The 112,674-nt window shown below is 63.5% G+C and carries 110 protein-coding genes (1 of these 110 only partly in view); 65 read left to right on the forward strand and 45 right to left on the reverse strand.

Features of this window, described 5'->3' with window-relative positions:
* Nucleotides 1-147 carry the 3' portion of a tautomerase family protein gene (locus tag NKI31_RS18985; protein ID WP_023683852.1) on the forward strand. It extends 60 nt beyond the left edge of the window, so only the last 147 of its 207 coding nucleotides appear in the window; its start codon lies beyond the left edge, outside the window; it ends in the stop codon at nt 145-147.
* An 83-nt stretch (nt 148-230) separates the two neighbouring features.
* On the opposite strand, the gene NKI31_RS18990 is transcribed toward NKI31_RS18985, so the two are convergent.
* The 8 genes from NKI31_RS18990 to NKI31_RS19025 form a co-directional block, all read right to left on the reverse strand.
* Nucleotides 231-779 carry an NADPH-dependent FMN reductase gene (locus NKI31_RS18990; protein WP_023683853.1) on the reverse strand — a complete coding sequence of 183 codons (549 nt, stop codon included), beginning with the start codon at nt 777-779 and terminating at the stop codon, nt 231-233.
* A gap of 58 nt (nt 780-837) precedes the next feature.
* Nucleotides 838-1,458, reverse strand: a complete 621-nt coding sequence (locus tag NKI31_RS18995) for a pyridoxamine 5'-phosphate oxidase family protein (RefSeq protein WP_352652315.1) — start codon at nt 1,456-1,458, stop codon at nt 838-840.
* 60 nt (nt 1,459-1,518) lie between these two features.
* Nucleotides 1,519-2,190, reverse strand: coding sequence for a septation protein A (locus NKI31_RS19000; RefSeq protein ID WP_023687683.1), 672 nt, complete (start codon nt 2,188-2,190; stop codon nt 1,519-1,521).
* A 61-nt stretch (nt 2,191-2,251) separates the two neighbouring features.
* Nucleotides 2,252-4,237, reverse strand: coding sequence for a signal recognition particle-docking protein FtsY (gene ftsY / locus NKI31_RS19005; RefSeq protein WP_352652316.1), 1,986 nt, complete (start codon nt 4,235-4,237; stop codon nt 2,252-2,254).
* 3 nt (nt 4,238-4,240) lie between these two features.
* Entirely contained in the window at nt 4,241-5,569 is a 1,329-nt protein-coding gene (gene mtaB, locus NKI31_RS19010; RefSeq protein WP_352652317.1) for a tRNA (N(6)-L-threonylcarbamoyladenosine(37)-C(2))-methylthiotransferase MtaB, read from the reverse strand.
* The gene (gene dapF / locus NKI31_RS19015; RefSeq protein WP_023694521.1) at nt 5,569-6,453 is read right to left on the reverse strand and encodes a diaminopimelate epimerase; all 885 of its coding nucleotides are present in this window, start codon (nt 6,451-6,453) and stop codon (nt 5,569-5,571) included. Before dapF ends, mtaB begins: the two co-directional genes overlap by 1 nt.
* Before the next feature lie 73 nt (nt 6,454-6,526).
* Complete coding sequence (locus NKI31_RS19020; protein WP_023671746.1) at nt 6,527-6,688, reverse strand: DUF1328 family protein; 162 nt, start codon at nt 6,686-6,688, stop codon at nt 6,527-6,529.
* A gap of 98 nt (nt 6,689-6,786) precedes the next feature.
* Nucleotides 6,787-7,410: a hypothetical protein gene (locus NKI31_RS19025; RefSeq protein WP_352626044.1), complete on the reverse strand. Its 624-nt coding sequence runs from the start codon at nt 7,408-7,410 to the stop codon at nt 6,787-6,789.
* Nucleotides 7,411-7,787: 377 nt separating this feature from the next.
* Here NKI31_RS19025 and NKI31_RS19030 point away from each other — a divergent pair, with 377 nt between their 5' ends.
* Together NKI31_RS19030 and zapE are read left to right on the forward strand one after the other, a co-directional pair.
* Nucleotides 7,788-8,327 (forward strand): protease inhibitor Inh/omp19 family protein, encoded by a 540-nt coding sequence (locus NKI31_RS19030; protein ID WP_023687689.1) that lies wholly within the window; start codon nt 7,788-7,790, stop codon nt 8,325-8,327.
* Between the two features lie 184 nt (nt 8,328-8,511).
* Nucleotides 8,512-9,696, forward strand: coding sequence for a cell division protein ZapE (gene zapE / locus NKI31_RS19035; RefSeq protein ID WP_352652318.1), 1,185 nt, complete (start codon nt 8,512-8,514; stop codon nt 9,694-9,696).
* 268 nt (nt 9,697-9,964) lie between these two features.
* On the opposite strand, the gene NKI31_RS19040 is transcribed toward zapE, so the two are convergent.
* Nucleotides 9,965-10,333, reverse strand: a complete 369-nt coding sequence (locus NKI31_RS19040) for a GNAT family N-acetyltransferase (RefSeq protein WP_352652319.1) — start codon at nt 10,331-10,333, stop codon at nt 9,965-9,967.
* Between the two features lie 233 nt (nt 10,334-10,566).
* On the opposite strand from NKI31_RS19040, the gene mdh reads away from it, so the two are divergent.
* The 12 genes from mdh to lpdA are packed head-to-tail and all read left to right on the forward strand — an operon-like array spanning nt 10,567 to nt 23,205.
* On the forward strand, nt 10,567-11,535 hold the full coding sequence (gene mdh, locus NKI31_RS19045) for a malate dehydrogenase (protein ID WP_023670541.1): 969 nt from the start codon (nt 10,567-10,569) through the stop codon (nt 11,533-11,535).
* Between the two features lie 33 nt (nt 11,536-11,568).
* Entirely contained in the window at nt 11,569-12,762 is a 1,194-nt protein-coding gene (sucC, locus tag NKI31_RS19050) for an ADP-forming succinate--CoA ligase subunit beta (RefSeq protein WP_023687692.1), read from the forward strand.
* A 6-nt stretch (nt 12,763-12,768) separates the two neighbouring features.
* Nucleotides 12,769-13,140, forward strand: a complete 372-nt coding sequence (locus tag NKI31_RS19055; RefSeq protein WP_352652320.1) for a cupin domain-containing protein — start codon at nt 12,769-12,771, stop codon at nt 13,138-13,140.
* 2 nt (nt 13,141-13,142) lie between these two features.
* Nucleotides 13,143-13,640, forward strand: coding sequence for a DUF1579 family protein (locus NKI31_RS19060; RefSeq protein ID WP_352652321.1), 498 nt, complete (start codon nt 13,143-13,145; stop codon nt 13,638-13,640).
* A gap of 11 nt (nt 13,641-13,651) precedes the next feature.
* Nucleotides 13,652-14,554 (forward strand): succinate--CoA ligase subunit alpha, encoded by a 903-nt coding sequence (gene sucD, locus NKI31_RS19065; protein WP_352652322.1) that lies wholly within the window; start codon nt 13,652-13,654, stop codon nt 14,552-14,554.
* 17 nt (nt 14,555-14,571) lie between these two features.
* On the forward strand, nt 14,572-15,402 hold the full coding sequence (locus NKI31_RS19070) for a hypothetical protein (RefSeq protein WP_352652323.1): 831 nt from the start codon (nt 14,572-14,574) through the stop codon (nt 15,400-15,402).
* Nucleotides 15,403-15,438: 36 nt separating this feature from the next.
* Nucleotides 15,439-18,426, forward strand: a complete 2,988-nt coding sequence (locus NKI31_RS19075) for a 2-oxoglutarate dehydrogenase E1 component (RefSeq protein ID WP_352652324.1) — start codon at nt 15,439-15,441, stop codon at nt 18,424-18,426.
* A gap of 47 nt (nt 18,427-18,473) precedes the next feature.
* Nucleotides 18,474-19,766, forward strand: a complete 1,293-nt coding sequence (odhB, locus tag NKI31_RS19080; protein WP_352500504.1) for a 2-oxoglutarate dehydrogenase complex dihydrolipoyllysine-residue succinyltransferase — start codon at nt 18,474-18,476, stop codon at nt 19,764-19,766.
* A gap of 16 nt (nt 19,767-19,782) precedes the next feature.
* On the forward strand, nt 19,783-20,520 hold the full coding sequence (locus NKI31_RS19085; RefSeq protein WP_031195599.1) for a DUF4241 domain-containing protein: 738 nt from the start codon (nt 19,783-19,785) through the stop codon (nt 20,518-20,520).
* Nucleotides 20,517-21,023, forward strand: coding sequence for a hypothetical protein (locus NKI31_RS19090; RefSeq protein WP_023828733.1), 507 nt, complete (start codon nt 20,517-20,519; stop codon nt 21,021-21,023). Before NKI31_RS19085 ends, NKI31_RS19090 begins: the two co-directional genes overlap by 4 nt.
* On the forward strand, nt 21,020-21,775 hold the full coding sequence (locus NKI31_RS19095; protein WP_023826883.1) for an SDR family oxidoreductase: 756 nt from the start codon (nt 21,020-21,022) through the stop codon (nt 21,773-21,775). Before NKI31_RS19090 ends, NKI31_RS19095 begins: the two co-directional genes overlap by 4 nt.
* Before the next feature lie 23 nt (nt 21,776-21,798).
* Nucleotides 21,799-23,205 carry a dihydrolipoyl dehydrogenase gene (lpdA, locus tag NKI31_RS19100; protein ID WP_352652325.1) on the forward strand — a complete coding sequence of 469 codons (1,407 nt, stop codon included), beginning with the start codon at nt 21,799-21,801 and terminating at the stop codon, nt 23,203-23,205.
* Nucleotides 23,206-24,030: 825 nt separating this feature from the next.
* Here the strand turns inward: lpdA and NKI31_RS19105 are convergent.
* Together NKI31_RS19105 and NKI31_RS19110 are read right to left on the reverse strand one after the other, a co-directional pair.
* On the reverse strand, nt 24,031-25,095 hold the full coding sequence (locus tag NKI31_RS19105; protein WP_352652326.1) for a TraB/GumN family protein: 1,065 nt from the start codon (nt 25,093-25,095) through the stop codon (nt 24,031-24,033).
* A gap of 73 nt (nt 25,096-25,168) precedes the next feature.
* Nucleotides 25,169-26,107, reverse strand: coding sequence for a tyrosine recombinase XerC (locus tag NKI31_RS19110; protein ID WP_352652327.1), 939 nt, complete (start codon nt 26,105-26,107; stop codon nt 25,169-25,171).
* A gap of 118 nt (nt 26,108-26,225) precedes the next feature.
* Here NKI31_RS19110 and rimM point away from each other — a divergent pair, with 118 nt between their 5' ends.
* Both rimM and trmD read left to right on the forward strand, forming a co-directional pair.
* Nucleotides 26,226-26,825 carry a ribosome maturation factor RimM gene (rimM, locus tag NKI31_RS19115; protein WP_023818319.1) on the forward strand — a complete coding sequence of 200 codons (600 nt, stop codon included), beginning with the start codon at nt 26,226-26,228 and terminating at the stop codon, nt 26,823-26,825.
* A complete protein-coding gene (gene trmD, locus NKI31_RS19120; RefSeq protein ID WP_023726048.1) occupies nt 26,822-27,520 on the forward strand; it encodes a tRNA (guanosine(37)-N1)-methyltransferase TrmD in 699 nt (232 codons plus the stop codon). The genes rimM and trmD overlap by 4 nt, the downstream gene beginning before the upstream one ends.
* Here trmD and NKI31_RS19125 read toward each other — a convergent pair.
* The gene (locus NKI31_RS19125) at nt 27,502-28,254 is read right to left on the reverse strand and encodes a sulfite exporter TauE/SafE family protein (protein ID WP_352652328.1); all 753 of its coding nucleotides are present in this window, start codon (nt 28,252-28,254) and stop codon (nt 27,502-27,504) included. The genes trmD and NKI31_RS19125 overlap by 19 nt on opposite strands.
* A 326-nt stretch (nt 28,255-28,580) precedes the next feature.
* Here NKI31_RS19125 and rplS point away from each other — a divergent pair, with 326 nt between their 5' ends.
* The 7 genes from rplS (at nt 28,581) to leuC (ending at nt 34,624) form a co-directional block, all read left to right on the forward strand.
* The gene (gene rplS / locus NKI31_RS19130) at nt 28,581-29,141 is read left to right on the forward strand and encodes a 50S ribosomal protein L19 (RefSeq protein WP_023687704.1); all 561 of its coding nucleotides are present in this window, start codon (nt 28,581-28,583) and stop codon (nt 29,139-29,141) included.
* A 153-nt stretch (nt 29,142-29,294) separates the two neighbouring features.
* Nucleotides 29,295-29,723, forward strand: a complete 429-nt coding sequence (locus NKI31_RS19135; RefSeq protein WP_023670524.1) for an organic hydroperoxide resistance protein — start codon at nt 29,295-29,297, stop codon at nt 29,721-29,723.
* Nucleotides 29,720-30,217: a MarR family winged helix-turn-helix transcriptional regulator gene (locus tag NKI31_RS19140; RefSeq protein ID WP_023683877.1), complete on the forward strand. Its 498-nt coding sequence runs from the start codon at nt 29,720-29,722 to the stop codon at nt 30,215-30,217. Before NKI31_RS19135 ends, NKI31_RS19140 begins: the two co-directional genes overlap by 4 nt.
* A gap of 237 nt (nt 30,218-30,454) precedes the next feature.
* Nucleotides 30,455-31,255, forward strand: coding sequence for a transporter substrate-binding domain-containing protein (locus NKI31_RS19145; protein ID WP_023687705.1), 801 nt, complete (start codon nt 30,455-30,457; stop codon nt 31,253-31,255).
* A 169-nt stretch (nt 31,256-31,424) separates the two neighbouring features.
* Nucleotides 31,425-32,240 (forward strand): amino acid ABC transporter permease, encoded by an 816-nt coding sequence (locus NKI31_RS19150; protein WP_023745410.1) that lies wholly within the window; start codon nt 31,425-31,427, stop codon nt 32,238-32,240.
* Nucleotides 32,241-32,298: 58 nt separating this feature from the next.
* The gene (locus NKI31_RS19155; protein WP_352652329.1) at nt 32,299-32,934 is read left to right on the forward strand and encodes a class I SAM-dependent DNA methyltransferase; all 636 of its coding nucleotides are present in this window, start codon (nt 32,299-32,301) and stop codon (nt 32,932-32,934) included.
* Nucleotides 32,935-33,214: 280 nt separating this feature from the next.
* The gene (leuC, locus tag NKI31_RS19160) at nt 33,215-34,624 is read left to right on the forward strand and encodes a 3-isopropylmalate dehydratase large subunit (RefSeq protein ID WP_023670518.1); all 1,410 of its coding nucleotides are present in this window, start codon (nt 33,215-33,217) and stop codon (nt 34,622-34,624) included.
* A gap of 107 nt (nt 34,625-34,731) precedes the next feature.
* On the opposite strand, the gene NKI31_RS19165 is transcribed toward leuC, so the two are convergent.
* Nucleotides 34,732-35,043 (reverse strand): hypothetical protein, encoded by a 312-nt coding sequence (locus NKI31_RS19165; RefSeq protein WP_023670517.1) that lies wholly within the window; start codon nt 35,041-35,043, stop codon nt 34,732-34,734.
* 163 nt (nt 35,044-35,206) lie between these two features.
* On the opposite strand from NKI31_RS19165, the gene NKI31_RS19170 reads away from it, so the two are divergent.
* Nucleotides 35,207-36,403, forward strand: a complete 1,197-nt coding sequence (locus tag NKI31_RS19170; protein WP_352652330.1) for a GGDEF domain-containing protein — start codon at nt 35,207-35,209, stop codon at nt 36,401-36,403.
* Between the two features lie 37 nt (nt 36,404-36,440).
* Here the strand turns inward: NKI31_RS19170 and NKI31_RS19175 are convergent, their stop codons facing one another.
* Nucleotides 36,441-36,812 (reverse strand): hypothetical protein, encoded by a 372-nt coding sequence (locus NKI31_RS19175; protein ID WP_023687709.1) that lies wholly within the window; start codon nt 36,810-36,812, stop codon nt 36,441-36,443.
* 253 nt (nt 36,813-37,065) lie between these two features.
* Here NKI31_RS19175 and NKI31_RS19180 point away from each other — a divergent pair, with 253 nt between their 5' ends.
* The 6 genes from NKI31_RS19180 (at nt 37,066) to NKI31_RS19205 (ending at nt 42,092) form a co-directional block, all read left to right on the forward strand.
* The gene (locus tag NKI31_RS19180) at nt 37,066-37,536 is read left to right on the forward strand and encodes a hypothetical protein (RefSeq protein ID WP_023709350.1); all 471 of its coding nucleotides are present in this window, start codon (nt 37,066-37,068) and stop codon (nt 37,534-37,536) included.
* 240 nt (nt 37,537-37,776) lie between these two features.
* Nucleotides 37,777-38,196 carry a succinate dehydrogenase, cytochrome b556 subunit gene (gene sdhC / locus NKI31_RS19185; protein WP_352652331.1) on the forward strand — a complete coding sequence of 140 codons (420 nt, stop codon included), beginning with the start codon at nt 37,777-37,779 and terminating at the stop codon, nt 38,194-38,196.
* Nucleotides 38,196-38,594, forward strand: a complete 399-nt coding sequence (gene sdhD / locus NKI31_RS19190) for a succinate dehydrogenase, hydrophobic membrane anchor protein (RefSeq protein WP_352652332.1) — start codon at nt 38,196-38,198, stop codon at nt 38,592-38,594. The genes sdhC and sdhD overlap by 1 nt, the downstream gene beginning before the upstream one ends.
* 1 nt (nt 38,595) lies before the next feature.
* A complete protein-coding gene (gene sdhA, locus NKI31_RS19195) occupies nt 38,596-40,425 on the forward strand; it encodes a succinate dehydrogenase flavoprotein subunit (protein ID WP_352652333.1) in 1,830 nt (609 codons plus the stop codon).
* A gap of 40 nt (nt 40,426-40,465) precedes the next feature.
* A complete protein-coding gene (locus NKI31_RS19200) occupies nt 40,466-41,245 on the forward strand; it encodes a succinate dehydrogenase iron-sulfur subunit (protein WP_352652334.1) in 780 nt (259 codons plus the stop codon).
* A 217-nt stretch (nt 41,246-41,462) separates the two neighbouring features.
* Nucleotides 41,463-42,092 (forward strand): YceH family protein, encoded by a 630-nt coding sequence (locus tag NKI31_RS19205; protein ID WP_352652335.1) that lies wholly within the window; start codon nt 41,463-41,465, stop codon nt 42,090-42,092.
* Between the two features lie 92 nt (nt 42,093-42,184).
* Here NKI31_RS19205 and NKI31_RS19210 read toward each other — a convergent pair whose 3' ends face one another.
* Nucleotides 42,185-42,610, reverse strand: coding sequence for an OsmC family protein (locus NKI31_RS19210; protein ID WP_023807689.1), 426 nt, complete (start codon nt 42,608-42,610; stop codon nt 42,185-42,187).
* 219 nt (nt 42,611-42,829) lie between these two features.
* Here NKI31_RS19210 and NKI31_RS19215 point away from each other — a divergent pair, with 219 nt between their 5' ends.
* Both NKI31_RS19215 and NKI31_RS19220 read left to right on the forward strand, forming a co-directional pair.
* Entirely contained in the window at nt 42,830-43,045 is a 216-nt protein-coding gene (locus NKI31_RS19215) for a hypothetical protein (RefSeq protein WP_023834681.1), read from the forward strand.
* Nucleotides 43,042-43,398 carry a YciI family protein gene (locus tag NKI31_RS19220; protein WP_023670506.1) on the forward strand — a complete coding sequence of 119 codons (357 nt, stop codon included), beginning with the start codon at nt 43,042-43,044 and terminating at the stop codon, nt 43,396-43,398. Before NKI31_RS19215 ends, NKI31_RS19220 begins: the two co-directional genes overlap by 4 nt.
* A 24-nt stretch (nt 43,399-43,422) precedes the next feature.
* Here the strand turns inward: NKI31_RS19220 and NKI31_RS19225 are convergent, their stop codons facing one another.
* The 9 genes from NKI31_RS19225 to NKI31_RS19265 form a co-directional block, all read right to left on the reverse strand.
* Entirely contained in the window at nt 43,423-45,030 is a 1,608-nt protein-coding gene (locus tag NKI31_RS19225; protein WP_352652336.1) for a GMC family oxidoreductase, read from the reverse strand.
* Entirely contained in the window at nt 45,027-46,565 is a 1,539-nt protein-coding gene (locus tag NKI31_RS19230) for an FGGY-family carbohydrate kinase (RefSeq protein ID WP_352652337.1), read from the reverse strand. Before NKI31_RS19230 ends, NKI31_RS19225 begins: the two co-directional genes overlap by 4 nt.
* A complete protein-coding gene (locus tag NKI31_RS19235) occupies nt 46,558-47,400 on the reverse strand; it encodes a class I fructose-bisphosphate aldolase (protein ID WP_352652338.1) in 843 nt (280 codons plus the stop codon). The genes NKI31_RS19230 and NKI31_RS19235 overlap by 8 nt, the downstream gene beginning before the upstream one ends.
* Entirely contained in the window at nt 47,312-49,120 is a 1,809-nt protein-coding gene (locus NKI31_RS19240; RefSeq protein WP_352652339.1) for a glycerol-3-phosphate dehydrogenase/oxidase, read from the reverse strand. The genes NKI31_RS19235 and NKI31_RS19240 overlap by 89 nt, the downstream gene beginning before the upstream one ends.
* 77 nt (nt 49,121-49,197) lie before the next feature.
* Nucleotides 49,198-50,193, reverse strand: a complete 996-nt coding sequence (locus NKI31_RS19245; RefSeq protein ID WP_352652340.1) for an aldo/keto reductase — start codon at nt 50,191-50,193, stop codon at nt 49,198-49,200.
* A complete protein-coding gene (locus NKI31_RS19250; RefSeq protein ID WP_023742132.1) occupies nt 50,183-51,163 on the reverse strand; it encodes a sugar-binding transcriptional regulator in 981 nt (326 codons plus the stop codon). The genes NKI31_RS19245 and NKI31_RS19250 overlap by 11 nt, the downstream gene beginning before the upstream one ends.
* 1 nt (nt 51,164) lies before the next feature.
* Nucleotides 51,165-52,151, reverse strand: coding sequence for an ABC transporter permease (locus NKI31_RS19255; RefSeq protein ID WP_352652364.1), 987 nt, complete (start codon nt 52,149-52,151; stop codon nt 51,165-51,167).
* 17 nt (nt 52,152-52,168) lie between these two features.
* The gene (locus tag NKI31_RS19260; protein WP_352652342.1) at nt 52,169-53,695 is read right to left on the reverse strand and encodes a sugar ABC transporter ATP-binding protein; all 1,527 of its coding nucleotides are present in this window, start codon (nt 53,693-53,695) and stop codon (nt 52,169-52,171) included.
* Nucleotides 53,696-53,765: 70 nt separating this feature from the next.
* A complete protein-coding gene (locus tag NKI31_RS19265) occupies nt 53,766-54,737 on the reverse strand; it encodes a substrate-binding domain-containing protein (protein WP_352652365.1) in 972 nt (323 codons plus the stop codon).
* 402 nt (nt 54,738-55,139) lie between these two features.
* Here NKI31_RS19265 and NKI31_RS19270 point away from each other — a divergent pair, with 402 nt between their 5' ends.
* Both NKI31_RS19270 and NKI31_RS19275 read left to right on the forward strand, forming a co-directional pair.
* On the forward strand, nt 55,140-55,670 hold the full coding sequence (locus tag NKI31_RS19270) for a hypothetical protein (protein ID WP_352652343.1): 531 nt from the start codon (nt 55,140-55,142) through the stop codon (nt 55,668-55,670).
* Nucleotides 55,671-55,750: 80 nt separating this feature from the next.
* Complete coding sequence (locus tag NKI31_RS19275; protein ID WP_352652344.1) at nt 55,751-55,897, forward strand: hypothetical protein; 147 nt, start codon at nt 55,751-55,753, stop codon at nt 55,895-55,897.
* On the opposite strand, the gene NKI31_RS19280 is transcribed toward NKI31_RS19275, so the two are convergent.
* Nucleotides 55,894-57,150, reverse strand: coding sequence for a ubiquinone biosynthesis hydroxylase (locus tag NKI31_RS19280; RefSeq protein WP_352652345.1), 1,257 nt, complete (start codon nt 57,148-57,150; stop codon nt 55,894-55,896). The genes NKI31_RS19275 and NKI31_RS19280 overlap by 4 nt on opposite strands.
* 112 nt (nt 57,151-57,262) lie before the next feature.
* On the opposite strand from NKI31_RS19280, the gene tesB reads away from it, so the two are divergent.
* The 6 genes from tesB to xth all read left to right on the forward strand — a co-directional run bounded on the left by tesB (nt 57,263) and on the right by xth (nt 64,997).
* Complete coding sequence (tesB, locus tag NKI31_RS19285; RefSeq protein ID WP_023687727.1) at nt 57,263-58,138, forward strand: acyl-CoA thioesterase II; 876 nt, start codon at nt 57,263-57,265, stop codon at nt 58,136-58,138.
* A 218-nt stretch (nt 58,139-58,356) separates the two neighbouring features.
* Nucleotides 58,357-58,695, forward strand: a complete 339-nt coding sequence (locus NKI31_RS19290) for a P-II family nitrogen regulator (protein ID WP_112396146.1) — start codon at nt 58,357-58,359, stop codon at nt 58,693-58,695.
* Between the two features lie 13 nt (nt 58,696-58,708).
* Nucleotides 58,709-60,157: an ammonium transporter gene (locus tag NKI31_RS19295; RefSeq protein ID WP_373420142.1), complete on the forward strand. Its 1,449-nt coding sequence runs from the start codon at nt 58,709-58,711 to the stop codon at nt 60,155-60,157.
* A 345-nt stretch (nt 60,158-60,502) separates the two neighbouring features.
* Complete coding sequence (locus NKI31_RS19300) at nt 60,503-63,172, forward strand: DNA translocase FtsK (RefSeq protein WP_352512776.1); 2,670 nt, start codon at nt 60,503-60,505, stop codon at nt 63,170-63,172.
* Nucleotides 63,173-63,310: 138 nt separating this feature from the next.
* Nucleotides 63,311-63,991, forward strand: a complete 681-nt coding sequence (locus NKI31_RS19305) for an outer-membrane lipoprotein carrier protein LolA (RefSeq protein ID WP_023683897.1) — start codon at nt 63,311-63,313, stop codon at nt 63,989-63,991.
* Between the two features lie 199 nt (nt 63,992-64,190).
* Nucleotides 64,191-64,997, forward strand: a complete 807-nt coding sequence (xth, locus tag NKI31_RS19310; protein ID WP_023670495.1) for an exodeoxyribonuclease III — start codon at nt 64,191-64,193, stop codon at nt 64,995-64,997.
* A 159-nt stretch (nt 64,998-65,156) separates the two neighbouring features.
* On the opposite strand, the gene NKI31_RS19315 is transcribed toward xth, so the two are convergent.
* Nucleotides 65,157-65,612, reverse strand: coding sequence for a cyclic nucleotide-binding domain-containing protein (locus tag NKI31_RS19315; protein ID WP_023670494.1), 456 nt, complete (start codon nt 65,610-65,612; stop codon nt 65,157-65,159).
* Between the two features lie 177 nt (nt 65,613-65,789).
* Nucleotides 65,790-66,473 (reverse strand): response regulator transcription factor, encoded by a 684-nt coding sequence (locus NKI31_RS19320; protein WP_023670493.1) that lies wholly within the window; start codon nt 66,471-66,473, stop codon nt 65,790-65,792.
* Between the two features lie 145 nt (nt 66,474-66,618).
* Here NKI31_RS19320 and NKI31_RS19325 point away from each other — a divergent pair, with 145 nt between their 5' ends.
* Nucleotides 66,619-67,155 (forward strand): L,D-transpeptidase family protein, encoded by a 537-nt coding sequence (locus NKI31_RS19325; RefSeq protein WP_196813612.1) that lies wholly within the window; start codon nt 66,619-66,621, stop codon nt 67,153-67,155.
* A 134-nt stretch (nt 67,156-67,289) separates the two neighbouring features.
* On the opposite strand, the gene NKI31_RS19330 is transcribed toward NKI31_RS19325, so the two are convergent.
* Nucleotides 67,290-67,529 (reverse strand): hypothetical protein, encoded by a 240-nt coding sequence (locus tag NKI31_RS19330; protein WP_023670491.1) that lies wholly within the window; start codon nt 67,527-67,529, stop codon nt 67,290-67,292.
* Between the two features lie 134 nt (nt 67,530-67,663).
* On the opposite strand from NKI31_RS19330, the gene gcvA reads away from it, so the two are divergent.
* A complete protein-coding gene (gene gcvA / locus NKI31_RS19335) occupies nt 67,664-68,584 on the forward strand; it encodes a transcriptional regulator GcvA (protein WP_023683901.1) in 921 nt (306 codons plus the stop codon).
* Nucleotides 68,585-68,599: 15 nt separating this feature from the next.
* Here gcvA and NKI31_RS19340 read toward each other — a convergent pair whose 3' ends face one another.
* The 4 genes from NKI31_RS19340 to NKI31_RS19355 form a co-directional block, all read right to left on the reverse strand.
* Nucleotides 68,600-69,019 (reverse strand): DUF1761 domain-containing protein, encoded by a 420-nt coding sequence (locus NKI31_RS19340; RefSeq protein ID WP_023698384.1) that lies wholly within the window; start codon nt 69,017-69,019, stop codon nt 68,600-68,602.
* Between the two features lie 102 nt (nt 69,020-69,121).
* Nucleotides 69,122-69,820, reverse strand: coding sequence for a class I SAM-dependent methyltransferase (locus tag NKI31_RS19345; RefSeq protein ID WP_352652346.1), 699 nt, complete (start codon nt 69,818-69,820; stop codon nt 69,122-69,124).
* Nucleotides 69,775-70,200, reverse strand: a complete 426-nt coding sequence (locus tag NKI31_RS19350) for an EVE domain-containing protein (RefSeq protein ID WP_023683904.1) — start codon at nt 70,198-70,200, stop codon at nt 69,775-69,777. Before NKI31_RS19350 ends, NKI31_RS19345 begins: the two co-directional genes overlap by 46 nt.
* Before the next feature lie 83 nt (nt 70,201-70,283).
* Nucleotides 70,284-70,580: a YciI-like protein gene (locus tag NKI31_RS19355; protein WP_023670486.1), complete on the reverse strand. Its 297-nt coding sequence runs from the start codon at nt 70,578-70,580 to the stop codon at nt 70,284-70,286.
* Between the two features lie 375 nt (nt 70,581-70,955).
* Between NKI31_RS19355 and NKI31_RS19360 the strand changes: the two genes are divergently transcribed.
* From NKI31_RS19360 to NKI31_RS19370, 3 genes are read left to right on the forward strand one after another with little or no spacing between them, the layout of a single operon-like run.
* A complete protein-coding gene (locus NKI31_RS19360) occupies nt 70,956-73,178 on the forward strand; it encodes a glycosyltransferase family 2 protein (protein ID WP_352652347.1) in 2,223 nt (740 codons plus the stop codon).
* A gap of 4 nt (nt 73,179-73,182) precedes the next feature.
* On the forward strand, nt 73,183-73,677 hold the full coding sequence (locus tag NKI31_RS19365; RefSeq protein ID WP_352652348.1) for a GtrA family protein: 495 nt from the start codon (nt 73,183-73,185) through the stop codon (nt 73,675-73,677).
* A 2-nt stretch (nt 73,678-73,679) separates the two neighbouring features.
* On the forward strand, nt 73,680-74,303 hold the full coding sequence (locus NKI31_RS19370) for a class I SAM-dependent methyltransferase (RefSeq protein WP_352652349.1): 624 nt from the start codon (nt 73,680-73,682) through the stop codon (nt 74,301-74,303).
* Between the two features lie 54 nt (nt 74,304-74,357).
* Here the strand turns inward: NKI31_RS19370 and NKI31_RS19375 are convergent, their stop codons facing one another.
* Nucleotides 74,358-75,206 carry a methyltransferase domain-containing protein gene (locus NKI31_RS19375; protein ID WP_352512763.1) on the reverse strand — a complete coding sequence of 283 codons (849 nt, stop codon included), beginning with the start codon at nt 75,204-75,206 and terminating at the stop codon, nt 74,358-74,360.
* A 241-nt stretch (nt 75,207-75,447) separates the two neighbouring features.
* On the opposite strand from NKI31_RS19375, the gene NKI31_RS19380 reads away from it, so the two are divergent.
* On the forward strand, nt 75,448-77,214 hold the full coding sequence (locus tag NKI31_RS19380; protein ID WP_023742146.1) for a DUF7056 domain-containing protein: 1,767 nt from the start codon (nt 75,448-75,450) through the stop codon (nt 77,212-77,214).
* Here the strand turns inward: NKI31_RS19380 and NKI31_RS19385 are convergent.
* Together NKI31_RS19385 and tsaD are read right to left on the reverse strand one after the other, a co-directional pair.
* Nucleotides 77,211-78,227, reverse strand: coding sequence for an NAD(P)H-dependent glycerol-3-phosphate dehydrogenase (locus NKI31_RS19385; protein ID WP_352652350.1), 1,017 nt, complete (start codon nt 78,225-78,227; stop codon nt 77,211-77,213). The two genes, NKI31_RS19380 and NKI31_RS19385, sit on opposite strands and share 4 nt — an antisense overlap.
* Nucleotides 78,224-79,309, reverse strand: a complete 1,086-nt coding sequence (gene tsaD, locus NKI31_RS19390) for a tRNA (adenosine(37)-N6)-threonylcarbamoyltransferase complex transferase subunit TsaD (RefSeq protein WP_196813717.1) — start codon at nt 79,307-79,309, stop codon at nt 78,224-78,226. The genes NKI31_RS19385 and tsaD overlap by 4 nt, the downstream gene beginning before the upstream one ends.
* Nucleotides 79,310-79,429: 120 nt before the next feature.
* On the opposite strand from tsaD, the gene hemC reads away from it, so the two are divergent.
* The 8 genes from hemC to NKI31_RS19430 all read left to right on the forward strand — a co-directional run bounded on the left by hemC (nt 79,430) and on the right by NKI31_RS19430 (nt 86,714).
* Complete coding sequence (hemC, locus tag NKI31_RS19395) at nt 79,430-80,353, forward strand: hydroxymethylbilane synthase (protein ID WP_023736796.1); 924 nt, start codon at nt 79,430-79,432, stop codon at nt 80,351-80,353.
* A gap of 1 nt (nt 80,354) precedes the next feature.
* Nucleotides 80,355-81,068 (forward strand): uroporphyrinogen-III synthase, encoded by a 714-nt coding sequence (locus tag NKI31_RS19400; protein ID WP_352652351.1) that lies wholly within the window; start codon nt 80,355-80,357, stop codon nt 81,066-81,068.
* A gap of 112 nt (nt 81,069-81,180) precedes the next feature.
* The gene (locus NKI31_RS19405; protein WP_352652352.1) at nt 81,181-82,671 is read left to right on the forward strand and encodes a COG4223 family protein; all 1,491 of its coding nucleotides are present in this window, start codon (nt 81,181-81,183) and stop codon (nt 82,669-82,671) included.
* A gap of 10 nt (nt 82,672-82,681) precedes the next feature.
* Entirely contained in the window at nt 82,682-84,283 is a 1,602-nt protein-coding gene (locus NKI31_RS19410) for a heme biosynthesis protein HemY (RefSeq protein ID WP_023806421.1), read from the forward strand.
* 76 nt (nt 84,284-84,359) lie between these two features.
* Nucleotides 84,360-84,839 carry a tellurite resistance TerB family protein gene (locus NKI31_RS19415; protein WP_023687738.1) on the forward strand — a complete coding sequence of 160 codons (480 nt, stop codon included), beginning with the start codon at nt 84,360-84,362 and terminating at the stop codon, nt 84,837-84,839.
* A gap of 14 nt (nt 84,840-84,853) precedes the next feature.
* On the forward strand, nt 84,854-85,570 hold the full coding sequence (locus tag NKI31_RS19420) for a glutamine amidotransferase (RefSeq protein ID WP_023752685.1): 717 nt from the start codon (nt 84,854-84,856) through the stop codon (nt 85,568-85,570).
* Nucleotides 85,571-85,758: 188 nt separating this feature from the next.
* Nucleotides 85,759-86,022 (forward strand): YMGG-like glycine zipper-containing protein, encoded by a 264-nt coding sequence (locus NKI31_RS19425; protein WP_023670477.1) that lies wholly within the window; start codon nt 85,759-85,761, stop codon nt 86,020-86,022.
* 56 nt (nt 86,023-86,078) lie between these two features.
* Nucleotides 86,079-86,714: a LolA family protein gene (locus tag NKI31_RS19430; protein ID WP_352652353.1), complete on the forward strand. Its 636-nt coding sequence runs from the start codon at nt 86,079-86,081 to the stop codon at nt 86,712-86,714.
* 30 nt (nt 86,715-86,744) lie between these two features.
* On the opposite strand, the gene NKI31_RS19435 is transcribed toward NKI31_RS19430, so the two are convergent.
* The 9 genes from NKI31_RS19435 to NKI31_RS19475 all read right to left on the reverse strand — a co-directional run bounded on the left by NKI31_RS19435 (nt 86,745) and on the right by NKI31_RS19475 (nt 100,422).
* On the reverse strand, nt 86,745-89,948 hold the full coding sequence (locus NKI31_RS19435; RefSeq protein WP_352652355.1) for an efflux RND transporter permease subunit: 3,204 nt from the start codon (nt 89,946-89,948) through the stop codon (nt 86,745-86,747).
* Entirely contained in the window at nt 89,945-91,051 is a 1,107-nt protein-coding gene (locus NKI31_RS19440; RefSeq protein ID WP_023694469.1) for an efflux RND transporter periplasmic adaptor subunit, read from the reverse strand. Before NKI31_RS19440 ends, NKI31_RS19435 begins: the two co-directional genes overlap by 4 nt.
* Nucleotides 91,052-91,412: 361 nt before the next feature.
* The gene (locus tag NKI31_RS19445; RefSeq protein ID WP_023670472.1) at nt 91,413-92,654 is read right to left on the reverse strand and encodes an MFS transporter; all 1,242 of its coding nucleotides are present in this window, start codon (nt 92,652-92,654) and stop codon (nt 91,413-91,415) included.
* A 158-nt stretch (nt 92,655-92,812) separates the two neighbouring features.
* The gene (locus NKI31_RS19450; RefSeq protein WP_352652356.1) at nt 92,813-93,913 is read right to left on the reverse strand and encodes an aminotransferase class I/II-fold pyridoxal phosphate-dependent enzyme; all 1,101 of its coding nucleotides are present in this window, start codon (nt 93,911-93,913) and stop codon (nt 92,813-92,815) included.
* A gap of 133 nt (nt 93,914-94,046) precedes the next feature.
* A complete protein-coding gene (locus tag NKI31_RS19455; protein WP_023730212.1) occupies nt 94,047-94,511 on the reverse strand; it encodes a Ros/MucR family transcriptional regulator in 465 nt (154 codons plus the stop codon).
* Nucleotides 94,512-94,725: 214 nt separating this feature from the next.
* The gene (locus NKI31_RS19460; protein ID WP_023730211.1) at nt 94,726-95,430 is read right to left on the reverse strand and encodes an ROK family protein; all 705 of its coding nucleotides are present in this window, start codon (nt 95,428-95,430) and stop codon (nt 94,726-94,728) included.
* 118 nt (nt 95,431-95,548) lie between these two features.
* On the reverse strand, nt 95,549-96,922 hold the full coding sequence (zwf, locus tag NKI31_RS19465; protein ID WP_023687745.1) for a glucose-6-phosphate dehydrogenase: 1,374 nt from the start codon (nt 96,920-96,922) through the stop codon (nt 95,549-95,551).
* A 23-nt stretch (nt 96,923-96,945) separates the two neighbouring features.
* A complete protein-coding gene (gnd, locus tag NKI31_RS19470; protein WP_031355699.1) occupies nt 96,946-97,959 on the reverse strand; it encodes a phosphogluconate dehydrogenase (NAD(+)-dependent, decarboxylating) in 1,014 nt (337 codons plus the stop codon).
* Between the two features lie 42 nt (nt 97,960-98,001).
* Complete coding sequence (locus NKI31_RS19475; RefSeq protein WP_352652357.1) at nt 98,002-100,422, reverse strand: glucan 1,4-alpha-glucosidase; 2,421 nt, start codon at nt 100,420-100,422, stop codon at nt 98,002-98,004.
* 204 nt (nt 100,423-100,626) lie between these two features.
* Between NKI31_RS19475 and NKI31_RS19480 the strand changes: the two genes are divergently transcribed.
* The 8 genes from NKI31_RS19480 to NKI31_RS19515 all read left to right on the forward strand — a co-directional run bounded on the left by NKI31_RS19480 (nt 100,627) and on the right by NKI31_RS19515 (nt 110,245).
* Entirely contained in the window at nt 100,627-101,640 is a 1,014-nt protein-coding gene (locus NKI31_RS19480; RefSeq protein ID WP_023683930.1) for an ABC transporter substrate-binding protein, read from the forward strand.
* 48 nt (nt 101,641-101,688) lie between these two features.
* Nucleotides 101,689-103,206, forward strand: a complete 1,518-nt coding sequence (locus NKI31_RS19485; RefSeq protein WP_352652358.1) for a sugar ABC transporter ATP-binding protein — start codon at nt 101,689-101,691, stop codon at nt 103,204-103,206.
* Between the two features lies 1 nt (nt 103,207).
* Nucleotides 103,208-104,179 (forward strand): ABC transporter permease, encoded by a 972-nt coding sequence (locus tag NKI31_RS19490; protein WP_023694460.1) that lies wholly within the window; start codon nt 103,208-103,210, stop codon nt 104,177-104,179.
* A gap of 2 nt (nt 104,180-104,181) precedes the next feature.
* Nucleotides 104,182-105,129 carry an ABC transporter permease gene (locus tag NKI31_RS19495; protein ID WP_352652359.1) on the forward strand — a complete coding sequence of 316 codons (948 nt, stop codon included), beginning with the start codon at nt 104,182-104,184 and terminating at the stop codon, nt 105,127-105,129.
* Nucleotides 105,130-105,255: 126 nt separating this feature from the next.
* Nucleotides 105,256-106,281 (forward strand): BMP family protein, encoded by a 1,026-nt coding sequence (locus tag NKI31_RS19500; protein WP_023694458.1) that lies wholly within the window; start codon nt 105,256-105,258, stop codon nt 106,279-106,281.
* Nucleotides 106,282-106,455: 174 nt separating this feature from the next.
* Nucleotides 106,456-107,967 (forward strand): ABC transporter ATP-binding protein, encoded by a 1,512-nt coding sequence (locus tag NKI31_RS19505; protein ID WP_352652360.1) that lies wholly within the window; start codon nt 106,456-106,458, stop codon nt 107,965-107,967.
* A gap of 281 nt (nt 107,968-108,248) precedes the next feature.
* A complete protein-coding gene (locus tag NKI31_RS19510) occupies nt 108,249-109,304 on the forward strand; it encodes an ABC transporter permease (protein ID WP_352652361.1) in 1,056 nt (351 codons plus the stop codon).
* Nucleotides 109,301-110,245 carry an ABC transporter permease gene (locus tag NKI31_RS19515; protein WP_352652362.1) on the forward strand — a complete coding sequence of 315 codons (945 nt, stop codon included), beginning with the start codon at nt 109,301-109,303 and terminating at the stop codon, nt 110,243-110,245. The genes NKI31_RS19510 and NKI31_RS19515 overlap by 4 nt, the downstream gene beginning before the upstream one ends.
* Before the next feature lie 19 nt (nt 110,246-110,264).
* On the opposite strand, the gene NKI31_RS19520 is transcribed toward NKI31_RS19515, so the two are convergent.
* The gene (locus NKI31_RS19520) at nt 110,265-111,032 is read right to left on the reverse strand and encodes an SDR family NAD(P)-dependent oxidoreductase (protein ID WP_023686096.1); all 768 of its coding nucleotides are present in this window, start codon (nt 111,030-111,032) and stop codon (nt 110,265-110,267) included.
* 232 nt (nt 111,033-111,264) lie between these two features.
* On the opposite strand from NKI31_RS19520, the gene NKI31_RS19525 reads away from it, so the two are divergent.
* Both NKI31_RS19525 and NKI31_RS19530 read left to right on the forward strand, forming a co-directional pair.
* Entirely contained in the window at nt 111,265-111,420 is a 156-nt protein-coding gene (locus NKI31_RS19525) for a hypothetical protein (RefSeq protein ID WP_023670454.1), read from the forward strand.
* 158 nt (nt 111,421-111,578) lie between these two features.
* Nucleotides 111,579-112,535, forward strand: coding sequence for an LLM class flavin-dependent oxidoreductase (locus tag NKI31_RS19530; RefSeq protein ID WP_023726079.1), 957 nt, complete (start codon nt 111,579-111,581; stop codon nt 112,533-112,535).
* Nucleotides 112,536-112,674 lie beyond the last annotated feature (139 nt).

Below are 112,674 nucleotides of genomic sequence, written 5' to 3' on the forward strand. Positions count from 1 at the left end.
AAGGCCGACATTGCCAAAAAGGTCACGGCGGCCATCATGGACGCCACCGGGCTTAGCAATGACGACGTCTGGGTGGTGTTCGAAGAGGTCAACGCGCGCGACTGGTATGTCGGTGTGACCGATGTCGAGACGTTGCGGAAGGGGTAGCACTGCGGCACGTTGGGGTGCGCCGCACCCTTTCGTTCGTCATCCTAGGGTCTGCGCCGCGTCGCTTCGCTCCTTGCTCCGCCCTAGGATGACGAGGCAACGTTTGCGCGTATAAAACTCGCGAAAACCTGCACCGCTTCGCGCATGGCCCGCAGGTTCTCGTCCTCTCCCAGGATCGCTTCTATCTCCGGCGGTTTCTTGCCGAGCAAGGCAATCTCCAGAACCGCATTCTCACAAAGCGCGAACGACATGGTGCGCATGATCTCGGCCAGCGCGGCGCGGGCATAGAGCGAGCGCGCGGAGGCGTGGGCCAGCATGGCGGGCTTGCCGACTGCGGCGTCGCGCGAGACCAGCCAGTCGAGAGCGTTTTTCATGCCGCCGGGCACGCCATGGGCATATTCGGGGCAGGAGACGATGATGCCATCGGCGCTGGTGACGGCCTCGATCAGCCGCATGGCCTCGGCCGGTGTGCGCTCGCCTTCGTCATCCGGGTTGAAGATCGGCAGCAGGCCGAGCCCGTCATAGACAGTTACGCGGCAATCCGAAGGCGCGTTCGCGGACAGCGCCGCCAGCAGCGCCGAATTGGTCGAGGCGGCGCGCAGGCTGCCGGAGATGGCGAGGAGTTCGATCACGGGGAAACAGGGCTAGGGAAACCGGCAAAGGACTGCAATGGCGAATCGTACGCGAAATTTACCACAGGGTCTTGCTGTAGGCCTCGTCCAGCGAGCGGTCGAAATCGTCGGCAGTTTCGGCATGCGCCATCTGATCGGACAGGATCTGACCGAGCGTCGGCAACGTCGCGCGGTCGTGCCAGCTGTCCGGCTTCCACAATTCGGAGCGCATGAAGGCCTTGGCGCAGTGCATGTAAGCGGCCTTGACGCTCACCACGACGACGCTTTGCGGTTGCTTGCCGTCGACGGTGAGGCGCTCGCGCAAACCGGCATCGACGGTTATGCGGGCGTCGCCATTGATGCGCAGCGTCTCGTTCATGCCGGGGATGAGAAAAAGCAGCCCGACCGAAGGGTTGAGCAGGATGTTTTCCAGCGTGTCCAGCCGGTTGTTGCCGGACCGGTCGGGAATGGCGATGGTCGTGTCGTCGAGGACAAGGGCAAAGCCCGGTCTGTCGCCTTTCGGCGTCACGTCGGCATTGCCGGCGCCGTCGGAAGAACCGATCAGCACGAAAGGGCTCTTGCCGATGAAGGAGCGGCAGTGGCCGTCAAGCGCCTTGAGCTCCTTGCGCATCGATGCGTCGGTCGGCCGCGGCGTCTTGTAGATCGCCCTCAGTTCATCGCGCGTGGTGACGAATTCCATGGCCGTCTCCGTTTATTCTGACGCAATTCCGGACGGCTTCACACTTTTCCTGGAATTGCTCTACTTGCCGGCTTCTTCCACCTTCTCGGCCTTATCCTCGATCGAATGGTGCAGGATCAGCGGCATCTGGCTGAAGGTGAACAACAGGGTGATCGGCATGATGCCCCAGACCTTGAAGGTAACCCAGAAGTCGGTGGAAAAATTCCGCCACACCACTTCATTGGCAAGAGCCAGGAACAGGAAGAACAGGCCCCAGCGGAAAGTCAGCTTGCGCCAGCCTTCGGCATCGAGGCGAAAGGCCGAATCGAAGACATAGCCGAGCAGCGATCGGCCGAAATACAGACCGCCGAGCAGCACGCCGCCGAACAGGGTGTTGACGATGGTAGGCTTCATTTTGATGAACACGTCGTCCTGCAGATAGAGCGTCAGCGCGCCGAAGATGAAGACGACGACGCCCGAGACCATCGGCATGATCGGCAAGGTGCGCAGCAGCAGCCAGGAGGCGATCAGCGCGATCGCGGTCGCCGCCATGAACAGGCCGGTGGCGACGAAGATCGGCCCGCCGAATTCGGCCAGGACAGGAAATTTCTGCACCAGCCAGGCGCCGCGTGCATTGGCGAAGAAGAACACCATCAGCGGCCCGAGTTCCAGCACCAGCTTGAGCAGCGGATTGACGCTTTCTTTCTTCTTTCGCGGGTCGGACGGGTCGCGTTCGAGGATGGGTGGGTTCATGACTTCCTTCTGACGCATGATCTTGTCCAAAAAGCCGTCAGCTCTTCGGGATCATTGCCTGTTACGCTACGCCGGCGATCGCCCTGGCGAATTCGCCGGCCGAGAATGGTTCGAGGTCGTCGACCTGTTCGCCGACGCCGATGAAATAGACCGGCAGTTTGTGCTTTGCCGCGATCGCGACCAGAATACCGCCGCGCGCCGTGCCGTCCAGCTTGGTCATCACCAGGCCGTTGACGCCGGCGACATTGCGGAAGATCTCGACCTGATTGAGCGCATTCTGGCCGGTGGTGGCGTCGACCGTCTGCAGCACGGTATGCGGCGCTTCCGGATCGAGCTTGCCCAGCACGCGCACGATCTTTTCCAGCTCCGCCATCAGTTCGGTCTTGTTTTGCAGCCGGCCGGCGGTGTCGATGATCAGTACGTCGGAGCCGGCCTCCTTGGCGCGTTCGAAAGCGTCGTAGGCAAGGCCGGCGGCATCCGCGCCGATCTTCGAGGCGATGACCGGAGACTTCGTCCTCTCGCCCCAGATCTTCAGCTGCTCGATGGCTGCAGCGCGAAAGGTATCGCCGGCGGCCAGCATCACCGACAGGCCACCATCGGTCAGTTTGGCGGCGAGCTTGCCGATGGTCGTGGTCTTGCCGGTGCCGTTGACGCCGACCACCAGAATGACATGCGGCTTGTGCGACAGGTCGAGCTCCAGCGGCATGGCGACATGGGCCAGCACCTTCTCCACCTCGGCCGCCATGATGGTGCGGACATCCGCGTCGGAGACATCCTTGCCGTAGCGGCTGGCAGCGAGGGCATCGGTGACGCGCAAGGCTGTTTCCATGCCCAGATCGGCACGGATCAGCACGTCCTCCAGATCCTGCAGCGTCTCCTCGTCGAGCTTGCGCTTGGTGAAGACGCCGGCGATGTTGCCGGTGAGTTCTTTCGAGGAGCGGGCAAGCCCGTCGCGCATGCGCTGGAACCAGGAGCGTCGCGGCGCCGGTTCGGGCGCCTTTTGCGGCTCGGCTTTCTGCTCGACCTTTTTGGTGACGGTGACTTTGCCGGGAGCTGGTTTTGACTGTGGCGAAGGTTGCGGGGCCGGCGCGGGCGCTAGCTCGGCAACGATGGTCTTGGCTTCGACCGGCGCGGGTACAGCTTCAACCGACGTGCGCTTTACCTCCCCCTTGATGGGGGAGGTCCCAAGCGAAGCTTGGGGGTGGGGGTGATTTGCGCTGGCGTCGGCGCCATCACCCCACTCCGCCGCTTCGCGTCGACCCTCCCCATCGAGGGGAGGGTGGGTCGCCTCGTCCTTCTCCCCGTGGCTATACGGGGAGAAGGTGCCGGCAGGCGGATGAGGGGCGGCGCTGACCTCTGAGGTAGGCTGTGCGGGAGGCGCGGACGGTTGCGGCACTTCGATCGGGGCGGCCGGTTCTGCGGGAGTCTCGGCAGGCGTCGGCACTTCGACGGGAGCGGGCTCCAGCTGCGGTTCCGGACGCGATGGTTCGATCTCCGGCTCGGCCGGCGCCGGCGGCACTTCTTGGGGCTGCGGCTCGGGAGCCGGCTCCGGAACGGCTGGCGGCGCAGGAACTTCTTCCGGTGCAGGCGGCTCGGGTATCTCCGGCTCAGGCTGCGGTTCTTCTACCGGCGCGGGCTCCGGCAACGGTTCCGGCTCGGATGGGACGACCGGTTCCGGCGCGGGCGGGATGGTCGGCGTGGGTTCGGGCTTCGGTTCTTCTGGCGCCGACTGCGGCGCAGGCTTTACCTCCCCCTCGATGGGGGAGGCCCCAAGCGAAGCTTGGGGGTGGGGGTGAGTGGCGTCGGCGTCGGCGCTCTCACCCCTCCCCGCCACTTCGTGGCGACCCTCCCCATCGAGGGGAGGGTGGGGCGTCGGCGGCTCGGGCTCCTCGCGCTTCAAGAACTCCGGAACGACCTGCTCGGCCGCCGGCTTCAGCGCCTCAAGCGCATCCCATTTGATCGGCGGCAGGGGAGCGGTTTCGTCGATGCGCTCCTCGACGACTTCCTTCTTGCCGAACGAAAATATGTTCTTGAAAAAACCGGCCATGCTTCAATCGTCGCAGGCGGCGCGGGCAGTGAGCGGGGCCGCTATCAGGCGCACGCCGTCATGGCCGGTGATGTCTGCCTCGACGATCTCGCCCGGCGCGCCTGTGCCGAGCCCGGCAAGCGTGAACCCTTCGGTGCGGCCGACGCCGTCGCGCTCGATAAGGATCGTTTGGCGCGTTCCGGGAAGCGACGACAGATGGCGGCGATACGCAGCCTCACCAGCGGCGCGCAGCTGGGCCGCGCGCTGCTTGACCAATTCGCGGCGGACCTGCGGCATGCGCGCGGCGGGCGTGCCTTCGCGCGGCGAAAACGGGAAGACATGCAGGTGCGTCAGCCCACATTCCTCGACGATCTTTATCGAATTCTGAAACATTTCCTCGGTCTCGGTCGGGAAGCCGGCGATGATGTCGGCGCCGAAGACGATTGCCGGGCGCAATTTGCGCACATCCTCGCAGAAGCGGATCGACTGGTCGCGCAAATGCCTGCGCTTCATGCGCTTCAGGATCATGTCGTCACCTGATTGCAGCGACAGATGCAGATGCGGCATCAGCCTGGGCTCGGTGGCGATGGCGTCCAGCAGATCGTCGTCGGCCTCGATCGAATCGATGGAGGACAGCCGCAGCCGCCTCACATCAGGCACCTGCTTCAGGATGGTCTTCACCAGCTTTCCCAGCTTCGGCGCGCCCGGCAGGTCGGCGCCGAAAGAGGTCATGTCGACGCCGGTCAGCACGATCTCGGCATAGCCGTTGCCGGCCAGACGCTTGACCTGCTCGACCACGGCGCCCATCGGCACCGACCGTGAATTGCCGCGCCCATATGGGATGATGCAGAAGGTGCAGCGGTGGTCGCAGCCGTTCTGCACCTGCACGAAAGCGCGCGCCCGGCCCTCGATGGCGTCGACCATATGGCCGGCGGTCTCGCGCACCGAGAAAATGTCGTTGACGCGCGCCTTCTCGCTGTCGTTGACGCCGAAATCCGGCAGCGCGCGGTAGGAGTTGGCCTTCAGCTTCTCTTCGTTGCCAAGCACGAGGTCGACCTCGTCCATGGCGGCAAAATTCTGCGGTTCGGTTTGCGCGGCGCAGCCGGTGACGATGATGCGCGCCGCCGGATTTTCGCGGCGGGCCTTTCTGATCGACTGCCTGGCCTGGCGCACCGCTTCGGCGGTGACGGCGCAGGTGTTGAAGATAATGGCGCCGCCTTTGAGCGCGCCGAGGCCGGCACTTTCGGCCTCGCGGCGCATCACTTGGGATTCATAGGTGTTGAGACGGCAGCCAAAGGTGACGACGTCTATGCCTTGGGAGTTGGGGCCCTTGGTATCGGCAAGTGCAGACATCAGGCCGCGCTTTCGGTGTCGCGGGCCCAGGTGCCGGTCGACGGATCGAAATTGCCGGAAAACTCCCATTCGGCAGCGCCGGTCAGGATGACGTGGTCGTCGTCGCGCCATTCCACATGCAGCGAGCCGCCGCCGGGCGTCATCAGCGTAACGCTGCGGCCGGTGCGCCGGGTGCGGGCAGCGGCGACGACGGAAGCGCAAGCGGCCGAGCCGCAAGCCTTGGTCAGGCCGGCGCCGCGCTCCCAGGTGCGGATGATCATCGTCTCCGGCGACGTTACCTGGGCGATGGTGATGTTGGCGCGCTCGGGGAAGATCGGATGGTTTTCGAGCAGCGGGCCGAAACGCTCGAGTTCGTAGGACCAGACATCGTTGTCGACCCAGAAGATAGCGTGAGGGTTGCCCATCGAGAGAGCCGAAGGCGAATGCAGCACCGGCGCGTCGATGGGGCCGATCTGCAACTCGATCATGCGGGTGTCGCGGAATTCCTCGGCCAGCGGAATGTCCTGCCAGCCAAAGCGCGGAGTGCCCATGTCGACCGAGATGGTGCCGTCGGCATGTTCGACGGCGTTGAGGATGCCGGCGCGGGTCTCGAAGGTGAAAGTCTTCTGGCCGGTTTCGGCGGCCAGCGCCTGGACGACACAGCGCATGCCGTTGCCGCAGGCCTGCGCGCCCGAGCCGTCGGAATTCAAGATGTCGATGTAAAAGGCGGTGCCCGGCGTGCGCGAATCGTGGATCGCCATGATCTGGTCGAACCTGGTCGCCGCATCGGCGTTCAGCGCGACAGCCGACGCCGCCGTGACCCTATCGGCACGGCCACGCATGTCGGCGACGATGATTTCGTTGCCGATGCCGTTCATCTTGGCGAAGGGGGCAGTGCCTGCCATGATCTGAGGTAATTCCTGTACGTTTCGCCGCTATATGGCGGAAACGGGCGGGAATTACCAGTGTGGGCTGCGTCTAGGTTACCGCGAAAACGCCGAGTACGATCAGCAGGAAGATGACGAGAACGATGCCGATCAGCAGGCGCGCGCCGGTGGCGGCGGCACCGGCCAGCGCCGGCATGCCGAGCAGGCTGGCGGCGGCAGCAACGATCAGAAGAATGATGATCCATTTGATCATGGACAATGCCTCGCAAATTGACTGGCCTGCAGCCGGCTTAAGAACGCATCTGCGGCGCTCTGGTTCCGTTGCCGCGAGGCTCTTTCCGACTGGGCGCGCTATTCGGCAATCTCGAAGTCGGTCGTGAAAGGCGCCGTCTTTGGCGAGTTCTCGTCGTGCATTAGGAAATCCGCGCGGTATTTGCCCGGGGGAACGCCATCCAGGGAGACGTTTAATTTGAAGAACATCTCTCGGTTATGCGAGCGCGAGGCGAGCTGGACCCGACCAAGCTTTTCGACGGTTCCCAGCTTCTCGCCCGACTGGGAAAGCACGGTAAGGTCAACGTAAAGCGCGATCTGGTTGTTGCCGAGCCCATCCGAGCCGTAGCCGTAACCGACCGGCTCCATATAAAGCACAATCTCTTCGCCCGGCTTGTAGACATGGTTCGGGCGCTCGGCGTAGGCGCCGAACCCGCTGGCCGACATGATATGCTTCACATTTTGCACGCCAAGCGGCATCGCTTGCCACAGAGCGTCCTCGGCGCTGCGGAATTTGTCCAGCGCGCCGGCGCCATCACCCGCCTGCAGTGCCTTTTCGGCTTCAGCGGCGCGATCGGTGATTTCACCCGCGAAAGCGGCCGGCGTCGAAATTACCAGCGCGATCAAAACTGCCAAGATTGATTTCATCTGTTCCCCCTGTTGCGATAGACCATCGGCTAAAATGGCAGTGCCGTAAACGGCCAAATGCAGACTCCAGCCGCGCTCGATCTCGGGAACGTCCCAAACCTCGCCCGGACGCAAGGCGCGAAACCGCTCACGCGCCAGGCCTTGCGCCTCAAGCGCTTCAGTCAGTTTTGCGCCGGCAGTTGCGCTCGACCGCCGATGCGCCGACCTGCTGCGGGCTCCGGTGCCGCTTTTGCAACCAATGTACCGGTTGGAACCGCGCTAGAGCGAAGACATGCCTTTTGTCCGCCAGCCATTTTGCGACAAATTTACAACAATTCGTGGTGCAAACCCTATTTTAACCATATCGGGTTGAAATTTCGCCACCTTCTCCATCTTGGTGAGGGGTGAGATTGTGCGGACGGCTTCCCCCCCAGCCGGATCCGACGGAGGTTTGAATGATTTTTTCGAGAAGCGGGCTGATGGCCGTATCGCTGGCAGCGCTCGTTGCGAGCGGCTGTTCGACCTCGCGTTTTTCATCGATGGATGACCAGCAGCCCGCCCCGCTGCAGCCCGCGCCCGCCGGCACGGTGAGCGGAAGCCAACTGCCGCCCCCGGCAGCGCCGGGCACCACCGACCCATCGCAATTCCCGACCGCGCCGGCAGGCGCGCAGGTCGCCTCGCTGCCGCCGGACGGATCGGCGCCGGCCGGAGCCTCCGACCTTACCGCTGCGAGCGTTGCCGGCGTCTGGAACGCCAGCGTGTCCGGACAGAGCTGCAAGGTGGCGACGCCGCAGACCAAATTCGGCGCCGGCTTCCGCGCCGGGCCGCTGCATTGCCCGCCGCCCATCGACGGCATCAAATCGTGGAACGTCGCCGGCAAGCAGCTGACGCTCTATGACGAGAATGGCGGCACGCTGGCGCGGCTCTATTCCTCGGGCGGTTCGAAATTCGACGGCCAGACTACCAACGGCTTGCCGATATCGCTTACAAGGTAGGCAGGGTATGCTGATATTCAGGTGAGGCCGGCCTGCGAACGGCGGCTTCCTGCGCTTCCGGTGCGTACTTAAGTACGCTCCGCTCCGGTTCTCAGGAGCCACCATTCTCGGCTCGGCCTGACCTGAACCGCAACACACCCTGATCTTTCCTGGAGCAATCCGCTCAAAGTAAGTGACGTGACCGATGCATCTGCGTGACGGCCTCCAGACCCATGCGACCGTCAGGCAGCGCTACGACCATCTGGTCGCAACCGGCGCCATCGAGCGCGATCCTGCGCAGGAGCGCATCGCCGCCGCGCTCGACCGGCTGACCGACGAGATCTCGGTCAAGCGGCTGGCGCACAAGTCGAGCGCGCTCGGCTGGCTGTTTGCCCGCAAGCGCGAGACGCGCGAGGTCGTCAAGGGCCTCTACATTCATGGCGGCGTCGGTCGCGGCAAGACCATGCTGATGGATATGTTCTTCGAGCTGTTGCCGGTCAGGCGCAAGCGCCGCGTTCATTTCAACGACTTCATGGCCGATGTGCAGGACCGCATCCAGAAGCACCGGCAGGCGCGCAAGAACGGCGACGTCAAGGAGGACGACCCGATCCCGCCGGTCGCGCTTCAGCTTGCCGAACAGGCCTGGGTGCTGTGCTTCGATGAGTTTTCGGTCACCGACATTGCCGATGCGATGGTCCTGTCGCGGCTGTTTTCGGCGCTGTTCGCCAATGGCGTGGTTCTGGTCGCCACCTCGAATGTCGCGCCGCAGGACCTTTATCGCGACGGGCTGAACCGCCAGCTCTTCCTGCCCTTCATCAGCATTCTCGAGCGCCACGCCCATGTGCTGACGCTTGATGCCGACAAGGACTACAGGCTGGAAAAGCTCGCCCGCACGCCGGTTTATGTCACGCCGGGGGATGCCGAAGCCGACCGTGTGCTCGACGAGGCCTGGCAGGCGATGACGCGTGGAGCGCTGACGGCCGAGACCTCGCTGACGCTCAAGGGGCGGCAAGTGAGGATACCGGCTGCCGCCGGGGATGCAGCGCGGTTTTCCTTCGCCGACCTCTGCGAAAAGCCGCTCGGCGCACGCGATTTCCTGGCGATTGCCGGCCGCTTCTCGACCGTCTTCATCGATCACGTGCCGGTGCTGGGCGAAGGCAAGCGCAACGAGGCCAAGCGCTTCATCCTCCTGATAGACACGCTCTACGATCATCACACGCGGCTGGTGGTAAGCGCCGATGCCTCGCCCCCTGAGCTCTATACGGCCAGGCGCGGCAACGAGGTGTTCGAATTCGAGCGCACGGCCTCGCGGCTGATCGAAATGCAGAGCCGGGATTGGCTGGAGGACTGGGCGGAACGGCAAAAGGCGAAGGCGGAAGTGCAGGTCTGAGGGTTCGAAGAGGTCATTATGTAGTGATCCTTCGCGCCCCCCTCTGTCCTGCCGGACATCTCCCCACACGGGGGGAGATTGGCGGTTTCGGCGCTCCGCTCATTCCTGCGGCCATTGGAGATTGGCGAAAGGTCGCGTGACGTCCGATCTCCCCCCTCGTGGGGGAGATGCCTCGCAAGGCAGAGGGGGGCGCTGTCCCGCCGACGCCTAAAGGTCATACGCATACATTACAAACGCCTCCGCCTGCCCATGCTCCTCCCTGCGTTTTTCATAAAGCCCGCGCGATGGAACATTGTCCGGCTCGGTTCCAACACAGGCTTGGCCGCAACCTTTGCTCGCGGCCGAGCGCGAACATCGCGTCGAGCATTTTTCGCGCGATGCCTTGGCGCTGGTAGGCGGGTGAGACGCCGACTTCGTCGATGTAGAGTCCGTTGACCTTGTCGGGATGGCGGTGGATGATTGTGGGGCATTGGTCGACGACGCCGTCGGCCAATGCCACGATCATGAGATGACCTGATGATGAGGCGAGGTAGGCAGCAAGCCTGTCTGCCCGGACCGGCTCGTCGAACACGTCCTCGGCGATGCGCTTCACAAGGGCGTCATCGCCTGGATATAGTCTTCTGATTTCCACGCTCATTGTGTAAAATCTCCCAAGCTGGCCTACAAACTTTGACGTTTACGTAAATCCCAATGTTTCTAACCGATTGAAATCATTCACTCGAAAATAATCGATTGAATATATTTTCCACCGGGGCTACTGGATGCGGCGAAATCTCGCTGAGACCATAGCATTCCGGCCTCTTCCTCGACGCCGTCAACAGATCGCCAGGGATTTGGGCGTCGTCACAGACAAAGGGAAAATTTCCTCACATGGCACGCAACAAGATAGCGCTCATCGGCTCCGGCATGATCGGCGGCACGCTCGCTCACATGATCGGCCTCAAGGACCTCGGCGACGTGGTGCTGTTCGATATTGCCGAGGGCATCCCGCAAGGCAAGGGGCTCGATATCGCGCAGTCGTCGCCGGTCGACGGTTTTGACTCCCGGCTGACCGGCGTCAATGATTATGCCGGGATCGAGGGCGCCGATGTCTGCATCGTCACTGCCGGCGTGCCGCGCAAGCCGGGTATGAGCCGCGACGATCTGCTGGGCATCAACCTCAAGGTCATGGAACAGGTCGGCGCCGGGCTGAAGAAATATGCGCCGAAGGCTTTCGTCATCTGCATCACCAACCCGCTCGATGCCATGGTCTGGGCGCTGCAGAAGTTTTCGGGCCTGCCCAAGACCCATGTCGTCGGCATGGCCGGCGTGCTCGATAGCGCGCGCTTCCGCTATTTCCTCGCCGAGGAGTTCAAGGTCTCGGTCGAGGACGTCACCGCCTTCGTGCTGGGTGGCCATGGCGATTCCATGGTGCCGATGATCCGCTATTCCACGGTGTCAGGCATTCCGTTGCCCGATCTCATCAAGATGGGCTGGACCTCGAAGGAAAAGCTCGACCAGATCGTCCAGCGCACCCGCGACGGCGGCGCCGAGATCGTCGGTCTGCTCAAGACCGGCTCGGCCTTCTACGCGCCAGCCGCCTCGGCGATCTCGATGGCCGAATCCTACCTCAAGGACAAGAAGCGCGTGCTGCCTTGCGCGGCGCATCTCTCGGGCCAGTATGGCGTCAAGGGCACCTATGTCGGCGTTCCCGTTGTGATCGGCGCCGGCGGCGTCGAGCGCATCATCGAGATCGACCTCAACAAGGCCGAGCAGAAGATGTTCGACGCCTCGGTGGCGACGGTGCAGGGCCTGACCGAGGCCTGCGTCAAGATCGCCCCGCACCTCGCCTCGAAGTGATCCCCCCAAGCAGCCGATCCGGAGACCATCCAGATGAACATCCATGAATATCAGGGCAAGGCGCTGCTGAAGAGCTTTGGCGCGCCGGTGGCCGAGGGCGTGCCGGTGTTCAAGGCAAGCGAGGCGGAAGCCGCGGCACAAGCGCTGCCCGGTCCGCTCTATGTGGTGAAGAGCCAGATCCATGCCGGCGGCCGCGGCAAGGGCAAGTTCAAGGAACTGTCGCCCGACGCCAAGGGGGGCGTGCGGCTGGCGAAGTCGGTGGCCGAAGTCGTTGCCAACGCCAATGAGATGCTCGGCCACACGCTGGTCACCAAGCAGACCGGCCCGGCCGGCAAGCAGGTCAACCGCCTTTATATCGAGGACGGCGCCGACATCGATCGCGAGCTTTATCTGTCGATCCTGGTCGACCGCTCGGTCGGCCGCATCGCTTTCGTCGTCTCGACCGAGGGCGGCATGGACATTGAAGGCGTCGCCCACGACACGCCGGAAAAGATCATCACCCGCGCCATCGACCCGCTGGCCGGCGTGACGACCATCGACGTCGACATATTGGTGGAAGCGCTGGGCCTCACCGGCGATGCCGCCAAGGATGCCGGCACGCTGTTCCCGATCCTCTACAAGGCCTTTGTCGAGAAGGACATGAGCCTGCTCGAGGTCAACCCGCTGATCGTGATGAAAAACGGCCGCCTGCGCGTGCTGGACGCCAAGGTGTCGTTCGACAACAACGCGCTGTTTCGCCACCCCGAACTGATGGAATTGCGCGACACCACCGAAGAGGACGAGAAGGAGATCGAGGCGTCGAAATACGACCTCGCCTATGTCGCGCTCGACGGCAATATCGGCTGCATGGTCAACGGCGCCGGCCTTGCCATGGCGACGATGGACATCATCAAGCTCTACGGCGCCGAACCCGCCAACTTCCTCGATGTCGGCGGTGGCGCGTCGAAGGAGAAGGTGACGGCGGCGTTCAAGATCATCACCCGGGATCCGGCGGTCAAAGGCATTTTGATCAACATCTTCGGCGGCATCATGAAGTGCGACATCATCGCCGAGGGCGTGATTGCCGCGGTCAAGGAAGTCGGCCTGGAAGTGCCGTTGGTGGTGCGCCTCGAAGGCACAAACGCCGAACTCGGCAAGAAGATCATCAACGACAGCGGCCTCAACGTCGTGTCGGCCGACGATCTCGACGACGCAGCCAAGAAGATCGTGGCGGCGGTGAAGGGCTGAAGGCGAATGCCTCCGCGCAAGATAAACCTGGTCGAGGCGGCGGATCGAACGATCACCAAGGTCTTCGATCCGCATATCGCCGGCGACGTCAATGACAGCCAGGCGAAGGCCGCCAAGTTCGGCGAGACCTTCGACTGGCATGCACATGAGCATGAGGACGAGGCCTTTCTCGTGCTGCGCGGACGCATCGCCATCGATTTTCGCGACGGTCCGGTCGAGCTCGGCGAGGGCGACTTCATCGTCGTGCCAAGGGGTGTCGAGCACCGGCCGCGGTCGCTGACCGCCGAGCCCGTGGTGCTGATGTTCGAGCCGGCAACGACGCTCAACACCGGCAATGCCAAGAGCGACCTCACCGTCACCGACCTGAAGCGGCTCTGACCATGAACGCGGCTTCCTTTTCCTCGCTCTCGGCCGATCACCAGCGCCTGCAGGCGCTGGTCGGCGCGTGGCGCGGCGAGGAAGAGGTGGCGGAAACGCAATGGGCCGATGGCGGCACGGCGACGTCGGAGGTGCTGGCGGAGGCGCAGTTCGGCGGCCTCTTCGTGGTGCAGCGCTATCGCCAGCGCCGCGACGGCACGGTCTCGTTCGGGTCGCACTCAGTGTTCGGCTTCGACCAGCCAAACAGCCTCGTCACCATGCATCAGTTCGATTCCATGGGTTTTATGCCGGCCTCGCCGGCCACAGGTGCATGGAACGGCGCAGAACTGATTCTGGAGCGGTCATCGCCGCGCGGCTCAGCGCGCGTGACGTATATTTTCGACACTCCCGATGCCTACCGGATGCGACTGCATTTCAAACCTGCCGGCAGCGACAGCTGGCAAGACATGGTGAGCGGCGTCTACCGGCGCGCCTCGCCTTCCTCGATCAACGGTTTTTAGAAAGGGCTCCGATGTCCATTCTCATCGACAAGAACACCAAGGTGCTGGTGCAGGGCCTGACCGGCAAGACCGGCACGTTCCACACCGAACAGGCGCTGGCCTATCACGGCACCAGGATGGTGGGCGGTATCCATCCAAAGAAGGGTGGCGAGACCTGGACCGGCGCCAAGGGCGAAAACCTGCCGATCTTCGCCTCGGTCGCCGAGGGCAAGGAAAAGACCGGCGCCAACGCCTCGGTCGTCTATGTGCCGCCGGCGGGCGCCGCCGAAGCCATCCTCGAAGCCATCGAAGCCGAGATCCCGCTGATCGTCTGCATCACCGAAGGCATTCCGGTGATGGACATGGTCAGGGTCAAGGCGCGGCTCGACCGCTCGACCTCGCGGCTGATCGGCCCGAACTGCCCTGGTGTGCTCACCCCCGACGAATGCAAGATCGGCATCATGCCCGGCAACATCTTCCGCAAAGGCTCGGTCGGCGTTGTTTCGCGCTCGGGAACGCTTACCTATGAGGCAGTGTTCCAGACCACAAATGTCGGCCTCGGCCAGACGACCGCCGTCGGTATCGGCGGCGACCCCGTCAAAGGCACCGAGTTCATCGACGTGCTCGAGATGTTCCTCGCCGACGACGAGACCAAGTCGATCATCATGATCGGCGAGATCGGCGGTTCGGCCGAGGAAGACGCCGCGCAGTTCCTCAAGGACGAGGCCAAACGCGGCCGCAAAAAGCCGATGGCGGGCTTCATCGCCGGGCGCACCGCGCCGGCCGGCCGCACCATGGGCCATGCGGGCGCGGTTATCTCCGGCGGCAAGGGCGGCGCGGAAGACAAGATCGCGGCGATGGAATCAGCCGGCATCAAGGTTTCGCCATCGCCGGCACGGCTGGGCACGACCCTGGTCGAGGCGATCAAGGGTTAGGGTCAAGGGATAAGAAGGTGAGCTTTTTCCGAAAAGCGGTCCAGAATGTGATTGGGGCTAACCAGCCCGATTCGATCAAGCTCTCCAATGCCGAGCAGGGCATGGAGGACGAGCATCGCATCATTCTGTGCATACCCGGCCCTTGGGAAAGCAGGTCGGCCTTCGTGCGCGCCGTTGCAGAGGCGTCCACGCCTTCAGCCGACTATGTGGCCGCCGGGACGATCATGACGCATGGCCTGAGCAACGCTGCGTTCGACTTTGACTTCTCCGACCGCGATGTGGATATGACGAGAGCCTTCGCCAGCGCCGGCCTCGTCAACAAGCTTGGCAAGGATGTCATCGACAAGATCGGTTCGCACAAGAGCGTCGTCTATCTGCTTTCAACGGCCCCGCAGGCGAAGGAAACATCGATTTCCATCGCAAAGGCGGCAGCTCATCTGATCAAGGCCGGTGGTCTTGGGGTAAAGATCGAAACGGCCGGAAAGGCATTCTCAGCGGATCAATGGCTTGAAGAGACAAGCGGCGATTTTGTTGAAATCTACAGGCTGATGGTTCTGGATTCCGTCACGGACGGCACGACGACCTACAGCTGTGGCATGCGCAATCTGGGGCTTTGGGATTCCATCGTTTCAGGTGACGAGTTTCAGTCTGCCGTCAAGCTGCTTCGCGGCTTCAACATGTATCAACTTTACGAAAGCCCCGAGCTTTTGGCCGGGCAGACGTTTGGACTGGAAGCAGGCGCGCCGCGATATCGGCTGAGCGTGGAAACGCACCAGCCTGACGGAGATCGCAATCTTTATGCAAACCCTTTTGGCATGTGGCGGCTTAGCCCTGTGACAGCGCATTAGGGATAGGGAGAACGGAGCAACGCTCCGCTGGATAAAATGGCACGACAAGACCAAGCTAACGACCAGTTTTCGCTCACCTCTTTCCTCTATGGCGGCAATGCCGACTACATCGACGCGCTTTACGCGTCCTATGAGGACGATCCGGCGTCGGTAAACCCCGAATGGCAGGACTTCTTCGCCGGGCTGAAGGACGACGCCGGCGATGTGCGCAAGAACGCCAAGGGCGCTTCCTGGGCAAAGCCGTCCTGGCCGCTGCAGGCCAATGGCGAACTGGTGTCGGCGCTGGACGGCAATTGGGGCATCGTCGAGAAGCATCTGGAAAAGAAGGTCAAGGACAAGGCGGTCACCAATGGCGTCGTGCTGTCGGATGCCGACGTGCATCAGGCGACGCGCGATTCGGTGCGCGCCATCATGATGATCCGCGCCTTCCGCATGCGCGGCCATCTGCATGCCAATCTCGACCCGCTCGGCATCGCCAAGCCGCTTGAGGACTATAACGAGCTGTCCCCGGAGAATTACGGTTTCACCGCAGCCGACTACGACCGGCCGATCTTCCTCGACAATGTGCTCGGCCTCGAATTCGGCACCATCCGGCAGATGCTGGAGATCCTGACCCGCACCTATTGCTCGACGCTCGGTGTCGAGTTCATGCACATTTCCGACCCCGAGGAGAAGGCCTGGATCCAGGCGCGCATCGAGGGTGCCGACAAGGAGATTTCCTTCACCGCTACGGGAAAAAAGGCGATCCTGCAGAAGCTGGTCGAGGCCGAAGGCTTCGAGCAGTTCATCGACGTCAAGTACAAGGGCACCAAGCGCTTCGGCCTCGATGGCAGCGAAGGGCTGATCCCGGCGCTGGAGCAGATCATCAAGCGCGGCGGCCAGCTCGGCATGAAGGAGATCGTGCTCGGCATGGCGCATCGCGGCCGGCTGAACGTGCTGTCCCAGGTGATGGCCAAACCGCATCGCGCCATCTTCCACGAATTCAAGGGCGGCTCGGCCGCTCCTGACGAGGTCGAGGGCTCGGGCGACGTCAAGTACCATCTCGGCGCCTCGTCGGACCGCGAATTCGACGGCAACAAGGTGCATCTGTCGCTGACCGCCAATCCCTCGCATCTGGAAATCGTCGATCCGGTTGTGATGGGCAAGGCGCGCGCCAAGCAGGACTATCTGTTCGGCCGCAGCCGCGAGGAGATCGTGCCGCTGGAAGAGCGCGCCAAGGTGCTGCCGCTGCTTCTGCATGGCGACGCCGCCTTTGCTGGCCAGGGCGTAATCGCCGAAATCCTCGGCCTGTCGGGCCTGCGCGGCCACCGCGTCGCCGGCACGCTGCATTTCATCATCAACAACCAGATCGGCTTCACCACCAATCCGCGCTTCTCGCGCTCGTCGCCCTATCCGTCCGACGTCGCCAAGATGATCGAGGCGCCGATCTTCCACGTCAATGGCGACGACCCGGAAGCGGTGGTGCATGCCACGAAGGTGGCGATCGAATTTCGCATGAAGTTCCACAAGCCGGTGGTGGTGGACATGTTCTGCTATCGCCGCTTCGGCCACAATGAGGGTGACGAGCCGGCTTTCACCCAGCCGATCATGTACGCCAACATCCGCAACCACAAGACGACGGTGCAGATCTATGGCGAGCGGCTGATCGCCGAGGGCCATATCAGCCAGGCCGAACTCGACAAGATGAAGGCCGACTGGCGCGCCCATCTGGAGTCCGAATGGGAAGTCGGCCAGCACTACAAGCCCAACAAGGCCGACTGGCTGGACGGCGCCTGGTCTGGTCTGCGCACCGCCGACAACCAGGACGAACAGCGCCGCGGCAAGACCGCCGTGCCGGTCAAGGTGCTGAAGGACATCGGCAAGAAACTGACCGAGGTGCCGAAAGGTTTCGAGGCGCACAAGACCATCATCCGCTTCCTCGAAAACCGCCGCCAGGCGATCGACTCCGGCGAAGGCATCGACTGGTCGACGGCCGAGGCGCTGGCCTTCGGCGCCATCCTGCTCGACGGCAATCCGATCCGGCTCTCCGGCCAGGATTCAGAACGCGGCACCTTCTCGCAGCGCCATTCCGTGCTCTACGACCAGAAGGACGAGACCCGCTACATCCCGCTCAACAATCTGTCGGCGGCACAGGCCGGCTACGAAGTCATCAACTCGATGCTGTCGGAAGAGGCGGTGCTTGGCTTCGAATATGGCTACAGCCTGGCCGAGCCGAAGGCGCTGACGCTCTGGGAAGCGCAGTTCGGCGATTTCGCCAACGGCGCCCAGGTGGTGTTCGACCAGTTCATCTCGTCGGGCGAGCGCAAGTGGCTCAGAATGTCAGGCCTGGTCTGCCTGCTGCCGCATGGCTATGAGGGCCAGGGTCCAGAGCATTCTTCGGCCCGGCTCGAGCGCTTTCTGCAGCTTTGCGCCGAAGACAATATGCAAGTCGCCAACTGCACCACGCCGGCCAACTACTTCCACATATTGCGCCGGCAGCTGAAGCGCGACTTCCGCAAGCCGCTGATCCTGATGACGCCGAAGTCGCTGCTGCGCCACAAGCGGGCAGTGTCGACGCTGCCGGAGATTTCGGGCGAAAGCTCGTTCCACCGGCTGTTGTGGGACGATGCCCAGCTGTTGCAGAACCAGGCGATCAAGCTCACCAAGGATTCCAAAATCCGCCGCGTCGTGCTGTGCTCGGGCAAAGTCTATTACGACCTGTACGAGGAACGCGAGAAGCGCGGCATCAACGACATCTATCTCTTGCGCGTCGAACAGCTCTACCCGTTCCCGGCCAAGGCGCTGATCACCGAGCTGTCGCGCTTCCGCAATGCGGAGATGGTGTGGTGCCAGGAGGAACCCAAGAATATGGGCGCCTGGTCGTTCATCGATCCGTATCTGGAATGGGTGCTGGCTCATATCGACGCCAAGCATCAGCGGGTGCGCTATACCGGACGTCCGGCGGCGGCATCGCCGGCGACCGGTCTGATGTCGAAGCATTTGGCGCAGCTCGCTGCCCTGCTCGAAGACGCGCTCGGCGAATAGAACAAACCCGGCGAATAGAACAGACAGAGAAGAAACGGACAGGCACAATGGCTACCGAAATCCGCGTTCCCACTCTCGGCGAATCCGTCACCGAGGCGACCATCGGCAAGTGGTTCAAGAGGGTCGGCGATGCCATTGCCGTCGACGAGCCGCTGGTCGAGCTCGAAACCGACAAGGTGACGGTGGAGGTGCCTGCCGCCGCCGCCGGCACGCTGGGCGAGATCACCGCCAAGGAAGGCGAGACCGTTGGCGTCGGCGCGTTGCTGGGTTCGATCTCGGCAGGCGTCGCCACGGCCGCCCCGGCGTCCAAGCAGGAGACCAAGCCGCAAGCGGTGTCGCAGGCTTCGAGCCCGGACGCAGCGCACACGACCAGGCAGGCTGCGGCTGAGACCGCCAAGATAGCCGGCGATGCCGGGCCGGTCGAGCCGCGCACCATGCCGCCGGCGCCAGCTGCCGCAAAGCTGATCGCCGAGAACAATCTGTCGGTCGACCAGGTTTCTGGCTCGGGCAAGCGCGGCCAGGTGCTGAAGGGCGACGTGCTCGACGCGATTTCCAAGGGCGCGCCGTCGCAGCCGGCCGAAATTCCGAAGGCCGCACCGGCTCCGGTCGCTGTGCGTGCGCCGTCTTCGGGCGACGATGCGTCGCGCGAGGAGCGCGTGCGCATGACCAAGCTGCGCCAGACCATTGCGCGCCGGCTGAAGGAAGCGCAGTCGACCGCCGCCATGCTGACCACCTTCAACGAGGTCGACATGTCGGCGGTGATGGCGCTCAGGACCAAGTACAAGGACATCTTCGAGAAGAAGCATGGCGTGAAGCTCGGCTTCATGGGCTTCTTCACCAAGGCGGTTACGCACGCATTGAAGGAAATCCCCTCGGTCAATGCCGAGATCGACGGCACCGACATCATCTTCAAGAACTATGCCCATATCGGCGTTGCCGTCGGCACCGAAAAGGGTCTCGTCGTGCCGGTGGTGCGCAATGCCGACCAAATGTCGATTGCCGAGATCGAGAAGGATATCGGCCGGCTGGGCATCGCCGCGCGGGACGGCAAGCTGTCGGTCGCCGACATGCAGGGTGGTACGTTCACGATTTCCAACGGTGGCGTCTACGGTTCGCTGATGTCGACGCCGATCCTCAATGCGCCGCAGTCGGGCATTCTTGGCATGCACAAGATCCAGGACCGGCCCGTCGTGGTCGGCGGCCAGATCGTGATTCGGCCGATGATGTACCTGGCGCTCAGCTACGATCACCGTATCGTCGACGGCAAGGAAGCCGTGACCTTCCTGGTCCGCGTCAAGGATAGCCTGGAGGATCCCGAACGGCTGGTGCTTGATTTGTGATCGGAGCTGATCCGTCATGAGCGGCTGGCTGGCGCGGTTTGGGTTCAAGCTGGGTCGAGTAGCGGGTAGCGTATTGAGGCGTTCCCGGCCGGCGGCTTCCGCCGCCATCTCTCCGCCGGCGACATCGACTGAATGGGATTCGGCGCCGGCGAGCAGCAATCTCGGTGTCTTCGCTCTCAGCGAAGCCGAAATGGCGGAGCGGAAGATCATCGTCACCGCGATCGGTGAGCTTGAGCTACCGACCGGCGAAATCATCGCTTGCGATCCACTGATTACCGGGCTGGAACGGCCTGTGTTTAGCCGTAAGGTCAGGCCGGGATGCTATCCAGTCACGTTGCTTGAGGCGCAAGGCCGTGTTGCTGCAGCGGTATTGCGGTTTGGCACTGGCTTGCCGGTGCGGTGGGAGTTGGCTGCCTTCGTCCGCGACGTCGGCACATCGTCCTGGAAGTCTGGATTTATTGTCGATGATAATGTTGCTTCGTTCATGGACAAGTCGGTTCTGACGCTGATGTCCGACCAGGAGGAACTCGACAGCTATCTTGCTGACGTTGCATGCTCGTTCGACAAGTTCCGCATGGATAATCCGGTTGATGGAAATCCGCTTAATATAGCCATGTTCGACACTGGCTTCGGTGATGGGAACTATTATTCCTTCTGGGGACTGGATGCGGCCGGCGAGCCGCTGGTCTTGATGACCGATTTCGAGGTGCTCGAAAACGCCGACGGCCGCGAGAGCAGCCAGAGCAATTCATGACAAACATCGCTTCGCCAATGATCGGATTTATGGCCGGGCTGGCTGTTCTCGCAGCGGGTTACGAGGCGCATGCCGCCTGCCCGCTGGCGCTTGCTGTCTATGGCGATGCCGAAAGCGAGGCCGGCATTGATTTCCGGCCGACGACGGATGCGGTCACCGTCACCAACTCGTTCAAGATGGTGCTCGACAAGGGCATCGTGCTCGACGGCATTGTGATGTGGACCTCCGGTGTTTCGCGACCGCAAGGGTCGCTGATGTACAAATGCCCGACCGGCGACGTCACCGGTGACGAGCTTGCCGCCTGCACGGTCTGGCATGGCGTCATCTACAGCGCCGACGATAAGGGCAACATCGCGCTCCTGGCGGCGGAAGGCACGGACGCGCCGCAGAGCCTGATCTTCCCCGATCTGGGTCCATCGTTGCAGATGTCGTCCGCCTTTGGCTCCATCGGTTTTTCGAAACTGCCGTGGGATGTGTTTTTGCTGAAAGGTTGCCAGGAATGAGCGCGGCGAAGAAAGTTCTTCTGGTCACCGGCGGCGGCCGCGGCATTGGTGCGGCCACTTGCCGGCTTGCGGCGAAGGCCGGCTACCGCGTCGCGGTCAACTATGCCGCAAACGAGGCCGCGGCCCAGGCGCTGGTCGCCGAGATCGAGGCCGGTGGCGGTGAAGCGATAGCGGTCAAGGGCGATGTCGGCGTCGAGGCTGACATCGTCGCCGTGTTCGAAGCCGTCGATAGCGCCTATGGCCGGCTCGACGCCCTGGTCAACAATGCCGGAATCGTCGACGTCAAGGCGCGTGTCGACGAGATGAGCCTGGCGCGGCTGGAGCGCATGATGCGCATCAATGTCATCGGCTCGTTTCTGTGCGCCCGCGAAGCGGTGCGGCGCATGTCGAGCAAGCATGGCGGCCAGGGCGGCGCCATCGTCAACATCTCGTCGGCTGCGTCGCTACACGGCTCGCCCGGCGAATATGTCGACTATGCCGCGTCCAAGGCGGCGATCGACACCTTCACGCTCGGACTGGCGCGCGAAGTCGCGACCGAAGGCGTGCGGGTCAATGCGATACGGCCGGGCATCATCGACACCGAGATCCACGCTTCGGGCGGCCAGCCGGACCGGGTCGAGCGGTTCCGCGACATGCTGCCGATGAAACGAGCCGGCACGGCGGATGAAGTCGCGCATGCCGTTCTCTATCTTTTGTCGGATGAAGCGTCCTACACGACGGGCGCAATCCTGAATGTAAGCGGCGGCCGCTGAGCCCCAAGCTAAGGGAAACGAACATGGCTTATGATGTCGTTATCATCGGGTCGGGACCGGGCGGCTATGTCTGTGCCATCAAGGCGGCACAGCTCGGGCTCAAGGTCGCGGTGGTCGAGAAGAACGCCACTTTCGGCGGCACCTGCCTGAACATCGGCTGCATCCCATCCAAGGCGCTGCTTTATGCCTCGGAGATGTTCGCCGAGGCCGGCCATTCCTTCGATGCGCTGGGCGTCGAGATACCGGCGCCGAAACTCAATCTGAACAAGATGATGGCGCACAAGGACGCGACCGTTTCGGCCAACGTCAGTGGCGTCGCCTTCCTGTTCAAGAAAAACAAGATCGATAGTTTCCGTGGCACCGGGAAGGTGGTTGCGGCCGGCAAGGTGTTGGTGACGGCTGAGGACGGCAAGGTCGAGGAGATCGAGACGAAAAATATCGTTATTGCCACGGGCTCCGATGTCGCCGGCATTCCCGGCGTCAAGGTCGACATCGACGAGAAGGTGATCGTATCGTCGACCGGCGCGCTATCGCTGGAGAAAGTGCCGGGACATCTGGTGGTGGTCGGCGGTGGGGTCATCGGTCTGGAGCTCGGCTCGGTCTGGGCACGGCTCGGCGCCAAGGTCACCGTGGTCGAATTCCTCGACACCATCCTGGGCGGCATGGACGGCGAGGTCTCCAAGCAGTTCCAGCGCCTGCTTTCCAAGCAGGGTTTCGAGTTCAAGCTCGGCGCCAAGGTGACAGGGGTGACCAAGGCCAAAAAGGGCGCCGCCGTTACCTTCGAGCCGGTCAAGGGTGGTGCGGCCGAGACCATCGAGGCCGACGCGGTGCTGATCTCGACCGGACGCCGGGCCTATTCCGACAGCCTCGGGTTGAAAGAAGCCGGCGTCGAGGTCGACGAGCGCGGCCGGGTCAAGACCGACGGGCATCTCAGGACCAACGTGGCCGGCATCTACGCCATTGGCGACGTCATCGCCGGGCCGATGCTGGCGCACAAGGCCGAGGATGAAGGCGTGGCGGTGGCCGAGACCATTGCCGGCCAGGCCGGCCATGTGAATTACGACGTCATTCCGAGCGTCGTCTACACCAGCCCGGAAATCGCTTCGGTCGGCAAGACAGAGGAAGAGCTGAGGAAGGCCGGCATCGACTACAAGATGGGCAAATTCCCGTTCACCGCCAACGGCCGCGCGCGCGCCATGCTGCACACGGACGGCTTCGTGAAGATCCTCGCCGACAAAGCCAGCGACCGCGTGCTCGGCGTCCACATTGTCGGCTTCGGCGCAGGCGAGATGATCCATGAGGCGGCGGTGCTGATGGAATTCGGCGGCTCATCCGAAGACCTCGCCCGCACCTGCCACGCGCATCCGACAATGTCGGAAGCGGTGAAGGAAGCGGCGCTGGCGACGTTCTTCAAGCCGATCCATATTTGATTCCGGCAGGAAGTTGCGACACGCCGACTGGACAGCACCACCCTCTGGCCGGCACCCACGCTCCGCCAACCTTCGAGATTATGCGTTCCCATTGGGCGCTGTTCGTGAACTGCCGATCTCCCCTCTCGAGGGGGAGATGTCCGGCAGGACAGCGGGGGCGGTGAAGAATCGCGACGCTCGCGACAGGGGCCCAAAATAAAACGGCCCGCTTTTCAGCGGGCCGTTCTTGGTTGGAATCAAGATGCCAGATCAGTTGGCCAGATTACGGGCTCGGCGCCGGAGCAGGCGCGGGTGCCGGAGCTGGCGCAGGAGCCGGTGCGGGCGCAGGGGCTGGTGCGGGAGCCGGTTCGGCGGGCTTCATCGGCTCAGCCGGTGCAGGTGCGGGCGCCGGTGTGCTGGCTGCCGGCGGCTCTGCGGGTGCAGGATGTTCGCCGCTTCTGCCGAAAACATAGTACGCGACAATCGCAAGGATGACGACGACCAGCGCAATCAGCCAGCCGCTGCCACCACCCGACCTGGGCGCTGGATCGTTAGGGTTCGCCATAAAAGTGTCCTCCGTGGATGAAAAGCATCAATCAACACCCCTCAACGCGCAACCGTTGAACGGGTTCATACTAGGCCTTCAAATTGACGAACGCAGGAAAATTCTGATTCGCAACCGCTTGTTGGCCTGTATTTCCCCCGTAAAATCAATCACGAACGAGGTAGAACGAGCTTAGCTGGCCTTTTCCGCCAAAAATAGGGCCAACCGCCTCCGCTTTGCGAATCAGTTGCGCACCGCACAGAGCCGGGCTTACGTGATTCGGTATTCAAGACGGGCGCTGCTCAGTCGACGGCGGTGACGGTATAGCCGGCCTTGCGAAAGTCCTCGACCAGGCCTTCGGGGCCGGGAAGATGCATGGCGCCGACGGCCATGAAGGCATTGCCCTTGGCCAGGATCGGTGCGGCATGGTCGGCCATGACCTTGTTGCGGCCGGTGATCATCGTCCGGTCGAATTCGGCGTAACCTGCGTCGTCGTCTTCGTCGGGCGAGATCGAACGCAACAGCGGCCAGAAGGTGCCGGTGTCGCCGCGCTGGTAAAGCACGATCATGGTTTCGTTGATGTCGTTTATCTTGTCGCCGAGCTTCAGGGTCTCGACCAGCCCCTTGATGTGGAACGCAATCGGCAGCGAGGCCATGGCGCGCAGCTGGCTGGCAGCGGTCTCCAACCCTTCCACCGGCTTCCCCAAGGCCTTGGCGTCCTGCGCCAGCTTGACGTCCAGAACCGGTGCGCCGCCTGCCTGACGGGCGACCTCACAGACCGGCAGCGCGACCATGGCCGACAGCAGCCACGGCTTCATCTTGGAGACGCTCGCCGGCGGAATGCCGCGCGCATCGAGCCCTTTGTTCACCACCGCCGCATCCTCCGGCGACAACAGCGACGACAACGTCGTGTTGTCGGTGAACATCATCAGCTCGGGTTCCTTGAGCATGGCCTCCATCATCTTCTGCTTGTCGAGCACGTCGGTGGTCTCGATGATGATGGTGCCGGCAGCGTCATAGGCTTTCCTGGCTGCCGGCGGCAGAGTGGTCACGCGCGGGTCGGTCATGTGCATGGTGCCGAACAGGAAGGATGGCTTTTCGCCTGATTTCTCCAGCTTCCACAACAGGCCCTTGCCGTTCAGCGTCGTTGCTGCTTCCGTCTCGATCCTGGCATAGGTGGCGGGGTCTTCCTTCTGCAGGGCCGGCAGCAGATCGGCGCCGGCGCAGGCCGGGGCTTCGGCATGCGCCCTGCCCATGGCAAGCAGCAGCACGATGAGGAAAGACAGGAAAAACAGGGCGTTGAGCGCGACGAGCAGCTTCAGCGACACAAGGGCGGCGCGGTCGGCGATGGCGAGGGCGCGTTTCATGGTGCGGTTCTAGGACTGAAAAGCGGCGAAACGGTTAACCGACGTGGGGAAATTGTCCTGGACTTATACAGTGTCACGCGCGGGGATGGGCGGATTCGTAAATCTCGAGCAGTCTTGCGGTGTCGACGCCGGTATAGACCTGCGTCGTCGACAGGCTGGCGTGGCCGAGCAGTTCCTGGATGGTGCGCAGGTCGCCGCCGCGCCCGAGCAGATGGGTGGCGAAGGAATGGCGCAACGCGTGCGGCGTCGCGGTGTCGGGCAGGTTCAGCGCCGAGCGCAGCCTGGCCATGTCGCGCTGGACGATGGCCGGGTTGAGCGGCCCGCCGCGGGCGCCGCGAAACAGCAGGCCCTTGGGGTCGAGATGATAGGGGCAAAGTTTTCGGTATTCGGCGATTGCCCGCAGCGCCACCGGCAGCACCGGCACCAGCCGTGTCTTGCCACCCTTGCCGGTGACGCGCAGCACGGTGTCGGCTTCCGCTGCCAGGTCGGCGGCGCTGAGGCCCAGCGCTTCGGAAATGCGCAGGCCCGATCCATAAAGCAGCGTCAGCACGGCGGCGTTGCGGGCGGCGATCCAGGGCTCTTCAGCCAGCTGGCCTTCCACCGACACGACATGTTTGGCATCGCTGGCGGTCAGCGGCTTGGGCAGCGATTTCGGCTGGCGCGGCGCGCGCAACGCCGCGGCACCGGCGGCATTGGCGAGACCCCGCCGTTCGAGGAAGCGCAGCAGCGAGCGGATGCCGGCGAGGCCGCGTCCGAGCGTGCGGGCGCCGGCGCCGGCGTTGCGCCGCGCGGCAAGAAAGCCGCGCAGATCGGCCGGGCGGAGAGTCGCGATGTCGGAAAGACCAGGCGAGTCGCCGCGATGCCCTGTGAGGAAATGCAGGAACTGGCGCGTGTCGCGCTCATAGGCTTCGACGGTCGCCGGCGACAGCCGGCGCTCGCGCGCCAGCATCTTCAGCCAGCTTTCGCGCGCTGCCTGGAGGTCGGGCTTTGCCGGGATGAGAAATTCCTGCATGCCGCCATTGTCAGGCAGCCGGGTTAGGAAGCGGTGAAGAACCTGTCATTGAAATGGCCACGGGCGATCATTGAAATGACGCCGGTAGGGCGCTAGAGCAGGGCAAAGGATATCAGCCATGTCGAAGCCCCAGAACTCCGTGCAAATGGCCGTGATCGGCGCCGCCCACGGCATCAAGGGCGAATTGCGGGTGAAGACCTTCACTGGCGAGCCGATGGCGCTGGCCGATTATGGGCCGCTCTATGCCAAGGACGGCCGCGTTTTCCAGATCACCGACATAAGGCCGGCCAACACCGTCGTGGTGGTGCGCTTCAAGGGCATTGCCGATCGCAATGCCGCCGAGGCGCTGGCCGGAACCGAGCTGTTCGTGGACCGCTCGATGCTGCCCGACGATGGCGAGGAGGACGAATTCTACCACGCCGATCTCGTCGGACTTGAAGTCCGCGACGATAAGGGCGCGGTCATCGGCAAGGTGGTGGCGGTGCATAATTTCGGCGGCGGCGACATTCTCGACGTTACCCTCGGCGGGCGCAAAGGCGTGCTGATCCCGTTCACCCAGGCCGCCGTGCCTCAGGTTTCGATTGCCGAAGGTTTTCTCCGCGTCGACCCGGCAGCCGCCGGCCTTGTCGAGGATGAGGATGGCGACGCGCCGCGCGAAGAAGATTTCGGCGCGAAGGGCCGACCGCGCGGGCCGCGCGAAGCCGGAGGCAACCGGTGACGTTCAAGGCGTCGGTGCTGACGCTCTATCCCGAGATGTTTCCGGGCGGGCTAGGCCTGTCGCTGGCCGGACGGGCGCTCGAAGTCGGGACATGGTCGCTGGAAGCTATCCAGATCCGCGACTTCGCCAGCGATCGCCATCACACCGTCGACGACACGCCGGCCGGCGGTGGCGCCGGCATGGTGATGCGCGCCGATGTGCTGGCCAAGGCGATCGACCACACGTCGCCGGCGGGCGATCCGCGGCCGCGTTTGCTGATGAGCCCGCGTGGAAAGCCGCTGACGCAGGCGCACGTGCGCGAACTGGCTGGCGGGCCAGGCGCCGTCATCGTTTGCGGCCGGTTCGAGGGCGTCGACCAGCGGCTGATCGAGGCGCGTGGACTGGAAGAGGTCTCCATCGGCGATTTCATCCTGTCGGGCGGCGAGCCGGCGGCGCTCGTACTGCTCGACGCCGTTGTGCGGCTGTTGCCCGGCGTCATGGGCAATGCGGTGTCGGGCGAGGAAGAAAGTTTCGAGAACGGCCTGCTCGAACACCCGCATTACACGCGGCCACAGGAGTTCGAAGGCCGCCCCATCCCCGACGTGCTGGTCTCCGGTAATCACAAGAAGATCGCCGCGTGGCGGCGCGCCGAGTCCGAGAAGCTGACCAGGGAGCGCCGGCCGGATTTGCTCGCCGCTCAGCCCTTGGCAAAATAGTAGACGGCCAGAAACAGGCCGACGGCGATGACGAAGCCGCGCACGGCGTTCTGCGGCACGCGCTTGGCGATCCAGACACCGGCATAGCCGCCGAGCGCGCCGCCGGGGATCATGACAATCGCCTGCGGCCAGGCGACGACGCCGCCGGAAACGAAGACCAGTATGGCAACGGCGGCGATGACCACGGCCAGCATGTTCTTCAGCGCGTTCAGCCGGTGATAGTCGCCGGATTGCGTCAGGCCGAGCGTCGCCAGCATCATGACGCCCATGCCGGCGCCGAAGAAGCCGCCATAGATGGCGGTAGCGAACTGCGCCAGCGAACCGGCCAGCGAGCCGACCGTGGCTTCATGCCCAGGCTTCGGCGTTGGTTTCAGCCACGGCCCGGCGGCGAACAAGGCGGTTGCGGCCAGCAGCAGCCACGGCACGAGGGCGCGGAACGACGGATTTGAGAGCGCCAGCAGGATGAGCGCACCAGCCAGCGCGCCCAAAGCCGAGATCAGGCAAAGCAGCAGCGCGCCGCGCCAGAAATGCTTGATGTCGGTCCAGTAAGCCAGCGTCGAGGTGATGTAACCGGGAAACTGCGTTACCGAGGACGTGGCGTTGGCGACGATCGGCGGCAGGCCGGCCAGCGTCATGGCGCCGAAGGTTATGAAGGTGCCGCCGCCGGCAACGGCGTTGACGGCGCCTGACAGAAAACCCGCGAGGAAGAGCAGGACTGCGTCGAAAGCAGACATTGTGAGGCCGCCGGACAAGAGTGCTGCCCCCGGATTAGGAAGCTTGAAGGGTCGGCGCAACCCCGCACTGGACGATTGCGTGGTGGCATGCGACCAAAAAAGACAGGGCCAAGGCGTGACAAGTCAGTGAAATAGCTGTATGTGCCCGCCCGTACTGGCGAGAAAAATCTCCCGGACCCGTCAACAATGACGGTGTAGTCGCCCCTGCCCAATGTTTCGAAGACAAGATGTCTCGGGGACAAAGGGCATAGCCAAGCGGTCATAGGAACTGCAAGGCGAGTGTCGGACGCTCTGACTGTCGGAAGAACAAGAAGTGGACTTTTGAGATGGATATCATCCGTCAGCTCGAGGCCGAACAGGCCGCCAAGATCGAAGCCAAGCGCAAGCTTCCCGAGTTTCAGCCCGGCGACACCGTGCGCGTCCAGGTCCGCGTGACCGAAGGCACCCGCACCCGCGTCCAGGCCTATGAGGGCGTCGTCATCGCCCGCGCCGGCGCCGGCTTCCAGGAAAATTTCACCGTCCGCAAGATCTCCTACGGCGAAGGCGTCGAGCGCGTTTTCCCGGTCTACTCGCCGATGGTCGAAGGCGTCGAGATCGTGCGCCGCGGCAAGGTGCGCCGCGCCAAGCTCTATTATTTGCGCGACCGTCGCGGCAAGTCGGCCCGTATTTCGGAAAACACCGGCGTGCGCGCCCGCAAGCTGAACGATGAGGAACGCGACGCGCTGAACGCCGAGAAGGCCCGCATCGAAGCTGAGAAGGTTGCCGCTGCCCAGGCGCTGGCCGCCGAGACGGCCGCCAAGGAAGCCGCCGAGAAGAAGGCCGTCGACGAAGCCGCCAAGGCCGCCGACGAGGCTGCAAAGGCGGCGGAAGCGACCCCGGCCGAATAAACCTGGTCCAAGGATTTTGAAAAGGCGGCTTCGGCCGCCTTTTTTCGTTTCACCAGACTGTGAACGATTGCCGGCCGAGAGTTTGGCCATGGCTGTTGACTCGAATTATCTTGTACACTAAATGATAGTGTACAAATAAAATGGAGAACTGACATGGCACTCTACACCACACAGGCTCGCGTCACCGGCGGCCGCGCCGGCCACGGCGAGACCAGCGACGGCCTGCTGAAGGTCGACCTCGCTTTGCCGAAGGAGCTCGGCGGACAGGGTGGCGCCACCAATCCCGAGCAGCTGTTCGCGGTCGGCTATGCCGCCTGCTTCGAAAGCGCCATCCGCTTCGTCGCACGCAAGCAGAAGCTGCCGCTGGACGATGCGGCGGTGAGCGCCACCGTCAGCCTGCTTCCCAATGGTGAAGGCTTCAAACTTGGTGTCGCACTGGCCGCCGAGACCAAAGGCCTTGATCAGGCGGCGGCGGAAGCGCTTGTATCGGCCGCGCATCAGATTTGCCCCTATTCCAATGCGATCAAAGGCAATGTCGAGGTGGCGCTTTCGACCGTGGCGCTTCCGGCAAAGGCAGCATGACGACGAAGACCGAAACCAGGGCCAGCGAAGTCCCGGCGGACACCGCCGGGAGGATCGCCGTTCCGCGCCTCGACCAGCAGCTCTGCTTCGCGCTCTATTCGGCGAGCGGGCTGATGACCAAGCTCTATCGGCCGCTGCTTGACCCGCTCGGCCTGACCTATCCGCAATATTTGGCGATGCTGGCGCTGTGGCAGCATGCGCCGAGCACGGTCGGCGAACTCGGCGAGGCGCTGGGGCTGGATTCGGCGACATTGACGCCTCTGCTCAAGCGGATGGAAGCGGCTGGTCTCGTCACCCGCCGTCGCGATCCGGCCGACGAGCGCCGCGTGCTGGTCGAACCGACTGCCAAGGGCCAGGCGCTGCGCGCCCGCATCAAGGACGTATCCGCAGGCCTTGCCTGCGCCATGCCGCTGGAAGTCGAGGAGCTGAAGTCGCTGCACCGGACCTTGACCGGATTTGTCGCCAAGCTGCGTGAGGCGACGTCACCATCCTGATCCGTCATCTGACGGGTTCCCGTGTCCAGGAGGGGCCTGGTTTGCCGGCGGCGCAATCACGGAATAAATTCCGACCACGGGGCGTTCTAAAACCGCGTTGGTTGAAGGCATTGGAATCCGCTTTCACCGGACGCTGAGCACCGGACCGGCTTGCAAGCCGTCTGCGGACGGCTAAAGTCGCGCCTGGATTTTCATGCGAGCCCGGCTGCAAGCGGGCTTCTCATCCTGGAGCGTGTCATGACCAAATCGAAGCTGCTGCTGGCCGCCCTCGCGGCCTGTTTCCTCGCGCCCGTCGCTGCATGGGCGGCCGATGCGCTGCCCGATCTCGGCGGCAAGAAGGTCGTGGTGGTGACGGAAAACGCCTATCCGCCGCTGCAGTTCATCGACGCCAAGACCGGCAAGCAGATCGGCTGGGAGTATGACGCGATGGACGAAATCGCCAAGCGGCTGAACTTCAAGGTGGAGTACCAGAACACCTCCTGGGACGCGATGATCCAGGCGGTTTCCGACAACCAGTACAACATTGGCATGACCGGCATCACCATCAAGGACGACCGAAAGGAGAAGGTCGATTTCTCCGACCCCTATATGCGTTCGGAGCAGTTCATGCTGGTGCGCGCCGATGAAAGCCGCTTCACCGACGCCAAGACCTTCGCCGCCTTCAAGGACGGGTTGATCGGCGCGCAGGCCGGAACGACGCCGTTCTACACCGCCGTCTACAGCGTGCTCGACGGCAATGAGCAGAACCCGCGCATCAAGCAGTTCGAGACCTTCGGCGCTTCGGTGCAGGCACTGAAATCCGGCGACGTCGATGTCGTCCTGACCGACGGCACCGCCGGCAAAGGCTATGTCGATGCCTCCGGCGGCAAGCTCAAGCTGATCGGCGGCCCGCTCGGCACCGAGGATTTTGGCTTCATCTTCCCGAAGGGCTCGGATCTGGTGAAGCCGGTCAACGCGGCGATCGCGGCGCTGAAGGCCGACGGCACGATCGAGGCGCTGAACAAGAAGTGGTTTCTCGACTACAAGATGGGGCAGTGATGTCCGACTCCTTACCCTCCCCCTTGTGGGGAGGGTCGATCCGCGAAGCGGAGCGGGGTGGGGGTGCCAGCGCCGGCGCTTTGTCACGACCCCCACCCCGGCTCACCAGCTTTGCGATGCAAAGCTTGTTCGCCGACCCTCCCCACAAGGGGGAGGGTGAAGCGCCCTGATGGCCACGCCCCCCGCTTCGACTCTCAAATCCGATTTCCCCTGGTGGCTTGCCGCCGCGATCGCGCTCGCCGTCGTCGCTGCGCTCTCCATTGCCGCCAGCGATCTCTACGCCCAGGTTTTTGCCACCGTCGCCAAAGGCATCGGCATCACCATTCTTGTCACCGTGGTCGCCTTCGCGCTGGCTTCCGCCACCGGGCTCGGCGTTGCGCTGATGGGGTTGTCGGGGTCGCGTTGGCTCAGGCAGATCGCTCGTTTCTATGTCGAAATCATCCGCGGCGTGCCGATCCTGGTGCTGTTGTTCTGGATCGCCTTCGCCGGCGCGCCGGCCTTCGTGGCTGCGTGGAATGCGCTGACCGCGCCGCTGCAAAACGCCGGCTATCTCGGCGAGCTTTTGGTGCGCGACGTGTCGCTGTTGTGGCGTGCAATCATGGCGCTGACCATCGGTTATTCCGCCTTCATCTCCGAGGTTTTTCGCGCGGGCATCCAGTCGGTCGAGAAAGGCCAGATCGAGGCTGCCAAGGCGCTCGGGCTGACGCGCACGCAGCGCTTCCGGCTGATCGTCTTCCCACAGGCGATCCGCACCATCCTGCCGCCGCTCGGCAATGACTTCGTCGCCATGGTCAAGGATTCCTCGCTGGTCTCGGTGCTCGGCGTCGCCGACATCACGCAGATGGGCAAGATCTACGCCGCCGGCTCGTTCCGCTTCTTCGAGACCTATACGATCGTCGCCTATATCTATCTCATCCTCACCGTCAGCCTGTCGCTGGCGCTGCGGGGGCTGGAGCAACGACTGCGGCGGGCGCAGCAGGAATAGAAGTCCGACGCGGGCACGGCTACGATCGCGGAGGACAGGATTCCGGAGGATGCAGGCGATGACGATCGACAAGGCCAATGCGGCGCTGGGTACCGTCTATTCGGCCGACACGCCGGAAGGGCTGGCCAAGGCCTATGCAGACTGGGCCGCGACCTATGACGGCGAGACCGCTTCGCTCGGCTATCTGCTGCCGTTCCTGATCACCGCCTGGGTGGCGCGCCATGTGAAGGTGGGTGAAGGCCCGCTGCTCGACGCCGGCTGCGGCACCGGCCTGTCGGGCCCGTCATTGAAGGCGCTGGGTTATCACGACATTGCCGGGCTCGACCTCTCCGACGACATGCTGAAGATCGCCGGCAGCCGCAATGCCTATGGCGATCTGAAGCAGGCAATGCTCGGCGGGCCGCTGCCCTGGCCAGACGGGCATTTCCGCGCCTTCTTCTCGACTGGCGTGTTCACCATCAGCCATGCGCCGGCGTCCGGCCTGCACGAGCTTGTCCGCATCACCAGGAAAGGCGGCCACGCTATCTTCACCGTGCGCGACCAGGTGTTCGACAGCGGTGGCTTCCAGGCCGTGTTCGACGGGTTGGAACGGGCCGGGAAATGGCAGCCGGTCGAGCAAAGCCCATGGTTCCGCTGCTATGCGATCGCCGAGCCGGACGCGCTGGTGAAGACTTTCGTATTCGAGGTGGTTTGAGCGCCGCCCTCTTCGCCTTCTCCCACAACAAGGGGAGAAGGGAAAACACGCCGCAATTGCCGAAAAGCCAAAACATTGGTATGAGCCACGCCATGGAAGAGCTTTTTGGCGATCCGGCCTATAAGGGTTTCGTGCTGCAGGACAGAAAACGCCTGCCGTCGCGTTTCTCTTCGCGCATTTCCGGCGCGCTCACCAGCCGACTTAGCTAAGCCGCTTTCGCCGCGCCGAAGGCTTCGCGCGTCTGCCCTTCCCCTTTTTGCAAATCGACGGATTTACGCACATGAGCGCACCGCGCACCCTCTACGACAAGATTTTCGACGACCATGTCGTCGACCGCCAGGATGATGGCACCTGTCTGCTCTACATCGACCGCCATCTCGTCCATGAAGTGACCAGCCCGCAGGCCTTCGAAGGTCTGCGCATGACCGGCAGAAAAGTCCGGCATCCGGAAAAGACGCTGGCCGTGGTCGATCACAATGTCTCGACCTCGCCCGAGCGCAAGTTCGGCATCAAGAACGAGGAAAGCCGCATCCAGGTCGAGGCCTTGGCCAAGAACGCTAGGGATTTCGGCGTCGAATATTACTCCGAAAACGATATCCGCCAGGGCATCGTCCACATCATCGGGCCGGAGCAGGGCTTCACGCTGCCTGGCATGACCATTGTCTGCGGCGACAGCCACACCTCGACGCATGGCGCCTTCGGCGCATTGGCACATGGCATCGGCACCTCCGAGGTCGAGCATGTGCTGGCGACCCAGACGCTGATCCAGCGCAAGGCCAAGAACATGCTGGTGCGTGTCGATGGCCAGTTACCGGAAGGCGTCACCGCCAAGGACATCATCTTGGCCATCATCGGCGAGATCGGCACCGCCGGCGGCACCGGCTATGTCATCGAATATGCCGGCGAGGCGATCCGCGCGCTGTCGATGGAAGGCCGCATGACAATCTGCAACATGTCGATCGAGGGCGGCGCGCGCGCCGGCCTGATCGCGGCCGACGAAACCACCTTCGCCTATGTCAAGGGCAAGCCGCGCGCGCCGAAGGGCGCGTCGTGGGACGCCGCGCTCGAATACTGGAAGACGCTGCAGTCCGACGAGGGCGCGCATTTCGACAAGGTGATCGTGCTCGACGCGGCCAAGCTGCCGCCGATCGTCTCCTGGGGTTCCTCGCCCGAGGACGTCGTTTCGGTGCAGGGCGTCGTTCCCAATCCGGAAGAGATCACGGACGAGAACAAGCGGACGTCAAAGATCCGCGCGCTCGACTATATGGGGCTGACGCCGGGCACGAAGATCACCGACATCACGCTCGACCGCGTCTTCATCGGCTCCTGCACCAATGGCCGCATCGAGGATCTGCGTGCGGTGGCCAAGGTGGTCGAAGGCAAGACGGTGAGTGCGCATGTCGATGCGATGATCGTGCCGGGCTCCGGTCTGGTCAAGGAACAGGCGGAGGCCGAGGGTCTCGACAAGATCTTCATTGCCGCCGGTTTCGACTGGCGCGAGCCGGGCTGCTCGATGTGCCTGGCCATGAACGACGACCGGCTGAAGCCGCATGAGCGCTGCGCCTCGACCTCGAACCGCAATTTCGAAGGCCGGCAGGGCTTCAAGGGCCGCACCCATCTGGTATCGCCGGCCATGGCGGCGGCGGCGGCGATCGCCGGCCATTTCGTCGACATCCGCGACTGGAAATAGCGCAGACTGGTTCAAGCCTGATCTGAGCGTATGCAAAACCCCGAACGGCAAAACCGTTCGGGGTTTTGTTTAAAGCGCGCCGCTCTAAGACCCTTGGGGTATATGCCCTAGCCGGCACGCCGGATGATTTCATGAAATTCCTCCCGGCTGCCGGGTTCGTCGGCCGCGACCACCAGCGCCAGTTCGCGCTCGTCGAAGATCTTGAACCACTCGTCCCATTCGACCAGCTCGTAGCCGCCTGCGTTGACCGGGCGTTCAGGCTGATCCTGGTCCTGATAGGCGTGCTGGCCGAAGACGAGCCTCAGCAACGGCTGCGTTCCGGTTTCGGGCGATACATCGACGATCGCCGGAAATCCGGCGCGCCCTGCGGCCCATGAGCGAATTGCTTCGTGGTCGGTCAGCGTGATCGTGTCGGCCATGAATAACTTCTCCTTGATTGCTGTCACGAAACGCCTGCCTCAGGTCCCGGTTCCGTGCAGCAGCTTCATGAGTGGCGACTTGCATATTCGTCCCGGCTTAACCGCTTGTTGGGGCTTGCGCTCTAAGGTCTTCCCTGACGTCAAGCGGGGAAGTCACCGTCCTTTGGACACCGGCCTGTTCATAGCGCTGCTCAATCCGACGATCGCGCTGGCGCTCGGCGCGGCGTTCCTCGTGCTGTGGTTCTACCAGCGCCACCGGCCCTATCTGGCTGTGCTCGGCACGAGCTATTGCGTGTCCGCGCCCGGCTTCCTGCTGCAGTATTTCACGCTGCCCGGCGGCATGGTGCTGACCAAGCTGGTCTCCAACCTCTGCTTCACGCTCGCCGCCTGCTGCCTCGTCGGTGCGATCATCTCGCGCTACGGCAGGCGCGTGCCCTATATCGCGATCGGCATTCTGGCGGGTGGCGGGATAGTCGCATTCTGCTGGTTCCTGTTCGTCCAGCCGGACTTAACTTGGCGCATCCTGTCGATCAATTTCGGCTTTGGCGGCCTCAGCCTGCTGGTCGCCGCCGAGCTGCGCGCCGTGCGCAAGAACGGCCCGACGGAAAAAATCCTGTTCGTACTGTCGCTGCTGTCCGGGCTGAACTTCATCGGCCGCACGCTGCTCGTCGTCATCTCGCACGGGCCGTTCACCAGCTATGACGGGTTTTATGGCTCGTCCTACTGGACGACGGCGCTTTTGACGCACGCGCTGCTGTCGTTGCTGATCGCGCTCTGCCTGTTCTCGGCAGCTGCGCTCGACGTGATGAAGGCGCTGAAGACCGAGACGCACACCGACCCGCTGTCTGGCCTGCTCAACCGCAGGGGTTTCGAGGAGCGCGCCTTGCTGGTGCTGCAACACTGCGCCGCCGCCAAGGTGCCGGTCGCGCTGGTGCTGGCCGATCTCGATCACTTCAAGGCGCTCAACGACAAATATGGACATGCCGCGGGCGACCAGGTGATCGCCGACTTCGCCGCCAAGCTTCGCGCGGCCGCCGGCACGCGTGCGGTTGCCGGCCGCATCGGCGGCGAGGAGTTCGCCGTGCTTCTGTCGCTGAGCGATCTTGCCACGGCGCGGCTGTTTGCCGAAGCCGTGCGCACGCACTATTCGGCCGGCAGTGTCGACGGGTTGCCGCCGGGCACCAGGGTGACCGCGAGCTTCGGCGTCGCGGCGCGCACCGGCGACGAAGGGCTGGAGCCGCTGATGCGGCGCGCCGACGAAGCGCTCTACAAGGCCAAGAAGAACGGCCGCGACAGCGTGCGGCTTTCCTATGAGCGGGCCGAAACGGTGTTCATCCCGGATACAGGCAGCGTCGGTTAGCGTCTCGCTTAAACGGCCTCTCGGCCGTGCCGGATCATCAGCGGCAAGGGCTGAGGTTGGGCATTTCGCCGTCGGAGAGGCCGTACATATAGGAGCGGCCCTTCACGAACACCGGCGGCTGGTAGCAGCCACGCCTGGAGATGTGATCCGCCTCGTCTTCATAAAGGACTTCCGGTTCCGCTTCCGGCTGACCGGCGCTGGTGTAGTCGGACAATTTCTTGGCCAGCCTGCCTTGGCCGACAATGATGCGCTTGTAGCCGGCGGCGCTGTCGATGACGAGATTGCCCAGGGAATCGGCATAGACACGGTCATGATGGCGCGACCAGGCCATTGCCGGGGCGGCGAAGCCGAGACTGGCTGTCGCCAGCACAAGCGCCGCAAGGCGCGCTCTTCCTGAATTCGAAAGCATGGTGTCCTCTCAGCTGTGGACCCGATCGAATCGGAAATTAACCTTTTCTTAACCTTTGTTAAGAGGGCAGGCGCATCCGGCGGCGATCTCTCGCCAAACATGGTTAATATCCGACGGGATGGAAAACCCGGGCGTCATCATTCGGCCATGCTTGCCCGCACCATCGGCCGCGACGCACACAACTACGCTGACGTCGGGTGAGCTTGATCTTGGTGGAACATCGCGGCTAGTTAGCCGCGCAGGAGGACAGCATATGGCGTTACGCCGGACGTTTCGGGTGACGCTGTTGTCGATCCCCTTGCTGACTGCCGCAGCCTGCGTGCCGCAGAACGGCGCGCCGACGGCGGTGAATACCGTACCACCCACTGTCGCGCCCGTGCCGGCTCAGCAGTCCGCCGCACCTGTGGCGCCCCCGGCTTCCGCAACGGCTCCGACAGCGCCTGCCGCACCTTCAGCCAAGATCGTCACCGACCTTACCGCGCCGCGGTCTGCTGTCGGCACGGCAACTTACAGATGCGGCAATGGCGGCATGATCACCATCCAGAACCTCGGCACGGCGTTGCGCGTTGTCAGGCCCGATGGCACGACCGAGGAGTTTGCCGCATCACCCGCCAACCAGTCCAGCCGCTACCAGGAAGCCGCGTCGCATGACGCAATCGTGATCGACGCGCGCGAGGCGCTGGTGATGAAGAGGGGCTCGACACCACAGACCTGCAAACGATAGCCTAGCGTCGATTGCAAAGGAAATGCCGCACTGCAGCGAACGGTGCGCCGGCTTTCGACGGTGGCCAAATCGATTGAAGCGAAACAGCAGCCTTTTGTCAGACTAAATGACGTTTTCAAAACGATTTTCCGGCTTTGACGCGGTGCAAAAAGAGCATTAGAAACCGGCTGTCTGAAGTCATATATCGAGGCGGTAAGTGCCGCTTTCCACCGCGGCTCCGGACATCGAACTGGGGCAGCCATGAGCAAATCACCAGCCACCCGAACCGCCAGACGTGAACGGCCGCTCTCGCCGCACCTGACGATTTACCGCCCACCGATCACCATGACGATGTCGATCATTCATCGCATCACTGGCGGGGCGCTGTATTTCGGCACGCTGCTGGTCGCCGCGTGGCTGATGGCGGCGGCGAGTTCGCAAGGCGCTTTCGATTGGATCAACTGGGCCTTCGGCACCTGGCTCGGCCGGCTCATCCTGTTCGGCTACACCTGGGCGCTGATGCACCACATGCTGGGCGGCGTGCGCCATCTCGTCTGGGACACCGGCGCCGGGCTGGAGAAACACACGGCATCGAAGATCGCCTGGGCGACCCTCGCCGGTTCCATCCTGCTCACGCTGCTGATCTGGGTCGCCGGCTACGTGGCGCGGGGAACCTTGTGATGAGCGGCACGAACAACAACGATATGCGCACGCCGCTGGCCAAGGTCCGCGGTCTGGGCTCGGTCCGCGAAGGCACCGGGCATTTCTGGCGACAGCGGCTGACGGCCATTGCCAACATCCCCCTGATACTGTTCTTCGTCGGGTTCCTGATCGCGCTCAATGGCGCCGGCTTCGCCGAGGTGCGGGCGGCGCTCGCCAGTCCGTTCGTGGCGCTGGTGTTGGCGCTGGTGCTCGTTTCCGGTCTCACCCATATGCGTGTCGGCATGCAGGTCATTATCGAGGATTACGTGCATGCCGAAGGCATGAAGCTGGCGCTGATCGCACTCAGCACGTTTTTCACCATAGCGGTCGGCGTCGCCTCGATCTTCGCCCTGCTCAAACTGGCATTCGGAGGCTGATTTGGCCAAGGACGCGAAATCGGCCACCGGCTATACCTTTGTCGACCACAAGTTCGACGTGGTCGTCGTCGGCGCCGGCGGCGCCGGCCTGCGCGCCACGCTCGGCATGGCCGAGCAGGGCCTGCGCACGGCCTGCATCACCAAAGTGTTCCCGACCCGCTCGCACACGGTAGCGGCACAAGGCGGCATTGCCGCGTCGCTGTCCAACATGGGTCCGGACTCCTGGCAGTGGCACATGTACGACACCGTCAAGGGTTCGGACTGGCTGGGCGACGTCGACGCCATGGAATATCTGGTGCGCGAGGCACCGGCGGCGGTCTACGAGCTCGAGCATTACGGCGTGCCGTTCTCGCGCACCGAAGAGGGCAAGATCTACCAGCGGCCGTTCGGCGGCCACATGATGAATTATGGCGACGGCCCGCCGGTGCAGCGCACCTGTGCCGCCGCCGACCGCACCGGTCACGCCATCCTGCACACGCTCTACGGCCAGTCGCTGAAGAACAATGCGCAGTTCTTCATCGAGTATTTTGCGCTCGACCTGATCATGGAGCCGGACGGCACCTGCACCGGCGTCGTCGCCTGGAACCTCGACGACGGCACCATCCATCGCTTCTCCGCCAAGATGGTGGTGCTGGCGACCGGCGGATATGGCCGCGCCTATTTCTCGGCGACGTCGGCGCACACCTGTACAGGCGACGGCGGCGGCATGGCGGCACGGGCGGGCTTCCCGCTGCAGGACATGGAGTTCGTGCAGTTCCATCCGACAGGCATATACGGCGCCGGCTGCCTGATCACCGAAGGCGCGCGGGGCGAGGGCGGCTATCTCGTCAATTCCGAGGGCGAGCGCTTCATGGAACGCTACGCGCCGTCGGCCAAGGACCTGGCCTCGCGCGACGTCGTCTCGCGTTGCATGACGCTGGAGATCCGCGAAGGCCGCGGGGTCGGCAAGAACAAGGACCATATTTTCCTGCATCTCGACCATCTCGATCCGGCCGTGCTGCATGAGCGGCTGCCGGGCATTTCGGAATCGGCCAGGATTTTCGCCGGCGTCGACCTGACCAAGGAGCCGATCCCGGTGCTGCCGACGGTGCACTACAATATGGGCGGCGTGCCGACCAATTACTGGGGCGAGGTGCTGAACCCGACGGTCGAGAATCCTGACCGGGTGTCACCCGGGCTGATGGCGGTCGGCGAGGCCGGCTGTGCCTCCGTGCACGGCGCCAACCGGCTGGGCTCGAACTCGTTGATCGATCTGGTGGTGTTCGGCCGCGCCGCCGCAATCCGCGCCGGCCAGGTCATCGACCGTAATTCGGCTATCCCTTCGCCCAACGAAGCCTCGGTCGAAAACATCATGGACCGCTTCGACCGGCTGCGCCACGCCAATGGCTCGACGCCAACCGCTGTTCTGCGTGAGAAAATGCAGAAGGCGATGCAGGAAGACGCCGCCGTGTTCCGCACACAGGAGTCGCTCGAAAACGGCTGCAAGCGCATTTCGCAGATATGGACCGAGCTCAAGGACCTGAAAGTCTCCGACCGTTCGATGATCTGGAATTCCGATCTGGTCGAGACGCTGGAGCTGGAAAATCTGATGGCCAACGCCATCACCACGGTCTACGGCGCCGAGGCGCGCAAGGAGAGCCGCGGCGCGCATGCGCGCGAAGATTTCTCGGCCCGCGACGACATTGTCTGGCGCAAGCATACGCTGGCCCGGCTAAGCGAGGACGGCCAGGTGAGCCTCAGCTATCGTCCCGTGCACACCGAGCCGCTGTTGGCGGAAAAGGATGGCGGCATCAGCCTTGCCAAGATCGCGCCGAAGGCCAGGGTGTACTGACCATGGTGCCGAAGCTCGTCATCCGAAAGGACCAGAGGTAATGGTCGAACTCACGCTTCCCAAGAACTCAAAGGTGCAGCCGGGCAAGACCTGGCCGAAGCCGCAGGGCGCCACCAACCTCAGGGAATACCGCATCTACCGCTGGTCGCCCGACGATGACGAGAACCCGCGCATCGACACCTATTTCGTCGACATGGACGATTGTGGGCCGATGGTGCTCGATGCGCTGCTCTGGATCAAGAACAAGATCGACCCGGCGCTGGCGTTGCGCCGCTCCTGCCGCGAAGGCATTTGCGGCTCCTGCGCCATGAACATCGATGGCTCCAACACGCTGGCCTGCACCAAGGGCTGCGACGATATTTCCGGCGCCGTCAAGGTCTACCCGCTGCCGCATATGCAGGTGGTCAAGGACCTGGTGCCCGACCTCACCAATTTCTACGCCCAGCACGCCTCGATCCAGCCTTGGCTGAAGACAGTGTCGCCGGAGCCGGCCAAGGAATGGCTGCAGAGCCATGAGGACCGCGAGAAGCTCGACGGGCTCTACGAGTGCATCCTGTGCGCCTGCTGCTCGACCTCGTGCCCGAGCTATTGGTGGAACGGCGACCGCTATCTCGGCCCGGCGACGCTGCTGCAGGCCTATCGCTGGCTGATCGACAGCCGCGACGAAGCCACGGGCGAACGGCTCGACGATCTCGAAGACCCGTTCCGGCTCTACCGCTGCCACACCATCATGAACTGCGCCCAGACCTGCCCGAAGGGGCTCAACCCGGCCAAGGCGATTGCCGAGATCAAGAAGATGATGGTGGAGCGGCGGGTTTAGTTGAGGCGAGTTCGCTCGCGGCAATCTCGAACGCGGCGATCCTTCGCGCCCCCCTTTGTCCTACCGGACATCTCCCCCACGGGTGGGGAGATTGGCCGTCAAGGTTGAAGGATGGCGCGCTGTCGGCGAAGCTGCCGATCTCCCCCCGCGTGGGGAGATGTCCGGTAGGACAAAGGGGGGCGCTGTCTCGCCGGCGCTAGAAAGGATACTCAAACCAATGAGCGAAGACCTTCCAATCCTCAATCCCGTCGAAGCCCGTGTGCTCGGCTGCCTGATCGAGAAGAAGGAGCTGACGCCGGATGTCTATCCGCTGACGCTGAATGCAGCACTTGCAGCCGCCAACCAGAAGACGGCGCGCGAGCCTGTCATGGCGCTCGAGCCGACAGAGGTGCATCGGACGCTGAAGTTGCTCGAGCAGAAGGGGCTGGTGCGGCAGATGTTCGGCTCGCGCGTCGAGCGCTATGAGCATCAGATGGCGCAGCGCTTCTCGCTGACGAGGCCGCAGACCGCGGTGATCGGCCTGCTTTTGCTGCGCGGTCCGCAGACGGTGCATGAGCTGCTGGCGCGAGCTGAGCGCATGGCGCGGTTTTCGTCGATCGAAGACCTGCGCGCTGAACTCGACATGCTGATCGGCCGCCGCCCACCGCTCGTCCAGGAAATACCGCGCGGGCCGGGGCAGCGCGAGGACCGTTTTGTGCATCTGCTCGCAGGACCGGTGGACGTCGCGGCGCTATCGGTGCAGCGGAGTGCGCCGGCCTTGCCTGCTTCCGACCTAGAAGCGAGATTGGAGGCTCTGGAGCAGGAAGTCGCAGCCCTTCGTGCCCGGCTTGATGCGCTGGGGGCTTAACTATCACCGGAGCGTTGGCGCGACGGATCGCTGGCCTCGGAAAATGCAAACGCCGGCGTTAAGCCGGCGTTTCTCACTTCGAATCCTTCATTTCACCCCAGCTTCGCGTCGAGCGACACTGCGATGGCCCCCAGCGCCTTCGAAACCGGGCACTCCGCCTTGGCCTTCTCGGCCAGTTCCTTGAACTTCGCCGCATCAATGCCCGGCACCTTGCCGATCAGGGTGATGGCGCTGCCGGTGATGCCGGTGCCGGGCACCAGCGTCACCACCGCCTTGGCGTCGAGCTCGGTGGCGGGCGTGCCGTTCTCGGCCAGGAAATGCGACAGCTGCATGGCGTAGCAGCCGGCGTGTGCCGCCGCGATCAACTCTTCGGGATTGGTGCCGGATTTGCCGCTCTCGTCCTCGAAGCGAGCCTTGAACGAATAGGGCGTGCCCTTCAAGGTGCCGCTCTGGCTGTCGAGCGTGCCCGTGCCCTCCTTCAGATTGCCTTTCCAGACGGCGTTTGCGGTGCGGTCCATAAGATTCTCCTTGATTACAGCGACAGCGCCGGCCACGCGGCGTTCCCTCCAACTATAGCGCGTCGGCAGGGGAAGACCACCGCGCTGTTTCGGCCTGATGCGACGCCGGCGTGCCCTGCAAATTCTTCTGAAAAAATGTGCGTGCAAAAATGTCGACTTGCATCGGCGCCGGCCGTCCTGCGAGCGTCCACGGATTCTCGTGGCGGATGGAGATCCAAGATGAACAATCTGTTTTCTGCCCATTGGAACGACGCCGACAAAAGCGCGCGTCTACACGAGATCGAGTGCTCGCGACCTTCCGGCTTCGGCCGGCTGCTTGCTGCGGTCGCCGTGATCGGCATTGCGGTCTGCGTGCTCGACCACGCTGCTGCCGGCAGGGATGCCGCCGGCGCCGTGATCGCATATGCTTCGTCACAGCAAGGGAGCTGGAAATGAAATATGTCTGTCTGGTCTACGGCGAGGAAAAGGACCTCCATGCCATGACGCCGGAGCGTTTGGCCAAGCTCGACGCCGATTCGATGGCCTATGATCGGTCATTGGACCAGCAAGGCAAGCTGATCATCGCGCAGGCGCTGCAATCGGTGAAGACGTCGAAGACGGTGCGGCGGCGCCAAGGCAAGCGGCTGATCACTGACGGTCCGTTTGCCGAAACCAAGGAGCAGTTGCTTGGTTTCGTCATGATCGAAGCCGACACTCTCGAACAGGCGCTGGAGATCGCCGGCAAAATTCCGCTGGCCGAAATCGGCACCGTCGAAGTCAGGGCGATCTACGACGTGCCGGGGTCTTAAACTAGCCCCCGCTCCCCCACACATCTATGCAGGCCGGCGGATCATATCCGCCGCCTTCTCGGCGATCATCACCACTGGCGAGGCGGTGTTGCCGGAGACGATGCGCGGCATGATCGAGGCGTCGACGACGCGCAGGCCCTCGACACCGGTCACGCGCAGGTCCGGGCTGACGACGGCGCGGTCGTCGACACCCATCCGGCAGGTGCCGACCGGGTGGAAGATGGTCGTGGCGATCGAGCCGATCTGGTGCAGCAGGTCCTCGTCCGACTGGTGGGCGAGACCAGGCAGGATTTCTTCCGGATGGAAGCCGGCAAGAGCCTTGGCGGTCATGATGCTGCGCGCCTGGCGCACCGAACGCAGCGCGATCTCGCGGTCGCGCGCCGTAGAGAGGTAGTTCAGCCGGATCTCCGGCTGCACGGCCAGCTCGCGCGTCGTAGCGTGCACCGAGCCGACGCTCTCGGGCCGCAGATTGCAGACCGACATGGTGATTGCCGGGAACGGGTGCAGCGGGTCGCCCAGCCGGTCGGTAGACAAGGGCTGGACGTGGTACTCCAGGTCCGGCGTCGCCATCGACGGATCGGATTTCGAGAACATGCCGAACTGGCTCGGCGCCATCGACATCGGTCCCGAGCGGCCAAAGGCATATTGCAGCGCGATCTTCGCCTTGCCGCTCAGGCTGTTGGCTAGCGTGTTGAGCGTCAGCGCCGACGACACTTTGTAGACAGTGCGGATCTGCAGATGGTCCTGAAGGTTCTCGCCGACATCGGGGCTGGCGTGAACCACATCGATGCCGAGCGCGGCGAGGCGATCCGGCTCGCCGACCCCGGAAAGCTCCAGCAGTTTCGGCGTGTTGATCGAGCCGGCGGTCAGCAGCACCTCGCTCCTGGCCTTTGCCTCGATGGTTTGGCCGCCGACGCGATAACAAACGCCGATAGCACGCTTGCCCTCGAACAACACCGTCTCGACATGCGCGTTGACGACCAGCCTGAGGTTCGGCCGTCGCAGCGCCGGGCGCAAGAATGCCTTGGCTGTGTTCCAGCGCACGCCCTTGCTCTGGTTGACTTCGAAGAAGCCGGACCCCTCATTGTCGCCGTCGTTAAAATCCTCGCGCGGCATGATGCCGAATTCCTTGGCCGCCTCCTGCACGGTGTTCAGGATCGGCCACGACAGGCGTTGCCGCGCCACTTTCCATTCGCCGCGGGAGCCATGCAGCTCGGTCTTGCCGCCATGATGGTCCTCGGATTTGAGGAAGTAGGGCAGCACATCGTCCCAGCCCCAGCCGACATTGCCCATCTGCCGCCAGCCATCGTAGTCCGCCGCCTGGCCGCGCATGTAGATCATGCCGTTGACCGAGGTGCAGCCGCCCAGCACCTTGCCGCGGGGATAGACCAGCGAGCGGCCGTTCAGGCCGGCTTCGGGGGCAGTCTTCATCATCCAGTCGGTGCGCGGATTGCCGATGCAATAGAGATAGCCGACCGGGATATGCACCCAGTGATAATTGTCGCTGCCGCCGGCCTCGAGCAGCAGCACGCGCGTCGCCGGGTTTTCGCTCAGGCGATTGGCCAGCACGCAGCCGGCGGTGCCTGCGCCGACAATGATGTAGTCGTAGTCGCCATCGAGCCGTTGGGTCATTGCGGTGGTTTACTCGGCGGTGTTCTACTCGGTTCTGCGGCGTGTTCGGCCCAGAACGATCGCAGCGTATCGGCAAGGCCGCAATAGGCGCGATAACGCCTGTTGTAATGGTCCTGCATGGCCGGGTTCGGACGGTAGGCGGCGCTTGACCGGGTCATGGCGTCGACGCCGGCCTCATAGTCGGCGAACAGGCCGGCCGCGACCCCGGCGCCGATCGCCGCACCAAGTGCGCCGGTCTCGCGTGCTTCAGGGACGGTGATCGGCACGCCAAGCCCGTCGGCGAAGATCTGCGGCCAGTGCTCGCTGCGCGAACCGCCGCCGGACAGGACCGCTTTGTCGAAGCTGACACCGGCGTCCTTCAGAACATTGATGTGGCGCCGGTGCTCGAACATCACGCCCTCGAACAGCGCGCGCAGCATATGGCCTTCCCTATGCCAGCCGGCGAGGCCGTAGAAGCCGGCGCGGAACTCCGCCCCTTGTCCCGACCCGTAGAGAAACGGGTGGAACATCGGATCGTCCCAGGTTGGCGTCACCGCGCCGACAGCCGCGTTGCAGTGGCCGAACGGATCGTCATAATGGGCACCGCGCTCGACGAGTTCGCGTACATACCATTCGAGATTGGCGGCCGATGTAGCGCTGGATTCGATGTTGACGAAACGGCCGGGACCGAAGCGCGCCACCATGAAAACATCTGGGTCGACGACCGGCGCGGTGGAGAAGACCTGATTGACCGACCAGGTGCCGGCGATAACAGAGGCTTCGCCGGGACGCACGACGCCGGCTCCCATGGCGCTGGCGACGACGTCGAAATAGCCGGCGATGACCGGCGTGCCTTCCGCCAGTCCGGTCTCTTCAGCCGCTTGCGCGGTGACCGCGCCGGCGATGTCGGCGCTCTCGCGCAATCGAGGCAGTTTGGCCTGCGCGTCCTCGATGCCGTAGAGCGCGAGAAGCTCGGAATCATAGACGCCTTCGGGCATGCGGACGAGGCCGCAACCGGACATGTCGGAGACGTCGCTCCCCCGCTCCCCTGTCAGGCGGTAGGTGATGAAATCCTTGCACAGCATCGCTGTGCCGGCCGCGGCATAAAGGTCGGGCGCATGCTGCTTGACCCAGGCCAGCAAGGTCGGCGTCTGCGCCGGCCATGGCTTTTGCAAGCAGATGGCGTGCAGCGCTTCGGCATTTCGCGCCGCCAAGGCCGCCGCCATGCCGGCGGCGCGGGTGTCGAGCGACTGGATGCCGATCAGCGGTTCGCCGGCACGGTCGACCAGATAAAGGCCGTTGCCATGGCCGGCGCAACCGATGGCGGCGATTCCGCGGGCATCGATGCCGGCCTGCGCGATGCAGGCGCGGATAGCGTCGCGCGCATCGGCCCACATGCCGCCGAGGTCGCGCTCGACATAGCCCGGCTCCGGCGTGTGCGAACGGCCGGCGACCGCATGCATGGCGAGCTGCCGTCCGGTATGATCGAACAGCACAGCCTTGATGATGGTGTTGCCGGCGTCGAGGCCGAGCAGATAGGCGGCTTGATCAGCCATTGTTGTAGATGTCCCAAGCCTCTTCGCCGCCGGCGTCGTTGTGGATCATCGCCATCAACGCACTCACTACCGCCTTCGGATTGGCATGCTGATAGATGTTGCGGCCATAGACCAGCCCCTTGGCGCCTTGTCTGAGCAGGGCTGACGATTTTGCCAGCACCGTCTTGAGATCGTCCTTGCCGCCGCCACGCACCAGCACCGGCACGCGTGCCGCCTCGACGACGCGGTGGAAATCTTCCGCGTGCTCGGTCGGGTCGGCCTTGATGATGTCGGCGCCCATTTCGGCGGCGAAACGCACCAGCGTCACGATCTTTTCCGCATCGCCGTCGACCTGGTAGCCGCCCCTGATATCGTTGGGCAGCATGACCAGCGGCTCGATCATCAACGGCATGCCGTAGCGATGGCAGGCGGCGCGGACCTTGCTGATGTTTTCGACGCATTGGCGAAACAGTTCCGGCTCGTCGGGCAGCATGAACAGATTGACGACGACGCAGGCGGCATCCATTTCCAGCGCGCCGATGATCGGCTCGTCATGGTTCTGCAGCATCGACCACATCACCCGGTGGCGCTGTGCATTGTAAGGGTTGCCCATGTCGATGCGCATGACCAGCGCCGGCTTGCCCTTGTCCGGTCGCGATTGCAGCAGATCGGCCTGGCCATAGGCGAGCTGCAGCGCATCGGGCCCTGCCGCGATCAGCGTGTCGATGACACGTGGCATGTCCTCCAGGCCGATGAGAAACCCCGGTTCATTGCAGACGCCGTGATCGAGCGCCACGTCGAGGCAATTGCCGTTGGTGAACATCCGGTTCATCCGGGCCTTGGTGCTGACTTTCATGTTCTGCTCCTGGGATCGTGCGTTGGTCGAGCATCTCTTGCGAGACGCCGTGATAGGTGTCGAGTTCGGCGATGAGACTTTTTATCTCCTCGTCGCGGTGCGGATCGCTCCAGCCGCGTTCGGCGGCCAGTGCATCCGCGATGCGCTCGATTGATACCGTCGAGATGTCGCCGGCAATGGCAAGCGACGTGCGGCGCAAGACAACATCCGAGAGGCAGGTCACGAACTCATGCCGGGCGAGATAGACGATCTCGGCCGTCGTGGTTTCGGTCCTGTCGTCGAGCCTGGTGTCGTCGGGACGACCGAGGCAGAACAGGATGATGTCGCGCGCGCCGCTGCCGTAGCGATCGATGAGATAGGCGGCGCGGTTGGCACTGATCGCGAACTCACCCGCCAGCTCGGTTGCCAGCGATGCCGGATTCTCGGGGAACCCGAGGCCGCCGCCGATCGGCAGGGCCAGCGTACTGCAAACGCGCTCGCGGCCAAGTTCGGCCAGCACGTCGTCGGCCGCCTGTTCGGCGAAGGCGCGGAAGGTCGTCCACTTGCCGCCGATCATGCAGAACTGCGGGATGTCGCCGGCTATGCGATGCACGGAATGGCCGCGCGATATCCTGCCGGTGAAGGCATGGTCGCTCTTCGGCAGCGGCCGGATGCCGCTATAGGTGAAGACGACGTCGGCGGCACGGACCGGAATGGACGGGAATACCAACCGCGCCGCCGCCAATATGTAGTCGGTCTCGGCCGGTTCGCAGGGCACGCGCCCGGCCTCGCTGACGCGGATGTCCGTCGAGCCGACCAGCACCTTGCCGAGATAGGGAAACATGATGCAGACGCGGCCGTCGGCATTCTCGAAGAAAATCATGTGGCCACTGAGCGCCTGGTACAGCGGCTCATTGTCGAGGATGAGGTGCGAGCCCTTGGTGCCCTCGACCAGGGGCGCCGCGGGCTTTTCGGAGGAGTCGAGCCGGGCGATCGCCGAATCGAGCCAGGCGCCAGTCGCGTTTACGATCGCCTTGGCGGTCACGATGAAGCCTTCACCACCCACCGTCTCGGTGAGCTCGAAGGCCGATCCCGCCCGCGCAATCTCGGCGCGGTTCAGCGCGAGGCTGTCGGGCAGCAGGCGTGCGGTATCGAGCAGCAATTCGATGCCGAGCCGTTCGGGGTAGCTGATCCAGGCGTCGTAATAGGTGGCGGAAAAGCGCAGTTTGGGGTCGAGCGCCGGCCATTGCGCGAAGGTCGCCCTGGCGCCACGGAAATTGTGGCGCGGCAGCACCCGGCGCTTGCGCGTCGTCCAGTCGTAGAGCGCCAAGCCCGCCTTGATCGCCAGCGCGCCGCGGCTGGAAGGCGTTTCCGAAAGCCCGAGAAAGCCTGCCGCGCCGTTCATCAGCCCGGAGAAGACGGAGCGGATCGGAATTGTCGTCGGCAGCGGCCGCACCATATGCGGCGCATTGGCCAGCAGCGCGTCGCGTTCGCGCAGCGATTCCTGCACCAGGCCGAACTCGCCATTCTCGAGATAGCGCAGGCCGCCATGGATCATGCGCGAAGGGGCGGCACTGCAGCCCGAACAGAAATCATTGCGTTCGACTAAGAGCACCCTCAGACCCTGCAGCGCCAGTTCGCGGAAAACGCCGATGCCGTTTATGCCGCCGCCCATGACGACGACATCGAACGCGCCGTTGCGGCGGATCGTGTCGAGGATGACGGTTCTCTGATCAGGCATGGCTTTGCCGGGCAAGGTTGGGCCGTTCTGCCGTCCGGTGGACGGCAGCTCAACTTGGTTCGGGTTACTGGTGGCGGTCAGGCGTCGAGATTGGTCAGATGGCGGCTGGCGGCCTCACTGATCTGGTTGATCTCCTGTCCCGACAATTTGATGCGGCCGGCCTGCGCGTTTTCCCTGGCTTGCTGCGGGCTGCGCGCGCCGCAGAGTGAGAAGGTGATGCCGGGCTGCTGCAGCGTCCAGGCGATGACCACCTGCGCCTCGCTGGCGCCGTGCGCCTCGGCACTCGGCTTGATCGCTTCCATCAGCGCTGCCACCTTGCGGCGGTTGGGCTGCGAGAAGCGCGGATTGTCCTTGCGCTGGTCGTCGCCGGTAAAGACGCGGTCGGGACCGATCTTGCCCGAGAGCAGACCGAGCGCCAGCGACGAATAGCTGAGCACCGACACGTTGTTCCCGGCGCAGAAGGGTAAGAGATCCTGTTCCATGTCACGCGCAACCATGCTGTATTCCTGCTGGACCGCATCGAGTTGGCCGGCCGCGAGATAGGCCTTCACATCGGCGACGCTGACATTGCTGGCGCCGATGGAGCGGATCTTGCCCTGGGTCTTGAGGCGGTCGAGCGCTTCCATTGTTTCAGTGACCGGCGTGGTCGGATCCTGCCAGTGGGTGATGTAGTGGTCGATATGGTCGGTGCCGAGGCGGCGCAGGCTCTGCTCGACTTCGTAGACGACAGAGTCGGCACCGAGATAGCGATGCACCGGCGCGCCGTCATAGTCGAAGAAGTGGTTGCCCTTCTTGGTATGCCAAACCAGCCCAAGCTTGGTGGCAAGGACGACCTTGTCACGGCGACCCTTTATCGCCTTGCCGACGATTTCCTCGGACAGCCCCTTGCCGTAGGCCGGCGCGGTGTCGATCAGCGAAACGCCTTCGTCGATCGAGGCGCGGATGGTGTCGATCGACTGCGCCTCATCGGTGCCGCCCCACATCCAGCCGCCAATGGCCCAGGTGCCGAGGCCAATCGCGGAGGCGGATATTCCCGACGCGCCAATGGTGCGCGTCAACATTTCAGGCGACATTGCGTATGCTCCCCGCATTGCTCAGGACTGCATTGGCCGTCTCTTCGTCGACGACCAGTGATTTGAGATAGTTGCCGCGAAGCGCGGCACGGATCGGCCAGATCTTTTCGGCGCCGCTGGCCACCCCCATCACCGACCGGCAGCGGCCAAGTTCCGAAGGCGCCAGCGCCACCAGGCGGTCATTGGGCGGGTAGTCGGCCAGCGTGCCGTCGTCGCGGATCAGATGCGCAAGAAACTCGCCGACCGCGCCGCTGGCGGCGAGTTTTTCGCGGTCGGGATCGAGGCCTGGGTGGAGGTCGTAGTAGCTCGATCCCGGCGTCTGAATCGACCCGACGCCGACCAGCGCGATCGCCGCCTTGCGCGCCAGGTCGAAGATCTCGCGCACCGAGGCCATGTCCAGCAGGAGATCGCGCTGCTCGCGGCTTTCGGCAAAGAGTGGCGCATGCAAGAGCATGCTGGTGCCGCCGAGGCGTTCGGCCAGCCGCGTCGCCAGATGGTTGACGTCGGTATAGTGCTTGCCCTGGACGCCGCCGGTCAGCGGCACGACGGTGACGTCGAAGGCGCGCTCGGGCTGCAGGTTTTCGACCAGCGCGCTGATCGCCTTGCCGCCGGTAATGGCGATGACGTCGCCGTCGCGCAAGGTCTCGAGCAACTGGTTGGCCGCCGCGCGCCCCACCTGCTGCAGCGTGCTGTCGGGACTGCCGGCCACGGTCGGCGTCACGATCGCGGCTGCCAGTTGCGCGACCTCGATCAGCTGCTTTTCGATGTCGACGAGGCGCTGGAACGGGCTCTCGACCGCGATCCTCAGCATGCCGAGCTTGCGCCCTTGCGCGATCAGCCGATTGACTTTCGACGCCGAAAGGTTGAGCGCCGCCGCAATGTCGTTCTGCTTCATGCCGTCGACGAAGTGCAGCACCAGAACGGTGTGGATCTGCCGGATCGCCTCGAAATCTTCCCTGCCGTCCGCCATCTCAGCCCCGCCGCTTGTTGAAGTAGTAATCGGCGGTGACCGCCGTCAGCAGAATGGACCCGCGGATGATGTCCTGCCAATAGACGGACACGTCGAGCAGAGCGAGCGAGCTTGAAACGACGGAGAGCAGGATGGTGCCGAGGATGGCGCCGAGAATGGTGCCGGAGCCGCCGGTCAGGCTGGCGCCGCCGATCACCGCGGCGGCGATGACGTTCAGCTCCATGCCGGCGCCGAAAGTCGGCTGGGCCGAGCCGAAGCGGGCCATGTAGATCACTCCGGCAAAGCCGCACAGTGTCGAGCAGAGCGTCGTCGTCAGTAACACGACCTTCTTGGTGCGGATGCCGGAATAGGCGGCCGCCTTCTCATTGCTGCCGGTGTAGAAGACTTTGCGGAACATCGTCGTGCGGCGCAGCATGAAGTCGGACAGGATGACGAAGACGATGAAGATGATGATGACGACCGGAATGCCGCCAATGGCGCCCTGGCCGATGAATTTGAACTCGGGCGGCAGGGTATAGAGCCCGAGCGGGCGGCCGCCGGTGCCGAGCAGGCAGAGCCCGCGCGCAATCACCATCAGGGCCAGAGAGACGATGAAGTGGTGCAATCCCACCCTGGTGACGAAGAAGCCCATAAAGGCGCCGATGCCTGCACAGGCCGCTATTGCAATCAATGATGCCAGCCAGGGGTCGACGCCGCCGAGGAAGAGCAGGCCGGCAATGACCATGGCGAGTGCGGTGACCGAACCGACCGAAAGGTCGATGCCGCCTGAGATCAGAAGGATCGTCATGCCGACGACGACGATGCCTTCGACCGCGAAGGCCATCGCCATCGCCCGCATGTTGTCCCAGGTCAGGAAGTACGGCGATGTGACCGACATGACCGCAAAGAGCACGGCGATGATGAGGATCAGACCGGTCTCGCGCATCCTGATCAGGCCGCCAAGCCTTTCACCGAACCCGATGCGGGCCGGCGGCGTCACGCTGTCCATGCTTTCCCCCACGATGCTCATGCGGCACTCCGTTGCCGGCCGTCATCGGCAAGCGATGCCAGGACCATGATGTTTTCTTCGGTCATTTCCGCGCCGGTGACCTCGCCGGTGATGCGTCCCTCGCGTACGATCAGCACCCGGTCGCAGACACCGATCAGTTCCGGCAGTTCCGACGAGATGACCACGATGCCGACGCCGTCGCGCGCCAGCTTGCGCAGGATCCGGTGGATTTCGGCCTTGGCGCCGACATCGACGCCGCGCGTCGGCTCGTCGAGGAAGATCACTTTCGGGTCGACCGACAGCATCTTGGCGATCGCCACCTTCTGCTGGTTGCCACCCGAGAGCGTCGAAACCGGCTGGCCGACATGGCCGCATTTCAGCGATAGCTGCTTGCCGATCGTCTCCGCCCGCTGCTTCTCGCGCCGATCGTTGATGAGGCCGAAGCGCGTCGAGATCCGGTCCACCGCCAGCGCCGAGATGTTGGCGGCGATCGACATATCGAGGAACAGCCCGTCACCCTTGCGGTCTTCGGAGAGGTAGACGATGCCGGCGGCGATGCTATCGCCATAATGGGTCAGCGACAGCGGCTTGCCATGCAGGCTGGCATTGCCGGTCACCTGACCCTCCAGCCGGCAGATACCCCGAACGATCTCGCTGCGACCGGCGCCGATCAGGCCGCCAATGCCGAGGATTTCGCCCTTGCGCAACTGGAAGCTGATGTCGCGGAAGGTGGTTGCTTCCGAGAGCTTGTTAACCTCGAGCAGGATCTCCTCAGACCGCTCGTCGTCGCGCAGCTTCTCGGGATAGAGGCTGTCGATGACGCGGCCGACCATGGACGCCACCACCTGTTCGGGCGTCGTCGCCGATATGTCGAGCGTGGTGATGTACCGGCCGTCGCGCAGCACCGTGACGCGATCGCAGTATTCGAAGATTTCGGCCATGCGGTGCGAGATGTAGATGACGCCGATGCCTTCGCCGGCAAGCTGGTGGATGATCTCGAACAGTTTCTTGGCCTCGCGCTCGGTCAGCGCTGCCGTCGGCTCGTCGAAGATGAGGATGCGGCAATCGAGCGTCAGCGCCTTGGCGATTTCGACCAGCTGCTGGTGGGAGATCGACAGGCTCCGCGCCATCGCGGTCGGATCGATGTTGCCAAGTCGCGCCAGGATGGCTGTCGCGCGTTTCTCGAGGTCACGGTAATTCATCAGCAAAGCCTTGCTGGCGTTGGTGATCGACATGAAGATGTTTTCCGCCACCGAGACATCGGGGCAGAGCGCGATCTCCTGATGCACGAAGCCGATGCCGAGCTTTTGCGCCGCCAGCGGCGAGGGGATCGAAACGGAGCGGCCGTCGATCTGGATGTCGCCGCTGTCGGGCGGCAGTATGCCGTCGATCACCTTCATCAACGTCGACTTGCCGGCGCCGTTCTCGCCGGCAATGGCGTGGATTTCGCCGGCGCGCAGTTCGAACCCGACATCGCGCAACGCACGGACAGGGCCGAACGATTTGCTGAGGCCGGATATTTTGAGGAGGGCCGGGATTTCCACTTGTGTGCTCACCTGCTCAGGGAGGGATAAGGCAACCGCGCCGGATGGCGCGATTGCCTGATGGACGCGATTAGCTGGGATCGCGGCCCTGCATGTACTTGTTCAGGTCGAACGAGTCGGCATTCTCCTTGGTGATGACGGCAAAGCCGTTATCGGCGAAGGGGATGCTCATCGGGTTGTGGCCCGACGTCTTGTAGTCGTTGAACGGGTCGATCAGCTCCGGATGCGCCGCCATGAAGGTGGCGACGAAGCCGAGATAACCCTGCATGCCCTGGTTCGGGCTCAGCGCCATGTGGATGTTGCCGGCCTTGATCTGCTCCAGCGTCGCCGGGGTGATGTCGGCGTGCATGATCAGCACCTTGGCCTTGGCTTCGAGAACGGCCGCGACCGCGCCTTCGGCCGAACCGGCTTCCGGAATCCACAGCGCCTTGAGGTTCGGGTTGGCTTGCAGCATCGAGGCCACCGCCTTGTTGGCGACATTGGCGTCCTGATTGGAGGCCTGGCGTCCGACCAGCTTCATCTTCGGATAGTTCTTGGCGAGATAGTCGATGAAGGCGGTGACGCGCAGATCGTGGTTGCTCTGGCCGGGGTTCTCAAGCACGCCATATTCGGCGTCGTCGCCGACCTGCTTGACGATCTCCTCGGCGGCAAACTTGGCTTCCGCCAGATTGTCCGAGGTGATGTAGGAGACGCGCTTGGATTTTGGCGAGTCGGCGGCGAAGGTGACGACGGTGGTGCCGTTCTCGATGGCGCGGTTGATCGGCTCGATGAACGGATCGGCCTGCATCGGGTGCAGCAGCACGCCGGCCGGCTTCTTGATCAGATCCTGTTCGAAGGAAGCGATCTGCTTGGCGATGTCATAGTCCGGCGTGCCCGAAAACACTGTCTTGCAGCCCATCGCCGCAGCCGCCTGCTTGAAGCCCTGATAGACCGGCACCCAATAGGGATGCGAGGAGACCATGACGTTCATCACGTAGGTCTCATCCGGCTTGCACTGAAACTTGCTCTCTGCCGACGCTGGCATCGCCAGGGTCAACGTCATCACAGCGGCGCTCAGCGCGCCCACCAGCCCAATCCTGTTCATTCTCTCCTCCGGGTTCCCCGACGATGAAAGCCTCGTCGCATCAGCTTTGCAAGAAATTTCATCAGATGAAATCTCTGGCGAGATTGAATACGGCGGGATTTATGGCATGTCAATGATGGCGAACGAAATATCAGTATGTGAAATATCTTGCAGGTGGGGTGGGGTGGATGCGAAGTCGGCGTTATCGCCAAGCGGTTGCATCATTAGTGCCCGTGACGAGCGACCTGAACCCAGGACGTCCGATCTCGGCGTCTGGATAATTAGGGGGCCAGCTCTGTTTTCTCATCAGATACAATTCTTGCGTGTTGAAGCAACGCCGGAGTTCTCCTATCGTCGCCGCAATTTTCGGGGGAATTCGACATGCCTTTCCTGATTGCTATTCTCGGCGTGCTGGGAGCCGGGGCGTTCTGGTGGTATCGCATGAAGGCCATGAACGAAGCCGCGCGCGAGGTCGCCGACGTCGTCGGCCGCGTCCAGGGCAACATAAGGCGCAAGAAGCTGCGCAAGCAGGCGGCGCTGTCGCCGCTGACGGCGATCGACGATCCTGTGGTGGCGGCGGCAACGCTGATCACCGCACTGGCAGCGGAGAACGGCCCGATCCTGCCGAAGCGCGAAACGGTCATCCGCGAGGTGATCTCGCAGATTGCGGACAACCAGAAGAAGACCGATGAAGCCGTCGTCTACGCCAAATGGGCCGCGGCGCAGATCGACGACACGACGATCGTCATCGACAAGCTGGCGCCCTTCCTGCGCGAGCGCCTCGATCCCCACGAGCGCGAAGATCTGCTGCAGATGCTGGATCGTGTTGCCAAGAGCGGCGAGCAGAGTTTCAAGGTCGCCGACCAACGCATGCTGCGACTGCGGCAGAAGCTGGGGTTTGAGGTCAACTGACCTCGGTCAACATTGATCTTGAACGGAAGGCGGTCGTCCCCACATCAATGGGACGGTACCCCCAAACCGTCAAGGCACAGATGGAAGCAATTGCGTACGTGGCTGCGGAATTGGCCGATCTGATCGGCATGCTGTTTGGTGACAGATTGCGCAAATCCCGCGCCGGCAGGCTGGTGGTCGGCACGCTGGTCGCCATTGTGGTCTTCTACTACTTGTCTGGCTGCTAGATCGCCTCCCCCTTCAATAGTCGCGGTGTGCCGTTGGACAACCCCGACGCCTGGCGGATGAAGAACTCCTTCAGCCTGGGCATCCGTTCGACAAGGCCGAGGCCTATGTCGCGGAGCTGGCGCAGCGGGCCGATGTCGTTGGAAAACAGCCGGTTCAGCACATCTGTGGTGACGCCCATCTGCACCGTGTCGAAGCGGCGCCATTGCTGGTAGCGCTCGAGCACGTCGAGCGCGCCGATATCCTGTCCCAAGCGATCGGCCTCGACCACCACTTCAGCAAGGGCCGCCACATCCTTGAAGCCGAGATTGAGGCCCTGGCCGGCGATCGGGTGGATGCCGTGCGCGGCGTCGCCGGCAAGCGCTACGCGCGGGGCGACAAAGGCGCGCGCGATGGTCAGGCCGAGCGGCCAGGCGCGCGGCTTGTCGGTGACGCGGATTTCGCCGAGCTTCAGGCCGAAGCGCAATTCAAGCTCCTGCTCGAAGACGAGGTCGTCGCCCGAGACCAGCTTTTCGGCATCCTCGGAACGTTCGACCCAGACCAGCGACGAACGGTTGGTGCCGTCCTCGGTCGGCTTGAGCGGCAGCGTTGCAAACGGGCCGGCCGGCAGAAAATGCTCTTCGGCGCGGCCATTGTGCGGGCGCTCATGCGCCACCGTGCAGACGATGCCGGACTGGCCATATTCCCATTTCACCGTCTTGATGCCGGCCATGTCGCGCAATTTGGAATTGACGCCGTCGGCGGCGACCAGCAGCCGCGCCTCAATCGCCACGCCGTCGGCCAGATGCACGGTGATGCCGGCGCCATTGCCGTCGAACGATGCGACCGCGACACCTTCGATGATGTCGATGCCGAGCTTTTGCGCGCGGCGGCGCAAGGCGCTGTTCAGGTCCTTGTTGGCGACCATGTGGGCGAACGGTTCGCCCGGCGCGACCTCGCCATCGAAGGTGAGAAACACCGGACGCACCGGATCGGCGGTGCGCGAATCGGTGACGATCATCTCGGTGATCGCCTGCGATTGCCCGACGATTTCCTGCCAGACGCCGAGCTGGTCGAGCATGCGGCAGGCGGCGGCGGCGATCGCCGAGGCGCGGCGGTCCTTCTGCCAGACGCCGGCGGGGGCAGCATCAACGACCGCCACGGCGAGGCCCGGCCGCGCCTGTTTCAGCGACACGGCGGCGGCGAGGCCGACATAGCCGGCGCCAGCGACCAGCACGTCGAGCGGGGTTTTTGCGTCCGGGTTGCGGTTCGCCATGTCAATTCCTTTCGAAGTCTCGACCATCCCCGCCCACTGGGGCATTCCGGCCTTGACTGCCCGCCATTCCTGTCGGAAACCGCCATAGCATCTTACGGCGAGGTCACGAAGCATGACGGCGGCCATGGACGAGCTTCTCAGCATTCTCGACCTCGAGCAGCTGGAACACAATCTGTACCGTGGTCGCAGCCCCAAGCTCGACTGGCAGCGCGTTTTCGGCGGCCAGACCATCGCCCAGGCGCTGGTCGCCGCGCAGCGCACCGTCGAGCCCGAGCGCCACGTGCATTCGCTGCACGGCTATTTCATGCGGCCCGGCGACACCAAGGTGCCGATCGTCTACGAGGTCGACCGCATCCGCGATGGCGGCTCCTTCACCACGCGGCGCGTGGTGGCGATCCAGCACGGCCAGGCGATCTTTTCGCTGGAAGCCTCGTTCCAGCAGGACGAGGTTGGCCTTGAGCATCAGCTGCCGATGCCGCGCGACGTGCCGCCGCCCGACAGCCTGTTGTCGCAGCGCGAATTGCTGGGCAAGTTCGGCGAGGCGGTGCCGGACGGCATCAAGCGCTACTGGGAGCGTGACCGGCCGATCGAGATGAAGCCGGTGATGCTGAAGCATTACACCAGCCGCGAAAAGCTGGAGCCGCAGCAGAACATCTGGATCCGCACCACCGGCCCGGTGCCGGCCGACCGCGGCATCCAGGCGGCGGTGCTTGCCTACCTCTCCGACATGACGCTGCTCGACACCTCGACCTTTGCGCACGGCCGCGCCATTTTCGACCGCGACATCCAGGCGGCGAGCCTCGACCATGCGATGTGGTTCCATCGCAGCCATCCGCTCGATGACTGGATCCTGTACACGCAGGACAGCCCGTCGACGCAGGGGTCGCGCGGCTTCACCCGCGGCTCGCTGTTTGCCCGCGACGGCACGCTGATCGCCTCGGTTGCCCAGGAAGGCCTGATCCGGCTGAAGCGGCCGCCTGCGGAATAGGCATTTTCGAAAAATTGCCTACTTTTTAATCAGTGACTGTCCGTTGACAGTGCGCACCGTGGCGCCGGGACTCGAGCGATCCGTTTATTTACAATGAGTTAACACCCTGCTTCGGCAACTGGCACGGAGCTTGAATCCTGTTGGGCACTCTCCGGGCTTTTTGGGATCGGTGAAGGTGTGCAAACGCGGGGGACCGCAACAGCAAAGGGTGAAACCTTATGAAAATCGTGATGGCTATCATCAAGCCGTTCAAGCTCGACGAGGTGCGCGAAGCGCTCACCGCCGTCGGCATCCAGGGCCTGACCGTCACCGAAGTCAAAGGCTACGGGCGTCAGAAGGGACACACGGAAATCTATCGCGGGGCGGAATACGCGGTCAGTTTCCTGCCGAAAATCAAGATCGAAGTCGCGGTCAGCCTCGACCTGGTCGACAAGGCCGTCGAAGCCATTACGGCGGCGGCCAAGACCGGCCAGATCGGCGACGGCAAGATCTTCGTCTTCGGCATCGATCAGGCGGTGCGCATCCGTACCGGCGAAACAGACACCGACGCGCTTTGAGCGGCGAACACGTATTCCAATGGAGAGTTCAATGAACATACCTTCCACCTTGAAGTCAGTGGCGCGCTCCGCGCTGCTGGGCTCGTTAGCGCTCGGAGCATTGGGCACGGTTGCTGCCTTCGCGCAGGAGGCGGCTCCCGCCGTCGCCGCGGCGGCGCCAGCAGCGCCGGCGTTCACCGTCGACAAGGGCGACACCACGTGGATGATGATTTCCACCGTGCTGGTGCTGTTGATGACCATTCCCGGCCTTGCGCTTTTCTACGGCGGCCTGGTTCGCACCAAGAACATGTTGTCGGTGTTGATGCAGGTCTTCACCATCACCAGCGTGGTCATGATCATCTGGGTCTTCTACGGCTACAGCCTCGCCTTCACCCCGGGCAACGCCTTCGTCGGTGGGCTTTCGAAGATGTTTCTCTCCGGCGTCAATGTGTCGACGCTGTCGGAAACCTTCAGCAAGGGCGTCGCCATTCCTGAACTGGTGTTCGTCGTCTTCCAGATGACCTTCGCCTGCATCACGCCCGCCCTGATCGTCGGCGCATTCGCCGAACGCGTCAAATTCTCCGCCTTGATCCTTTTCGTTATCCTATGGGTGACGTTAATCTACTTCCCGATCGCGCACATGGTCTGGTTCTGGGGCGGCCCGAGCGCCTATGCCGACCCGTCCGGCCTGATCTTCAGCTTCGGCGCCATCGACTTCGCCGGCGGCACGGTCGTTCACATCAATGCGGGCATTGCCGGTCTCGTCGGCGCGCTGATGATCGGCAAGCGCATCGGCTACAAGAAGGACATCATGGCGCCGCACTCGATGACGCTGACCATGGTCGGCGCTTCATTGCTGTGGGTCGGCTGGTTCGGCTTCAACGCCGGTTCGAACCTCGAAGCGAACGCCTATGCGGTGCTGGCGATGATCAACACCTTCGTCGCCACGGCGGCGGCGGCAGTGGCCTGGATCGTGCTTGAATCGCTGCTGCGCGGCAAAGCCTCCATGCTCGGCGCTGTTTCGGGCGCGGTCACCGGCCTCGTCGCGATTACGCCGGCTGCAGGTTTTGCCGGCCCGATGGGCGCTATCGTGCTTGGCATCGTCGCCACCTTCGTCTGCTACTTCTTCGTCTCGGTGGTGAAGAACACGTTCGACTATGATGACAGCCTCGATGTCTTCGGCGTCCACTGCGTCGGTGGCATCATCGGTGCGCTAGGCACTGGCATTCTGGTCAATCCCGCCCTCGGCGGCGCCGGCATCGTCGACTATTCGACGGCCGACTTCGCCGCCGGCTATGCCGGCACGGCCACGCAGCTCCTGGCGCAGGGCAAAGGCGTCCTGGTAACCCTGCTGTGGTCGGGCATCGGCAGCGCAATCCTCTACAAGGTCGTCGACTTGATCATCGGTCTGCGTCCGACAGCCGACGCCGAGCGCGAAGGCCTCGACCTGACTTCGCATGGCGAAGCGGCCTACCACTCGTAAGCCTTGCGGGGCGGCCTCGGCCGCCCCGCATTCTCCCATCCCGTCGTGACGCTCCCGAAAGGAGTTCACGCTTTGAGGCCCGGGTCATTCCGGGCCTCTCTTTTTGGCAACCGTGCTGGCCGGCCTCGGTCCCTGCGCAATCACGTTCTAGTGATGGCCGCCGGCGGGGAGACGTCGACCGGATTGGTTCCGAACCGGTGAGACTGCCTACAGTGGAGTGAGCAAGATCGTGGCTCTGGGTGCGTATAGTTAATGCGGCCTTAACCTTCCCCCCGATAGTCTGACATCCGAATCTGCCGGAGTGCGTCATGCGCCCGGCCAGCCATGACAGACGGGGAACGAAGCATGCGTTCAGGGGCTTCAGCACCGCTCGCGCTGACCGATACGGGGCACGGCATCCAGGCATTCGCGCGGCGCCAGGTCGGGCGGCTGGTCGGCGCCGGCCTGTTTGCGCTGGTCGCCTTTGGCGTCGCGGCGCTGGCGACCTGGAACGTCGCCGATCCCAGCTTCTCGCACGCCACCGACAACATCGTCACCAACGCCATGGGCTATGCGGGCGCGGTATTCTCCGACCTCGCCATGCAGTTCTTCGGCCTTGCCGCGGTCGCCGCCCTGGTGCCGGCGGTGATCTGGGGCTTTCTCCTGTTTTCGGCGCGCGGCGTCGACAGGCTGCCGAAGCGCGGCCTTGCCTGGTTCGGCTTCGCGCTGCTCGCGGCGGCGATGGCCGGCTGCGTGGTGCCGCCCAAGACCTGGCCGTTGCCGACCGGCCTCGGCGGCGTGTTCGGCGACATGGTGCTCAATATTCCGGGCCTGGTCATTGGCGGCTACCCGACCGGCATCGTTGCCAGCGTCATTGCCATGGTGCTCATTGCGCCGGCGCTGTGGCTGTTTGCCTATGGCTCGGCGCTGATTGCGCGCAAGAACGGCTTTGCCGTCATGGAGCGCACCGCGGAGCCCGATCCCCGAGAGGACGACCTGCTCTTCGACGAAGACGACGACGAGGGCGACGAAGGGATACTGGCGCTCGGCGCCATTACCCATTGGTGGCTGTCTTTCCGCGCCTGGATGCATCGCCGGGCTGTGCGCCGCCAGCAGGAGCGCGACGAGTTCGAGCCGGAGATAGAGCAGCGCTCCACCGCATGGCGCCGCGCCGCCGAACGGGTCGAATCAGCGGAATTCGCCGAAGCGCGGATGAGCCCGGATGGCCGCGCCCGCGTCGAGCCGGAATTCTTCGCCGCCATGGTCAATGACCGCAGCGTTTCCGTCGATCCGGACGATGACGACGTCCTCGATGCCGGTTTCGACAATGGCGACGAGGAGGTCGAACTCGACGACGAGCCGGTCCCGCGCCGTGCCGCGCCGAACGCCAAGGTGCAAAACTTCCGGTCAGATGCGGCGACCCGCGTCGCCGCACCTGCGCCGCGTCCCGCTCCCGGCGCGCGCGTCCAGCGCGAGGCGCAGACCTCGCTGATCGGCTCGGAAACATTCGAAATGCCGTCGCTGCATTTCCTGTCGGAGCCGAAGAACGTGGTGCGCGACGCCAGCCTGTCCAAGGACGCGCTGGAGCAGAATGCGCGCCTGCTCGAAGGCGTTCTGGAGGATTTCGGCGTCAAGGGCGAGATTATCGCGGTACGGCCCGGCCCGGTAGTCACGCTCTATGAGTTGGAGCCGGCGCCCGGCATCAAATCGTCGCGCGTCATCGGCCTGTCCGACGACATCGCCCGCTCGATGAGCGCCATTGCCTGCCGCGTCGCCGTGGTGCCCGGCCGCAACGCCATCGGCATCGAATTGCCGAATGCCAAGCGCGAGACCGTCTATCTCCGGGAGATCCTGGCCAGCCGCGATTTCGAGACGACCAAGTCCAAGCTGGCGCTGGCGCTGGGCAAGACCATCAATGGCGAGGCGGTGATCGTCGACATCGCCAAGATGCCGCATGTGCTGGTCGCCGGCACCACCGGCTCCGGCAAGTCCGTCGCCATCAACACCATGATCCTGTCGCTGCTCTACAAGCTGACGCCGCAGGACTGCCGGCTGATCATGATCGACCCGAAGATGCTGGAACTTTCGGTCTATGACGGCATCCCGCACCTTCTGACGCCGGTGGTCACCGACCCGAAGAAGGCGGTGGTGGCGTTGAAATGGACCGTGCGCGAGATGGAGGACCGCTACCGCAAGATGTCCAAGGTCGGCGTGCGCAACATCGACGGCTTCAACGCGCGCGTGCAGTTGGCTGAAAAGAAGGGCGAAAAAATCTCGCGCACCGTGCAGACCGGCTTCGACCGCCAGACCGGCGAGGCGATCTACGAGACCGAGAACCTCGATCTCGAGCCAATGCCCTACATAGTGGTCATCATCGACGAGATGGCCGATTTGATGATGGTCGCCGGCAAGGACATCGAAGGCGCGGTGCAGCGCCTGGCACAAATGGCGCGCGCGGCCGGCATCCATGTCATCATGGCGACGCAGCGTCCGTCGGTCGACGTCATCACCGGCACCATCAAGGCCAATTTCCCGACCCGTATCTCCTTCCAGGTGACGTCGAAGATCGACAGCCGCACCATTCTGGGCGAGCAGGGCGCCGAGCAGCTGCTCGGCATGGGCGACATGCTGTACATGGCCGGCGGCGGCCGCATCCAGCGCGTGCACGGCCCGTTCGTCGCCGACGACGAGGTCGAGAAGATCGTCGCCCATCTGAAGCTGCAGGGCGTGCCCGAATATCTCGACGCCATCACCGAGGATGACGGCGAGGACGATGACGAGCCGTCGGGCAAGGGCGGCGCTGGCGGTGGCGGCAACAGCAATTTCGAGGATTCCGACGATCCCTACGACCAGGCGGTCTCGGTCGTGCTGCGCGACGGCAAGGCGTCGACCAGCTATATCCAGCGCCGGCTCGGCATCGGCTACAACCGCGCCGCCTCGATCATCGAGAAGATGGAGAAGGAAGGCATTGTCGGCCCGGCCAACCATGCCGGCAAACGCGAAATCCTGGTGCCGACCGAGGACGACAAGTTCTGATCAGCCGATACGGCCCGGCGGCAACCTTGAACCTTTTGGCGCGTTACAGCGACTGAGCGCTGTCCGGCCCGCCAAACTTAAGTCTAACTGGGGGTCCACGGACTGCAACGAGACACACACCACACGAGAGTGACCGGCATGAAAAACGATCTTTCCGCGATCAGCGATTTCGCTCCAAACCGTCGCCAGTTGCTCGGCCTTGGCCTGATGCTTGCCGGCGCCGCGGCCATCAACGTCGTGCCGGGGTTCCAGCTCTTGGCCTCGGCGCAGGCGGCGGTGCCGCCGACGGCGCAAAAGATCGCCGACCATTTCTCCTCGGTCAAATCGATGAGCGGCGAGTTCGTCCAGTTCGGCCCCAACAACCAGCAGACCGGCGGCAAGTTCTTCCTTGAGCGGCCAGGCAAGATTCGCTTCAACTATGACGGCAAGTCGAATTTCCGGGTGATTTCCGACGGCAAGTCGGTGGTCATCCTCAACAAGCGGCTGAAAACGTCTGATCTCTATCCGTTGTCGAAGACACCGCTGAAGCTGTTGCTCGACACCAAGATCGACCTCTCGGGCGGCCGCGTCAAATCGATCAAGGAAGAGAGCGACCTCACCACCATCCAGCTTGCCGACAAGTCGGTGTTCGGCAATTCGAAGATCACCATGATGTTCGATCCGAAATCCTATGATCTGCGCCAGTGGACCATCACCGACGCGCAGGGCAAGGACACCACGGTGATGATCTACAACACCAAGGAAGGCGTCAGCTTCCCTGCGGATACGTTCGCCATCGACTATACGGCGAACCGCGAGCTGAACACCAACCACCGCTAGATCCGGTCAGGCCGGCCTGCAAATGGCGATCTCCTGCGCTTCCGGCGCTCACGTGGTTTAAGTACGCTCCGCTCCGGTTCTCGGAGACCACCATTTTCGACTCGGCCTGACCCTGAATCAGGGCCGCCGCCCGCAAAGGCTGGCTTGTGTTTGTAGCGCTCGGCTGGCAGTAGATCGGCGATCTTGTTCGGATCGCCGCATGCCCTTCTCCATCGCCACCTGGAACATCAATTCCGTGCGCCTGCGCATGCCGATCGTCGAGCGGCTGCTGACGGAGCAGGCGCCCGATGTGCTTTGCCTGCAGGAGACGAAGGTTCCCGACGAGCTGTTTCCGGAAAAGGCGTTCCGCAAGGCCGGCTACGAGCACATCGCATTCCATGGCCAGAAGGGCTATCACGGCGTTGCGACGGTGGCGCGGCGGCCGATCGAGATTGTCGAGAAACGGCGCTTCTGCGAGATCGATGACAGCCGGCATCTGTCGGTCAAGGTGCAGGCCGGCGGCAAGGCAATCCTGGTCCACAATTTCTACGTGCCGGCCGGCGGCGACGAGCCCGATCCGGAGATCAACCGCAAGTTCCGCCACAAGCTCGATTTCGTTGCCGAGATGAACGCCATCCGCGCCGCGCATGACGAGGTGTCGGCCTCGATCCTGGTCGGCGATCTCAACATCGCTCCGCAGGAGCACGATGTCTGGTCGCACAAGCAATTGCTCAACGTCGTCAGCCACACGCCGGTCGAGACGCAAAATTTCGACGCGATGCGGATCGCCGGCGACTGGGTCGACCTGATGCGGCTCGACGTGCCGCCAGAGCAGAAGCTCTACACCTGGTGGAGCTATCGCGCGCGGGACTGGGAAGCCTCGAACCGCGGCCGCCGGCTCGACCATGTCTGGTCGTCACCGAACCTGGTGCCGAGCTTTGCCGGCTATGAGATCCTGCGAGAGGCGCGTGGCTGGGAGCGGCCCTCGGACCATGTGCCGGTGATTGCGCGGTTCGACCTGGATTAGGCGTGCCGATATTCAGGTGAGGCCGGCCTGCAATGGCCGATACCTGCGCTTCCGGTGCGTACTTTGAGTACGCTCCGCTCCGGTTCTCGGTATCAGCCATTTTCGACTCGGCCTGACCTGAATCTCGACACACCCAAGCGTGAGCGCGGTCGCGGGGACCTACCCGCCAAACCTTGGGGCCAACTTCTCGATGCGGGCGATCATGGCCTGAAAATCATCGAGGATTCGCTGGTGCAGTTTCACCGCCACTTCGGGGTATTCCTCCAGGATGCGGCGAAACATCTTGCGGCTCAACCTTATCACTTCCGAATCGGTCTCGGCCGAGGCGCTGGTCAGCCGTCTTGAGTCGGCGATCAGCGCCAGTTCGCTGAGGATCGTGCCGGGGCCGGCGGTGCCGATCGGGATGCGGTCGCCGTCATGCTCGCGGTAGAGCACGATGCGGCCACTGACCACGATATAGGCTGAGTCGGCTTCGTCATCCTCGCGGTACAGCTTGCGGTCGGCCTGCAGATGGGTGGCTTCGGCGCCGAAGGCGAGCAGGCGCAGCTGTTCCTGCGTGAAACCCTCAAAGAGCTTCACGGCGGACAGGATGCGGATGTCGTCATCCAGCGCCATCTCTAGCTGCGTCCCCGAACGGTCAGTCCAATCCCTCCCTTAGAGCGCCGCGCGTCCAATTGGACGCGCAAAGGACGCTCTAACACTTCAATCTGCGCAGCGGGCCGATCCAGGCTCCCCCAGCCGGATCCTCCCCGAAACAGTCCCGCCCCGACCGCTTATTGAACAATGAAAAGTTTAAGGAACCAGCTTGTAGCCGCCGCTTTCTGTCACAAGAATTTCAGCATTGGAAGGATCGCGCTCGATCTTCTGGCGCAGCCGGTAGACGTGAGTTTCCAGCGTGTGCGTGGTGACGCCGGAATTGTAGCCCCACACTTCCTCGAGCAGGACATCGCGCGTCACCACCTTCTGGTCGGCTCGATAGAGATATTTGATGATCGAGGCTTCCTTCTCGGTCAGCCGCACCTTGCCGCCGCGCTGGTCGATCAGAAGCTTCTGGCTGGGCTTGAACGTGTAGGGCCCGACCGAAAAGGTGGCGTCCTCGCTCTGCTCGTGCTGGCGCAGTTGTGCGCGTATGCGGGCGAGCAGCACGGCGAAGCGGAACGGCTTGGTGACATAGTCGTTGGCGCCGGCCTCGAGGCCCAGAATTGTGTCGGAATCGGTATCGTGGCCGGTCAGCATGATGATCGGCGCCTTGTAGCCGCCCTTGCGCAGGATCTTCACCGCCTCGCGGCCATCCATGTCCGGCAGCCCGACATCCATGATGAGCAGGTCGATGAGCCCGCCGCGCGCCGCGGCGACGCCTTTGGCGGCGGTCGCTTCCTGCAAGACGTCGAATTCTTCGTAAAGGGCCAGTTGCTCGACGAGGGTTCCGCGCAGGTCGTCATCGTCGTCAACGATCAGAATGGTACGTGATGTCATGGATCAATCCATTGTTTTGAAAAGAATTTTCAGTTGACCGCCCCCCATTTATGCGGAAGCTGACCGGCGCAACAGTCCGATCACAGTGATTTGTTCCGTGACACGATCATACAAGAAAAAACGCGATCGCAATGCAGCCGGCGCAATTTTGCCGAAAGGGCTGCGTGTGCTGGTGGTTCGGGCGAGGCCGGGCAACCCCAGCCAGGGGATATTGCAGGCCGGCAGCAAGGTGTTTGCCTGTGCGCTCGGACGCGGCGGTATCTCGGCCAATAAGCGCGAAGGCGACGGTGCGACGCCGCTTGGCGAGATGCGGATTTTGTCAGGATATTTTCGGGGCGATCATTTCGCGGCCGGCCGCAAAACCCGGCTGGCGATGGCGCCGATCGGCGCCGATCTCGGCTGGTGCGAGGTGCCGGACGACCGCAACTACAACCGGCCGGTGAAAATCCCTTATGGCGCCAGCCATGAGCGAATGCGGCGCGACGACCGCCTCTATGACGCCTGCCTGGTGCTCGACTGGAACATGGCGCCGCGCCGGCGCGGCCGCGGCAGCGCCATCTTCTTCCATCTGGCGCGCCCAGGCTTCACACCGACGCAAGGCTGCGTGGCGGTGACAGCGCGGACAATGGCGCGGCTGTTGCCGCTGGTGTCGGACCGGACGGTAGTGAGGGTGGTGAGGTAGGGAGTAGGGAGTAGGGAGTAGGGAGTAGGGAGTAGGGAGTAGGGAGTAGGGAGTAGGGAGTAGGGAGTAGGGAGTAGGATGGTCTCGGCGTCGTTTCAATCCTTCACTACTCACTACTCACTACTCACCATTGCCTAACGCCTTCTCGGCTTCTGCCACCCAGTGTCCAGCAATCCAAGCCGGCCGAGTTCCCGGTCCACGGCCCGCGTCACGTCCTTGCGCTGCGCGCCGACATCGCGCAGTTGGCGATCCGAAAGGTCCTCCACGTCCTGGCGCGGCAGGTTGATGGCGACTTTCGCCTGGCGAAGCCAGTCCGTTACGGCATGCAACCAGTTCGAGCGAGCTGCTGGCGAGTTCAAAACGAAGATGGACATGATGCGCTCCGTGTTCCGCCGGATATCAAATCCGGCTTGATGGTGTTTCGATGGATGCATCATGCCGCATTGAAATCCATAAGAGAAACGAGTAGTTCTTTTCGGATCGTCAAGTTTTATTTGAGGATACGGTGATGTCCCGTCTGTTGCCCGGAACGCGCGCGCTGAGGACTCTGGAAGCCGCCGCCCGCCACCTCAATTTCACCCGCGCTGCCGACGAGCTCGGGCTGACGCCGGCGGCGGTCAGCCACCAGATCAAGGAAATCGAGGATCAGCTCGGGCTGGTGCTGTTCACGCGAACCAGTCGTACCATCCGGTTGACCGAGGCAGGTACGGTGCTGTTCGAGGCCTCGATCGATGCGCTCGACCTGCTCAACCGGGCGGTGTCGCGGGCGCGCAAGCTGACGCGCGGCACGGCATTGCTGAAGGTGACGCTCGACGCGCAGTTCGCGTCAAAATGGCTGATGCGGCGCGTCGACGATTTTCGCAAACTTCAGCCCAGTATCGAACTGAGGTTCGACATCGGCTACGAAGTGCGCGATTTCGAACTCGACGACGTCGATGTCGGCATCCGGTTCGGGGTCGGCAAGTATCCGGGGCTTCGCGCCCATCGCCTGTTCGACAACATCCTCATTCCGGTGTGCAGCCCGAGCCTGCTGACCTCCGGCCCGCCGCTGCGCGAACCGCGCGACCTCTTCAACCACACGCTTGCCCATATCGAATGGTCGCGCCAAGGCGTGACATGGCCGAACTGGCGCATGTGGATGGCCGCGGCCGGCATCAACGATTTCGACGACAGCCGGACTATCGTGTTTGGAACCTCTACCGATGCCGTGCAGGCGGCGCTCGACGGCAATGCCGTGGCGCTCGCCGAGTTCGCTATGGTGGCAAACGACCTTTCCCAGGGAAGGCTGGTGCAGCCCTTTGAACTCGGTCTGCGCGTGGGGCCGGAGTTCGGCTACTTCCTGGTCTATCCCGAGAGCACTGCCAACGATCCGCGCATCATCGCTTTCCGTGAATGGATCCTCGACGAAGTCGCCAGGACGCAGACCTGATGACTTCTGCAGGCCTCAGCCGGCGACCGGCGTCCCGAACCAGCCGATCACCGCGCCGATGATCAACAGCACGCCGAGCCAGTGGCCGCCGTCGATGAGGGTCAGGTCCCAGCCGAAATTCTCATAGCGATGGTTGGCCGTCAGCGTCGTGGCGACGAAACCCAGCCAGAGGACGAAGCCGAAGACCAGCCCTGCGACAAGGACCGGCTCGCCGCCGGTCATCGCGCCGACGACCAAGGCTAAGACCAGCGCCATGATCAGCTCGGCGATGAAGGAGATGATGAAGGGCAATATCGATTTCTTTGACGTTGACGGATCGATCCTGGCCGCCCTCATCCAAGGCTTGCTGAGGGCCGTGTACCAGACGGCGCCAAACAGCCACGCCGCGACGGCCGCGACAACCACCGCCAGCCAGTTCACCACTGAAAAATCCATAAAGTCCTCCCCTCAAGCATGCCGCCCAAAGCCTGACGGTTCTGGGATAACAACATGCGTATTCTTCAAAATGCGCGATGGAACGCCTGTTCGGCAATGCCGTCAAGCGAAGCGCCACACCGTGGTGCGCTTGACCAGGGCGTCCTCCAGCGCCCGCGTCACTGCCACTTCGTAGACGGCGAGCGGCTCCAGTCCCGCCTTCGGCATGTAGGAGCGGCCCGGATCGCCGACGAGGATGTCAGCGCCGCGCGCCTTCAGTGTCGAAAACCACGGCATCAGCGTGTCGGCGAAGGATTTGTCGTAGAAGACGTCGCCGGCCAGCACCACGTCCCAGCCGGCGTCGGTGCCGATGCAGTCCGTGCCGCAAAAGTCGATGGCAACGCCATTGGCCTCTGCGTTGAGGCGGATCGCCGTTTCGCAGAACGGGTCGATGTCGGCGGCGATCACGTGCGCCGCACCCGCCTTGGCGGCGGCGATGGCGACAAGGCCGGAGCCGGAGGCGAAGTCGAGCACGCGTTTGCCCCGCACATCCGACGGATTGTCCAGCACGTAACGGGCAAGGCCCTGACCGCCGGCCCAGGCAAAGGCCCAGAACGGCGGCGGCAGGCCGATTTCGATCAGCTCGTGCTCCGTGCGCTGCCAGAGGTCATGCGCTTCGTCGGCCAGATTGAGGACAATCTCCGGCACATGCGGCGGCGACATAAGCGCCGTGTTGTCGAGAATGAACTTTTTCGCGCTGTTCGGCGTGAGGACCGTCACGGAGCCGGCGTCAGGCCGCCCATGCGGCAGACTTCCTTCCATTCGGCCGGCGTCACCGGCTGTACGGAAAGCCGGCCGAGCCGCACCAGCGCCATTTCGGCAAGCTTCGGATTGGCCTTGACCTGTTCCAGCGTCGGCGGGTTCGGCACATCCTTGAAGGCTCGAATGTCGACGCATTCCCAGCGCGGATCGTCGGTGGTGCTGTCGGGATGGGCAAGCCCGCAGACTTCGGCAATGCCGACGACGTTCAGCCCTTCATTGGAGTGATAGAAGAAGCCGAGATCGCCGATCTGCATCGCCTTCATGTTGTTGCGCGCTGCATAGTTGCGCACGCCGTCCCACTGCGTGCCGGCCTTGCCCTTGGCCTTCAGCGCCTCGAAGGAGAAGACCGAAGGTTCGGATTTGAACAGCCAGTAGTTCATGTCTTTGCTCCAACTACTTTGCGCAATTCCGGACGGAAAACCGTTACACACTTTTCCTGGGATCGCTCTAGGCGCCGCCGGAACTAACTAGCCGCCGGCTTGTTGAAGGTCCAGTTCCACTGGCGGATTTCGACACTTTCGAACAGCCCGGCCTTGGCATAGGGGTCGGCAGCCGACAGCGCCTGCGCACCGGCGAGATCGGGCGCTTCGACGACGACGAGGCTGCCGTTGGGCTTGCCTTCGGCGTCGAGGAACGGGCCGGCAAAGGCCAGTTTGTTGTCGGCGTTCAGGCCTTCGAGAAAGGCGACGTGGACCGGCCGCGTGTCGACCCGCACCTGCAGGCTGCCTGGCTTGTCCTTGCAAATCAACGCAAACAGCATTTTTAAAACTCCGTTTTGGATTGCGACAACAGCCCGCTTGAACTGCCGAAATCGCGGTTTTGCTTTTATGCCGGCTTCGGGTCAATGCCAAATGACGATCTCTCGACGCATTGAATCTCCGCTATGGGTCAAGCCTAGTTGACAGTCGTGGGTTGATGAAAGTCACAAACGCAACCCGCTTCGCCGAAAGAGTGGACGAACGCGACAGGCTGCGTCGCGCACCACAACAGCGCACCAGCTTTGCTTGCCGCCGCCTATAAATACGCTACCGAGTATTTCGTAAATTCAAAAATAATCAATTTTCGATACGCAACACTCCAGCAAGTCAATTGTGAAATGGGCTGGTCTGCTCAGAACGCCTGAATAGAGGACGCAATGGAGAGCATCGCGCGCAACACGACGGTTCGGATCGACGACGTCGCGCTTGCTTTCACGGCCGGCATGGGGACCGAGCGTGTTCTGGTCTCTGCAATCATTCCTTGCCTGAACGAGGAACTGACGCTCGGCATCTGCATTAGCAAAGCCTTCAATGCCTTCTCGATGCGCGGCATCAAGGGGGAAGTCGTCGTTGGTGACAATGGATCCGCGGACAAGTCGGTGGAGATTGCGCAAAAGCTGGGAGCGCGGGTCGTTCATCAGCCGGTAAAGGGCTATGGCGCGGCAATCAGTGCCGCGGTCGAAGCGGCCGAAGGCAAATATCTCATCATGGCGGATGCCGATGATTCCTACGATTGGAGCCAGCTCGGCGATTTCGTCGATGCGTTGGAACAGGGTGCGGAACTTGTGATGGGCGACCGGTTCGCCGGCGGGATCCAGCCGGGCGCCATGCCATCGTTGCATCGCTACCTCGGCAATCCTGTCCTTTCCACCATCGCTCGCTGTTTGCACAACTCTCCGGTCCGCGACTTCCATTGCGGCATGCGCGGTTTCACGCGCGAGGCATTTCTAAAAATCGGCGCGCGCTCGCCGGGAATGGAATTCGCCTCGGAAATGATCATCAATGCGCATCGCGCCGGGCTCGCCATTCGTGAAGTGCCGATCAAGCTCTACCCCGACAAGCGCAACCGCGCGCCGCATCTGCGTTCTTTCCGGGACGGCTGGCGGCATCTGCGGCTGATCATAGCCCATGCGCCGGATACGATGTATCTCGTGCCTGGGCTGACCTTGTTGATCGCCGGCATTGCCGGCCTTGCAGCGCTCGCTGCCGGGCCTGTTCGCATCGGCGGATGGTATTTCGGCATTCACTTCGTCGCGCTCTCGGCCATGGCGACGTTGATTGGCCTTTCAGCGATCCTGTTCGGTATGCTGGCAAAGGTGGCAATCGCCATCTACCACCCGGTCTACAGCGGTCGAATTGTGCCGTGGCTGGCGCGCGGTCGCCCTCTGGAATGGCTGGTTTTTTCCGGTGGTGTACTCGCGGCAGCCGGCTTCGCGGCGGACGTCTCACTCGCGCTGCATTGGATTTTTGTCGGCGGCCCCATGGAGCAATCGGTGCATCTGACCTTTGTAGTCACCACCATCTGCGTGGCCGGCATGTCCATGGTGCTGTCCGGCTTCGTGCTCAAATTGCTGCTTGATACATTGAGTAGCAGACGTGATTCTAGCCCTCCAGCAGCCTTGCCGGCGGAAATTCAAGCGGCAAACGGCGCGGCCGAAAAGCCTTTTCTGTCGGTCGTCATGCCGGTCCATGACGGGGCGGCATGGATTGGGGCAACACTTGACTCGCTTGCTGCAGAGCCGACCGACGGCCTGGAGATAATCATTATCGACAGCAGCCCGACAAACGCCACTTCCGCCATTGTCGAGCGATTTCTCCACCGGCCGGCCTTCCGGCTGCTGCGGCGAAAAGATCTTGCGCCCTGGCAGTCGAAGACCAATCTGGGCGTTGAGCTGGCCGCCGCCGACTATGTCTGCATACTCCACCAAGACGACCTTTGGTTGCCCGGGCGCATAGAGGCCACGCGACGCTGGCTCGAGGACCTGCCCGAAGCAGCGCTTCACTTGGCCCCGACTGCGATCGTCGACCGCCACGGCCGGCGAATGGGATGCTGGAACTGTCCCTTGCCGAGCGACAAGGTGCTCGAATCCGACTTCTTGCTGGAACGGCTTCTCGTACAGAATTTCGTGTCCGTGCCTGCTCCGATATTTCGTCGGAATGCGTGGCTGGCATGCGGGGGTATGGATGAGAGGCTCTGGTATACGGCTGATTGGGATATATGGGCGAAGCTCGCCGTTGCCGGACCCGTCATTTATCACCAGGAGATAACCACGGCCTTCCGGGTTCATGGCGATTCGCTGACCGTAACCGGATCGCGCGATGCGAACGAATTCCGTTCGCAAATGCAGACTGTCCTGGAGCGCCATTTGGACCGGCTTTCGGCGCGCAGCCGGCGCCGGATCGAATCTGCTGCTCGGGCATCGATCAGCGTTAATGTGTCGCTGGCGGCTGCGTCAGCCGGCGACTTGAAGGCCTTGCTTCGAGCCGCTCGTATTATGCTGTCGCTCGGGCCGACGGGATTGAGGCGCTATTTGCGCGATTCGCGGCTGCGTGAGCGTGTCATGTGCCGGCTTCGCGCGAAACTGACAGGAGCTTTCTGAGGCAATGTCCAGCTCTGTCAGGATCGCCGACATCCCAGTGGACCAGAGCGAAAGACCGCTTCTGGAACGGGGATGGCGGTACATTGTGGTGGGAGCGATATGCGCAATTGCGCACAATGTCATCATGATTACGGTCGATCAGCTGGGCAGGCACTACCTGCTGGGCATCATGATTTCATTCCTGGCGGTGACGCCGACCGGCTACGCTCTGCACAGCTGGTTCACCTTCGGCAAACCGCTGCGCTTCAAGGCATTTGCGCGTTTTGCGGCAGGCGTGGCTGCGGCCTACCCGATCTCGGTAGCCATGATGGTGCTTCTCTGTTCCTGGCTTGGCCTTGGTGTTGCGATTGCGTCTCCGATCGCCACCGTCGCATTGCTCATCTGGAACGTTGTCGTTGCGCACCTGGCGATCTTGTCACGGTTCAATCTGCGGCCCGCCACCGCGCCGACGGCATCGTCTCGCCCAACCACACAGCAATTTGCGGGAAACGAGGAATAAGAATGTTACCGCCAGGTCAGATCATACGCAGGGCTCTTGGCCGCCATTTCAAGCCGGTCGGAGACGTCTACCGTCGTGTTTTCGTCAATCTCAATGTAATCGCGGATTTTCTCGATCGCGAATTGCCGAACGGCGCGAAGGTTTTGGATATCGGCGGCGGTGATGGAGCGCTTGTCGACCGGCTGCTGGATCGGCGCCCCGACCTGACGGTTACGATGTGCGATCTCGCCCCTTCGATCGGTGCGTTTCTAAGCAACGCAAATCGGGCAAAGGTCAAACTTCTGCCCGCGGCGGACCTTTCCAGCGTGCAAGGGTCTTACGATGTCGTCACGATTTCCGACGTCATTCATCATGTACCGGTCGATGGGCGCGACGCGTTCTTCAAATCGCTGGCCGCCGGTTGCGAACGCTGGGCCTGCCGGAAGATCATCTTGAAGGACATCGAGCCTGGTGGAATACGCGCCACCTTGTCGCTTCTTGCGGACCGGCACATTACCGGCGACAAGCATGCCGTCTTGTTTTCGCGTTCGGACTTCGCGGCCATGGCAAAGCGGCATTTCCCGACGGCAAAGAGAGCATCGGCATCACCGGACCGGCCGAATTATTGTGAACTGCTCAGCTGGTAGCAGATGGGTGGATCCCGGCGTGTCACGAGGCGGTAAGCGCGGATCAACGACACGCTATTTGGTCGCGATGGTGCTGAGCATGCTGGCGATCCGGTGACTCTCCGGGCGATCGACCAGAAATTTATCGATAAACTTCAACGGGAATGTCAGCGTCAGGATTGCGGCTTTCGCTATCATGTAGCGGGTTCGGTTCTCTCGACCGATAACGACGCCGATATATTCCGAAAGGATGTTGACGATCGCGCTTGTCGGCCCTTGATGCGTCTGGACCTCTACCCTTGCGAACCGCTGGAGAAGCTGCTCGATCCCGTCCTTTGTGAAGTTGCAGTAGTGGGCGGGATAGCCGTGATAGGGGAACAGGAAAGGGTTGATGCAGAGCAGCTTCCCACCCGGCTTCAGGACACGGAACACTTCATCGACGACCGCTACCGGATTGGGAACATGCTCGATCACGCTGTCCAGAATGACGACGTCGACGGAATCGCTCGCAAGCGGCGTGTGCTCGATATTCGCGACCAGATCGACGTTCGGGGTGGGGAACAGGTCAATGTTGAGAACATCGGGGCGGACGCGCCGTGCGCCGGAGCCGAACTCAACGATCATTGAGTCCTGAGGTATCGAGGCAAGAAACGAATTCAGCGTGTCGTGCGGTGAATATTCGCTGGTGATGACCTGCTTGAGCGAATTGTAGAGACGGGCGCGCGTACTGGTACCGGCATACGCCTCTTCATGGAAGCTCGCGTCGAAGCCCTCCCTCACCGGCGACTCGACAAAGAACGGAATCCCTTTGTGCACGGGATAGGGGGCAGGGCAAGATTCGCAGGTCAGGGCAACCGGGCTTGTGCCAAGCCTGGAATAGCAGACTGGGCAGACGAGGCCCGATGCCATCTTGGGTTGTAGCACGCGATGTCCTTTCAAGCCTCCGCATTGTCGCAGAGGCAGGTTGCCGTGTCTGAACGTAACGCTTCTTAGCAAGCAAAAGGCTAACAGCGGCTAAAGTCCGCTGCGTATAGACAGGCTGGAGCGGAGCGCTGCAAGAATCCGAAGCGCGACGGCTTCAGTTCCGCACAGTGTCGGAAAATTAACCGCGGTGGAACCATGCTTCGCCAAGCGGAGCTGCCGGCCTCGAAGTTGTTGTCTGAAGATGAAGGGCGTTGCGCCCAGCGAGGCAGCACGCCTGGCGTTGGTCTGCCTGGGCACGATCGAGGGGGTTGTCTTGAATACGCAGGAGCCGGGACCAAACAAGCTGTTCGCACTCGGGCAGCGCCCAACAACAACTTTTCTGCATATCCTGATCGCACTCAAGATCATCTTGCTGTTCGTTCTGGCTTGGAACATCCGCTTCGTCATGGATGAATTCGTCCAACTCGGATGGGCGAAATATTTCTCCAACGGCCTGTTCGATACGATCTGGCATCCCAAGGCGGTCGGCTATGCGGCTTTTTATGAGATTGCTCATCTGATCGGCTGGAATGCCACGTCGATTCTGCTTGCTGGCCGGATGCAGACTGCGTTGCTGGCCTGCGGGACGATCTCTTTGATCTACGCATGCGCTCGCGCTCTGGGCGAGGATCGCGTGCGCGCTTTGACGATCGTCCTCGTTCTCCTGTGCTTTTCGAATTTCATGGAGCGCATCTTTCGTACCATCGCCGAACCGCCGGCAGTGTTCTTCGCCGTGGCGGCGTTGCTGGTTGTCCTGCGCGCACCTGGGTTGAGGGCAAGGCAGCTTGTTGTCGCCGGCATGCTAAGTGGCCTTGCCTTCGTCATCACTCAGAAATCGGTCTACTTCAACGTTGCGCTCGGCATCGGCCTTGTTGCTGACGCAGCCTTGATGAGACGCTACGCAACAGGGGCGGTTCGCGGAGGGTGGCTCGTGCTTGGATGGGCCGTTCCGATAATGGTCTATTGCTTGATCTTCGGTGGAGGCGCCCCTGTTCTCGCGGCCAAAAACCTTATACTTGGCCCGGTCGAGATTGCGACGCGTGGAGGCGGTGACTACGGGGGACTGAGGCAGTTCGTGTTACAGACACTGGCGCGGAACGCCCTTCTTTACGGGATCTGTTTCTCCGGTATGGCCCTGTCACTGATGCGGATCATGAAACTCGATGGTCGAAGGCGAATTGCGCTGATCTTTTCACTCGTCATCACGGTGCTGGTATTCACGCACGACCAGCCCTGGCCTTATGTCTTCATCATGGCGTTGCCGTTCGTTGCGCTCTGGTCGTTGGAGCTTCTCGACAGCACCGCAACCCACGCGCGCTACCGGGTTCCTGTCCTCGCGGTGCTGATCACAGCCATCGCCATGAGCTACGCGAGCAATGTCGTTTACCTACGCCTCAACAATCAGACCCAGCTTGAACTGGTCTCGCGCGCGGAATCTTTGCTCGCACCGGATGAGAAGTATTTCGACGGCATCGCCATGCTGCCCAATCGACAGGAGCCCTCCACACTCTGGCTCGACCAGCATTATGTCTTGAAAACATTGCAGGAAGGCAGGCAATCGGAAGCCTACAAAGTTCTCTCGGATTCCCCGCCCAAGATGGTCCTCTGGTCATATCGCATGGATTTAATCGATACCGTGATCGCGCCTCTCATCCGCGACAGCTACGTCCAGATCGCTCCCAACGTCAGAATGGCTGGTCGTCGCCTCTATTCCGGTCGTCCGGTCGTTTTCAAGGTGCCTGTCGCCGGACGATACAGCCTGTACACGACCAGCGGGGAGCTTGCAGACGGCGAGGTCGAGATAAACGGCACCTCGCATTCTTCGCCCCTATCCTTGGAGGCAGGTACCAGCGACGTTGTCCTGCGCAACGGTCCAGCCGAGGCACTGCTGCTGCCGGAAGGTCACTATGAAAACCGCATCGTGCCTGGCGGGGACAATACCGAGCTGTTCACGGGAGTTTACAATTAAATACCGGTTTCGGTCTTCAGCGGCCGGGTCATCAATGCCGTGACAGCCTGCCGAATGGTGATCGTGCCGTCCAGTATCGCCGACACCGTAGCGATGATCGGCGCGTCGATGTCGCGCTCGGTGGCGATGCGGGCGGCGATCGCCGCCGTCGGCACGCCTTCGGCGAGCGGCAGTCCGGACAAGGGCTTACCTTGCCCCAGCGCCAGCCCATAGGCGAAATTGCGCGACTGGGCCGAAGAGCAGGTGAGCAAAAGGTCGCCGAGGCCGGAAAGCCCCATCAGCGTCTCCGGCTTGGCGCCGAAGGACGCCCCGATGCGGCGCAGTTCGACGAAGCCGCGTGTCACCATGGCGGCCTGCGCGCTGGCGCCGAGCCCAGCGCCGGTGACGGCGCCAGCGGCAATGGCGAAGACATTCTTCAAAGCGCCACCAATCTCGACGCCGATCAAATCGTCGCTGGAATAGCAGCGCAGATTCTGCGCCGAAAAGCGCGCGGCAAGCTCGGCCGCCAAGGCGTCGTCGGGGGAAGCAACCACGACAGCGGTCGGCAGACCCCTGGCCACATCGGCGGCAAAGCTCGGACCGGACAAGGCCGAAACCGGAGTTTCGGGCAGGATCTCACCAACGATCGCCGACAGCAGCGCGCCGGTGTCGCGCTCGATGCCTTTGGCGCAGAGAACCAGCGGGATGCCTTTCGGCATATGGGGCTTTGCCGTCGTCAGCATGGCGCGCAGCGCCTGCGCCGGCGCCACGGCCAGCGCGCAATCGGCATCGGTCAGGGCCGTGCCGATATCGCTCGTCGCCGCAATGCCTGTTTCAATGGCGATGCCGGGGAGATAACGCGGGTTCTCGCCGCGGCGGATCGCGGAAACCGTCTCTTCGTCGCGGGCGTAGAGCCGGACATCGTGACCGGCGCGTAGCATCGCCAGCGCCAGCGCCGTGCCCCAGGCGCCGCCGCCAAGCACGGCAACGCGCCAGCCGGTCTTGTCCCTGCCGCTTGTCTTGCCGGCGCTCATGCTTTCGCTCCACGCCGGCCGGAGCCGACCATCGGGGCCGAAATGCTGTCCAGCGGCCAGCGCGAACGCGGCACGAAATCGAAGCCGTTCTCTTGAGACAGGCCTGCCCGCAACCGCTCGATGCCGGCCCAGGCGATCATCGCCGCGTTGTCGGTGCACAGTTTGAGCGGCGGCGCGACAAAGGCGAAGCCGGCCTCGGCGCACTGCTTCTGCAGCGTCGCCTTGATCGCTCTGTTGGCGGCGACGCCACCGGCAACGACCAGCGCCGGCTCGGCCTTGTCCGGAAATTCGTCGCGGAAGCGGGCCAGCGCGCGGGCCACGCGGTCGCCAAGTGCGTCGGCTACCGCCGCCTGGAACGAGGCGCAGATGTCGGCGACATCCTGCTCGCTTAGCGGCTGGATGGCGGTCGCCGCCTGGCGCACGGCGGTCTTGAGGCCGGAGAAGGAGAAATCGGGCTGCGCCGAGCCCCTCATCGGCCGCGGAAAGGCAAAGCGCGTCGCATCGCCCGACATTGCCGCCTTTTCGACGTTCGGGCCGCCGGGATAGGGCAGGCCGAGCATTTTGGCCGTCTTGTCGAAAGCTTCGCCGAGCGCATCGTCGATGGTCGTCGCCCAGCGCTGGTAGTCGCCGACGCCGCGCACGGCGACGATCTGGGTGTGGCCGCCGGAAACCAGCAGCAGCAAATAGGGAAAGTCGAGCCCGTCGGTCAGCCTTGCGGTCAGTGCGTGGCCTTCGAGATGGTTGATGGCGATCAGCGGCTTGCCGGCGGCCGCTGCAATCGCCTTGGCCGTCATCAGGCCGACGATCAGCCCGCCGACCAGGCCGGGGCCCGCAGTGGCGGCAATGGCGTCGATGTCGGCCAGGGCTACGCCCGAATCCGCAAGAGCGGCCTCGACAATGCCGTCCAGCGCCTCGACATGGGCGCGCGCGGCGATCTCCGGCACGACGCCGCCGAAGGCGGCGTGCTCCTCGATCTGGCTGAGCACGATGTTGGACGCAATCACCGGCACGGAATCGCCGTCCAGCGTCACCACGCTGGCGGCGGTCTCGTCGCAACTCGTCTCAATGCCCAGAACGCGGATCAATTCGTCGCTGTCTCCAGAGATTGTGTCGCCGGACTTTCCTAGTTAGTAGAGGCGGGCCTCGCTAGGGAGAGCGCCGGCAACGCAAAGCCAGCCGGGGGTTATCACGGACCGCGCGCCATGCAAACTTTGAAAATCGGAACACGCGGCAGCCCGCTGGCGCTCGCCCAGGCGCATGAAACGCAGGCGCGGCTGATGGAAGCGCACGGCATGCCGGCGGAAGCCTTCGAGGTCGTCGTCATTTCGACCAGCGGCGACCGCATCCAGGACCGGCCGCTGTCGGAAGCCGGCGGCAAGGGCCTGTTCACCAAGGAAATCGAAGAGGCGCTGCTGGCCGGCACGATCGATATCGCCGTGCATTCCTCCAAGGATATGCCGACAGTGCTGCCGGACGGGCTGGAGCTGTCCGCCTTCCTGCCGCGCGAGGATGCGCGGGACGCCTTCATCGGAAAGGCGGTGAAGCGCATTGTTGATTTGCCGCAAGGCGCCAAGGTCGGGTCGTCTTCGCTCAGGCGCCAGGCGCTGATCCGGCGCATGCGGCCGGACCTAGACGTGGTCATGTTCCGCGGCAATGTGCAGACCAGGCTGCGCAAGCTGGAGGAAGGCGTCGCCGAAGGCACGATCCTCGCCTATGCCGGGCTGAAGCGGCTCGGGCTCGGCCATGTCGTCACCGATCTGATGCCGCTCGATGCCTTTCCGCCGGCGCCGGGACAAGGCGCAATCGGCATCGAAACCCGCATCGGCGACAGCGAGGTCGAAAAGATGCTGGTGGCCATCCATGATGTGCCGACAGGCCAGGCGCTGGCCTGTGAGCGCGCCTTCCTGGCGGCGCTCGACGGCTCCTGCCGCACGCCGATCGCCGGCTATGCGACGATATCGGGCGGCAGGCTGGTTTTCGCCGGGCTGATCATTTCGCCCGATGGCACGCAATCGCATGAGGTCAAGGCCGAAGGCTTGGCGCTGGATGCCGCTGACATCGGCACGGACGCAGCCAGGATGGTGCGGGTCAAAGCGGGCGAAACCTTCTTCGACGGCTGGGTCTGATATGCGTGTCCTGGTGACGCGGCCGCAACCCGGGGCGTCGCGAACCATGCGGCGGCTGCAGGAATTGGGATTTGAGCCGCTCCTTCTGCCGCTGACCGAAACGGTGACACTGCCGGTTGGCGCCGATGCTGCGAGCGACAATGCCGTGGCCGTCGCCGTGACCAGCGCCAATGCCGTGCGGCATGCGCCGAAAGAACTCATTCGTGCGCTCGCCGCCTTGCCTTGCCATGCCGTCGGACGCAGGACGGCTGAAGCGGCACGTTCGGCAGGGTTCTTGTCGGTCAGCGAAGGGGCGGGCGACGCCGAGCGGCTGGCCGAGGCGATTGCCGCCGGCCTTTCCGGCAAGGCGGTCGTCTATCTCACAGGGCGCGTGCGGTTTCCGCCCTTCGAGGCGCGGCTGCGAAATGCCGGCCTCGAGGTCCGCACCGTCGAAACCTACGACACGATTTCGCTCGATTATTCCGATGCTGAAATCCGTACACGCCTGTCCGACAAGGCGGTCGACGCGGTGCTGCTCTATTCAGCCAAGGCGGCGGCAGCGTTGCAGGCCTTGACCAACAGGGCGGGGCTGCGCGATCTCTTTGAAAACATGCAGGTTTTTGCGCTCTCCGAGCGCGTGGCAGCGGCATTTGACAATGCCGCCGGCAAAAAAATACGCATGGCGCGGGAACCGCAGGAGGAGGCGCTGCTTGAGCTGTTGCACCGCGGCGACTGAGCGCCGTGTCATCACGCCGCCCCTTTTCACCTGATGATGATGTGCTAGACCATTTTTCAAACCATCACGCGCCGTCGGGCGCCCAGACGAAGCAGGATTGCGGAGCCCAGGCATGGTCAAGACGCCGAAGATGCGACATTCGAAAAGCCGCCGCGAGCCGGTGACCATCGAACTCGAACCCGGCGCTGTCTCGCGCATTGCCTATGCGGATGCCGCCAAGACGGATGTCGCCAACTCGGACGACGTCGAGGCCCCGGCAGGGTCGGTTGCGGCTGAGGATGCGGCTGCCATGGCCAATGCGCAGCCGGAGACGCCTGACGAGCCCGTTCATGCCGATCAAGCCGATCTCGAGCCGTGGGAGCACTCCGACGCCGCGGCGCAGGCCGCTCCCGAAAGCGCCGATGCGAAGGCGTCCACCCAGGCGGAGCAGCCTTACCCCACCGCTTCGGATGCGCCACCGCGCGCCAGAACCTCCGACTACAGTTTCGAGGATGCCTCGCCCAAGCCGGGTGCACCCAAGGAAACCCCAAGGACAGCCGGGAACCAGCCCATGGCCGCGCAACCGAAGCGCACGAGCGGCACTGCCGCCGGCATCATCGGCGGTGTCATCGCGCTGGCTGCCGCCGGCGGGCTGCAGTTTGCCGGCGTGCTTGGCGCTCCGGGCTCAGGGGCGGGCACGGTCTCGCTCGACGGCGTCAATGGCGAGATCGCTTCGCTGAAGCGCGAAATCGCCGACCTCAGGGAAGCCAGCGGCAATAGCGCCGCAACGGCCAAGGTCGACGGGCTGTCTTCGGCGCTGGACCAGGTCAAGGCCGATGTCGCATCGCTGAAATCGGCGGTCGAAAAGGACGGCGCCGGCGACAATGCCGGGCTTGCCGCGCTTGGCGACAAGGTCAAGCAGATCGAGACGGCGGTTGCCGCCCTTGGCCAGGCCGGTGGTGCAGCGCCCGTCGATCTCGCGCCGCTCAATGAAAGACTGGCGGGCCTCGACGCACTGGTGAAATCGGCCGGTGAGGCAGCCAAGACGCAGGAAGGCAAGATCGCCGCGCTGGAGCAGTCGGTGACGCAACTCGCCGGCAAGGTCGATGCGCAGGCCTCGCAGCCAAAGATCGCGATGGCCATCGCCGCTTCGGCCTTGAAGGCGGCGCTTGACCGCGGCGCGCCGTTCGCCGCCGAGTTGGAGACCTTCGCAGCGATCTCGCCCGATGCACCGCAGATTGCGGCGCTGCGCCCCTACGCTGAAAAGGGCGTCCCAACCCGCACCGAGATCGCCGGCGAGGCCGACGCCGCGGCCAATGCGATGGTCGCGGCGGCGACGCCGGTCGATGAAAATGCCGGCTTCTTCCAGAACCTTTTGTCGAGCGCCGAATCGCTGGTCAAGGTTCGGCCGATCGGCGCCGTCGAAGGCGCCGGCGCGCCGGAAACCGTGGCGCGCATCGAAGTGGCGGTCAATCAGGGCGACTACGCCAAGGCGCTCAGCGAATACGCAACGCTGCCGGATGCGGTCAAGGCCGCCGGCGCCGACTTTGCCGGCAAACTGAAGGCGCGCATCGACGTCGAGACGCAGGTCGACGCGCTGATTGCAGGTGCGATGAAGGCATGAGGACGACACGATGATCCGCATTCTCATCTTTCTCGGCGCCGTCTTCGCCCTCGGTCTTGGCTTTGCCTGGCTGGCCGATCGTCCCGGCGAGATGGTCGTCACCTTCAACGGTTACCAATACCAGGTCAGCCTGATGGTGGCTGCGGTGGCGATCGTTGCCGTCGTCGCAGCGGTGATGATCGTCTGGTGGCTGATCAAGTCGCTGTGGAACAGCCCATACACGATCTCGCGCTATTTCCGCGTGCGCCGCCGCGACCGCGGCTACCAGGCGCTGTCGACCGGCATGATCGCAGCCGGCGCCGGCGACGGCGCGCTAGCCCGCAAGAAGACCAAGGAAGCCGCCAAGCTGATCCGCTCCGACCAGGAGCCGCTGATCCAGTTGCTCGAAGCGCAAGCCTCGCTGCTCGAAGGCGACCATGAGGGCGCGCGCGAAAAATTCGAGGCCATGCTCGACGACCCCGAAATGCGGCTGCTTGGCCTGCGCGGGCTCTATCTCGAAGCCGAACGGCTCGGCGACCGCAACGCCGCGCGTCACTATGCCGGCCGCGCCGCTTCCGTCGCGCCGCAACTGGCTTGGGCCGCCGAATCGACGCTGGAGGATCTGACCGGGCGCGGCGACTGGGACGGCGCGCTGAAGCTGGTGGAGGCGCAGAAGTCGACCAGGCAGATCGAACGCGACGCCGCCAATCGCCGCCGCGCTGTGCTGTTGACCGCCAAGGCGCAGGCGCTGACCGACAGCGACCCCAATGCAGCCAAGGCAGCCGCTCTCGAGGCCAACAAGCTCGCGCCCGATTTCGCGCCGGCCGCGGTTGCAGCCGCCAATCTTCTGTTCAAACAGAACGATGTGCGCAAAGGCTCGAAGATCCTTGAGGCAGCCTGGAAGGCTGAGCCGCATCCCGAGATCGCCGAGCTCTACACCCATGCAAGGCCGGGAGATGCCGTGGTCGATCGTCTCAACCGGGCGAAGAAGCTGCAGGAGCTGAAGCGCAACAATGCCGAATCGTCGATGACGGTGGCGCGCGCCGCGCTCGATGCGCAGGATTTTTCCACCGCCCGCGGCGAGGCGGAAGCGGCGATCCGCATGGATCGCCGGGAAGGCGCTTACCTGCTGCTGGCCGATATCGAGGAGGCAGAGACCGGCGACCAGGGCAAGATCAGGCAATTGCTGTCCAAGGCGGTCAGGGCGCCGCGCGATCCGGCCTGGGTCGCCGACGGCGTCGTCTCCGAACGCTGGGCGCCGGTATCGCCGGTCAGCGGCAAGCTCGATGCTTTCGCCTGGCGCGCGCCGATGGAGCGGCTGGGCCAGCTCATCGACAGCCATGAAGACGAAGCCGATGTGCCGGTGCTTGCGGCACCTGCCAAACCGGCAAAGGAAGCCGAAGTGATCGATCATCCGGCCATCGCCAGGACGAGCAGCGAGGCGCCGATCGAGCCGAAGCCCGCTGTGGGCGATGACCAGGTCACGCCGGTCACCGCCGCCGCTTTCGCCGCAATACCAAACGACGCCGAACCCGTCGAACCTGCCGAGGAACTGGCGCGGCTGCCCGACGACCCCGGCGTCGACCCCGATGACGAAGCGGAGAAGTCACCGCGCCGCTTCCGCCTGTTTTGATCCCTGAAGCATGATCCCAAAAAGTGGATACCGGTTTTTGGAAAAGATCATGCTCCAATAATGTGAAGTGAGCACCATGTTCGAACGCGTCCTGGCCTTTCTGAAAGACCTGCCCTCCGGGGCTGGGGCTCGCGCCAATGCGGACGATCCGCGCGTTGCGGCGTCGGCTTTGCTCTATCATGTGATGAATGCCGACGGCGTGCGCCAGGATGTCGAGTGGGAGCGGTTCAAGCAGGTGCTGGCGCAGAGCTATTCGATCAGCGGCGACGAGCTCGATGCACTGGCTGCCGCCGGCGAGCGCGCCGACAATGAGGCGATCGACCTCTATGCCTTCACCAGCGTCTTGAAGCGCCATCTCGACGCCGAGGCGCGCAAGGCTTTCATCGGCCTGATGTGGGAAATCGTCTATGCCGACGGCGAACTGCATGAACTGGAGGACAACACCGTCTGGCGCGTTGCCGAACTGATCGGCGTCGAGCGCCAGGATCGCGTCGAGGCGCGCCGCAAGGCGGCGGCCGCCGCGCCCGACGCCAGCGGAACGTCGAGCGACGAATAGGATTCCGCCTTTCCATGCCGCCCAGACCGAGCTCGAAACCAAAAGTCCTGATCGTGCTGCATCAGGAGACTTCGAGCCCCGGCCGGGTTGGCCACATGCTGCTCGAGGAAGGTTTCGACCTCGACATCCGCCGGCCGCCTCTCGGCGACAGCCTGCCGGAGACGCTGGAGGGACACGCCGGCGCCGTGGTGTTCGGCGGGCCGATGAGCGCCAATGACGAAGATGAGTTCGTCCGCCGCGAGACCAACTGGCTCAATGTTCCGCTAAAGGAGAACCGGCCCTTCCTCGGCATCTGCCTTGGCGCGCAGATGCTGGCCAATCATCTCGGCGGCAAGGTCGAGGGGCATGGCGAGGGGCTGGTCGAGATCGGCTGGTATCCGCTGAAGCCGACCGAAGCCGGCAAGAAGCTGCTGCCTTGGCCCGACATGGTCTACCAGTTTCACCGCGAAGGCTTTTCGCTGCCCAGGGATGCGACGCTGCTGGCGACGGCGGAAACCTACCCCAACCAGGCTTTTCGCTATGGCGACAATGCCTGGGGCATCCAGTTCCATGGCGAACTGACCCGGTTGATGATGCAGCGCTGGGTGGTGCGCGGCGCGCACCGTTTCGAATTGCCCGGCGCGCAGCCCGGCCGCGACCATCTCGGCGGCCGGCTGATCTGGGATATGCACCTCAAGCGCTGGCTGAGCGAATTTTTGAGCCTGATCTTCGGCAAGCCTACTGAGGGATAGAGCAAAATCCAACTACTCTGAACGGCCGAGCTTGCCCAAAGACGACTTACCTCTGGGAGGCGTGTACGATGGATCCGGGACCTTAGCCCGTTCCCGCAGATTTGGATTGCGCCCCAAACACTCCGATGGATCGAAAAACTCCGTGGCGCATTTAAGCTTCGGCTAATAACGGCCCCAGGAGAGAACCAATGAAGAAGACGCTGCTCATTTTGAGCCTACTCATTCCGCTCGCGGCATGCTCCCGCACCGAACAAGGCGCTGCCGTCGGTGGTTTGGGTGGCGCAGCTGTAGGCGCAGCAGTGGCCGGCGACCCGGTAAAAGGGGCGGTTGTTGGCGGGGCGGTCGGAGCGCTGGCCGGGGCGGTCATCGGGCACGCCAGCGAAGCCGGCCAGTGCAGATATCGCGGTCGGAACGGTCGAGTTTACGTTGCTCAGTGCCCGGACGGCTACTGATCTCAAAGACGCGTGATCTCTTTCGATCACGCGTCTTTTCGGGGTAGGATAACTGAATGGCATATAACAGCAAAAGACTGCGGGCTTTCTGGTTCGCCGTTGTCAGCGCTGTCGCGATAAACGCCGAACTTTCGACCGCGGCCTTGGCCGCACCTGTAGAAGCGAAGACGATTGCCGATCACTTCTCATCGGTAAAGTCCATGTCCGGGGACTTTGTCCAGTCGGGCCCAAGAGCGGAAAGGACCAAAGGGAAATTTTTCCTCCAGCGGCCGGGCAAGATCCGGTTCAACTATGCAGGCCAATCAGGGGTCAGCGTAATTGCAGATGGAAAATCCTTGGTGGTCTATAACAAGAAGCTCAAGACATCGCGGCTTTATGCTCTCTCGAAGACGCCGCTCAAGCTGCTCCTCGACAATCACGTCAACTTTTCCGGCAATCGCCTCAAAAGTATCAAGGACGATGGCGCCCAGGTGATCATCAGGCTGGCCGACAAGTCGGCCTTCGGCAATTCGAATATCACTATGGTGTTTGACAGGGAATCGCTCGATCTACGCAGATGGACCCTGACTGACGAGAGGGGCCTTACCTCGACAGTCACCATATCCAACGTGAAGCAGGGCGTTCGCGCTCCTGCGGGCACCTTCACTATCGACTATGCCGCAAACCGTGAATTCAACACCAAAACGAAATAGTCGGCAGCGCCACGAACTGCCCGTGTAACACTACTCGGCGGCCGTCTCCGACGGCACCTCTGCCGGTGCCGAAGGCTCGGCCTCGGCATGCGGCTTGCGCCGTGAAAACAGCGACCTTAGCGTGACGTAGAACACCGGCGTCAGGAACAGGCCGACGAAGGTGACGCCGAGCATGCCGGAGAACACCGCGGTGCCGAGCGACTGGCGCATTTCCGCGCCCGGGCCTGTCGCGATCATCAGCGGCACGACGCCGAGGATGAACGAGAAGGCGGTCATCAGGATCGGCCGCAGCCTGAGCCGGCAGGCTTCGACGGCAGCCTCGGCGGCCGACAGGCCGCGTTCCTGCGCCTGCCGCGCGAATTCGACGATGAGGATCGCGTTCTTGGCGGCAAGTCCGATCAGCACGATGAGGCCGATTTGCACGAGGATGTTGTTGTCCAGCCCTCGGAACGACACGCCGAGCAACGCCGCGAGCACGCCGAGCGGCACCACCAGCACGATGGCGAACGGCAGCACCCAGCTTTCATATTGCGCCGCCAGCGCCAGGAACACGAACAGCACCGACAGTCCGAAGATATAGACAGCGGCATTGCCGGTGTTGCGCTCCTGATAGGCGAGTTCGGTCCATTCGTAGGAGGTACCGGCCGGCAACGTCTGTGCCGTGATCGCTTCCATCTTGGCAAGCGCATCGCCGGTGGAAACACCGGGCGCGGCGTTGCCCTGCAGCGGCACGGAGACGTACATGTTGTAGCGCTGGACCAGCGCCGGGCCGGTGACGTCGCGGATCTCGATCAACGTGCCCAGCGGAACCAGCGCGCCGGTCGCCGAGCGCACCTTCAGTTTCAAGATGTCGGCGCGATCGAGGCGGAACGCCTGGTCGGCCTGCGCGCGCACCTGGTAGACGCGCCCGAAAGCGTTGAAGTCGTTGACGTAGGCGGTGCCCAGATTGATCGACAGCGTCTCGAAGATGTTGGGGATCGGCACGTTCAGGATGCGCGCCTTGTCGCGATCGATCGCCAGGAAGAATTGCGGGCTGGACGCGGAGAAGGTGGTGAACACGCCGGTCAGCCCCGCCGTCTTGTTGGCCTTGCCGGCAATTTCATAGGCAAGCGCCAGGATCTGCCGCATGTCGGCGCTGTTGCGCTCCTGGATCTGCAGCTTGAAGCCGCCGGCATTGCCGACGCCGCGGATCGGCGGCGGCGGCAGTGCGATAATGAAGGCTTCCTTGATGCTTTGCAGGCTGCCGAACAGATTGCCGATGACCTGGGTCGCCGACTGGCCGGCTTCCAGTCGCTCGTCAAACGGCTTGAACCTGGCGAAGATCACGCCCGCGTTGCTGGCATTCGTAAAGGTGGCGCCGGAGAAGCCGGCGAAGGCGACCGCGTAGTCGACGCCCGGCGTTTTCTGGATGATCTGCGACGCCTGCTGGATGACGGCATCGGTCCGCGATAGCGAGGCGCCGTCCGGCAACTGGACGACGACGATCGCATACCCCTGGTCGAGCGACGGAATGAAACCGCGCGGCACCGTCTGAACCATATAGACCGTGGCGTAGATGAGGGCCGCGAAAACGGCCAGCGTGGCGGCCATCGCTATCCGCGAGCCGACCAGCACGCGCACGATGCTCGAATACCAATGGGCGACCTTGTCGAAGCCGCCATTGAAGCCGTCGGCGAGCGCCCGTCCGAACCGCGCCAGGAAAAAGCGCGGCGGCGCCGCAGCAGTGTGGTGCGGCTTGAACAGCAGCGCGGCCAAGGCCGGCGAGAGCGTCAGCGAATTGAATGCCGAGATCGCCGTCGACACCGCGATGGTGATCGCAAACTGCAGGTAGAACTGCCCGGAAATGCCGGGAATGAAGGCTGTCGGCACGAACACCGCTATCAGCACCAGCGAGATCGCGATGACCGCCGTTCCGACTTCGTCCATGGTCAGATGCGACGCCGGATTGGGCGCCAACCCCCTGGCGATATTTCGCTCGACGTTCTCGACCACGACGATCGCATCGTCGACGACGATGCCGATGGCCAGAACGAGGCCGAACAGCGTCAGCATGTTGAGGGAGAAGCCGGCGGCGTAAAGCACCGCCAGCGTGCCGATCAGCGACACCGGGATGGCCACGATCGGCACGATCGCCATGCGCCACGATTGCAGGAAGACGATGATGACGATGATGACCAGAACCATCGCCTCGAGGATCGTCTTGTAGACCTCCTGGATCGACTCGGCGACGAACTCGGTCGGATTGTAGACGATGTCGTAGCTCAATCCCTTCGGGAAGTCCTGGGAAAGCTCCTTCATCTTGTCCTGGATCTCCGCGGCTGCGGCGAGCGCATTGGTGCCTGGCCGCTGGAAGATGGCGAGCGCCACCGCCGGTTTGCCGTTGAGATAGGAGTTGGTGACGTAATCCTTGGCGCCGAGCTCGATGCGCGCCACGTCCTGCAGCTGGATCAGGCGGCCGTCTTCGGCCGATTTGACGATCACGTATCGGAAGTCGCGTGCGTCGTTGAAGCGGCCTTGCGTGGTGACCGTGTACTGGAACGCCGTGCCGGTATTGGTCGGCGGCGCGCCGATGGAGCCGCCCGACACCTGGACGTTCTGGTCGCGCAGCGCCTGCACCACATCGCCCGAGGTCATCCCCAAGGCGGACAGTTTTTCCGGATCGAGCCAGATGCGCAGCGAATATTCGCGTTCGCCAAAGATGATGAGGTCGCCGACGCCGTCCAACCTGAGCAGTATGTCGCGCACCCGCGAGCGGGCGTAGTTCGAGACGTAGAGCTGGTCGTAGGTATTGTCGGGCGACAGCATGTGCACGACCATCATCAGGTCGGGCGAGCTCTTGATGGTGGTGATGCCGAGGCGGCGGACTTCTTCGGGCAGGCGCGGCTCGGCGACCGACACGCGGTTCTGTATCAGCACCTGCGCCTGGTCGAGATCGGTGCCTAGCTTGAAGGTGATGGTCAGCGCCATCGCCCCGTCGCCGGACGAATAGGACGACATGTAAAGCATGCCCTCGACGCCGTTGATCTCCTGCTCGATCGGCGTTGCCACCGTCGCTGCGACCGTCTCGGCGTCGGCGCCCGGGTACTGGGCGCGAACGACGATGGTCGGCGGCGCGATCTCGGGATATTGCGCGATCGGCAGCTGGGTATAAGCAATCCCGCCGAGGATCAGCAGGACGATCGAAACGACCGATGCGAAGATCGGACGGTCGACGAAGAAATGGGCGAACCTCATTGCTGCAACCCGGCGGTGTCGACCTTGGGCGGCAACGTCACCATCTCGACTTTCACCTTGGTGCCGGGCCTGGCGTGCATCAGCCCATTTACGATGATCGTCTCGTCGCCGGTCAGGCCCGCGCGGATCACCCGGTAGCCGTCGAGAAGCGGGCCGGTGCGCACGGGCTTCGCCGACACCATCCCAGCCTCATCCACCAGGTACACGATGCGGCGATCCTGATCGGCGCCGACCGCCTCGTCGGGCACCAGGACGCCGCTATGCGGCAGCGACCCCGGCACGTTGATGCGCCCGAACATGCCTGGCTGGAGAACGCCGTCGGCGTTGGCAAACCTTGCACGCACCCGCATGGTGCCGGTCGCGTTGTCGATCCGGTTCTCGGCAAAATCGAGCTTGCCCTTGAATACCGCCTCCGCGCGGTCAGCGACGCGAACCACCACCTCGAGCCCGCCGGCGCCTTCCTGCATGCTGCCGCCGCGCTCCTTCGCGTCGCGGGCGTAGCTGAAATACAGGCGCTCATCGACGTCGAAATAGAAGTCGATCGGATCGCGCGTGACGATAGTCGTCAGCAAGGTGGAATCCGGCTGCACGAGGTTGCCGACCGACACCAGCCGGCGGTCGATGCGGCCGGACAAGGGCGCCTTGATCTCGGTGAACTCCAGGTTCAGGTTGGCCGTCGTCAGCGCAGCCGTCGCGCCTTGCATCTGCGCCTGCGCCGAAAGGTATTCCCGCCGACGGTCGTCGACCGTCGCGGCCGAGATATTGCCGGTCTTGGCGAGTTCATCGGCGCGATCCAGCTGCATCTTGGAGAATTCGAGCAGGGACTTGGCGACGTCTACTTGCGACTTGGCGGCATCGTAGGCCGCCTGGTACGGACGCTGGTCGATGGTGAAGAGCAGGTCGCCCTTGTTGACCAGTGCGCCGTCCTGGAAGCTGATCTTGTCCAGATAGCCGCTGACGCGCGAACGGATGGCGACCTCGTCGACGGCTTCGAAGCGCCCGACGAACTCGTCGTCTTCGACGATTTCACGCACCACCGGCTTGGCCGCCGTCACCACCGGCAGCTGCTGGTCCTGCGCAAACGCGTTGCTGCTGAAAGCCATACCGAGCAGGAATGCCACTGGGACGGCGGCGCGGGCCAGCCAGCCGACCGATCGGCTGGGTCGCCCGCTTGCGTCGCGATGCGATTGCCGATTCCCTGAAGTGTCCATTTGCGTCCCCGCTAGCTGGACCCGGAGGTCGGGTGGTTCTCTTCTATATTTAAGGTTTCTCGTCGAGACCAGAGCACTGCAGTATTGTGCATGGCAACATGATCATTTTCCATACGGACTGAAATGTCCACCCTGTGGCTGCCCCGCCATCTGGCTAGTTCGCCCAGAACCGGCCCATCCGCTTCCGGCCCATCTCAGCCGTCATCGGCGCAAGCTGATTTGGACCGAGCGCCGGATCCTGCGGCTTACTCGATCAGTTGCGGCTGTTGAGATGCCGCACCCTTCGCAGTTGCGGAAACAGCACCGCCCACAGTCCGGCGACGGCAATCGCACCGACGCCGCCGATCACCACCGCCGGCACGGTGCCGATCAGCGCCGCCATGGTGCCGGCGCGGAACTCGCCGACTTCGTTGGAGGCGCCGACGAAGACCTGGTTGACGGCGTTGACGCGGCCGCGAACCTCGTCGGGTGTCCACAGTTGGATCAGCGTCTCCCGGATATAGACGCTGAACATATCGGTGGCGCCGAGGCCGGCAAGGGCCAGGATCGACAGCCAGGTGATGGTCGAGACGCCGAACAGCACGGTGAAGGCGCCGAACCCGGCGACGAAGCCGAGCATGATCTTGCCGGCACTGTCGCGCAGCGGATGCCCGGCAAGCCAGACCGCGACACAGATGGCGCCGATGCCGGGCGCCGAGCGCAGCAGGCCGAGGCCCCACGGGCCGAGTTCCAGAATATCGCGGGCATAGACCGGCAGCAGCGCCGAGGCACCGGACAGAAGCACGGCGAAGAGGTCGAGCGAGATGGCGCCCAGGACGATCTTCTCGCTCCAGATGTATCGGAAGCCGGCAAACAGCGTCTCCATCGTCGGCTTGTCGGTGGCGCTCTGCTGGGCCGGTTTCGGAATGGTGAAGATCAGCAGACCGGCCACCAGCATCAGCACGGAGGCAACGGCGTAAGCGGCTTCGGCCGAGACGCCATAGAGCAGGCCGCCGGCGACCGGGCCGACAATGGTCGCCGTTTGCCAGGCGGACGAGTTCCAGGCGATCGCATTGCCGAAATCTTCCGGCGGAACAAGGTTGGCGAACAGCGACGACGAGGCCGGTCCGTAAAAAGCGCGCGCCAGGCCGAACATAGCCAGCACGATGAAGATCGGCAGCGGGCTGACGAGACCGCGCAGCGTGAAGTACAACAGGACAAGCGCACAACCTGCCTCGACTACCGTCGCCAGCGCCATGATCAGGCGGCGGCCGAAACGGTCGGCGACAACGCCGGTGACCAGCACCAGCAGCAGCGACGGCAGGAACTGGACGATGCCGACAATGCCGAGATCGAAGGGATCGCGCGTCAGATCATAGATCTGCCAGCCGACGGCGACGGACACGATCATGGTGGCGAAGGTGGTCAGGAAACGCGCCGCCCAATAGCTCAGGAAGGAGCGATGGCGGAAGGCGGCGTAACGCCGGTCAGGCGGTGTATGGGAATGGGATGTCATGGATACAGGCCCCGTTGCTTGCATTGGCCGGCGGGGCACTTCCCGGAAATGGGCGCTGTTCCGGCCAATGAAACTTATCAAAGTTCGGGGCGCGTATGCGTGAAAATCGGGCCTGGATCAAGTGGTTTTCCAGCCGCTCGCCCGATTGCACGCGGACGTTACTGCCTCAGCGCGGCGGTGATGGCGTCGAGGCCGCCCTGTAATTCCGCCTCTTTCGGCCAGCCGAAACCGACGCGGAAGAAGCGCTTGGGCATATCGAACCAGTGGCCGGGACCGACATAGGTGCCGTGGTTTTCCAAGAGATTGACGTAGAAACGGTCGAGGTCGAAGTCTGGACTGACATTGAGCCTTGGAAATCCGACGACGCCGCCTTGTGGCCGCACCCAGTCGACCAGCGGCTCGCGGTCGATCCAGTCTTGCACGATGTCGCGGCGTTTCGCCATCTCGGGCAGCAGCGCGCCCAAGAAAGCGTCGCGGCGCCCCAGCATGCCGCGCGCAATGCCTTCGTCGATGACGCTGCCGCAAATGCCGATCTGCTCCTTGGCGGCGAGGAAGCGCTCCTGCAGTTCGGCATCGCTGGTGATCAGCCAGCCAATGCGGATGCCGGGAATGCCGAAGGCTTTCGACAGCGAAGAGACGCTGATCGCTTTGGGGCTGAGAGAAGCCGCCGCCGGCAGGCGCTGTCCATAGGAGAGGTCGCGATAGGTCTCGTCGACCAGCAGATGGCAGCCGCTCGCTTCGGCCAGCGCAATCAGCGCGTCGAGATCGGCCCGGCCCATCATCGTGCCGGTCGGGTTGTGCGGGCAGGTGACGCTGATCAGCTTGGTGTTCGGTTGCATGCTGGCGGCGACGCGGCCGAAATCGATGGCAAAGCCTGCGTCGAAATCGAGATCGACATAGGAGATGGCGCAGCCGATCGCCTTGGGGGTCTCGATGTTGGTGGCGTAGTTCGGCCGGACGACGACAAGGTGGTCGCGCTCCGACAGAAGCGAGGTCGAGATGATGAACAGCGCGCCCGCCGCACCGGCGGTCACCAGAACATCGTCAGGCGAAATGCCTTTGTCCTGCGCCGCGATCAGCGCCCGCAACTCCTTATCGCCGCGATGCTCGCCGTAGAATAGCGTGAGATCCGGCAGCGACAGGCCAATGTCGGAGAGTCTCTGATCGGCGATCGAGCTTTCGGAGAGATTGAACCGAATGCGATCGTAGCCGTATTCCTCCGGCGCCTCTTTCTCGATCACCATTCTGGCGTAGTTCATGGCTGCTCCCCCAAAGTCCTGACACTCAGAGGTACAAGCCATAAAAGCACGAAGCCTGCCAAGGCTCATTCGCCGGCAGGCTTCTGTTCCAGTCGTCCAAACGATTGGCTCAGGGCCGAGGCGCTGATCCCACTCAGGCCGGAACTTTGGCCTTCCGACCCTTGGCTTTCGCCGGCGGCGCCACTGCGGCCTTACGACCGAGGCCGATCGACTTGGCCAGTTCGGAGCGCGACGCCGCGTAGTTGGGGGCAACCATCGGATAGTCGGCCGGCAGGCCCCATTTGGTACGATAGGCTTCCGGCGTCAGGTTGAAATGGACGCCGAGATGGCGCTTCAGCGATTTGAATTTTTTGCCGTCTTCGAGGCAGATGATGTAATCCGGCGTCACCGACCGCTTGGGATTGACGGCCGGGATCTGCGGCGCCGCCACTGGGGCCGGCGGCTGGCTGAGCCCGCCGATCGACGCCGCAACGCTGGCGATGAGATCGCTCAGGCCGGCAACGGGCAAGCGGTTCTTCTCGACGTAAGCGGACACGATATGGGCGGTAAGCTCGAGCAGGTCGATGTCCTTGTCAGAGTCGTTGCTGTCGTCGGCCAATTTATCTCTCCGTCGCTAGGGGGGTGGCGGAAACTCCCAGAGCGGTCCCAGCGGAGCTGGAAATCCGCTCTAGTCATTTGTCTTGCCGCATATGTGCGGTTGCGCCAGATGATTCCATCCGGTGCCACCGATCTAATCGCCAAATCTGCGTAACGCAATGACTTCGTATCGCGCCACACGTCATTTTGAACAACTATACTGAATTTTAATACTATCAGACGATGAGCGCCTTGTCGCGCCATAGTCGAAAACCGCCCTCGAAAGCGCGCGTATTGTCGCCGCGCCTGGATGTGGCGGGCAATTCATCCAGTCTGTCGACATTGCCGCCGCCGATGACGACATAATCCGGCTGCAGCGCCGCACGCAGCCGCCCGACGACGTCGAAAACGTATTTGCGCCATTTCTTCTTGCCGTATTTCTCCAGGCCGCGCTCGCCGACATAATCTTCGAAACTGCCGCCCTTGCGGTACGGCAGATGCGCCAGTTCCATCGGCTGGCCGACATTGTTGAGGATCATCGCCGCGCCCAGGCCGGTACCGAGGCCGAGGAACAGCATGCGCCCGCCATCGTAGCTGCCGATCGCCTGCAGCAGCGCGTCGTTGACGACCTTGACCGGCTTGCCGAAGGCGGCGGCAAAATCGTAGCCGTCCCAGCCCTTGCCGAGATTGGCGGGATCGAGCGAAGGCCTGTTGTGCCTGACCGGGCCGGGATAGCCCATCGAGATCACGTCATAGGCCAGCCCTTCGGCCAGCGTCTTCACCGTGGCGACCATCTGCTGCGGTGTCAGGTCCGGTCCGGAATCGGCGCGGCGCATCTCGCCGCCTGCGCTGGTGAGGATTTTCACATGCGAGCCGCCGACATCGATCGTCAGCACGATCGGTTCAGCCTTGGCCTTCGCGGGCCTGGCTGCCTTGGCCATGTCGTTTCCTCCGCTCACTTGGCGCATTCCCGCGTTTCAGGGAAACGGGGGAATGCTCCAACTCTTTGTTTTACCCAATTTCGGACGGAAAGACCGCTCGCACTTTTCCTGGAATTGCTCAACTCGGATTGATCCAGCCGTTGGGCGGCCCGAAGCTGGCCATGGCGTCGGCAGGCCCCCAGGTCTTCGGCTCATACATATGCGGCGGCGTGGTGTCGCCCAGCACCGGGCCGACGATGCGCCAGGCAAGCTCGCTGGCATCCTGGCGGGTGAACAATTGGCCATTGCCGTTCATGGCATCGCCGATCAGCCGCTCATAGGGCGGCATGTCGCCCTTCGAATCGTCCAGCGCGGTGAGCTCGACCTGCTCGCCGACCATGTCGTCGCCGGGCGCCTTGCGCTGCGCGCCGATCGAGATCGCCACCTGCGGGTCGATGCGGAAGCGCACGTAATTGGCGTCGCTGGGCTTGATCGGATCGAAGACGTCGAGCGGCGGCCGCTTCAGCCGCACGATCACTTCGGTCACATGCACCGGCATGTTCTTGCCGGTGCGGATGAAGAAGGGCACGTCCTGCCAGCGCCAGGTGTCGACCATGAAGCGCACCGCGGCAAAGGTTTCGACCGGCGAGTTCGGCTTCACGCCGGGTTCAGCGAGGTAGCCGGTGAACTGGCCGCGCACGACGTCGTCCTTGGTCAGCGTGCGGATGGCGCGCAGCACCTGCACCTTCTCGTCGATCAGATCGTCGGCCGAGCGGCCGACCGGCGGTTCCATGGCGAGCAGCAAAAGGATGTTGAGCAGATGGTTCTCGATCACATCCCGGATAGCGCCGACATCGTCATAGAATTTGCCACGGCCTTCAACGCCGAAGTCCTCGGCCATGGTGATCTGTACGCTTTCGACGAAGTTGCGGTTCCAGATTGGCTCGAGAAAGGAATTGGCAAAGCGGAAATAGAGCAGGTTCTGGATCGCCTCCTTGCCGAGATAGTGATCGATGCGGAAGATCGACTGCTCTTCGAACACCAGATGCAGCACGCGGTTCAGCCAGCGCGCCGATTGGAGATCGTGGCCGAACGGCTTTTCCACCATCAGCCGCGCGCCATGCGCGGTACCGGATTGCTCCAGCCCCTGGACGACGGTCTCGAACATGGTCGGCGGCACCGCCATATAGTGCAGAGGCCGCTGCGCCGAGCCGAGCGCCGTCTTCAGCTTCTCGAAGGTCGCGCCGTCGCGGTAGTCGCCGCTGACATAGCGCAGCAGACTGGCGAACTTGGCGAAGATCTTTTCGTCGATCTTGCCGAGCGCGTTGACGATGCCGTCGCGGGCCCGCGCCTGCAATTGGTTGATGTCCCAGGCATCGAAGGCGACGCCGATCACCGGCTCGGTCAGCGTCCCCTTGGCTACCATCTGGTAGAGGGCCGGAAATATCTTCTTGTGGGCAAGGTCGCCGGTTGCTCCGAAGAGCACCAGCGTGTCGGACCGTTCCGGGCTCATCTTGCGCGTCTCCCCTGCGGCCTTCACTTGCCGGCCTTCGGCTTTTCGACATGGCCGCCAAAGGCATAGCGCATGGCCGACAGCAGCTTGTCGGCGAATTCGGATTCGCCCTGCGAGGAGAAGCGGTCGAACAAAGCCGAGGACAGAACCGGCGCCGGCACGCCGGTGTCGATCGCCGCCTTCAGCGTCCAGCGGCCTTCGCCGGAATCGGAGACGCGGCCGCCGAACTGGGCCAATGCCGGGTCGCTCTTCAGAGCGCCGGCGGTGAGGTCGAGCAGCCAGGAGCCGATCACACTGCCATGGCGCCAGACCTCGGCCACCTGCGGCAGGTCGATGTCGAACTGATAGTATTGCGGGTTTTCCAAAGGGCTGGTCTCGGCGTCCGCAGTGCGCTGTCTTTTGCCGGCATTGGCCGATTTCAGGATGTTCATGCCTTCGGCGTAGGCGGCCATGACGCCATATTCGATGCCGTTGTGGATCATCTTGACGAAATGACCGGCGCCGCTCGGTCCGCAATGCAGGTAGCCAAAGGGTGCGGTTCCGCCCGCCTTGTCGGGCGTGGCGCCGGCATCGGCGCCGGGCGCCAGCGTGGCGAAGATCGGATCGAGGTGTTTGACCGCCGTATCGGGGCCGCCGATCATCAGGCAATAGCCGCGCTCCAAGCCCCAGACGCCGCCGCTGGTGCCGACATCGACATAGTGCAGGCCCTTGGCCGCAAGCTCGGCCGCCTGGTCGACAGCGTCGTGATAATAGGAATTGCCGCCGTCGATAATGATGTCGCCGGGCTCCATCAATGCTGCCACCTGGTCGGCGATCTTGCCGGTGATCGCCGCCGGCAGCATCAGCCAGGCGCTGCGCGGCTTGGAAAGCTTGCCGACGAACTCCTCCATCGATGCGGCGCCGATGGCGCCATCGGCAACCAGGGCGGCAACGCTTGCCGGGTTGATGTCGTAGACGACGCATTCATGGCCGTCGCGCATCAGGCGGCGCACCATGTTGGCGCCCATCCGGCCCAGTCCCATCATTCCAATCTGCATGGTCTTGTCCTAGTCGCTTGAGGAAAGAAAATTGTGGGCGAGTTAGTTCTCAATGCCGACGGTGAAGTCGACATTCTCCCAACGGTCGCCGTCGGGCCAGAAAAAAGTGAAGACGATTGTATTACCTCGCGGAATATCGGCCACCGGCAGATCCGCCAGATGGACGCCAAAGACATTCACGGACGTGTTGATTTCATGGCTGGTCTGCCACTGGTCGCCGCTCCAGCGGATCAGTGCCGGCTGCAGCAGTTCAACCCGCAGCGTCTTGCCGGCTTCCATGGTGCGCAGCCTGTTGTTGAAGCGCCATATCCTCAGCGGCGAGCCGGTCTTGTCCCTGACATAGCGCTTGACGCCTTGCGGCGGCATGTCGAAGACGGCGCCGTCGCGGAGCGAGCGCAACAGCTTGATGTGTTCCGAATGCGCCCAGACCAGCGGCATGGCGCTGCCCGACGGCTTGCCCAGCCACAATTCGCGCTCCGGTATGTCGGCGCCGTCCCAGACCTGTTCCGGCAGCAGACCGCCCACGCCAGCCGAAGCCTCGAATGTCCTGAGCAGGCTTGCCGCCTTGTCCTTGTTACCGGCGGCCAGCTCGTAGTGGGCGCGTTCGCCGGCCAGCAACGGCCAGGGCCGGCCCTGGCCGTTGCCGTCGAAGGGGGCGCCGTCGGCGTGTTCGCCATAACCGTCGCTGGTGTAGCGATACCAGAGAGGCCCCTGCGGCAGGTCGCAGCGCAGTTGCGCGTCTATGATCTTGACCGTGCCGACGATGCGCGGATCGTCCGCGGCCCTGAGGCCGAAGCGGACCAGCGCCAGCGCGTCCGGGCTGACAATCGCTTCGGCCGGCTTGTCGGTATCGCCCGGCGGACGGTTCTTGATCGGTACGAAGCCGTCCTTCGGCGATGCGGCGCCTGAACCGTCGGCCGGCGCGATGCGGATGTAGTAGCCGTCGACGCCAGCCTCGTGGCACTCCGGTGTGCCGCTGACATAGGTCCAGCGCTCGATCTGGTCGTTCCAGCAATCCGCGACCTCGCGCAAATAGTTAGCCGGCTCCGGTTTGCCGTCTACGTCGAACAGATCGGCGGCGCCAAGCAGTGCCGATATTTCGACGGCGAGCGTGAATGGGCTGTAGCCGGCATCCTCTTCCCAGCGGTCCTGCCCGGTGACGGGACCATTGCGCACGACATAGGACACGGCCTTCTCGACCATCGGCATGAAGGCGGCGAGCTTGGCGCGCGGCAGGTGGCCGGCGCGGTGCAGCGCATCGGCAAGCAGCAGCGGGAAGGCGCATTCGTCCATCTGGATGCCCGGCCAATAGAGTGAGCCGTCGAGCCACACATTTTGTGGCCAGTGGCCGTCCGGCTGCTGGATGGAACAGAGATAGGCGAGGATCTCAAGCGCCTGCGCCGGATCGCCGGCGGCGAGGAAGCCGCCCGCGGTTTCCACAAGGTCGCGCGGCCAGACCAGATGATAGCCGCCAAGGTCGTCGTCGCCCTTGCTAAACCCCCAGGGGATCGACAGGCTGGCGACGGCCGCACCGGGCCTCGCCAGCGACAGGTGTGTCGCCAGCACCGCTGTGCTGACGCGGTAGGTGTTGAGGCCGGATGCATCATGGTGGTCGAGCGCCGTCAGGCCTGCCTGCCATTTCCGCCATTTCGCGACATAGGCCTTTGCCGCCGGCTCAAAACCGCGTTTCAGGCTGGCGGCGGCCTTTTCGGCCGCTTCATCCGGCGTTGCCCCAAACCCAAGCGCAAGCAAGGCTTTGCTGTTGCGTAAGGAAAAGCCGATCTCGCCGGTCAGCGCGACATTGCCGTCCTCCGCCCTTTGGCAGGCCGGATCGAGCCGGCCGGCGCGGCTGAGTTGCTGCCAGCCGTCGGAAAAGCCTGCATAGCCGGCCGAGCAGTCGCCCCAGGGCAGCGAGGAGGCAAGCGCCAGGCAGGTGCCGCGCCCGGACGCAAACAGCATCGGCTTGCCCTTGTGCTCGCCGATCCAGGCGGTGTTGCCCATGCCGGCATTGACCAGATGCGGCGCCAGCAGGGCGTAGACGCGGTAGTCCGTGGCCACGCCCTCGAGTGCCGTGAAGCTGGTTTCCTGCAGCAAGGCCGGGCGCGCCGGATCCGCCAGGATGCGCTTTTCGACCCGGTAACAGGCCGTCGCGTTGACCAGCCGGTAGGCGGGCACGCCGTCCTCGAACGGCTCGATGGCATGTGTGGCGTCACGCTTCTCCTCGGAAAACCAGCCGCCGGGACCGGTGACCAGCAGTCCCATGTCGCGCGTGCAGGCGCTGTCGAGGCCGGGATAGTAGACTTCATTGACGATGCCATGGCTGAGCGCGAACCAGACGCGGCTCGCCGTTGAAAGCGCGGCACCTACGCCGCTCTTGGCGCTTGACGTCCAGCGCGCCGGAATTCCGGGCGCGCCCATTCTTTTGGGTGCACTGGGGGGAAGGGTCGGCGGCGTCGCTGCCATGCATGGTCTCCTGGGCCCCTCCCTAAACCAGCAGGCGAAGGCTTTTCAATCATCGCACCTGAAGTTGATCGCCAAAGCGTAACCGATCGCAGTTGACAAGCGAGCTCATCTGCATTTGTCTGACAATAGATAAAAAACAGGCAGCCAACGCCAAAACCATCAGCAACAGTCGGCGGGGCCGACAATCCATGGGAGGATTATGACATGAAGAAACTGCTCGTCCTGAGCGCTCTGGCGGCGATGCTCGCCTCGGGCACGGCGCTTGCCGACACCAGCGGCAAGAAGATCGCCTTCTCCAACAATTACGCCGGCAATTCGTGGCGCCAGGCGATGCTCGACAGCTACGGCATCGTCACCAAGAAGGCGGTGGAGGATAAGATCGTCGGCGCCGCCGACATCTTCACCACCGCCGACAAGGAAGTGCCGACCCAGGCTGCCCAGGTGCAGAACCTGATCCTGCAGGGTTATGACGCCATCGTCATCAATGCCGCATCGCCGGATGCGCTGAACGGCGCCATCAAGCAGGCCTGCGATGCCGGCATCGTCGTCGTCTCCTTCGACGGGACGGTCACCGAACCTTGCGCCTACCGCGTCGTCGTCGACTTCAAGGACATGGGCAAGCAGGAAGTCGAGCAGATGGCCAAATTCCAGCCCAAGGGCGGCAATCTCCTGGAAATCCGCGGTCTTGCCGGCACCTCGATCGACGATGCCATCCATGCCGGCATCCTCGAAGGCGTCGCCGCCCATCCCGAGTTCAAGATCGTCGGTTCGGTGACCGGCGACTGGGACCAGACGACGGCGCAGAAGGCGGTCGCGACGATCCTGCCTTCGTTGCCCGACATCGTCGGCATCGTCGACCAGGGCGGTGACGGTTATGGCGCGGCACAAGCCTTTGCCGCCGCAGGCAAGCCGCGTCCGACCATCATCATGGGCAACCGCCAGGACGAGCTTAAATGGTGGAAGGAGCAGAAGGACAAGGATGGCTACCAGACCTGGTCGGCCTCGATCGCGCCCGGCGTGTCGTCGCTGGCCTTCTGGGTGGCGCAGCAGGTGCTCGACGGCCGCACCGACATTCCGCATGACCTTTTGGTGCCGTATCTCGCCTTTACCCAGGACAATTTCGAGACCGAGCTGCCGAAAATCAAGGAGGGCGGCGTCGCCACCCACGAATACAGTCAGGAAGACGCAATCGCGGCGATCAAAGCCAATATCAAGTGATGCATTGCATTCATTGCCAGCGGCATGACCGACCGGATATCGTTGAGCATGCCTGAGGCCAATACGGACATCATCAGACTGGGCGGCGCCGAAAAACATTTCGGCGCCGCCCATTTGGACATCATCAGGCTGAACGGCGCCGAAAAACATTTCGGCGCCGTTCGGGCGCTTAACGGCGTCGACTTCCATGTTGTATCAGGCGAATGCGTCGGGCTGGTCGGCCACAACGGCGCCGGCAAGTCGACGCTGATGCATATGGTGGCCGGTACGCTGCAGCCCGATGGCGGTGAGATCGCGGTGCGTGGCAATGCCGAAACCGACTACTCGGTGGCGCGCGCGCTGAAACTCGGCATACGCTGCGTGTTCCAGGAACTGTCGCTCTGCCCTAACCTCAGTATCGCGGAGAATACGCGCATCAACCATCCGGCGCTCACCGGCTTCGGCTGGCGACGCAAGGCGGCTGCTCTCATTGCCGCCAAGCTGGACGAAATCTTTCCGGATCACGGCATCTCGGCAGACGACATTGCCGGCGATCTCTCCATCGGCCGGCGGCAGATGGTCGAGGTGGCGCGCGCCTTCACGGTGACGCGCGATCCGCTCGACCTGGTCATTCTCGACGAGCCGACCTCTTCGCTGGACGCGCATACTGCGGGCCAGCTGCTTGCCTTCGTGCGCCGTTTCGTAGCCACCGGGGGCAGCTGCATCCTGATCTCGCATGTGCTGGGCGAGGTGCTGCAGAATGCCGACCGCATCGTGGTCATGCGCGACGGCAAGGTGGTCGCCACGGACGTTGCAAAAGCGTTCGACCGCGACCGGCTGGTGGCCACCATGGGCGGCGCGGAAGCGCGCGAGAAGATCGCGGCGGAGATCGCCGCCAGGCCGGCGGCGGGCCCGCTCAGGGTGCGGGCGCGGCCCGAGCGGCAGCAGGACGGCAAGGAGCTTGTCGCTCGCGCCGGCGAGATCATCGGGCTTGCCGGGCTTGCCGGCCATGGCCAGACCGACCTGTTGCTGGCGATCTTTGCCGCCGCGACGCGTAGAAGGCTTGATATCGAGGTGACCGCCCCGGTGGCGCTGGTGGCCGGAGACCGCCAATCGGACGGCATTTTCCCGCAATGGTCTATTGCCGAAAACATCGGCATCCGCTCGCTGGCGCGGCTGCGCGAAGGGCTGCTGATCTCGCCGCAGCGCGAGGCCGAGCTTGCTGAGTTTTGGAAGCAGAAGATCGGCATCCGCACGCCTGACATGACCAACAACATCTTCTCGCTGTCCGGCGGCAACCAGCAGAAGGCGCTGTTTGCCCGCGCACTGGGTTCCGATGCGCAGATCGTGCTGATGGACGATCCGATGCGCGGCGTGGACATCGGCACCAAGCTTGAGGTCTACGATCTCGTGCGCGAGGAGGCGGCCAAGGGCCGGACCTTCCTCTGGTACACCACCGAGACCGAAGAGCTCGACAATTGCGACCACATCCATGTCTTCAAGAACGGCCGCATCGTCGCCAATCTCACGCGCGACGAGCTGACCGAGGAAAAGATCATCCAGTCCTCATTCGGCGACGCGGCCTGAGATGACGGCAGTCGCTCCCGGCCCGACGTCCTCGCCGCGCAGCAGCGCGGCCCGCGCGCGCCTGCTGCGCAGCCTGTTGCCGGCGCTGTCGCTGGCGCTGGTGGTTATCGCCATCGCCTGGCTCAACCCACGCGCCATCAGCTATTTCGGCTTCAGCCTGATGTTGAACCTCGCTATTCCGATCGCGCTGGCGACGATCGCCCAGATGTTCGTCATCGCCGGTAATGAGCTCGATCTGTCGATCGGCACCTTTGTCGGCTTTGTCGGCTGCGTCACCGCGACCTGGCTGAAGGACGCGCCGCTGCTCGGCGTGATCATCCTGCTCGGCTCCATAGGCGTTTATGCGCTGCTCGGCGCACTGATCCATCTGCGCAATCTGCCGTCGATCGTGGTGACGCTGGGCATGAGCTTCGTCTGGCAGGGGCTTGCCATTCTGGTGCTGCCCAAGCCCGGTGGCAAGGCGCCGGACTGGCTCTTGTCGCTGATGGCCTTCAAGCCGCCCTTCATTCCGTTCCCTATCATCGCCGCGCTGGCGATCGCAGCGGTGGTGCATTTTGGGCTGATGCGCACCTCCTATGGCGTCATCCTGCGGGGATCCGGCGGCAATCCGGCGGCGCTCAGGCGCGCTGGCTGGTCGCTGCTTCGAACCAAGATCGTGCTGTTTGCGCTGACCGGCCTATTCGGCGTTCTGTCCGGCATGGCGCTGATCGGCATCACCACCTCGGCCGACGCCAATATCGGCAATGGCTACACGCTGCTGGCGATCGCCGGCGTCATTCTCGGCGGCGGCGAGTTCGTCGGCGGCCGGGTGTCGCCGATCGGCGCCGTGCTCGGCGCGCTGACACTGGCGCTGGCGGCATCGCCTCTGCTCACCTTCATGCACATTCCGCCGGACTGGCAGGTCGCGGCCAACGGCGCCATCCTGATCATCGTGCTGGCAGCCCGCGTCCTGATCAGCCGCAGGGAGAGGTAGCGATGACATTTGTGAAATCGCTTGTCGCCAAACCCTGGATCTGGTCGTTCATCGGCGCGATGTTCGTCTGGCTGGCGACCATCGCTTTCACCGGCGGCTATGGCGGCGGCGGCATGATCACGGCGGCACTTTCGCTTGCCGTGTTCACCGTGATCGTCGGCGTCGGCCAAATGTTCGTCATCACGCTCGGGCCAGGCAATGTCGACCTGTCGCTGCCGGCCAATATCGGGCTCGCCAGTGCCGTCGCCATGAAGGTCATGGGCGGCAGCGATTCCATGATCGTGGTCGGGCTGCTCGCCGCGCTCGCCTGCGGCGCCGCCATCGGTGCCGTCAACTATCTCCTGATCTGGGCGCTGAGGATCCCGCCGATCATCGCCACTCTGTCGGCCAGCTTCATCATCCAGTCGATCGACATCAGCTATGGGCGTGGCCTGCAGATCAAGCCGCCGCCCGGCTTTGCCGATTTTGCGAACTGGCAAATCCTGGGCATTCCAGTGCTGGCGATCCTTACCGTGTTGTTCAGCATCGGTGCGGCCATCGCCTTGCAGCGCATGATCTATGGCCGCTCGGTGCTGGCGATCGGCCAGAACATCCGCGCCGCGTGGCTTGCCGGCGTCAATGTCGGCCGCACCCGCTTCCTCACTTACACGCTGTCGGGCGCGCTCGGCGGCATGGACGGGGCGCTGCTCGCCGGCTATTTCCGCGGCGCCAATGTCGATATCGGCAACGAGTACCTGCTGGCCTCGATCGCCGTCGTCGTCATCGGCGGCACCTCGGTCGCCGGCGGCAAGGCCAATGTTCCCGGTGTCTGGGGCGCGGCGCTGTTCCTGGTGCTGCTTCTGACCATGCTCAACACGTTCGGCGTCAGTGCCGGCGTTCGGCTGTTGCTGACCGGGCTGATCATTGTCGGCGTCATCACCGTAGCCGGTGGCGAGAAGGCGGTACGCTAGCGCCGGCTCCTGCCAGCGACGCCGCCAAATTTGACCATGTGGACAAAAGTCCGCACCCGTTCCATAGTTCCGCGTCTGATTTCGGAACAGCCGGCTCGACACGGCTGTCAAACAGAGGGGCACTAGATGGAAAACCGGAAAAACAAATCGCAATCGACCGGCCTGTCGCGGCGCGACGTGCTGGAACTCGGCGCACTTGGCCTGGCCGCAGCCATGCTGCCGGGTGCAGCCCTCGCCAAGGACAAGAAGCTGAAGGTGGCGGCGATCTTCGCCACGCCGATCGAGGAGCCGTGGGACAACCAGATCCACGTCGCCCTGCAGAAGGCCGAGAAGGAACTCGGCATCGAATACAAATGGTCGGAAAAGGTGCAGACCGCCGATTTCAGCCGCGTCATGCGCGAATATGCGCAAGGCGGGTACCAGCTGGTGCTGGGCGACGCCTTCGCCGCCGAGCGTGAATCGCGCCGCACGGCAAAGCAGTTCCCGAAGACGGCATGGCTGTTCGGCTCGGGCGCCGGCCCGGCCGAGCCCAATTTCGGCGTCTTCGACAACTGGATCCACGAGCCGGCCTATCTCTCCGGCATGATCGCCGGCAAGATGTCGAAGTCGGGCACGATCGGCGCGGTGGCGGCGATGGGCATTCCGGAAGTGAACCGGCTGGTCAACGCCTTCTTTGCCGGCGCCAAGGAGGTCAATCCCAACATCAAGAAGAAGGTCGCCTTCATCGGCTCGTTCTTCGATCCGCCCAAGGCCAAGGAAGCGGCCGTCGCCCAGATCGATGCCGGCGTCGATGTCATCTATGCGGAGCGCTTCGGCGTCATCGAGGCGGCGGTGGACAAGAAGATCCTCGCCATCTCCAATATGTCCGACCAGTCGAGCCTCGGCCCCGACACGGTCATAACCGGGCCGGTCTGGGACATGTATCCGACGGTCGAGCAGGCGATCAAGCTGGTCAAGGCCGGTGTCTTCACCGCGCAGGACTATGGCGATTTCTCGCGCATGGCCAAGGGCGGGTCGTTCCTGGCGCCCTACCATAAATTCGACAAGACGCTGCCGGCGGATGTGAAGGATCTGGTCGAGAAGAAGAAGGCCGAGATCCTGGAGGGCAACTTCCGCGTGGATGTGGATGAGAACACGCCGGTTTCGGATTAGCTCGGCGTACCCCTCCCCCTTGAGGGGAGGGTGGCCCGCAGGGCCGGGTGGGGTCCCCCGCGAAGTGCTCCATCCTGCTAAGTCATAGGTTGAGGCAGTTGAGGTGACCCCACCCGCCTCGCTTCGCTCGGCACCCTCCCCTCGAGGTGGAGGGGTATCTCCGCAGGAGCACCTTTGTCCGCCCCTCTCATCGAAATGCGCGCCATCACCAAGAGCTTCGGCGCCGTCAAGGCGAATGAGGCTGTCGATCTAAGCGTCGCTCCAGGTGAGATCCTCGGCCTGCTGGGCGAAAACGGCGCCGGCAAGACGACGCTGATGAATGTGCTGTTCGGCGCCTATGCGCCGGATGCCGGCGAAATTCTTATCCAGGGCAAGACCGTGCGGATCACCAGTTCGGCCGATGCGCTGGCCGCCGGCATCGGCATGGTGCACCAGCATTTTCATTTGGCGCCAAGGCTGACGGTCCTGGAAAACCTTCTGATTGGCATTCCCGGCAAATCCGGCCGCATCGACCGCGCCGGCGGACTTGCCCGGTTGTCCGACATCAGCCGTCAGCATGGGCTGACGCTGGACCCCAACCTGCCTGTCTCCGCGCTGTCGGTCGGCGAGCAGCAGCGGCTCGAAATCGTCAAGGCGCTGTTTCGCGGCGCCAGGCTGTTGATCCTTGATGAGCCAACCGCGGTGTTGGCGCCGGGCGAGGTCGACGGGCTGTTTTCGGCGCTGCGCTCGATGGCGGCGCAGGGGCTCGGCATCATCTTCATCTCGCACAAATTAAACGAGGTGCGGGCGCTCACCCATCGCTGCACCGTATTGCGGCATGGCCGCGTCGCCGGCCGTGTCGACGATCCGGCGAACACGACATCGGCAGAAATGGCGCAGCTGATGTGCGGCCATGAGATCGTGCCGCCGGCAAGAGGACCTTCGACCCCAGGCGCGGCGGTGCTGACGCTCGACGGTATTTCCACCTCACGGCATTCGGGGACGCCGCTGCGCGATGTATCGCTTGCCGTTCGCGCGGGCGAAATCCTCGGCATTGCCGGGGTCTCCGGCAATGGCCAGCGGGCGCTGGCCGAGGTGATTTCCGGCACGCACGCGCCCGACGCCGGCGCGATGACGATAGCCGGCAAACCTGTTACGCGGTTCTCGCCGCGCGAGGTGCAGGCGCTCGGCCTTGGCCGCATCCCGGAAGACCGTATGACGACCGGGCTGGTCACCAATCTGCCGCTCGCCGATTCCATGGTGTTGCCGCGCATCGGCACCGAGGCGTTCAGCAGCAAAGGCCTGCTCAAGCCCGACGCTATCCGCGCTTTCGCCGAAGAACAGATCAAGGCTTATGATATCAGGTGCCCCGGGCCGATGACCCGCGCCGGCGCGCTGTCGGGCGGCAATCTGCAGAAGGCGCTGCTGGCGCGCGAACTGGCTTTCGACCCGAAGGTGCTGATCGTCTCGCAGCCGACGCGCGGCCTCGACATCGGTGCCGCCCGCTTCATCCACGAAAAATTCCTCGACATGCGCGCCAAAGGCTGCGGGATCATCGTCATCGGCGAGGATCTCGAAGAGCTGCTGGTGCTCTGCGACCGCATCGCGGTGATGTATGAGGGCCGCATCGCCGGCACGCTGGGCAGCGCCGATGCGACGATCGCGCGGCTTGGGCTGCTGATGACCGGGGCGGAGGGCAGAGCCTAGATGGACTTTCTCACTCGGTCCCTCGCAGAAACTTCAAATAATACTGCCCGCTTTTGGCTGACTTTAAGCGTCAGCGCTGCCCCTCACCTGCCTGCCGGCATCCTCTCCCCGCATAGAGACGGGGAGAGGGGCTCTCACCCATGGTTTCGCCAATCGCCACAGCTGCAAAGGGGAGCTGCCATAGGGCCCAGATCCCTTCTCCCCGTGTCTATACGGGGAGAAGGTGCCGGCAGGCGGATGAGGGGCGGCGCGACCGTCTGGGCGGCGGAGGGGCATAGCTGATGTTCCGCCTCGAAGCCCGCAGTTCCACCCCCGCCTGGTTCAATCTCGCTTTGCCGCTGCTGGCCATCGGCGCCACGCTTGCCCTGTGCAGCGGCCTCATCGCGCTGGCCGGCGCCGGCGTGCTTGAGGCCTATGGCGTGATGCTGTCGGCCTCGTTCGGCGACAGCTATGCCATCACCGAAACGCTGGTGCGCGCCGCCCCGATGATCTTCACCGGGCTGGCTGTGGCCGTAGCCTTCCGGGCCAAATTCTGGAACATCGGCGCCGAGGGCCAATTGCTGGCCGGTGCCGTGGCCAGCTGCTTCGTCGGCGCCATCCCAATGCCGGGCGCGCTGGCGATCCTGTCGATGGCGCTGGCGGGCGCTGCTGCCGGTGCCGCGGCAGCGCTGGTGCCCGCGACGCTCAGGGTCAAATTCAAGGTGGACGACGTCGTCAGCTCGCTGCTGCTCAATTCGGTCATCTACTATGCGCTAATGGCGCTGATCGAGGGGCCGTGGAAGGACTCGTTCAGCGGCTATCCGATCTCGCCGCCGATCGAGGATTCGGCGAATTTTCCGGTGCTGCTTGAAGGCACAAGGCTGCATCTGGGTGTCATCGCCGCGTTGATCGGGGCCCCGTTGATCTGGTTCCTGATCGTGCGCACCACGCTCGGCTTCCGGATCAGGGTCACCGGCGAAAGCCCGGAAGCCGCCCGCTATGGCGGCATCCATGTCGAGCGGGTCCTGATTTCGACGGCGCTGCTGTCGGGCGCGCTGGCCGGGCTTGCCGGCGTCGGCGAGGTCGGCGGCGTGCATTTCCAGGTGATGAGCGACATTTCGCCGGGCTATGGCTATTCCGGCATCGTCGTTGCCATGCTGGCCAGGCTCAATCCGCTCGGCGTCGTACCGGCGGCGATCTTCCTGGCCGCCGTGATGACCGGCGCCGAAGCGATGTCGCGCGCCACCGGCGTGCCGGCGTTCCTCAGCGATGTCATCCAGGGCACGGCGCTGCTCGCCATGCTGGTGGCGCTGCTGTTCACGGCCTATCGCTTCCGCCGCGTCGGTGCCGCCTTATGAGCGCGGTGTTCGAACAGATTTTTCAGGTCGGCTTCCTCGCCGCCATTATCCGCATCGCCACGCCGCTGGCATTTGCCACGCTGGGCGAGATGTTCTCCGAGCGGGCCGGCGTGCTCAATCTCGGTATCGAAGGCATCATGCTGCTCTGCGCGATGACCGGCTTTACCGCCGCCAGCCTCAGCGGCAGCATGTGGCTCGGGGTGCTGGCCGCGGTGTTGACCGGCATGGCGATGAGCGCGCTGCATGCGCTGTTCACGGTGGCGCTCGGCCTCAGCCAGCATGTCTGCGGCATCGGCGTCACCCTGTTCTCGTCGGGCCTTGCCTATTTCCTCTACCGTCTGACCTTCGGCCAGCAATCGGTGCCGCCCAGCATCAAGGGTTTTCAGACGCTGCCGATCCCGCTGCTGTCGGATATTCCGGTTCTGGGGTCAGCGGTTTTCAACCAGTTTGCGCTGGTCTACTTGGCAATCATTGCCATCCCGGTCGCTGCTTTCGTGCTCTACCGCACGCCTTGGGGGCTGTCGGTGCGGATGGTCGGCGAGAACCCGCGCGCCGCTGATTCCGCTGGGGTCAGCGTCATCGCCACGCGCTTCCAGGCGGTCATCCTCGGCGGTGCGCTGATGGGGCTTGCGGGCGCCTTCCTCACCATGGCACAGTTCAACGCCTTCACCTTTGGTGTCGTGTCGGGCCGTGGCTGGGTGGCGATCGCGCTGGTCGTGTTCGGCCGCTGGGACCCGTGGCGCTCTGCGGGCGCGGCGCTGCTGTTCGCCTTCGTCGATGCGCTACAATTGCGCATGCAGGCGAGCGGCCTCGGGCATATTCCCTATGAGGCGTTCTTGATGCTGCCCTTCATTTTCACCATCGTCGCGATGGCCGTGATGTCACGCAACGCGGTTGCGCCGTCCGCGCTGCTGAAGCCGTTTCGACGAGAAGAGCGGTAAGGCGAGTAGCCTGGGATACTCACATCGCCGTAAAACCATTATCGACAAACAGATGCGTCCCGTTAACGAAGCTGGACTCATCGCTGGCGAGGTACAGCGCTGCCTTGGCCACTTCCTCCGGCTCACCGATGCGGCCCTGCTGTGCGGCCAATGCGGCGTCCGACACGTCGACGCCGAGCTTGCCGAGATCGGCGACCTCGCGCAGGCCGTGCGGCGTGCGGATGAAGCCGGGACAGACGGCGTTGCAGCGTATGTTGCGGTCGCGGAATTCGACTGCGATGGCGCGCGCGAACATGTGGCAGGCGCCCTTGGTGGTGTCGTAGAGCACCTCCATGGGTGTGGCCGCCACAGCCGAGATCGACGAGGTGCAGACGATCGAACCGCCACCGGCAGCGATCATGCCCGGCAACACGGCGCGCGTCATCAGGAACATCGAGCGGACATTGACCGCATGCAGCCAGTCCCATTCCTGCACTGTCGTCTCCAGGAACGGCTTTATCACGATGGTGCCGGCATGGTTGAACAACACCGTGGCCGGGCCGAGCCTGGCAGTCGCCGCCTTCACTGCGGCCTCGACCTGCGCCTCGTCCGAGACGTCGGCCACCCAGTGTTCGGCGATATGTCCCCGCGCGCGTATCGCCGCCGCAGTGGCTGCCGCCGCCTCGCCATTGCGGTCGATGATCGCCACCTTGGCGCCTTCGGCGGCGAACAATTCCGAGGCCGCTCCGCCCATTCCGGTCGCGCCGCCCGAGATGATTGCAATCTTGCCGGCTAGTCTTGTACCCATGTTCTGTTCCCCGTTCCCGATCGAAATAATCCGCATTTACGCCGGAATGGCGATGCTATCGCCTATGCAGACGTCGGCCAAGCTTGTCGCTCGCTTGTCTCCAACAGGGTCTCCCAGCAATGCCAAACCAAATAATAAGGAATACTGAGAAAATCATTCTACATATCTCCAAAAAATAGCACTCGACAAAGTCTACTGATTTTATAGATTAATCCGCAAGACGGAGGTCGATATGTCCTATATCCAGAACGCCGAGACGGACCGCACCAGCCAGAGGCTGGCCAATAGCCAGGCTTTCCGCCCGGCCTATGCCGGCGCTTTCGCCTATCTCGTCTTTGCCCTTGCGTTCGTGTTCACCGGGGCAGTCGTGCTCGGCTTGATTCCCTGACCGATCAGGCCGAAAGGGTGGCGACCTAGCGCTTTCAGTGAGTGACCGGAGTTGATGAACCGAACGCGGACGCGCTTTGGCGCTGATGCTTGTTTTTACGCATGTCGTCGTCTCAAAACCGGGGGCGACATACATCCAACGTGATGGAGGAGATGGCAATGCCGATCGAGTTCACGCATGTTCCCGGTAAAACGCACGCCGCCGATGCCGGTTCGGCCGTACCGTTCTTCTATGATTTCGTCGAGACGGCGACCAAGCTGTCGCTGATCGAGGATTCCGGCTTCCAGAACATCGTCGTCGACGACCCGGCCGGGCTGTTGACCAATATGGACATCGCCGCCCAGGCGCTGGACCGCACCTCGTCGCTGGAAGTGGTGCTGACGCACTGGGCCGGCGTGATCGCGCCAGCCGTTGCGGCGCGGCAACTGGCGGCGCTCGATGCCAGGAGCGGCGGCCGGCTGGCGCTGAGGATGCTGAGCGAGCCGCTGGATGACGACGATGCCGAGACGCGTCCGGTCGGCCACACCGTGGTCTGGCAGCGCATCGACGAATATCTTGTGCTGCTGAAGCGGCTGTGGTCGAACGACCGGCCCTTCGACCATGAAGGTGCATTCTACAGCATCAAGGGTGGCTATGTGCCGCGCAAGGGGCCGCATGGCGTCGACGTGATCATCCGCATGGGTGGCCAGTCCGGCACCGCGCTCAAGGTCGCCGGCCGCCATGCCGACGTGTTTGAACTCACGGCTGGTTCGCTCGACGAGATCCGCCAGCTGATGGAACGGGCGCGCAGCGCCGCCGCCGAGCATGGCCGCGCCGGCAAGCTGCGTTTTGCGCTTCCGGTCCGGGTCCGCTCGGAGGGTGGCGCCTCTACCGTCGGCCACAAGGCGGTCGAACTTTCCGGACCACCGGCGCAGATCGCCCTGTCGCTGCTGCCCTATGCGGCGCTGGGCATCAGCGAGTTCATGATCGTCGGTGTCGACCGGCCGCGCGAGATCGCCAGCGTCGGCCGCGAGACGATCGCGCTCTTGCGCAATTCGCTGGCACGCCGTGAGGCTGAGGTGCCGCAACCAGGGGCGTTTGCCTCGCGGGGCGGGTCGGATATCCACGCAGGGTGAATTTGCGGGTGGAATGAAAGCTAGGTAGTGTGCTGAGAGTTCTTCAAATTCGCTGAGAGGGGGCGGTCATGGCAGGCTGGTGATTGTTCACGTCACCTGATTCCCGCGAAGGAACGCCACCATGACCAAGACTGAAGTT

It is taken from the genome of Mesorhizobium sp. M0659, from assembly GCF_040320605.1.
Lineage (GTDB): Bacteria > Pseudomonadota > Alphaproteobacteria > Rhizobiales > Rhizobiaceae > Mesorhizobium.

Excerpts from the sequence above, each read along its gene's own strand:
- NKI31_RS18995 (WP_352652315.1), bottom strand. The coding sequence starts at position 1,458 with ATGGAATTCGTCACCACGCGCGATGAACTGAGGGCGATCTACAAGACG.
- NKI31_RS19000 (WP_023687683.1), bottom strand. The coding sequence starts at position 2,190 with ATGAACCCACCCATCCTCGAACGCGACCCGTCCGACCCGCGAAAGAAG.
- ftsY (WP_352652316.1), bottom strand. The coding sequence starts at position 4,237 with ATGGCCGGTTTTTTCAAGAACATATTTTCGTTCGGCAAGAAGGAAGTC.
- mtaB (WP_352652317.1), bottom strand. The coding sequence starts at position 5,569 with ATGTCTGCACTTGCCGATACCAAGGGCCCCAACTCCCAAGGCATAGAC.
- dapF (WP_023694521.1), bottom strand. The coding sequence starts at position 6,453 with ATGGCAGGCACTGCCCCCTTCGCCAAGATGAACGGCATCGGCAACGAA.
- NKI31_RS19020 (WP_023671746.1), bottom strand. The coding sequence starts at position 6,688 with ATGATCAAATGGATCATCATTCTTCTGATCGTTGCTGCCGCCGCCAGC.
- NKI31_RS19030 (WP_023687689.1), top strand. The coding sequence starts at position 7,788 with ATGATTTTTTCGAGAAGCGGGCTGATGGCCGTATCGCTGGCAGCGCTC.
- zapE (WP_352652318.1), top strand. The coding sequence starts at position 8,512 with ATGCATCTGCGTGACGGCCTCCAGACCCATGCGACCGTCAGGCAGCGC.
- NKI31_RS19040 (WP_352652319.1), bottom strand. The coding sequence starts at position 10,333 with ATGAGCGTGGAAATCAGAAGACTATATCCAGGCGATGACGCCCTTGTG.
- mdh (WP_023670541.1), top strand. The coding sequence starts at position 10,567 with ATGGCACGCAACAAGATAGCGCTCATCGGCTCCGGCATGATCGGCGGC.
- sucC (WP_023687692.1), top strand. The coding sequence starts at position 11,569 with ATGAACATCCATGAATATCAGGGCAAGGCGCTGCTGAAGAGCTTTGGC.
- NKI31_RS19055 (WP_352652320.1), top strand. The coding sequence starts at position 12,769 with ATGCCTCCGCGCAAGATAAACCTGGTCGAGGCGGCGGATCGAACGATC.
- NKI31_RS19060 (WP_352652321.1), top strand. The coding sequence starts at position 13,143 with ATGAACGCGGCTTCCTTTTCCTCGCTCTCGGCCGATCACCAGCGCCTG.
- sucD (WP_352652322.1), top strand. The coding sequence starts at position 13,652 with ATGTCCATTCTCATCGACAAGAACACCAAGGTGCTGGTGCAGGGCCTG.
- NKI31_RS19075 (WP_352652324.1), top strand. The coding sequence starts at position 15,439 with ATGGCACGACAAGACCAAGCTAACGACCAGTTTTCGCTCACCTCTTTC.
- odhB (WP_352500504.1), top strand. The coding sequence starts at position 18,474 with ATGGCTACCGAAATCCGCGTTCCCACTCTCGGCGAATCCGTCACCGAG.
- NKI31_RS19085 (WP_031195599.1), top strand. The coding sequence starts at position 19,783 with ATGAGCGGCTGGCTGGCGCGGTTTGGGTTCAAGCTGGGTCGAGTAGCG.
- NKI31_RS19090 (WP_023828733.1), top strand. The coding sequence starts at position 20,517 with ATGACAAACATCGCTTCGCCAATGATCGGATTTATGGCCGGGCTGGCT.
- NKI31_RS19095 (WP_023826883.1), top strand. The coding sequence starts at position 21,020 with ATGAGCGCGGCGAAGAAAGTTCTTCTGGTCACCGGCGGCGGCCGCGGC.
- lpdA (WP_352652325.1), top strand. The coding sequence starts at position 21,799 with ATGGCTTATGATGTCGTTATCATCGGGTCGGGACCGGGCGGCTATGTC.
- NKI31_RS19105 (WP_352652326.1), bottom strand. The coding sequence starts at position 25,095 with ATGAAACGCGCCCTCGCCATCGCCGACCGCGCCGCCCTTGTGTCGCTG.
- NKI31_RS19110 (WP_352652327.1), bottom strand. The coding sequence starts at position 26,107 with ATGCAGGAATTTCTCATCCCGGCAAAGCCCGACCTCCAGGCAGCGCGC.
- rimM (WP_023818319.1), top strand. The coding sequence starts at position 26,226 with ATGTCGAAGCCCCAGAACTCCGTGCAAATGGCCGTGATCGGCGCCGCC.
- NKI31_RS19125 (WP_352652328.1), bottom strand. The coding sequence starts at position 28,254 with ATGTCTGCTTTCGACGCAGTCCTGCTCTTCCTCGCGGGTTTTCTGTCA.
- rplS (WP_023687704.1), top strand. The coding sequence starts at position 28,581 with ATGGATATCATCCGTCAGCTCGAGGCCGAACAGGCCGCCAAGATCGAA.
- NKI31_RS19135 (WP_023670524.1), top strand. The coding sequence starts at position 29,295 with ATGGCACTCTACACCACACAGGCTCGCGTCACCGGCGGCCGCGCCGGC.
- NKI31_RS19140 (WP_023683877.1), top strand. The coding sequence starts at position 29,720 with ATGACGACGAAGACCGAAACCAGGGCCAGCGAAGTCCCGGCGGACACC.
- NKI31_RS19145 (WP_023687705.1), top strand. The coding sequence starts at position 30,455 with ATGACCAAATCGAAGCTGCTGCTGGCCGCCCTCGCGGCCTGTTTCCTC.
- NKI31_RS19150 (WP_023745410.1), top strand. The coding sequence starts at position 31,425 with ATGGCCACGCCCCCCGCTTCGACTCTCAAATCCGATTTCCCCTGGTGG.
- NKI31_RS19155 (WP_352652329.1), top strand. The coding sequence starts at position 32,299 with ATGACGATCGACAAGGCCAATGCGGCGCTGGGTACCGTCTATTCGGCC.
- leuC (WP_023670518.1), top strand. The coding sequence starts at position 33,215 with ATGAGCGCACCGCGCACCCTCTACGACAAGATTTTCGACGACCATGTC.
- NKI31_RS19165 (WP_023670517.1), bottom strand. The coding sequence starts at position 35,043 with ATGGCCGACACGATCACGCTGACCGACCACGAAGCAATTCGCTCATGG.
- NKI31_RS19175 (WP_023687709.1), bottom strand. The coding sequence starts at position 36,812 with ATGCTTTCGAATTCAGGAAGAGCGCGCCTTGCGGCGCTTGTGCTGGCG.
- NKI31_RS19180 (WP_023709350.1), top strand. The coding sequence starts at position 37,066 with ATGGCGTTACGCCGGACGTTTCGGGTGACGCTGTTGTCGATCCCCTTG.
- sdhC (WP_352652331.1), top strand. The coding sequence starts at position 37,777 with ATGAGCAAATCACCAGCCACCCGAACCGCCAGACGTGAACGGCCGCTC.
- sdhD (WP_352652332.1), top strand. The coding sequence starts at position 38,196 with ATGAGCGGCACGAACAACAACGATATGCGCACGCCGCTGGCCAAGGTC.
- NKI31_RS19200 (WP_352652334.1), top strand. The coding sequence starts at position 40,466 with ATGGTCGAACTCACGCTTCCCAAGAACTCAAAGGTGCAGCCGGGCAAG.
- NKI31_RS19205 (WP_352652335.1), top strand. The coding sequence starts at position 41,463 with ATGAGCGAAGACCTTCCAATCCTCAATCCCGTCGAAGCCCGTGTGCTC.
- NKI31_RS19210 (WP_023807689.1), bottom strand. The coding sequence starts at position 42,610 with ATGGACCGCACCGCAAACGCCGTCTGGAAAGGCAATCTGAAGGAGGGC.
- NKI31_RS19215 (WP_023834681.1), top strand. The coding sequence starts at position 42,830 with ATGAACAATCTGTTTTCTGCCCATTGGAACGACGCCGACAAAAGCGCG.
- NKI31_RS19220 (WP_023670506.1), top strand. The coding sequence starts at position 43,042 with ATGAAATATGTCTGTCTGGTCTACGGCGAGGAAAAGGACCTCCATGCC.
- NKI31_RS19225 (WP_352652336.1), bottom strand. The coding sequence starts at position 45,030 with ATGACCCAACGGCTCGATGGCGACTACGACTACATCATTGTCGGCGCA.
- NKI31_RS19230 (WP_352652337.1), bottom strand. The coding sequence starts at position 46,565 with ATGGCTGATCAAGCCGCCTATCTGCTCGGCCTCGACGCCGGCAACACC.
- NKI31_RS19235 (WP_352652338.1), bottom strand. The coding sequence starts at position 47,400 with ATGAAAGTCAGCACCAAGGCCCGGATGAACCGGATGTTCACCAACGGC.
- NKI31_RS19240 (WP_352652339.1), bottom strand. The coding sequence starts at position 49,120 with ATGCCTGATCAGAGAACCGTCATCCTCGACACGATCCGCCGCAACGGC.
- NKI31_RS19245 (WP_352652340.1), bottom strand. The coding sequence starts at position 50,193 with ATGTCGCCTGAAATGTTGACGCGCACCATTGGCGCGTCGGGAATATCC.
- NKI31_RS19250 (WP_023742132.1), bottom strand. The coding sequence starts at position 51,163 with ATGGCGGACGGCAGGGAAGATTTCGAGGCGATCCGGCAGATCCACACC.
- NKI31_RS19255 (WP_352652364.1), bottom strand. The coding sequence starts at position 52,151 with ATGGACAGCGTGACGCCGCCGGCCCGCATCGGGTTCGGTGAAAGGCTT.
- NKI31_RS19265 (WP_352652365.1), bottom strand. The coding sequence starts at position 54,737 with ATGACGTTGACCCTGGCGATGCCAGCGTCGGCAGAGAGCAAGTTTCAG.
- NKI31_RS19270 (WP_352652343.1), top strand. The coding sequence starts at position 55,140 with ATGCCTTTCCTGATTGCTATTCTCGGCGTGCTGGGAGCCGGGGCGTTC.
- NKI31_RS19275 (WP_352652344.1), top strand. The coding sequence starts at position 55,751 with ATGGAAGCAATTGCGTACGTGGCTGCGGAATTGGCCGATCTGATCGGC.
- NKI31_RS19280 (WP_352652345.1), bottom strand. The coding sequence starts at position 57,150 with ATGGCGAACCGCAACCCGGACGCAAAAACCCCGCTCGACGTGCTGGTC.
- tesB (WP_023687727.1), top strand. The coding sequence starts at position 57,263 with ATGACGGCGGCCATGGACGAGCTTCTCAGCATTCTCGACCTCGAGCAG.
- NKI31_RS19290 (WP_112396146.1), top strand. The coding sequence starts at position 58,357 with ATGAAAATCGTGATGGCTATCATCAAGCCGTTCAAGCTCGACGAGGTG.
- NKI31_RS19300 (WP_352512776.1), top strand. The coding sequence starts at position 60,503 with ATGCGTTCAGGGGCTTCAGCACCGCTCGCGCTGACCGATACGGGGCAC.
- NKI31_RS19305 (WP_023683897.1), top strand. The coding sequence starts at position 63,311 with ATGAAAAACGATCTTTCCGCGATCAGCGATTTCGCTCCAAACCGTCGC.
- xth (WP_023670495.1), top strand. The coding sequence starts at position 64,191 with ATGCCCTTCTCCATCGCCACCTGGAACATCAATTCCGTGCGCCTGCGC.
- NKI31_RS19315 (WP_023670494.1), bottom strand. The coding sequence starts at position 65,612 with ATGGCGCTGGATGACGACATCCGCATCCTGTCCGCCGTGAAGCTCTTT.
- NKI31_RS19320 (WP_023670493.1), bottom strand. The coding sequence starts at position 66,473 with ATGACATCACGTACCATTCTGATCGTTGACGACGATGACGACCTGCGC.
- NKI31_RS19330 (WP_023670491.1), bottom strand. The coding sequence starts at position 67,529 with ATGTCCATCTTCGTTTTGAACTCGCCAGCAGCTCGCTCGAACTGGTTG.
- gcvA (WP_023683901.1), top strand. The coding sequence starts at position 67,664 with ATGTCCCGTCTGTTGCCCGGAACGCGCGCGCTGAGGACTCTGGAAGCC.
- NKI31_RS19340 (WP_023698384.1), bottom strand. The coding sequence starts at position 69,019 with ATGGATTTTTCAGTGGTGAACTGGCTGGCGGTGGTTGTCGCGGCCGTC.
- NKI31_RS19345 (WP_352652346.1), bottom strand. The coding sequence starts at position 69,820 with ATGGAAGGAAGTCTGCCGCATGGGCGGCCTGACGCCGGCTCCGTGACG.
- NKI31_RS19350 (WP_023683904.1), bottom strand. The coding sequence starts at position 70,200 with ATGAACTACTGGCTGTTCAAATCCGAACCTTCGGTCTTCTCCTTCGAG.
- NKI31_RS19355 (WP_023670486.1), bottom strand. The coding sequence starts at position 70,580 with ATGCTGTTTGCGTTGATTTGCAAGGACAAGCCAGGCAGCCTGCAGGTG.
- NKI31_RS19360 (WP_352652347.1), top strand. The coding sequence starts at position 70,956 with ATGGAGAGCATCGCGCGCAACACGACGGTTCGGATCGACGACGTCGCG.
- NKI31_RS19365 (WP_352652348.1), top strand. The coding sequence starts at position 73,183 with ATGTCCAGCTCTGTCAGGATCGCCGACATCCCAGTGGACCAGAGCGAA.
- NKI31_RS19370 (WP_352652349.1), top strand. The coding sequence starts at position 73,680 with ATGTTACCGCCAGGTCAGATCATACGCAGGGCTCTTGGCCGCCATTTC.
- NKI31_RS19380 (WP_023742146.1), top strand. The coding sequence starts at position 75,448 with ATGAAGGGCGTTGCGCCCAGCGAGGCAGCACGCCTGGCGTTGGTCTGC.
- NKI31_RS19385 (WP_352652350.1), bottom strand. The coding sequence starts at position 78,227 with ATGAGCGCCGGCAAGACAAGCGGCAGGGACAAGACCGGCTGGCGCGTT.
- hemC (WP_023736796.1), top strand. The coding sequence starts at position 79,430 with ATGCAAACTTTGAAAATCGGAACACGCGGCAGCCCGCTGGCGCTCGCC.
- NKI31_RS19400 (WP_352652351.1), top strand. The coding sequence starts at position 80,355 with ATGCGTGTCCTGGTGACGCGGCCGCAACCCGGGGCGTCGCGAACCATG.
- NKI31_RS19405 (WP_352652352.1), top strand. The coding sequence starts at position 81,181 with ATGGTCAAGACGCCGAAGATGCGACATTCGAAAAGCCGCCGCGAGCCG.
- NKI31_RS19410 (WP_023806421.1), top strand. The coding sequence starts at position 82,682 with ATGATCCGCATTCTCATCTTTCTCGGCGCCGTCTTCGCCCTCGGTCTT.
- NKI31_RS19415 (WP_023687738.1), top strand. The coding sequence starts at position 84,360 with ATGTTCGAACGCGTCCTGGCCTTTCTGAAAGACCTGCCCTCCGGGGCT.
- NKI31_RS19420 (WP_023752685.1), top strand. The coding sequence starts at position 84,854 with ATGCCGCCCAGACCGAGCTCGAAACCAAAAGTCCTGATCGTGCTGCAT.
- NKI31_RS19425 (WP_023670477.1), top strand. The coding sequence starts at position 85,759 with ATGAAGAAGACGCTGCTCATTTTGAGCCTACTCATTCCGCTCGCGGCA.
- NKI31_RS19430 (WP_352652353.1), top strand. The coding sequence starts at position 86,079 with ATGGCATATAACAGCAAAAGACTGCGGGCTTTCTGGTTCGCCGTTGTC.
- NKI31_RS19435 (WP_352652355.1), bottom strand. The coding sequence starts at position 89,948 with ATGAGGTTCGCCCATTTCTTCGTCGACCGTCCGATCTTCGCATCGGTC.
- NKI31_RS19440 (WP_023694469.1), bottom strand. The coding sequence starts at position 91,051 with ATGGCTTTCAGCAGCAACGCGTTTGCGCAGGACCAGCAGCTGCCGGTG.
- NKI31_RS19445 (WP_023670472.1), bottom strand. The coding sequence starts at position 92,654 with ATGACATCCCATTCCCATACACCGCCTGACCGGCGTTACGCCGCCTTC.
- NKI31_RS19450 (WP_352652356.1), bottom strand. The coding sequence starts at position 93,913 with ATGAACTACGCCAGAATGGTGATCGAGAAAGAGGCGCCGGAGGAATAC.
- NKI31_RS19460 (WP_023730211.1), bottom strand. The coding sequence starts at position 95,430 with ATGGCCAAGGCAGCCAGGCCCGCGAAGGCCAAGGCTGAACCGATCGTG.
- zwf (WP_023687745.1), bottom strand. The coding sequence starts at position 96,922 with ATGAGCCCGGAACGGTCCGACACGCTGGTGCTCTTCGGAGCAACCGGC.
- gnd (WP_031355699.1), bottom strand. The coding sequence starts at position 97,959 with ATGCAGATTGGAATGATGGGACTGGGCCGGATGGGCGCCAACATGGTG.
- NKI31_RS19475 (WP_352652357.1), bottom strand. The coding sequence starts at position 100,422 with ATGGCAGCGACGCCGCCGACCCTTCCCCCCAGTGCACCCAAAAGAATG.
- NKI31_RS19480 (WP_023683930.1), top strand. The coding sequence starts at position 100,627 with ATGAAGAAACTGCTCGTCCTGAGCGCTCTGGCGGCGATGCTCGCCTCG.
- NKI31_RS19485 (WP_352652358.1), top strand. The coding sequence starts at position 101,689 with ATGCCTGAGGCCAATACGGACATCATCAGACTGGGCGGCGCCGAAAAA.
- NKI31_RS19490 (WP_023694460.1), top strand. The coding sequence starts at position 103,208 with ATGACGGCAGTCGCTCCCGGCCCGACGTCCTCGCCGCGCAGCAGCGCG.
- NKI31_RS19495 (WP_352652359.1), top strand. The coding sequence starts at position 104,182 with ATGACATTTGTGAAATCGCTTGTCGCCAAACCCTGGATCTGGTCGTTC.
- NKI31_RS19500 (WP_023694458.1), top strand. The coding sequence starts at position 105,256 with ATGGAAAACCGGAAAAACAAATCGCAATCGACCGGCCTGTCGCGGCGC.
- NKI31_RS19510 (WP_352652361.1), top strand. The coding sequence starts at position 108,249 with ATGTTCCGCCTCGAAGCCCGCAGTTCCACCCCCGCCTGGTTCAATCTC.
- NKI31_RS19515 (WP_352652362.1), top strand. The coding sequence starts at position 109,301 with ATGAGCGCGGTGTTCGAACAGATTTTTCAGGTCGGCTTCCTCGCCGCC.
- NKI31_RS19520 (WP_023686096.1), bottom strand. The coding sequence starts at position 111,032 with ATGGGTACAAGACTAGCCGGCAAGATTGCAATCATCTCGGGCGGCGCG.
- NKI31_RS19525 (WP_023670454.1), top strand. The coding sequence starts at position 111,265 with ATGTCCTATATCCAGAACGCCGAGACGGACCGCACCAGCCAGAGGCTG.
- NKI31_RS19530 (WP_023726079.1), top strand. The coding sequence starts at position 111,579 with ATGCCGATCGAGTTCACGCATGTTCCCGGTAAAACGCACGCCGCCGAT.